Source organism: Janthinobacterium sp. MP5059B, from assembly GCF_001758645.1.
GTDB lineage: Bacteria > Pseudomonadota > Gammaproteobacteria > Burkholderiales > Burkholderiaceae_D > Janthinobacterium > Janthinobacterium lividum.
The window spans coordinates 114,973-230,315 of sequence record NZ_LRHX01000009.1; the positions used below are offsets into that span (position 1 = coordinate 114,973).

89 protein-coding genes and 4 tRNA genes (2 of these 93 only partly in view) are annotated in these 115,343 nt (G+C 63.3%); 24 read left to right on the forward strand and 69 right to left on the reverse strand.

Features of this window, described 5'->3' with window-relative positions; all coding sequences use genetic code 11:
* On the forward strand, positions 1 to 469 hold the 3' portion of the coding sequence (locus tag JAB1_RS12420; RefSeq protein ID WP_034781194.1) for an asparaginase domain-containing protein. 17 nt of this gene lie to the left of the window's left edge; the window shows 469 of its 486 coding nt (coding positions 18-486); its start codon lies beyond the left edge, outside the window; it ends in the stop codon at positions 467 to 469.
* A gap of 520 nt (positions 470 to 989) precedes the next feature.
* Positions 990 to 3,734, forward strand: coding sequence for a TonB-dependent receptor (locus JAB1_RS12425; RefSeq protein ID WP_070280134.1), 2,745 nt, complete (start codon positions 990 to 992; stop codon positions 3,732 to 3,734).
* A 136-nt stretch (positions 3,735 to 3,870) separates the two neighbouring features.
* On the opposite strand, the gene JAB1_RS12430 is transcribed toward JAB1_RS12425, so the two are convergent.
* On the reverse strand, positions 3,871 to 4,767 hold the full coding sequence (locus JAB1_RS12430; RefSeq protein WP_034754435.1) for a recombination-associated protein RdgC: 897 nt from the start codon (positions 4,765 to 4,767) through the stop codon (positions 3,871 to 3,873).
* A gap of 118 nt (positions 4,768 to 4,885) precedes the next feature.
* Positions 4,886 to 6,040, reverse strand: a complete 1,155-nt coding sequence (dinB, locus tag JAB1_RS12435; RefSeq protein WP_034781190.1) for a DNA polymerase IV — start codon at positions 6,038 to 6,040, stop codon at positions 4,886 to 4,888.
* Between the two features lie 173 nt (positions 6,041 to 6,213).
* On the opposite strand from dinB, the gene JAB1_RS12440 reads away from it, so the two are divergent.
* From JAB1_RS12440 to JAB1_RS12475, 8 genes are all read left to right on the forward strand, one after another.
* Entirely contained in the window at positions 6,214 to 8,394 is a 2,181-nt protein-coding gene (locus JAB1_RS12440; RefSeq protein ID WP_070280135.1) for a S9 family peptidase, read from the forward strand.
* A gap of 100 nt (positions 8,395 to 8,494) precedes the next feature.
* Positions 8,495 to 8,570, forward strand: a tRNA-Val gene (locus JAB1_RS12445).
* 54 nt (positions 8,571 to 8,624) lie between these two features.
* Positions 8,625 to 8,701 (forward strand) — tRNA-Asp (locus JAB1_RS12450).
* 217 nt (positions 8,702 to 8,918) lie between these two features.
* Positions 8,919 to 8,994, forward strand: a tRNA-Val gene (locus JAB1_RS12455).
* A gap of 57 nt (positions 8,995 to 9,051) precedes the next feature.
* Positions 9,052 to 9,128, forward strand: a tRNA-Asp gene (locus JAB1_RS12460).
* Between the two features lie 112 nt (positions 9,129 to 9,240).
* Positions 9,241 to 10,338 (forward strand): hypothetical protein, encoded by a 1,098-nt coding sequence (locus JAB1_RS12465; RefSeq protein WP_254672073.1) that lies wholly within the window; start codon positions 9,241 to 9,243, stop codon positions 10,336 to 10,338.
* Positions 10,329 to 10,955: an ATP-binding cassette domain-containing protein gene (locus JAB1_RS12470; protein ID WP_070280137.1), complete on the forward strand. Its 627-nt coding sequence runs from the start codon at positions 10,329 to 10,331 to the stop codon at positions 10,953 to 10,955. The genes JAB1_RS12465 and JAB1_RS12470 overlap by 10 nt, the downstream gene beginning before the upstream one ends.
* A gap of 136 nt (positions 10,956 to 11,091) precedes the next feature.
* Positions 11,092 to 11,430 (forward strand): CzcE family metal-binding protein, encoded by a 339-nt coding sequence (locus tag JAB1_RS12475; protein ID WP_070280138.1) that lies wholly within the window; start codon positions 11,092 to 11,094, stop codon positions 11,428 to 11,430.
* 68 nt (positions 11,431 to 11,498) lie between these two features.
* On the opposite strand, the gene ahpF is transcribed toward JAB1_RS12475, so the two are convergent.
* The 10 genes from ahpF to JAB1_RS12525 form a co-directional block, all read right to left on the reverse strand.
* Complete coding sequence (gene ahpF, locus JAB1_RS12480) at positions 11,499 to 13,094, reverse strand: alkyl hydroperoxide reductase subunit F (RefSeq protein ID WP_070280139.1); 1,596 nt, start codon at positions 13,092 to 13,094, stop codon at positions 11,499 to 11,501.
* A gap of 98 nt (positions 13,095 to 13,192) precedes the next feature.
* Positions 13,193 to 13,756: an alkyl hydroperoxide reductase subunit C gene (ahpC, locus tag JAB1_RS12485; protein ID WP_034780873.1), complete on the reverse strand. Its 564-nt coding sequence runs from the start codon at positions 13,754 to 13,756 to the stop codon at positions 13,193 to 13,195.
* A 188-nt stretch (positions 13,757 to 13,944) separates the two neighbouring features.
* Complete coding sequence (locus JAB1_RS12490) at positions 13,945 to 14,349, reverse strand: DUF3597 domain-containing protein (protein WP_034780875.1); 405 nt, start codon at positions 14,347 to 14,349, stop codon at positions 13,945 to 13,947.
* 170 nt (positions 14,350 to 14,519) lie between these two features.
* Positions 14,520 to 17,363 carry an EAL domain-containing protein gene (locus JAB1_RS12495; RefSeq protein WP_254672074.1) on the reverse strand — a complete coding sequence of 948 codons (2,844 nt, stop codon included), beginning with the start codon at positions 17,361 to 17,363 and terminating at the stop codon, positions 14,520 to 14,522.
* A gap of 134 nt (positions 17,364 to 17,497) precedes the next feature.
* Positions 17,498 to 17,890: a D-ribose pyranase gene (rbsD, locus tag JAB1_RS12500; protein ID WP_034780878.1), complete on the reverse strand. Its 393-nt coding sequence runs from the start codon at positions 17,888 to 17,890 to the stop codon at positions 17,498 to 17,500.
* A 13-nt stretch (positions 17,891 to 17,903) separates the two neighbouring features.
* Positions 17,904 to 18,812, reverse strand: coding sequence for a ribokinase (rbsK, locus tag JAB1_RS12505; protein ID WP_070257812.1), 909 nt, complete (start codon positions 18,810 to 18,812; stop codon positions 17,904 to 17,906).
* On the reverse strand, positions 18,809 to 19,867 hold the full coding sequence (locus JAB1_RS12510; RefSeq protein ID WP_070280140.1) for a LacI family DNA-binding transcriptional regulator: 1,059 nt from the start codon (positions 19,865 to 19,867) through the stop codon (positions 18,809 to 18,811). Before JAB1_RS12510 ends, rbsK begins: the two co-directional genes overlap by 4 nt.
* Positions 19,868 to 19,881: 14 nt before the next feature.
* Positions 19,882 to 20,853 (reverse strand): ABC transporter permease, encoded by a 972-nt coding sequence (locus JAB1_RS12515; RefSeq protein WP_034780885.1) that lies wholly within the window; start codon positions 20,851 to 20,853, stop codon positions 19,882 to 19,884.
* Positions 20,854 to 20,871: 18 nt separating this feature from the next.
* Entirely contained in the window at positions 20,872 to 22,422 is a 1,551-nt protein-coding gene (locus tag JAB1_RS12520; protein ID WP_052140025.1) for a sugar ABC transporter ATP-binding protein, read from the reverse strand.
* 84 nt (positions 22,423 to 22,506) lie between these two features.
* On the reverse strand, positions 22,507 to 23,442 hold the full coding sequence (locus tag JAB1_RS12525; protein WP_225317250.1) for a sugar ABC transporter substrate-binding protein: 936 nt from the start codon (positions 23,440 to 23,442) through the stop codon (positions 22,507 to 22,509).
* 272 nt (positions 23,443 to 23,714) lie between these two features.
* On the opposite strand from JAB1_RS12525, the gene JAB1_RS12530 reads away from it, so the two are divergent.
* Positions 23,715 to 24,446, forward strand: a complete 732-nt coding sequence (locus tag JAB1_RS12530) for a DUF4261 domain-containing protein (RefSeq protein WP_070280141.1) — start codon at positions 23,715 to 23,717, stop codon at positions 24,444 to 24,446.
* Here the strand turns inward: JAB1_RS12530 and JAB1_RS12535 are convergent.
* The 5 genes from JAB1_RS12535 to JAB1_RS12555 all read right to left on the reverse strand — a co-directional run bounded on the left by JAB1_RS12535 (position 24,416) and on the right by JAB1_RS12555 (position 29,338).
* Positions 24,416 to 25,321 (reverse strand): EamA family transporter, encoded by a 906-nt coding sequence (locus JAB1_RS12535; RefSeq protein ID WP_070280142.1) that lies wholly within the window; start codon positions 25,319 to 25,321, stop codon positions 24,416 to 24,418. The genes JAB1_RS12530 and JAB1_RS12535 overlap by 31 nt on opposite strands.
* Positions 25,322 to 25,483: 162 nt before the next feature.
* Positions 25,484 to 26,563, reverse strand: a complete 1,080-nt coding sequence (locus JAB1_RS12540; protein ID WP_070280143.1) for a zinc ribbon domain-containing protein — start codon at positions 26,561 to 26,563, stop codon at positions 25,484 to 25,486.
* Between the two features lie 8 nt (positions 26,564 to 26,571).
* Positions 26,572 to 27,687 (reverse strand): zinc ribbon domain-containing protein, encoded by a 1,116-nt coding sequence (locus tag JAB1_RS12545; protein WP_139144538.1) that lies wholly within the window; start codon positions 27,685 to 27,687, stop codon positions 26,572 to 26,574.
* A 66-nt stretch (positions 27,688 to 27,753) separates the two neighbouring features.
* Complete coding sequence (locus JAB1_RS12550; RefSeq protein ID WP_139144539.1) at positions 27,754 to 28,479, reverse strand: hypothetical protein; 726 nt, start codon at positions 28,477 to 28,479, stop codon at positions 27,754 to 27,756.
* Between the two features lie 49 nt (positions 28,480 to 28,528).
* Entirely contained in the window at positions 28,529 to 29,338 is an 810-nt protein-coding gene (locus JAB1_RS12555) for a hypothetical protein (RefSeq protein WP_254672082.1), read from the reverse strand.
* Between the two features lie 40 nt (positions 29,339 to 29,378).
* Between JAB1_RS12555 and JAB1_RS30280 the strand changes: the two genes are divergently transcribed.
* Complete coding sequence (locus JAB1_RS30280; RefSeq protein ID WP_070280147.1) at positions 29,379 to 29,693, forward strand: hypothetical protein; 315 nt, start codon at positions 29,379 to 29,381, stop codon at positions 29,691 to 29,693.
* Between the two features lie 209 nt (positions 29,694 to 29,902).
* On the opposite strand, the gene JAB1_RS12565 is transcribed toward JAB1_RS30280, so the two are convergent.
* From JAB1_RS12565 to JAB1_RS12590, 6 genes are all read right to left on the reverse strand, one after another.
* Positions 29,903 to 32,164 (reverse strand): YgiQ family radical SAM protein, encoded by a 2,262-nt coding sequence (locus tag JAB1_RS12565; protein WP_070280187.1) that lies wholly within the window; start codon positions 32,162 to 32,164, stop codon positions 29,903 to 29,905.
* Positions 32,165 to 32,445: 281 nt separating this feature from the next.
* A complete protein-coding gene (locus JAB1_RS12570) occupies positions 32,446 to 32,724 on the reverse strand; it encodes a DUF4404 family protein (protein ID WP_034753883.1) in 279 nt (92 codons plus the stop codon).
* Positions 32,725 to 32,735: 11 nt separating this feature from the next.
* Positions 32,736 to 32,948 carry a VF530 family protein gene (locus JAB1_RS12575; protein WP_034780902.1) on the reverse strand — a complete coding sequence of 71 codons (213 nt, stop codon included), beginning with the start codon at positions 32,946 to 32,948 and terminating at the stop codon, positions 32,736 to 32,738.
* 109 nt (positions 32,949 to 33,057) lie between these two features.
* Positions 33,058 to 35,211 (reverse strand): M3 family metallopeptidase, encoded by a 2,154-nt coding sequence (locus JAB1_RS12580; protein WP_070280148.1) that lies wholly within the window; start codon positions 35,209 to 35,211, stop codon positions 33,058 to 33,060.
* A gap of 224 nt (positions 35,212 to 35,435) precedes the next feature.
* A complete protein-coding gene (locus JAB1_RS12585) occupies positions 35,436 to 37,595 on the reverse strand; it encodes a M3 family metallopeptidase (protein ID WP_254672075.1) in 2,160 nt (719 codons plus the stop codon).
* 154 nt (positions 37,596 to 37,749) lie between these two features.
* The gene (locus tag JAB1_RS12590) at positions 37,750 to 37,968 is read right to left on the reverse strand and encodes a SlyX family protein (protein ID WP_034753936.1); all 219 of its coding nucleotides are present in this window, start codon (positions 37,966 to 37,968) and stop codon (positions 37,750 to 37,752) included.
* A 193-nt stretch (positions 37,969 to 38,161) separates the two neighbouring features.
* On the opposite strand from JAB1_RS12590, the gene JAB1_RS12595 reads away from it, so the two are divergent.
* Entirely contained in the window at positions 38,162 to 38,509 is a 348-nt protein-coding gene (locus JAB1_RS12595) for a type II toxin-antitoxin system RelE/ParE family toxin (protein ID WP_071653347.1), read from the forward strand.
* Positions 38,506 to 38,862: an addiction module antidote protein gene (locus JAB1_RS12600; RefSeq protein WP_052140027.1), complete on the forward strand. Its 357-nt coding sequence runs from the start codon at positions 38,506 to 38,508 to the stop codon at positions 38,860 to 38,862. The genes JAB1_RS12595 and JAB1_RS12600 overlap by 4 nt, the downstream gene beginning before the upstream one ends.
* A 7-nt stretch (positions 38,863 to 38,869) precedes the next feature.
* Here JAB1_RS12600 and JAB1_RS12605 read toward each other — a convergent pair whose 3' ends face one another.
* Positions 38,870 to 40,930 (reverse strand): UvrD-helicase domain-containing protein, encoded by a 2,061-nt coding sequence (locus tag JAB1_RS12605; protein WP_051991465.1) that lies wholly within the window; start codon positions 40,928 to 40,930, stop codon positions 38,870 to 38,872.
* Positions 40,931 to 41,139: 209 nt separating this feature from the next.
* On the opposite strand from JAB1_RS12605, the gene JAB1_RS12610 reads away from it, so the two are divergent.
* The gene (locus JAB1_RS12610; RefSeq protein ID WP_034780908.1) at positions 41,140 to 41,625 is read left to right on the forward strand and encodes an SRPBCC family protein; all 486 of its coding nucleotides are present in this window, start codon (positions 41,140 to 41,142) and stop codon (positions 41,623 to 41,625) included.
* Positions 41,626 to 41,634: 9 nt separating this feature from the next.
* Here the strand turns inward: JAB1_RS12610 and JAB1_RS12615 are convergent, their stop codons facing one another.
* Together JAB1_RS12615 and JAB1_RS12620 are read right to left on the reverse strand one after the other, a co-directional pair.
* A complete protein-coding gene (locus JAB1_RS12615; protein ID WP_254672077.1) occupies positions 41,635 to 42,756 on the reverse strand; it encodes an HD domain-containing phosphohydrolase in 1,122 nt (373 codons plus the stop codon).
* Positions 42,757 to 42,922: 166 nt separating this feature from the next.
* Complete coding sequence (locus JAB1_RS12620; RefSeq protein WP_034780910.1) at positions 42,923 to 44,371, reverse strand: dihydrolipoyl dehydrogenase; 1,449 nt, start codon at positions 44,369 to 44,371, stop codon at positions 42,923 to 42,925.
* Between the two features lie 128 nt (positions 44,372 to 44,499).
* Between JAB1_RS12620 and JAB1_RS12625 the strand changes: the two genes are divergently transcribed.
* Positions 44,500 to 45,390: an ArgP/LysG family DNA-binding transcriptional regulator gene (locus JAB1_RS12625; RefSeq protein WP_070280151.1), complete on the forward strand. Its 891-nt coding sequence runs from the start codon at positions 44,500 to 44,502 to the stop codon at positions 45,388 to 45,390.
* Between the two features lie 13 nt (positions 45,391 to 45,403).
* On the opposite strand, the gene JAB1_RS12630 is transcribed toward JAB1_RS12625, so the two are convergent.
* Entirely contained in the window at positions 45,404 to 47,455 is a 2,052-nt protein-coding gene (locus JAB1_RS12630) for a primosomal protein N' (RefSeq protein ID WP_070280152.1), read from the reverse strand.
* Between the two features lie 135 nt (positions 47,456 to 47,590).
* Here JAB1_RS12630 and JAB1_RS30530 point away from each other — a divergent pair, with 135 nt between their 5' ends.
* Positions 47,591 to 47,725, forward strand: a complete 135-nt coding sequence (locus tag JAB1_RS30530; RefSeq protein WP_256607843.1) for a hypothetical protein — start codon at positions 47,591 to 47,593, stop codon at positions 47,723 to 47,725.
* A 571-nt stretch (positions 47,726 to 48,296) separates the two neighbouring features.
* Here the strand turns inward: JAB1_RS30530 and hemE are convergent.
* Complete coding sequence (gene hemE, locus JAB1_RS12635) at positions 48,297 to 49,382, reverse strand: uroporphyrinogen decarboxylase (RefSeq protein WP_034780918.1); 1,086 nt, start codon at positions 49,380 to 49,382, stop codon at positions 48,297 to 48,299.
* Between the two features lie 200 nt (positions 49,383 to 49,582).
* Here hemE and JAB1_RS12640 point away from each other — a divergent pair, with 200 nt between their 5' ends.
* The 5 genes from JAB1_RS12640 to JAB1_RS12660 all read left to right on the forward strand — a co-directional run bounded on the left by JAB1_RS12640 (position 49,583) and on the right by JAB1_RS12660 (position 58,854).
* Positions 49,583 to 51,526 (forward strand): prolyl oligopeptidase family serine peptidase, encoded by a 1,944-nt coding sequence (locus JAB1_RS12640; protein ID WP_070280153.1) that lies wholly within the window; start codon positions 49,583 to 49,585, stop codon positions 51,524 to 51,526.
* Positions 51,523 to 55,704 carry a DEAD/DEAH box helicase gene (locus tag JAB1_RS12645; RefSeq protein ID WP_070280154.1) on the forward strand — a complete coding sequence of 1,394 codons (4,182 nt, stop codon included), beginning with the start codon at positions 51,523 to 51,525 and terminating at the stop codon, positions 55,702 to 55,704. Before JAB1_RS12640 ends, JAB1_RS12645 begins: the two co-directional genes overlap by 4 nt.
* Before the next feature lie 69 nt (positions 55,705 to 55,773).
* Positions 55,774 to 56,262, forward strand: coding sequence for a hypothetical protein (locus JAB1_RS12650; RefSeq protein WP_070280155.1), 489 nt, complete (start codon positions 55,774 to 55,776; stop codon positions 56,260 to 56,262).
* A 169-nt stretch (positions 56,263 to 56,431) separates the two neighbouring features.
* Positions 56,432 to 58,291 carry a DUF885 domain-containing protein gene (locus JAB1_RS12655; protein WP_070280189.1) on the forward strand — a complete coding sequence of 620 codons (1,860 nt, stop codon included), beginning with the start codon at positions 56,432 to 56,434 and terminating at the stop codon, positions 58,289 to 58,291.
* A 182-nt stretch (positions 58,292 to 58,473) separates the two neighbouring features.
* On the forward strand, positions 58,474 to 58,854 hold the full coding sequence (locus JAB1_RS12660; protein ID WP_070280156.1) for a hypothetical protein: 381 nt from the start codon (positions 58,474 to 58,476) through the stop codon (positions 58,852 to 58,854).
* 84 nt (positions 58,855 to 58,938) lie between these two features.
* Here JAB1_RS12660 and tatC read toward each other — a convergent pair whose 3' ends face one another.
* The 41 genes from tatC to JAB1_RS12865 all read right to left on the reverse strand — a co-directional run bounded on the left by tatC (position 58,939) and on the right by JAB1_RS12865 (position 113,201).
* Positions 58,939 to 59,694, reverse strand: a complete 756-nt coding sequence (gene tatC, locus JAB1_RS12665) for a twin-arginine translocase subunit TatC (protein WP_034780926.1) — start codon at positions 59,692 to 59,694, stop codon at positions 58,939 to 58,941.
* A complete protein-coding gene (gene tatB / locus JAB1_RS12670; protein ID WP_034780928.1) occupies positions 59,691 to 60,224 on the reverse strand; it encodes a Sec-independent protein translocase protein TatB in 534 nt (177 codons plus the stop codon). Before tatB ends, tatC begins: the two co-directional genes overlap by 4 nt.
* A 48-nt stretch (positions 60,225 to 60,272) precedes the next feature.
* Complete coding sequence (gene tatA, locus JAB1_RS12675) at positions 60,273 to 60,509, reverse strand: Sec-independent protein translocase subunit TatA (protein ID WP_034780931.1); 237 nt, start codon at positions 60,507 to 60,509, stop codon at positions 60,273 to 60,275.
* 80 nt (positions 60,510 to 60,589) lie between these two features.
* Entirely contained in the window at positions 60,590 to 60,961 is a 372-nt protein-coding gene (locus JAB1_RS12680; protein WP_034780933.1) for a histidine triad nucleotide-binding protein, read from the reverse strand.
* 16 nt (positions 60,962 to 60,977) lie between these two features.
* A complete protein-coding gene (locus JAB1_RS12685) occupies positions 60,978 to 61,349 on the reverse strand; it encodes a phosphoribosyl-ATP diphosphatase (RefSeq protein WP_034780935.1) in 372 nt (123 codons plus the stop codon).
* A complete protein-coding gene (gene hisI, locus JAB1_RS12690; RefSeq protein ID WP_034753847.1) occupies positions 61,346 to 61,783 on the reverse strand; it encodes a phosphoribosyl-AMP cyclohydrolase in 438 nt (145 codons plus the stop codon). The genes JAB1_RS12685 and hisI overlap by 4 nt, the downstream gene beginning before the upstream one ends.
* 34 nt (positions 61,784 to 61,817) lie before the next feature.
* Positions 61,818 to 62,579, reverse strand: a complete 762-nt coding sequence (gene hisF / locus JAB1_RS12695; protein ID WP_034781025.1) for an imidazole glycerol phosphate synthase subunit HisF — start codon at positions 62,577 to 62,579, stop codon at positions 61,818 to 61,820.
* 60 nt (positions 62,580 to 62,639) lie between these two features.
* Positions 62,640 to 63,413, reverse strand: coding sequence for a 1-(5-phosphoribosyl)-5-[(5-phosphoribosylamino)methylideneamino]imidazole-4-carboxamide isomerase (hisA, locus tag JAB1_RS12700; protein ID WP_034780937.1), 774 nt, complete (start codon positions 63,411 to 63,413; stop codon positions 62,640 to 62,642).
* Between the two features lie 55 nt (positions 63,414 to 63,468).
* On the reverse strand, positions 63,469 to 64,107 hold the full coding sequence (gene hisH / locus JAB1_RS12705; protein WP_071653348.1) for an imidazole glycerol phosphate synthase subunit HisH: 639 nt from the start codon (positions 64,105 to 64,107) through the stop codon (positions 63,469 to 63,471).
* Between the two features lie 38 nt (positions 64,108 to 64,145).
* On the reverse strand, positions 64,146 to 64,736 hold the full coding sequence (gene hisB / locus JAB1_RS12710) for an imidazoleglycerol-phosphate dehydratase HisB (protein WP_010402123.1): 591 nt from the start codon (positions 64,734 to 64,736) through the stop codon (positions 64,146 to 64,148).
* Positions 64,737 to 64,755: 19 nt separating this feature from the next.
* Entirely contained in the window at positions 64,756 to 65,850 is a 1,095-nt protein-coding gene (gene hisC, locus JAB1_RS12715; RefSeq protein WP_070280157.1) for a histidinol-phosphate transaminase, read from the reverse strand.
* A gap of 33 nt (positions 65,851 to 65,883) precedes the next feature.
* Positions 65,884 to 66,807 carry a site-specific DNA-methyltransferase gene (locus JAB1_RS12720; protein ID WP_070280191.1) on the reverse strand — a complete coding sequence of 308 codons (924 nt, stop codon included), beginning with the start codon at positions 66,805 to 66,807 and terminating at the stop codon, positions 65,884 to 65,886.
* A gap of 5 nt (positions 66,808 to 66,812) precedes the next feature.
* Entirely contained in the window at positions 66,813 to 68,138 is a 1,326-nt protein-coding gene (hisD, locus tag JAB1_RS12725; protein ID WP_070280158.1) for a histidinol dehydrogenase, read from the reverse strand.
* Positions 68,139 to 68,164: 26 nt separating this feature from the next.
* The gene (hisG, locus tag JAB1_RS12730; protein ID WP_034780945.1) at positions 68,165 to 68,833 is read right to left on the reverse strand and encodes an ATP phosphoribosyltransferase; all 669 of its coding nucleotides are present in this window, start codon (positions 68,831 to 68,833) and stop codon (positions 68,165 to 68,167) included.
* A gap of 12 nt (positions 68,834 to 68,845) precedes the next feature.
* Positions 68,846 to 70,096, reverse strand: coding sequence for a UDP-N-acetylglucosamine 1-carboxyvinyltransferase (murA, locus tag JAB1_RS12735; RefSeq protein WP_070257789.1), 1,251 nt, complete (start codon positions 70,094 to 70,096; stop codon positions 68,846 to 68,848).
* Between the two features lie 4 nt (positions 70,097 to 70,100).
* On the reverse strand, positions 70,101 to 70,337 hold the full coding sequence (locus tag JAB1_RS12740) for a BolA/IbaG family iron-sulfur metabolism protein (protein ID WP_034753824.1): 237 nt from the start codon (positions 70,335 to 70,337) through the stop codon (positions 70,101 to 70,103).
* A 46-nt stretch (positions 70,338 to 70,383) separates the two neighbouring features.
* On the reverse strand, positions 70,384 to 71,145 hold the full coding sequence (locus tag JAB1_RS12745; protein WP_034780947.1) for an ABC transporter permease: 762 nt from the start codon (positions 71,143 to 71,145) through the stop codon (positions 70,384 to 70,386).
* Positions 71,142 to 72,059 carry an ABC transporter ATP-binding protein gene (locus JAB1_RS12750; protein ID WP_034780948.1) on the reverse strand — a complete coding sequence of 306 codons (918 nt, stop codon included), beginning with the start codon at positions 72,057 to 72,059 and terminating at the stop codon, positions 71,142 to 71,144. The genes JAB1_RS12745 and JAB1_RS12750 overlap by 4 nt, the downstream gene beginning before the upstream one ends.
* Before the next feature lie 211 nt (positions 72,060 to 72,270).
* Complete coding sequence (locus tag JAB1_RS12755; RefSeq protein WP_070280159.1) at positions 72,271 to 72,618, reverse strand: STAS domain-containing protein; 348 nt, start codon at positions 72,616 to 72,618, stop codon at positions 72,271 to 72,273.
* Between the two features lie 52 nt (positions 72,619 to 72,670).
* Positions 72,671 to 73,306 (reverse strand): ABC transporter substrate-binding protein, encoded by a 636-nt coding sequence (locus JAB1_RS12760; RefSeq protein WP_070280160.1) that lies wholly within the window; start codon positions 73,304 to 73,306, stop codon positions 72,671 to 72,673.
* A gap of 71 nt (positions 73,307 to 73,377) precedes the next feature.
* Positions 73,378 to 74,262, reverse strand: coding sequence for a VacJ family lipoprotein (locus JAB1_RS12765; RefSeq protein ID WP_070257788.1), 885 nt, complete (start codon positions 74,260 to 74,262; stop codon positions 73,378 to 73,380).
* Positions 74,259 to 74,729: an outer membrane lipid asymmetry maintenance protein MlaD gene (gene mlaD, locus JAB1_RS12770; protein ID WP_034753810.1), complete on the reverse strand. Its 471-nt coding sequence runs from the start codon at positions 74,727 to 74,729 to the stop codon at positions 74,259 to 74,261. Before mlaD ends, JAB1_RS12765 begins: the two co-directional genes overlap by 4 nt.
* Positions 74,730 to 74,808: 79 nt before the next feature.
* Complete coding sequence (mlaE, locus tag JAB1_RS12775) at positions 74,809 to 75,591, reverse strand: lipid asymmetry maintenance ABC transporter permease subunit MlaE (protein ID WP_034780952.1); 783 nt, start codon at positions 75,589 to 75,591, stop codon at positions 74,809 to 74,811.
* Positions 75,588 to 76,397 (reverse strand): ABC transporter ATP-binding protein, encoded by an 810-nt coding sequence (locus tag JAB1_RS12780; protein WP_070280192.1) that lies wholly within the window; start codon positions 76,395 to 76,397, stop codon positions 75,588 to 75,590. The genes mlaE and JAB1_RS12780 overlap by 4 nt, the downstream gene beginning before the upstream one ends.
* A gap of 260 nt (positions 76,398 to 76,657) precedes the next feature.
* Complete coding sequence (locus tag JAB1_RS12785; protein WP_070257787.1) at positions 76,658 to 78,121, reverse strand: glutamate synthase subunit beta; 1,464 nt, start codon at positions 78,119 to 78,121, stop codon at positions 76,658 to 76,660.
* Between the two features lie 79 nt (positions 78,122 to 78,200).
* Complete coding sequence (locus JAB1_RS12790) at positions 78,201 to 82,901, reverse strand: glutamate synthase-related protein (protein WP_070280161.1); 4,701 nt, start codon at positions 82,899 to 82,901, stop codon at positions 78,201 to 78,203.
* Positions 82,902 to 83,095: 194 nt separating this feature from the next.
* Positions 83,096 to 83,803: a transposase gene (locus JAB1_RS12795; protein ID WP_070280162.1), complete on the reverse strand. Its 708-nt coding sequence runs from the start codon at positions 83,801 to 83,803 to the stop codon at positions 83,096 to 83,098.
* A 299-nt stretch (positions 83,804 to 84,102) separates the two neighbouring features.
* Complete coding sequence (locus JAB1_RS12800; RefSeq protein ID WP_034780956.1) at positions 84,103 to 84,783, reverse strand: response regulator transcription factor; 681 nt, start codon at positions 84,781 to 84,783, stop codon at positions 84,103 to 84,105.
* A gap of 137 nt (positions 84,784 to 84,920) precedes the next feature.
* Positions 84,921 to 86,048 (reverse strand): HAMP domain-containing sensor histidine kinase, encoded by a 1,128-nt coding sequence (locus JAB1_RS12805; protein ID WP_070280163.1) that lies wholly within the window; start codon positions 86,046 to 86,048, stop codon positions 84,921 to 84,923.
* A gap of 49 nt (positions 86,049 to 86,097) precedes the next feature.
* On the reverse strand, positions 86,098 to 89,202 hold the full coding sequence (locus JAB1_RS12810; protein ID WP_070280164.1) for a DEAD/DEAH box helicase: 3,105 nt from the start codon (positions 89,200 to 89,202) through the stop codon (positions 86,098 to 86,100).
* A gap of 208 nt (positions 89,203 to 89,410) precedes the next feature.
* On the reverse strand, positions 89,411 to 89,899 hold the full coding sequence (locus JAB1_RS12815; RefSeq protein ID WP_070280193.1) for a YbjN domain-containing protein: 489 nt from the start codon (positions 89,897 to 89,899) through the stop codon (positions 89,411 to 89,413).
* A gap of 27 nt (positions 89,900 to 89,926) precedes the next feature.
* Positions 89,927 to 90,610, reverse strand: coding sequence for a hypothetical protein (locus JAB1_RS12820; protein ID WP_139144540.1), 684 nt, complete (start codon positions 90,608 to 90,610; stop codon positions 89,927 to 89,929).
* 9 nt (positions 90,611 to 90,619) lie between these two features.
* Complete coding sequence (locus JAB1_RS12825) at positions 90,620 to 92,329, reverse strand: putative porin (protein ID WP_254672080.1); 1,710 nt, start codon at positions 92,327 to 92,329, stop codon at positions 90,620 to 90,622.
* A 66-nt stretch (positions 92,330 to 92,395) separates the two neighbouring features.
* The gene (locus tag JAB1_RS12830; RefSeq protein ID WP_254672081.1) at positions 92,396 to 93,112 is read right to left on the reverse strand and encodes an energy transducer TonB; all 717 of its coding nucleotides are present in this window, start codon (positions 93,110 to 93,112) and stop codon (positions 92,396 to 92,398) included.
* Positions 93,113 to 93,122: 10 nt separating this feature from the next.
* Positions 93,123 to 93,533, reverse strand: coding sequence for a biopolymer transporter ExbD (locus JAB1_RS12835; protein WP_034753784.1), 411 nt, complete (start codon positions 93,531 to 93,533; stop codon positions 93,123 to 93,125).
* 13 nt (positions 93,534 to 93,546) lie between these two features.
* Positions 93,547 to 95,328, reverse strand: coding sequence for a MotA/TolQ/ExbB proton channel family protein (locus JAB1_RS12840; protein ID WP_070260503.1), 1,782 nt, complete (start codon positions 95,326 to 95,328; stop codon positions 93,547 to 93,549).
* Positions 95,329 to 95,384: 56 nt separating this feature from the next.
* Entirely contained in the window at positions 95,385 to 97,034 is a 1,650-nt protein-coding gene (locus JAB1_RS12845; RefSeq protein WP_083299701.1) for a ShlB/FhaC/HecB family hemolysin secretion/activation protein, read from the reverse strand.
* Positions 97,035 to 97,181: 147 nt separating this feature from the next.
* Complete coding sequence (locus tag JAB1_RS12850; RefSeq protein ID WP_083299702.1) at positions 97,182 to 110,867, reverse strand: filamentous haemagglutinin family protein; 13,686 nt, start codon at positions 110,865 to 110,867, stop codon at positions 97,182 to 97,184.
* 180 nt (positions 110,868 to 111,047) lie between these two features.
* Positions 111,048 to 111,995: a FecR domain-containing protein gene (locus JAB1_RS12855; RefSeq protein WP_070280168.1), complete on the reverse strand. Its 948-nt coding sequence runs from the start codon at positions 111,993 to 111,995 to the stop codon at positions 111,048 to 111,050.
* On the reverse strand, positions 111,988 to 112,545 hold the full coding sequence (locus tag JAB1_RS12860; RefSeq protein WP_070260704.1) for an RNA polymerase sigma factor: 558 nt from the start codon (positions 112,543 to 112,545) through the stop codon (positions 111,988 to 111,990). The genes JAB1_RS12855 and JAB1_RS12860 overlap by 8 nt, the downstream gene beginning before the upstream one ends.
* 2 nt (positions 112,546 to 112,547) lie before the next feature.
* Positions 112,548 to 113,201 carry a secretin and TonB N-terminal domain-containing protein gene (locus JAB1_RS12865; RefSeq protein WP_175445055.1) on the reverse strand — a complete coding sequence of 218 codons (654 nt, stop codon included), beginning with the start codon at positions 113,199 to 113,201 and terminating at the stop codon, positions 112,548 to 112,550.
* A 268-nt stretch (positions 113,202 to 113,469) separates the two neighbouring features.
* On the opposite strand from JAB1_RS12865, the gene JAB1_RS12870 reads away from it, so the two are divergent.
* Both JAB1_RS12870 and JAB1_RS12875 read left to right on the forward strand, forming a co-directional pair.
* Positions 113,470 to 113,835 (forward strand): hypothetical protein, encoded by a 366-nt coding sequence (locus tag JAB1_RS12870; protein WP_070280169.1) that lies wholly within the window; start codon positions 113,470 to 113,472, stop codon positions 113,833 to 113,835.
* 94 nt (positions 113,836 to 113,929) lie between these two features.
* Positions 113,930 to 115,343, forward strand: partial view of a Tex family protein gene (locus tag JAB1_RS12875; RefSeq protein ID WP_034780972.1) — the 5' portion only. 935 nt of this gene lie beyond the right edge of the window; 1,414 of the gene's 2,349 nt are visible here — the first part of the coding sequence; the start codon lies at positions 113,930 to 113,932; its stop codon lies off the right edge, out of view.

A 115,343-nucleotide genomic window follows, 5' to 3' on the forward strand; every position in this document is an offset into this window, starting at 1 on the left:
CGCCACTGGCGGCACTTTCGACAAACACTACAACGAATTGAACGGTACCCTGGGCTTTTCCGACAGTCATTTGCCGGCAGCGATTGCCCGTGCGCGCATGACGGCGCCCGTGGCGCTGGAGCAACTGCCCCTGCTCGATTCGCTCGACATGCAGGATGCGGACCGCCAGCGCGTGCTGGCCTCGTGCCGCGCGGCACAGGAAAAAGCCATCGTCATCATCCACGGCACCGACACCATGCGCGAAACGGCGCAAGTGCTGGGCGCGGCGAACCTGCAGCAAACGGTGATCTTGACGGGCGCCATGATTCCCTACGAAATCGACAACTCCGATGCCTTGTTCAACCTGGGCTTTGCCTGCGGTGTGGCGCAAACCTTGCCAGCCGGCGTGTACGTGGCCATGAATGGCCAGATCTTCGCCTGGGACAATGTGCAAAAGAACCGCGCCGCTGGCGTATTCCAACCCTTGTAAGCCTTTGGCAGACGGGGCGCGGCAAGCAGACCGGCACACGGTCTGACTGACACTCTGTCACAATTCGACCAGCCCGTTTTAACGGGCTTTTTTTACGTTTTTTTACCTTTCATAAATTCTGCAAAGCAATAGTTTTTCTCGAATTATTGTAGGTAAAACATTGAATTGCCAATATAATAATTTTATGTTGTAAAAAAACACCATTGATCATTTTTAAAAACGACGATATATATAAATATAAAACTGCAATTTAACAGTTAAATTAAATATTCTTCTGTATCCACAATTTATTGCCAAATCCGACACGGTTGAGGTGCATTTTTTCTTGCTGAGACGACATAATGTTTGCCTCGACAAGTAAGAAGTGCATTTATAACAATATTGCGCTAAGTAGTCTTCCACCTCCCCCAGACGTGGTTCCGCCTACCGTACACGCCTCCGCTGGCCATCCATCCGATGGCTTGAGCGGTGCTCGTGTACTGCTTGTCGTTATTAAAACTACTACGGAGTAATTGTTATAATGGCATTTAAAGAAAAAATTGGCGTGCGCAGCGTACGCCTGGCCCTGACCGTCCTGGCAGGTAGTGTCTTGTTCTCTGGCCAATCCATGGCGGACGAAGCAATTCAAAAAGTTGAAATTACCGGTTCGAGTATTAAACGTATCGCCGTCGAAGGCGCATTGCCTGTGCAACGCCTGACGCAAGAAGCGATCGCCCGTACCGGCGCTAACACCGTGGCTGACCTGGTACAAAGCCTGCCAGCCATGCAAGGTTTCACCATCGGCGCCGTGGCTGCCGGTTCCAACTCGGGTGGCCGCACCAGCGCGTCGATCCATGACATCGGCGAAAGCTACACCCTGGTCCTGTTGAACGGCCGCCGCATCGCGCCACAAGGCTCGGGCACCTCCGTCAACCTGAACGCCATTCCAATGAGCGCGGTTGAGCGCGTCGAAATCCTGACCGACGGCGCTTCGGCACTGTACGGCTCGGACGCTATTGCCGGCGTGATCAACTTCATTCTGAAGAAAAATGTCCAAGGCGGCACTCTGGAAGCCACCTATGGCGGCCCGGAAAATAAAGGCGGCAACGCCTGGAACACCAACGTCACCTACGGCTTCGGCGACCTGGACGAAGACCGTTTCAACGTGCTGGTATCGTACCGCCACGATGAGCAGTCGAAACTGCGCGCAACGGACCGTTCGTTCGCCCGTTCGTCGTTCATTCCTGTCAGCTATGGCGGCAAGAACTACATCTACGACCGTACCAGCACCTCGACCGCGCCAGCGAATGCCACCGTTGCGTTCAACAATAGCGCGACGCAACCGATCATGTTCAATCCGTACCTGGCAGCCAGTGGCCCCCGCAACGATTGCGGTCCGACCAACTACGTCACGGCAACCAATAGCAAGGCTTGCGGTTTCGATGGCGGCTCGACGGTTGAAATCGTTCCAGAATCGAAACGCGACAGCCTGTTCGCTCGCGGTACCTACAAACTGACGGACAACCTGAATGCGTTTGCCGAAGTGGCCCTGTCGCGCTTTGACCTGACGGCACGTATCGCCGCCAACCCGGTACCGATCAGCATCGCCAAGAACAGCGCACTGTACAACCAGTACGTGCGCCCAGGCCTGACACAAGCACAGCATGACGACGTGAAATCCGTTACCGCCAACTACCGCATGGTCGACTGGGGCACCCGCGCCAGCAACACCATCACCGACACCAAGCATTTCGTCGTCGGCGTTGAAGGCGAAGTCGGCGAATGGAACGTGGAATCGGCCCTGACCTGGTCGCAAAACGCGATCGACGAGCGCTACGTGGGCGGCTATGCCAAGAACGCCGACTTCGTCAAGATGCAGAGCAATCCGCAGTTCAACCCATTCTTGCCAGCCGGTAACGCATCGCCAGAACTGCAAAAGCTGATCAACGATTCGCAATTCAACGGTTCGATCCGTACGGCATCGACCACCATGCGCGGTATCGATGCGCACGGTTCGCGCGAACTGTTCACCCTGCCAGGCGGCAAGGCCAATATCGGTATCGGCGGCGACTACCGCGAATACAAGTACGAGCAATCGCCAAGCGCCGGTGCCAGCACCAGCACGATCTACAACTTCAACACCTCGCCACGTTACGACCTGAGCCGCGAAACCTACGGCGTGTTCGCCGAGTTGCTGGCACCTGTCACCAAAACGGTGGAAGTGAGCCTGGCTGGCCGTTACGACACCATCACCAAGATCGACAACGGTGTGGTGAACAAGTCCATCGGTAAAGACCAAAGCGCCAGCACCTACAAAGTGACGGCACGCTGGCAGCCAGTGCAGCAAGTACTGCTGCGCGGTTCGTACGGCACGGGCTTCAAGGCACCGAGCATGCTGGACATCGGCCAGCCGCTGGTCAACAACGGCTTCACGGCAAAACCATGGAACTGCCCGTTCCCAGGCGACGCCATGTGCCGTCCAGCAGCAACCCAGTACAACCAATTGGCTGGTGGTAACGAAAACCTGAAACCGGAAAAATCGAAGCAATACACCGTCGGTTTCCGTATCGAACCTAGCTCGGCATTCTCGTTCGGCGCCGACCTGTGGGACGTGAAGATCACCGACGCGGTCTCGGCCGTCAGCGAAACCCAGGCCTTCGGCAATCCAACGCTGTACAAAGACCTGTTCGGTACCTACATCGAGCCATCGACCGGCCTGCCTTACTTCGCCTTCAAATCGCTGTCGATGAACATCGGCCAGACGCATAACCGCGGTATCGACTGGGACATGACGGCGCGTCATCGCTTTGATTTCGGTAACCTGACGGCCAACCTGAGCGGCACCCACATGCTCAAGGCTGACTACACCGTGCCAGGCACCAAGAATCAGTGGACGACCAACATGAACTACTTCGGCATCACCGATGCAGTCACGTTCCGTAACCTGGTCAAGCTGAACATGAGCCTGGAAACCGGCAAACTGACCAGCACCATGGTTGTCAGCTATCGTAACGGCTACACCGATGCAGCCGCTTCGGTACTGAACGTCGATACCAGGAAACTGGAAACGATCCGTCTGGAAGTTCCTTCGTACACCACCGTCGATCTGCAAGGCCGCTATGCCTTCAACTCGGCTGTGACGCTGCGCGCTGGTATCAAGAACCTGTTTGACCGTGAACCGCCTCTGTCGCTGCGCGCTTCGTCGGGCCACCAGGTTGGCTTCGATCCACGCTACGCCGATCCAATGATGCGTTCGTTCTACTTCACCGGTAGCTACAAGTTCTAATTTGATGTCTTAAATTAGATTGTCCTGAAAGCGCCTTGCACCTCACCGTGCAAGGCGCTTTTTTTATGTTGCAACATATTGCACAGGCGAAAAAAAAGGAGCCGCAGCTCCTTTTTTTGTAGCAGCATGGCTGCTGTTACGCCGTCGCTTCGCCGCCCAATGCCTCGACCACGTCGGCCATCAGCTTGCTCAGTTCGCCCGTCATCAGCATCACGTCGCCGTCGAAACGTTCTTCGTCGTTCTTCGTGCTCGATTCCGTTTCCTTGATCACGTCCAGCGGCTTGACGCTCTTGATGGCCAGCGATTCCGTCAGCACGAACGAAATCTTGTCGTTCCACGTCATGGCCAGGCGCGTGCACTGCTTGCCGGCAGCGATGTGGCGGCGCACGTCGTCCGCTTCCAGCGTGTGGCGCACGTAGCGCACGGTGGCCTTGCTTTCGCCCGTGGCGCGCAATTCCGTATCCATGTCGACCGTGAAGCCGGCAGGCGCATCGTCGGCCTGCAGCCATTCCGTCATCACCGCCACGGGCGAGCGCTGCACGCGCAGGCTTTCCAGCGGCAGTTTGTCGACGGCTTTCAACAGCAGCTTGATGACTTCATCGGCTTTTGCCGGGCTGGCGGCATCGACCACCAGCCAGCCATTGACGGGGTCGATCCACGTCCAGACGTTGCTGCGGATGCTGAAGGCGCGCGGCAGCAACTCGTCGGCCACGCGCTCCTTCAATTCCTTCATGGCTTTCTTGCCAGGCGCAAAGCCTTGTGCTTCTTCCATCTCGGCAGCGCGGGCCTTGGCCACCTGATTGATGACGGTCGCTGGCAGCAGTTTCTTTTCCGTGCCCAGCAAGATCAGCATCTGCTTGTTGACCACGTGGACCAGGCCGCCGTTCGGGCGTGGCGTATCCCAGCCCTGGCGCATCAGATCCATGCTGGTCGCCGGCGTAAATTTGTTCGAGGACAAGGCCTCTTCCAGTTGTTCTGGCGTATAGGCCCATGGTGCGGGCAGGCGGTAAATCTGAAGATTCTTGAACCACATAGTTTTTGTCTTCCGTTTGTTTCAGTAGTGCCAGGGGAACGCCATTCTACACTTTCGACACGGGAATGCCGTCAAAAGCGCGGACTGGCGCGGTGTTGTTGATGCGTGGGGAATGCCGCTACAGGGCGGGAAACAGCTCCGCCTGGGCCGGCGCCTGCCGCGTCACGATGGCCGGGTCGGACAAGGTCGAGATGCGCACGCCCAGCAGGCGGATTTTCTTTTCAAATGGCACGCGCCGCAAGCAATCGCGGCTGGCGCGCAGGATGGCGGCGGCGTCCGCCGTGGCGCTGGGCAAGGTGATGTCGCGCGTGACGGTGCTGAAATCTTCGAAACGCAGCTTGATGCCCACCGTGCGCCCCGCCAGCGACTGCTTGTCGAGGTCGCCCGCCACGCGCGTGCACAGGCTTTCCAGCTTTTCCGACAGGGTGGCGCGGTCGCGCACCACCTGCAAGTCGCGCTCGAACGTCGTTTCGCGGCTGACGGACTTGGTTTCCCGGCTCGTCTGCACAGGCCGGTCATCGATGCCCAGCGCCGCCTGGCGCAGCCAGCCCGTGTACAAGTCGCCAAACTGCGTGCGCAGCATGGCCATGTCGGCCCGGGCCAGCTCGCCGATGGTGACGATGCCCAGGGCCTCCAGCTTGGCCGTCGCCTTCGGGCCGATGCCATTGATCTTTTTCGCCGGCAAGGGCCACACGCGCGCTTCGATATCCTCGGGCTGCAAAATGGTGAGACCGTCCGGTTTTTCCAGGTCGGAACAGATTTTCGCCAGCAATTTGTTCGGCGCCAGGCCAATCGAACACGACAGGCCCGTCGCCTCGGACACGGCCGCCTTCAGGCGCGCCGCCATGGCCGGCGCCTGCTCGCCATACTCCGTCAGATCGACATAGATTTCATCGATGCCCACGTTCTGGATGATGGGGCACAGCTGGGCCACGGCCTGCTTGAAGCGCGCCGAATACTCGCGGTAAGCTTCGAAATCGGCCGGCAACAGGATGCTGTCGGGCGCCAGCTTGGCCGCCTTCATGATGCCCATGGCGGAAAACACGCCAAACGCGCGCGCCGCATAGGTCGACGTGGTGACGACGCCGCGCCCCACATAATCGCGCATGCGCGCAAACTGCCGCGTGCCGTCTTCCTGCAGCACGGGCTGCTGCAAGCGCCCGCCGCCGATGACGACGGCTTCGCCGCGCAGTTCCGGATATTTTAATAGTTCCACGGAGGCAAAGAAGGCATCCATGTCCAGGTGGGCAATCCAGCGGCGGGTTTCAGGCAATGTAAGGGCAGATGTGGTCAAGGGCACCTCGCGGCGGGATGCTGTCGGATACTGTAATTATATACAGTATCACTGCAAATGTCCGTGGATGCAAGTTGAAACGCACAAGCACGGCGGTTGCTTTTCTCAATAGCAAGATTACAATCCTGACACAACTATGAAAGGGAATCGCCTTGTCCATCGCCCATCACGCTTCGCGCCGCCGGTCCGCCTGGTTATCCATCCTGCCGGCCCTGCTGCTGTCCACACTGGCGCCATCCGCGCTGGCCGACGCCACTACCACCGTTACCGCCGATGTCGCCACGGCCACCGCGCCTGTCGCCGCCAAGACGGCGTGGCAGGAAACGCGCCACGGCACGGTCGTCACGGACGACTACCGCTGGCTGCAAAAGAAAACCGATCCTGCCGTGATCGATTACCTGAATGCGGAAAACGCCTACACGGCCGCCGTCACGGCCCCGATCCAGCCGCTGGCCGACAAGGTGACTGCGGAGGTCAAGGGCCGCATGCAGGAAGTGGACCTGTCCGTGCCTGCGCGCCAGGGCAATTTCTACTATTACACGCGCACGGAAGCGGGCAAACAATACCCGATTCACTGCCGCCGCCCCGTCGGCACGAACGGCGCCTACGATGCGCAGGCGGCTGAGGAAATCTTGCTGGACCAGAATCAATTGGCCGAAGGCCAGAAGTTCTTTGCCGTGCGCGCATTCAGCATCAGCCCGAATGAACAGTTGCTGGCCTACACCACCGACACGACGGGTTTCCGCCAGTACGAGCTGCATGTCAAGGATTTGAAGACGGGCAAGTTGCTGGGCGATACCATGCCTCGAGTCACGTCCCTGGCCTGGGCGGCGGACAATGCCACCCTGATGCTGACGCAGGAAGACGCCACCACCAAGCGCGCGGACCGATTGTTCCGCCTGCCGCTGGGCGGCACCTTGCAGCAGGTCTACCACGAGCCAGTGGAACAGTTCGCCATCGGCGTGAGCCGCACGCGCGACCATCGCTACTTTGTGCTCACTGCGCGCAGTACGGATACGAGCGAAGTGCTGCTGTTGCCAACGAGCACGCCGCAAGGCAGCTTCCAGTCCGTGCTGAAGCGTGAAAAGGGCCACCGCTACAGCATCGAGCACCGCGACGGCCAGCTGTATATTCTGACCAACAAGGAGGCGAAGAATTTCCGTGTCGTCAGCGCGCCGCTGTCCGCGCCGCAGCCGAAGAACTGGAAGCCCGTCGTGCCGCACAACAAGGATGCCGTGATCCAGTCCATCGACGTCTTCCAGGGCTACCTGGTGGTGATGGAAAAGGCCCGTGCCCTGAACCGCGCGCGCATCCTTGATTTCGCGCATAAAAACTGGAAAACGGTGCAGTTCGACGACCCCGTCTATCTGGCAACATCCGTCGGTACGCCGGAATTTTCCTCCACGCAATTTCGCATGTCCTACCAGTCGCCCGTCACGCCGCCCACCGTCATCGACGTCAGCATGCAAGACGGCAAGCGCACGGTGCTGAAGCAGCAGGAAATCGTCGGCGGCTTTGACGGCAGCCGCTACACCACGCAGCGCCTGTGGGTGAAGGCGCGCGATGGCGTGCAAGTACCGCTGTGGATCGTCTACAAGAAAGGCGTCAAGCTCGACGGTTCCGCGCCGCTGCTGCTGTACTCGTATGGTTCGTATGGCATTTCCACGGAAGCCAGTTTTGCCATCAGCCGCATCAGCCTGCTGGACCGTGGCGTCATCTATGCGCAGGCGCATATCCGCGGCGGCACCGACATGGGCGAAGCCTGGCATGAAGACGGCATGCTGATGAAGAAGAAAAACACCTTCAATGACTTCATCGACAGCGCCGACTACCTGGTGCGCGAAAAATGGACCAGCCCGAACCGCCTGATCATCCAGGGCGGCAGCGCGGGCGGCTTGCTGATGGGCGCCGTCGTCAACATGCGCCCGGACCTGTTCCACGCCGTGCATGCGGCCGTGCCGTTTGTCGACGTGATGAACACCATGATGGACGCCAGCCTGCCGCTGACGACGGGCGAGTACCTGGAATGGGGCGACCCGAACCAGAAGGCGGCCTACGACTACATGCTCAGCTACTCGCCGTACGACAACATTGCGCGCAAGAATTACCCAGCCATGCTGGTGACGACGGGCCTCAACGACAGCCAGGTCATGTACTGGGAACCGGCCAAGTATGTGGCCAAGCTGCGCGCGTACAAAACGGATGGCAATCCCCTGCTGCTGAAAACGAATATGGGCGCCGGCCACGGCGGCGCCTCGGGCCGCTATAACGCCATCGCCGAGAATGCGTTCAATATGGCGTGGATGCTGTCGCAATGGGGTATTACAGAGTAAAGTGAAAAAAAGCGCTTGCAGAAGGATTTCGCCCGTCCTATAATAGCGCCTCTTCCAGACGTGGTGACAAACGTCGGGATGGTTTTCTGAGACAAGCAACGGGTGCTTAGCTCAGTTGGTAGAGCGGCGCCCTTACAAGGCGTAGGTCGGGAGTTCGAGCCTCTCAGCACCCACCAAATCAGAAAACTGTCCAGTGCTTCATGGATCAGCAATACAGATCATACGAGCTTGGAGTGGTAGTTCAGTTGGTTAGAATACCGGCCTGTCACGTCGGGGGTCGCGGGTTCGAGTCCCGTCCGCTCCGCCAATAAAAGAAAAGCCCTTTGGTTCTCTGAACCGAAGGGCTTTTCCCATTTCAGAAGCAGAAAAAGCGCCAGCCCTCCCTCGCCCCGAATATTTTTGCGTTTTTCAGCAAAAAAAAGCTTTTATCCCATAAGAATAGTTGCACAAGGGGGAAAGCGCCCCCTATAATAGTGCCTCTTCCAGACGTGGTGACAAACGTCGGGATAGTTTTCTGGGTATGCGGGTGCTTAGCTCAGTTGGTAGAGCGGCGCCCTTACAAGGCGTAGGTCGGGAGTTCGAGCCTCTCAGCACCCACCACCAATACAGAAAATTATCCAGTGCTTCATGGATCAGCAACACAGATCATACGAGCTTGGAGTGGTAGTTCAGTTGGTTAGAATACCGGCCTGTCACGTCGGGGGTCGCGGGTTCGAGTCCCGTCCGCTCCGCCAATAAAAGAAAAGCCCTTTGGTTCCTAGAACCGAAGGGCTTTTCCCATTCCGGGACCACAAATGCTCTAGAATCAGCGCTCCTGCTGACTCTGCCGCTCCTGCCTCGATGCGCTTGCCCCGTAGTACTCATCCCTATATCGCTCTGCGCCTGCGCCTGGCCCATCATGCTTTGCTGCAATTTGCCGCCAGCCTGACCAGTTCCATGGAAATCTTCTTTTTCCTGGCCGGCCCCGTCTTGCTGGGCTTGCTCAGCGTCATCGCCTTGCCCGGCTTTCTCGCCGTGGGCCTGCCCTGGCCCGCCGCCCTGGGCCTGCTGGGCGGGCAAGCGTTGTTCACATGCCTGCCCGCCTGGCTGCTGCGCAAGCGATTGTTGCCAGCCCCCCTCGCCGCCTGGCTGCGCCAGCTGCCCTTGCCGCCGCGCCTGCGCTGGCAAGCGGACGTCGCCGTGGCCGGCCTGCTGATGCTGCCGCTGGGCCTCGCCTATGCCATCTCGGCCAGCATCTGGCTGGCGCAGTCGCCTCCCTGGCTGCGCCCGATTGCCGCACCCGGCATCGCTGCCACCATCGCCGTCTGGCTGCTGGCCTGGCTGTTGACAACGCTCATCGTGGCGCAGCGCCTGCGCGCGCCGCGGCCCGCAGCAGGGGCGCGCCCGCCAACGATGACTGCGTATGTGCCGCAACGGCCCCGCTGGCGCACCGTTTTCCTGTGGCGCCAGCTGTTCTGGCTGCCGTTCTGGCGCAATGACAATGTAATCGGCCTGCAGCAAAGCGTGCTGCTGGCCACGGCTGGCGCCAGCATGCTGGCCTGGCTGCTGCGCGCGCCGCTCGTGCCCGCGCCACTGCTGGGTTTACTGGCCAGCGCCAGCCTGGTCATTCTGACGGACCGGGGCGACAAGGCCGTGCGCGAGCAGATCGCCGTGCTGCGCCCCACGCTGAACGCCTGGCCCATGGCCAGCACGGCCTTGACGCGCCTGGCTTGCACGGCCAGCCTGCTGCCGCCGTTTGCCGTGCTGCTGGCAGGCGCCGTCTTGCTGTACGCCACCGATCCCGCCGCCTTGCGGCAGCGCGTCACCAGCGTGTACGCCATCACCGCCAGCCTGGCCCTGCTGGCCATCGTCGGCCTGCCCCGCCTCACGGCGCGTGGCCGAGTCGCCCTCGTCGTCCTGTCCATCCTTGCCTTGAGCGCCATCGGAAGCGAATTATGGAATTGAACCTGTCGTCCCCCACCCTGCAGATCGAACACCTCGATTTCCACTTCCCCACGCACAGCGTCTTCCAGGGCTGCAATCTGCAATTCGGCCCCGGCATCACCTGGCTGCGCGGCGCGAACGGGGCCGGCAAGACGACCTTGCTGAAGCTGGCAGGCGGCGCCCTGCTGCCCGCGCGCGGCGCCATCCGCCTGGACGGTATCGACAGCGGCTTCATGCCGCTGGCCTACCGCGCGCAAGCGTTCTATTGTGGCGGCGACGCCCCCGCCCTGCCCTGGCTGCAAGTGCACGAATTTCTCGACCTGCATCTGGCCCTGTATCCGGGCAGCGACCAGTCCCTGCTGAACGACGAGCTGAGCGCGTTTGCCATGACGTCGACCTTGCAGCAAAGCATCAACGCCCTGTCCCTGGGCCAGCATAAAAAACTGCAACTGGCGCTGGCCCTGGCCCTGCCCGTGCGCCTGCTGCTGATCGATGAACCGTTCAACGGCCTCGATGCGGCGGCCATGCTGCACCTGCGCGCGCGCCTGGCCGATCCGGCCCGCCTGGCGCGCCAGTGCATCGTGCTGACCAGCCACCTGGCGCCGGATGTGCCGCTGGCAGCCACGGTGGAAATATAGACAGGAAATACAGCTTTGCAGATCGACCAAGGACAGCTTACGATGCCGTGTTGCAAAATCCGGCGATCCCGGTGCAGCCATTACCCATAACACGGCGCGCTTATTCACCGCGCCAGGCTTATTCTTGGAGATTACTATGTTGAACACCCACCGCAGCGCCCTGGCGATTTTGTGCGCCGCCTTCGCCGCCTCGGCCATCGCGGCCGGTCCGACAGGCACGCCCGCCGACTATGGCAGCAGCGCCCCGCACGCCGCCGCCCAGCGCAGCATCGACCTGCAGCCCGACACGCGCCACATCAACGTCACGCACGGCGAAACCGTCACCATCGCGCGCGCCGGCCAGCGCTTTACGTGGCACGTGCAAACCTTCAACAACAAGACCGTCTTCGCCCTGGCCGAGATCGCACCGAAGGACATGCCCGTCGATGGGATTCAAGTGTATGTGGCCGGCAATCCCCTGTACGCGGGTAGCTGATTTCCTGCGCCCATAAAAAAACCGGAAACACCTTGCGGCGTTCCGGTTTTTCTTGATACGGCTAATAGTTACGCCGTCAGCGCTTCCTTGGCGGCAGACTCTTCGACCACTTCCTCGTCATCCGAGCGGATCAGGTGGTCAAAGGCGGACAAAGCTGCCTTGGCGCCTTCGCCGGTGGCGATGATGATCTGCTTGTACGGCACCGTGGTGACGTCGCCGGCCGCAAACACGCCGGGGATCGAAGTTTGGCCACGTGCATCGACTTCGATTTCGCCGTGGCGCGACAACGCTACCGTGCCTTTCAGCCACTCCGTGTTCGGCACCAGGCCGATTTGCACGAAGACGCCTTCCAGCTCGACCTTTTTCGACTCGCCGCTGACCCGGTCCGTGTAGCTCAGGCCATTGACGATCTTGCCGTCGCCGTGGATTTCGGTGGTTTGCGCCGACGTGATCACGGTCACGTTAGGCAAGCTGTGCAACTTGCGTTGCAGCACCGCATCGGCGCGCAGTTCCGCGCCGAACTCGATCAGGGTCACGTGCTTCACCAGGCCGGCCAGGTCGATCGCCGCTTCCACGCCCGAGTTGCCGCCGCCGATCACGGCCACGCGCTTGCCCTTGAACAGCGGACCATCGCAGTGCGGGCAGTAGGCGACACCGTGGTTGCGGTATTTCTTCTCGCCCGGCACGTTGATTTCGCGCCAGCGGGCACCCGTGGCCAGAATGACGGTCTTGGCTTTCAAGATGGCGCCATTGGCCGTTTCAATCTGCACCAACTTGCCTGGCGTCAATTTCGCGGCGCGCTGGGTATTCATGATGTCGACTTCGTATTCCTTGACGTGCTGTTCCAGCGCCATGGCGAACTTCGGACCATCCGTTTCCTTGACCGAAATAAAATTCTCGATGGCAAGGGTGTCGAGCACCTGGCCGCCGAAACGCTCGGCCAGCACGCCCGTCTTGATGCCTTTGCGGGCCGCATAGATGGCCGCTGCCGCGCCGGCAGGGCCGCCGCCGACGATCAGTACATCAAAGACGTCTTTCTTGTTCAGCGCTTCCGCCTGGCGTGCACCGGCGTTGGTGTCGAGCTTGGCGAGGATTTCCTCGACATTCGTGCGTCCCTGGCCAAAGTGTTCGCCATTCAGGAACATCATCGGCACGGCCATGATCTGGCGCGCTTCCACTTCTTTCGGGAACACGCCGCCATCGATGGTGGTGACCTTGATGCGCGGGTTGATCACAGCCATGGCATTCAATGCCTGCACCACTTCCGGGCAGTTATGGCAGGAGAGCGAAATAAACGTTTCAAACTCGTAATCGCCGTCGAGGTTGCGGATCTGCTCGATCACGGCGTCGTCGAACTTGATGGTGTGGCCGCCCACTTGCAGCAGCGCCAGCACCAGCGAGGTAAATTCGTGGCCCAGCGGCACACCGGCGAAACGCACGCCGATGTCGGAGCCGGTCCGGTTGATGCTGAACGACGGGGCCCGTACGCCAGCGTCAAGGCGCTCGACCAGCGTGATCTTGTCGCTCAACAGGACTATTTCCTGGAGCAATTCCTTCATCTCGCGGGCTTTTGCGCTGTCATCGAGAGAGGCGACCAGCTCAAGCGGATACACCACTTTTTCCAGGTAGGATTTCAGTTGGGTTTTGAGGGTTGCATCTAACATGATTTTTTCTTCCTTTACAAATATTTAGGCGAATGCCGGGCCGGACGCCCGGTCCGGCATCGCGGTAACTACTTGTTTGCTACGTGCTGCATCGAGACTTAGATCTTGCCAACCAGGTCCAGCGATGGGGTCAGGGTTGCTGCGCCTTCCGTCCATTTGGCTGGGCAAACTTCGCCTGGGTGAGCGGCAACGTATTGAGCTGCCTTAACTTTGCGCAACAGTTCCGATGCGTCACGGCCGATGCCGTTGTCATGCACTTCCAGTACTTTGATGAAACCGTCCGGGTTGATGACGAAGGTACCGCGCAGTGCCATGCCTTCTTCTTCGATCATGACTTCGAAGTTGCGCGACAGGGTACCCGTTGGGTCGCCGATCAGTGCGTATTGCACTTTCTTGATCGCGTCCGAGGTGTCGTGCCATGCTTTGTGCGCGAAATGCGAATCGGTCGAGATGCCGTAGACATCGACGCCCAGCTTCTGGAATTCAGCGTGGTGATCGGCCAGATCTTCCAGTTCGGTTGGGCAAACGAAGGTGAAGTCGGCTGGGTAGAACACGAATACCGACCACTTGCCTTTCAGCGACGCTTCCGTCAGGTCGACGAATTTGCCATTGTGGAATGCGGTTGCCTTGAATGGTTTAACTTGGGTATTGATGAGCGACATAGTCATTTCCTCTCGTGTGGTGAATCAGTAAGACCCTAGTGTAAGGGGTTTTATTCCATATGCAAAATTGATTGTCACAATAGTTTCAATTAGTTTTAGCTATCACGACGCCATGGGAGCTCCATGATAGGCAGTTCCCACAGGATTGGATAGCGGTGACAGTGGATACCCCTGCCGCCGCCAGGTGTTTAGTTCTTCAGTTCGTCCGGTACCTTGCCGCCGTTTTCCGCCAGCTTGATCATCACCTGGCGGTGCAGCCAGATATTCATGCTGGCCGAATCATTGGTGTCGCCCGTGAAATGCAGCTCTTGCGCCAGTTCCTTGCGCGAAGCCAGGCTGCTGTCGAGTTGAAGCAGTTTCATCAGGTCGACGATGGACGTGCGCCAATTGAGTTTTTCCGCGTTCTTGCTGGCCAGGTCGACCAGCACCACTTCCACGTCCACCACGGGCACGGCAGCCGCTGGCGCAGCAGGTGCAGGTGCGGCCGCCGGTGCTGCGGCAGGTGCTGTCGTGGCGGCGGCCGGCGTGGCTGCCGGGGCAGCGTCGGACGAATGGTGGAAGATCTTGTTGTAGATATTGCTGAAAATGCCCATGAGGTCACCTCGAGTTGAGTGAATGGAAGAAATATTGCCTGCGCACCCGGTGTAGGTACCGGTGACAGCAAAGCCGGGCGCAGGCGCCAGCCCGTCGAGTATAAGCCCGTTCAAGCCGGGAGCCCTGTCCCGCAGGCTTGCGTCAGATCTGGTGGCCGGCGACGCCTGTTTCAAGGGTGCAAGGGCCGCTGCGCATGCAGCAGGGCATCGAACGCTTCGATGGTCAGCGGCGGCGCAAACAGCTCGCCTTGCGCAAAATCGCAGCCGATCTCCAGCAGCCGCGCGCGCTGCTCTTCGGTCTCCACCCCTTCGGCAATGACCTGCAAACCCAGCTTGTGGGCCATGGTGACGATGGCTTCGCACAGCACCAGTTCGCTGGCACCGGGCGCCAGCTTGCGCACCAGCACGCCATCGAGCTTCAGGTAATCGATGCCGCACTGCTGCAGCTGCGTCAGCGAGGCATGGCCGCTGCCGAAGTCGTCGAGGGCGATCTGCAGGCCCGCTTCGCGCAAGTGCTGCAAGCGGGGCGCCATGCTATTGCCGCTAGGTAAAAGTACATCTTCGCGCATGTCGAGCACGATGGCCGAGGCCGGCACATCGAGCGCCATCAGCTGGCGCAGCCAGGTGCCGGGCGCCTCCACTTCGCGCTGCAGCTCCAGCGGCGACTGGTTCAGGCACAGTTGCAGGCCCGGCAAACCGATGGCATGGCCTTGCGCGCGCCAGTGCAGCAGTTGCGCGGCCGCCGTGTGCAGCACCCAGTCGCCGATCTCCACGATCAGGCCGCTGCTTTCGGCCAGCGCCAGGAAATCCGGCGGGCAGACCACACCCCGCTGCGGATGGTGCCAGCGCAGCAAGGCTTCCGCCTTGGCAAGCTTGCCGCTATGCAGCTCGACGATGGGCTGGTAATACAGCTGCATCTGCTGTTCCCGCAGGGCCGTGCGCAAATCCGCCCCCATGCGCATGCGGTTGACGGCCGCCACCTGCATGGCAGGCGTAAAGTAACTGTAGCGGTTGCGCCCCGCCCCTTTCGACACATACATGGCCTGGTCCGCCTGCTTGAGCAAGTCCTCGATCGTGCCCGCGTCGTCCGGATACAGGGTGATGCCGATCGAGGCCGAGACGAACGCCTGCTCCTGTCCCAGCAGAAACGGCGCCAGCAAGCCGTCGAGTATCTGCCGCGCGATGCGGTCAACTTGCTGCAGATCATCAAGGTCGGACAGGATTACCGTGAATTCATCGCCACCCAGGCGCGCTACCGTGTCCGTCTCCCGCACGCCCACGCGGATGCGCCGCGCCGCCTCGATCAGCAAGATATCGCCCTGGTGGTGGCCCAGGGTGTCGTTGACTTCCTTGAAGTGGTCGAGGTCGATGAACAGGATGGCCACGCGGCTCGCATCGCGCCGCCCCTGGGCCAGCGCCTGGCGCAAGCGCTCGTGGAACATGCGCCGGTTCGGCAATTGCGTCAGGGTATCGAAATTGGCTTGCTGCCAGATCAGCGCTTCCGTTTGCCGCTTGTCCGTCACGTCTTCCAGCATGCACAGGTGGTGCGGGCCGCCGTGACGCGCCGTGGCGATGGCCGTCACGGAAGCGTCGACCCACACCACGCCGCCATCGGGCCGCACGATCCGCTTGGCATGGCGAAAGCCTTGCAGACTGCGCGCCAGCAACTGCGCCACCTGCTCTTGCTCGCCGGCCACATCGTCGGGATGGCTGATTTCCATCCAGCTCGTTTGCTTCATGTGTTCCAGGCTGCGCCCGCTGATGGCCAGGTAGCGCGGATTGATGTCGAGAAACTGTCCGCTCACGGTATCGATCAGGGCGATGCCCATGGGCGCTTCCTCGAACATGGTGCGAAAGCGCAATTCTCCCTGGCGGATGGTGTCCTCCGTGCGGCGGCGCTCGCGGGCCAGGTTATTGAAGTGAAAGGCGGCCGACACGGCCAGCAAGCTGCCCGCCAGGCCCAGCGACAGGTACAGCCAGCCCAGATCGGCGCCTGGCACGGCACGGTACAAAAACCCCTTGTAGACGCGGCTGTCCGTGGCATTGCGCGGCAGCACGCCCATGCTGGCATACGTGTCGGCGATGTGCTGCCAGCGCTGGGGATTCATGTAGCCAAGCTCCACCAGCACGGGCTGCAGCAGCAATTCCATCTGCTGCGCCTCGTACAGCAGGTGCGCGCGGTCGTGGCGCTGGCTGTACTTGGCAAGGATCACGCGCGCCATTTCCTCGCGGTGCGCCATCGCATATTGCCAGCCGCGCAAGCTGGCCGCGCGGAACGCTTTGACCCGTTCGGGATGGCGGCGCATTTCGTGCTCGCTGGTAAACAAGTTGTCGCCGTAGAAATCGATGCCGGCCGTGCGCGGCGTAAACTGGTAGTAGGAAAAGCCCGCCCGGTCCAGGTAATCCGGTTCGTTGGTGGAATATGCGGCAATCGCATCGACCTTGCCATCGATCAAATCCTCGATACGGTAGCTGGGCAGCAAGTGGCGCATCTGTTGCGGCGCGACGCCCATTTTCGCCAGGAACAGCGACACTTCATCGGCTGCAAGCGCCACGTCGGTGGCCGCACCGATCATGACGGGCGCCCCCACCAGCTTGCGCACGTCGGGCGCGCCGCCATGCTGGCGCATCAGCAGCACGCTGGGCGAATGCTGGAACACCACGGCCAGCACCACCACGGGCTTGCCCGCCAGCCGGCTGAGCAACAAGCTGCTGTTGCCCACGCCATACTCGGCCTGGCCCGTCAGCACGGCCGCCTCGGCCAGCCGTCCGCCACCGCCTTCGACCAGCTTGACCTCCAGCCCCGCCTCGCGGTAATAGCCTTGCTCGATGGCCGCATAATAGCCGGCGAACTGGAACTGGTGCGTGAAATTGAGTTGCAGGGTAACGGGTTCCAGCGCCCGGGCTGGTGTGGCCAGGCACAGCAGCAGGAGGAAAAAGCCGCGCCAGCCGTGCGCCAGCCTGCCGGCGAGCGGCAAGACAAAGCGGAAAGCGTCGGGGGCTTTCATCGGCATGGCGGAACACCACAGGAAGCTGCCGAGCTGGCAGGGGTAAGGCTATTGTAGCCGCCCCTTTTGCCGATGGATAATTATTTCAGTGAGGACAATAGCGTTGATGTTTTTGGCAAACAATTTCGCGTTTGTTTGCGCTAGAACACGACGCCGGCCACCAAAATCACGTTGGCGTACGGACTGCACTCGCCCGTGCGCACGATGGCGCGCGCGCCCTTGCTCAATTGCTTGAACTCGTCGTGCGTCACCTGGCGCGCATCGGGCAAAGCCAGGGCCGCCACCTGCGCCGCCATGGCCGGATTATGCTGCGGCAACTCGCTGGCGAGCAAATGGTATTCCACCTGCATTTCGCTTAATACCGTGTTGACGGTATCGATGAAGCCGGGGATGCCGCGCGTCAGGGCCAGGTCGATCAGGGGCACGCCCGGTTGCGACGGCAAGCCCGCGTCGCCGATGACGAGCATGTCGCCATGGCCCAGCGACGCGATCAGTTGCGACAGTGCGATATTGAGCAGCGGTGATTTTTTCATGGGCGTGGTGTCGTTAGAACAGCTCGTGCAAGTGGGGGATCGACGTTTGCGCGCCGGGCTTGGTGACGCTCCAGGCGGCCGCGCGCTGGCCTTGCTGGATCGCTTCCGCCTCGTCCATGCCGGATGCCAGGCCTGCCACAAAACCGCCGATGAAGGTGTCGCCGGCGGCCGTCGTATCGACGGCTTTCACCACTTCGGCGGGGAAGGTGAAGTCGCCGCCGTACAGGGCCGCGTGCACGCCCTTGGAACCGAGGGTGATGATGACGTTGTCGCTGCCCAGCTTTTGCAGCGCGGCGGCCAGCGCCTTGGCATCCGCGCCTTCCGGGCTGACGCCGGCCAGCATGGCCGCTTCGATTTCATTCGGGATCAGGTAGTCGACCAGTTCCAGCACGCCTTCCGGCAGGCTGGCGGCCGGGGCCGGGTTCAGCACCACGGTCTTGCCCAGCGAACGGGCCAGCTTGATCGCGTGCACGACGGTAGCCATCGGCGTTTCCAGCTGCAGCACGACAATATCCGCCTGTTCGATCAAGCCTTGCGCAGCGTCGATGTGCGCAGGGCTGAGCAGATCGTTGGCGCCGCCGGCGATGACGATGCTGTTCTGGCCGTTGTCGTCCACCAGGATGGAAGCGATGCCGGACGCCACGCCCGGCAAGGTGGTGATGTGGCTATCGATGATGCCGTCGCCCACCAGCGCCGCGCGCAAGGTCGTACCAAACGCGTCGTCGCCCACGCAAGCGACCATGGCCACTTGCTGGGCGCCCGCCACCTTGCCGCTCAGGCGGGCGCAGGCGACGGCCTGGTTGGCGCCCTTGCCGCCAGGAATGGTTCGAAAAGCGCCGCCCGTCAGGGTTTCGCCGGGGAGGGGCATGCGCGGCACGCGCAAGACCAGGTCCATATTGATGCTGCCGATAACCACGATCATGATGTCATTCCCATCAGTTCAGTTGCAGGTGAAGAAGTAGGTGCGGAAGAAGTTACAGCGGCAGCCACGCTGGAGCCGCGCACGTGCAGTGCGGGCGCAATGCTGCGCTGCTGGCGCGGCAAGGCGGGATCGGCGATGCGCGCCAGCAGGCAGGCGGCCGTGATGCGGCCCAGTTCGCGCGTATTTTGCGCCACGCTGGTCAAGGCCGGATGCACGAAGCTGGCCAGGTCGATATCGTCGAAGCCGACGACGGCCAGTTCGCCCGGCACGGCAATCCCGCGCTCGGCGGCGGCGCGCAAGGCGCCGAAGGCCATCAAGTCATTGCAGCAGAACAAGGCGTCCGGGCGCTGGCCTGGCGGCAGCGCCAGCAAGTCCAGCGCGGCCGCATAGCCGCCCGCACTCGTAAAATCGCCATGGCGGCACAGCGTATCGGCCAGAGCCACGCCCGCGTCCGCCATGGCGCCGCGCATGCCGGCTATGCGTTCATTCGAGATGCTCACTTCACGGGGACCGGCGATGCAGGCGAGGCGCCGGCGTCCCAGCTCCAGCAGATGGCGCGCGGCAAGGGCACCGCCGGCGCGGTTGTCGACGGCCACGGCATCGATGGACAGGTCGCTGGGCGCGCGGTCGAGCAGCACGGCCGGCACCTTCATCTTGCGCAGCAATTCGCCATCGCTGTCGGCCAGCGCGGACAGAATCAGGCCGTCGCAGCGCTTGGTCAGCAGCACGTTCAGATAGTCGCGCTGCTTGACGGGGTCGTCATCGGAATTGCACAGGATCACGCTGTAGCCGGCCGCGTAGCAACTGTCCTCGATGCCGCGCGCCACTTCCGAAAAATACGGGTTCGTATTATTCGGAATGATCAGGCCGATAGTGCCCGTGCTGCGACTGCGCAGGGAACGCGCCAGCGCGCTGGGCACGTAATGCAATTGCTCCGCCGCCGCCAGCACAGCGCGGCGCGCCTCTTCGCTGACGGGGCGGGTATTGTTGAGGACGTGCGAGACGGTGGTAAACGACACCCCCGCCGCCTGCGCCACTTGCTTGATGGTTGCCATGGGCGATGTGGCGCTTAGGCGCGTTCGCCGCGGCGGCGGTAGGTGTCGAGCACCACGGCCGCGACGATCACCAGGCCCGTGACGATGCGTTTCACGGGTTCGGACACGCCCACTTGCGCCAGGCCCGCTTCCAGCACGGAAATGATCAATACGCCGATAAAGGTGCTGATGACGGAACCGCGCCCACCCATCAGGCTCGTGCCGCCGATCACGACGGCGGCGATCACTTGCAATTCCATGCCCACGCCGCCGTTCGGGTCGGCCGCTTCCAGGCGCGACACCTGGAACAGCGCGCCCACGCCGGCGAGAAAGCCCATCAAGGCAAACACCAGTACTTTCGACGGTTTTGTATTGATGCCGGACAAACGCACGGCTTCTTCATTCGTGCCGATGCCGATCCAGTGGCGTCCCAGCACCGTGCGCGTGAGCACCAGGTGGCCGATGACAACGATGGCGATCGAGGCGATGAAAGCGGGCGACAGGCCAAACGCGATCGGCGAACTGATGCCGTCAACGGCGCTGCCGATGTATTCCGTGCGCGAGTTCGTCACTTGATACGCCAGGCCCCGTGCCATTTCCAGCACGCCCAGGGACACGATGAACGAGGGAATGCGCCAGCCGACGGAAATCAGGCCCGTGGTGGCGCCGCACAGGGCGGCGACGAACATGCCCAGCAGGGCGGCGCTCCACACGGGCCAGCCCCAGTGCACGACGGCCAGCGACAGCACGGAAGCGGCCAGCGCCATCACGGAACCGACCGATAAATCGATGCCGCCGATGATCAGCACGAACGTCATGCCGACCGCCATCACCACCAGGGTCGGGATGTTGTTCGACAGGGTGCTCAAGGTCGCCAGGGTAAAGAAGTTTTCGCTGGCAAACGAGAACAGCACGCACATGGCGACCAGGGCGCCGATCAGGCCCGCATAGTTTTTCAGGTCGGCCAGGCTGCGCTGCAGATACGAAGGAGAGGAATTGGTGGTCATGGGAATCTTTCCGGCGGATCAGGCCGCAGCTGGAGTGGAAGTGGGGGTCAAATAGCCGGAGAAGGCGGCCGACAGCAGGGCGTCCTGGCTCCAGGCGCCGCGCTCGAAGGTGTCGACGATGCTGCCCGCGCTCATGACGGCGATGCGGTCGCAGATCAGCATCAGTTCGCGCAAGTCGCTCGAGACGATGACGAGGCCCTTGCCCTGGCGCGCCTGTTCGGCCAGCACCTGATAAATATCAAACTTGGCGCCGATATCGATGCCGCGCGTGGGCTCGTCGAACAGCATCACGGGGCAGTCGCGGTACAGCCAGCGGGCGATCACCACCTTTTGCTGGTTGCCGCCGGACAGCTCGGCCACCGTTTGCGCGCTGTTGCGCGAGCGGATGCCCAGGCGTTGGATATAGTCGTCGGCCACCGATGCTTCGGCCGTATCGCTGAGCCAGCCGGCGCCGCTGACGGTGTCGAGCGAGGCGAGGGTCGTGTTGACGGCAATCGACTGGCGCAGCAACAAGCCCTGGCCCTTGCGGTCTTCCGTGATCATGGCGATGCCCGCTTTCACTGCGGCCTGCGGCGAGTGCAAGGCGGCGGGCGTCGCGCTGTCGCCGAGGAACACCTCGCCGGCGTCTGCGCGGTCGGCGCCAAAGATCAGGCGCAGCAATTCCGTGCGGCCCGAGCCGATCAGGCCGGCGATACCGAGGATCTCGCCGGCGCGCAAGTCGAACGAGGTCGGGTTGACGACCTTGCCGCGCGCCAAGCCCCGCACGCGCAGCAGCGGCGCGCCGATGGTGCGGCCGCTCAAGTCGACGGCATCGTCGGCCGAGCGGCCCACCATCAGGCTGACCAGGTCGGCGGCGGAGTGGCCCGCGATATCGTCGTCGCACACGAGCTGGCCATCGCGCAGCACGGCGATACGGTCGGCCACGCGCTTGAGTTCTTCCAGGCGGTGGGAAATATAGATGATGCACACGCCGTCGGCTTTCAGGCGTTCGATTTGCAGGAACAGCAATTCCACTTCGCGGTGCGTCAGCATGGCCGTCGGCTCGTCGAGCACCAGCAGGCGGCAGGCGCCGATCAGATTGCGCGCGATCTCGATCATCTGCTGGTGGCCGATGCCCAGTTCGCCGACCAAAGTCCACGGGTCGAGGCCGCCCAGGCCCACTTTCTCCATCTGTTCGCGCGCGTCGCGCTCCAGGCGCGTACGGTCGATGAAACCGAAACGCTGCGGCAGGTTTTTCAGGTACAGGTTTTCCGCGATCGACAGGGTGGGAATCAGATTGAGTTCCTGCATCACCATGCGGATGCCCAGCGCTTCGGCGGCGCCGCGCGAGGCGGGCTGGTAAGGCTTGCCGTCGAGCAGCATCGTGCCCGTGGTGGCTTGTTCCAGGCCGCAGATGATCTTCGACAGCGTGCTCTTGCCCGCGCCGTTCTCTCCCGTCAGCGCCAGCACCTGGCCAGGGGCAAAGCGCAGACCCACGCCACCGAGGACGGGGCCGACATAGGACTTGCCGATGTTGTCGAGCGTTAACAAGGGGATGGCGGCTGGCGCCGGTGAAATGTCGGTGGGCATGATAAAACTCCGCGGTAGTGGCGGCGGGGCCGGCGCCGCCTACTCGGTGAGTACGCAGGCGCCGGCCCCGGCGGGATCAAACGATCAGGACTTGGCGCCCTTGGCGACCAGTTCGACCTTGGTTTCGATGACGCCACCAAGCTCGGCCTGTTTCTTCTTCTGCGCCAGGGCTTTCAGCACGGTCTCGATGCCGAACACGGCTTGCTGCGAACCGAACTGGTCGGCGGTAGCCAGCACGCGGCCATCGGCCAGCATCGGCTTGATGGCGTTGATGTTGTCGTAGCCGACGACGAGCACTTTGCCCGTCTTGCCGGCCGCCTTGATGGCGGAAATGGCGCCGATGGCCATGTTGTCGTTACCGCACAGCAAAGCCTTGATATTCGGATTGGCGTTCAGCATGGCGGCCGCCACCGTATTGGCGGGGGCGATTTCCCACTGGCCCGACTGCACGCTGACGACCTTGGCGCCGGCCGCGTTCATGGCGTCCTGGAAGCCCAGGGTGCGCTGCTGCGCATTGTAGGTGGTCGACACGCCTTCGATGATGCCGACGGGGTCGCCCTTCTTGATCTGCTGGGCCAGGTAATCGCCGACCACCTTGGCGCCCTTGCGGTTGTCCGGGCCGACGAATGGCACGGAAATGCCCTTCTCTTTCAGGGCGCCCGCGTCGAGCTTGTTGTCGATATTGACGACGATGATGCCTGCGTCGATGGCTTTCTTCAGCACCGGCACCAGCGCTTTCGAATCGGCCGGGGCGATCACCAGCGCGTTGACGCGCGAAACGATCATTTGCTCGACCAGCTTGATCTGGCTAGACGTATCCGTTTCATCCTTGATGCCGTTCGACAGCAAGTCGTACTTGGCGGCATTGGCCTTCTGATGCGCCTTGGCGCCATTTTCCATGGTCAGGAAAAATTCATTGGCGAGCGACTTCATCACCAATGCCACCTTTGGTTTGGCTGGCGTTTGCGCCATCGCCGGCACGGCGGGCAAGGCACACACGAGGACAGCGGCGGCAATCATTTTCAGGCGAATACGGGATGTCATGAGCGTCTCCAGAGTTGTTGGTCAAGCACGTGTACTGCATGCTTTTTAGGAAATTCGTTGCGCGCAAACGTTTGCGCGAAGCGAATAGTGCCTCAATGCCCCATACCAGTGCAAGCAAAACTGTATGTGCGGTGCAGCAAAAAAGCGCGGGAACGTCACCATTCACAGAGCGGGCAAGGCTACTTACACTACTCGCCACCTTGCTAGATCATCTAGAATACGGCCTTCTCCAACCGAGACTTTCCCCCATGCACCACACGCTGCCCGCACCACAACTCGTCCTGTGCATCCCTGGTCCTTGGGCGGATCACGACGCACTGCGTCAGGCGATCATGCACAGCGACGACTCATATCTGTTTGCAGGTAGTGTATTGATGCACATGGAATCAGGTTTTAGCTGCACGGTGGTGCAAGAACACGCTGACCCGCGCATGCCACATGCCTTTGCCGCCGTAGGCTACCACTGGCGCGACACGCCCTCCATGCAATTGATCGGCACACACCGGACGGTGGTGTATTTAGAAGGCCAGGGCGGCTCGCGCCCCAACGCCGAGGCGATGATGCTGGCGGCCAGCTGCTTGCTGCAGGCGGGCGGCTTTGGCGTCAAGGTGGAGAGCAGCGGCATCGCGCATGCGCCGGATGCTTGGTTGCACTTTACGCAACATCTACAAATGTTCAGTGCACATACCGCCCTGGTAGCCTATGTCGGTGACGCAGATAACTGCTATACCTGCGGCATGCACAATCTCGGATTGCACGACGCCATCATCACGCGCCACGACTGCGAGTCGCCCGCGCAAGTCTTGCACACCTTTACACACTACCTATTTAGCGAAACGCCCAGCATCCAGGACGGTCAGACTTTCCGCGCAGCGGCGGATGCGCCGCGCTACCGCGTGCACGCGGCCGATGGCCAGCCCTACCCGGACGACGACCTGTTCAGCAATCCCTATGGCATCTGGCGCCTGACAGCGGCCTGATCTGCTACTGGACGGGCGCTGGCCCACTGCACGGCCAGCACGCTGGCCAGTACCAGCAGCAAGCCCAGCATCGACCAGCCCGTCATGGCCTGGCCCAGCAAGGCCCAGCCCAGCACGACGGCCATCAGGGGACTGAGCAGTCCCAGCGAGGACACGGCCACGGGCGACAGGCGGGCGATGCCGCGGAACCACAGCGCATACGCCAGCAGGGCGCCGGCCAGGCACAGGTAGGCATAGGCCAATACTTGCTGCAGCGACAAGGCCGGCAGCGGTGCATCGGCCAGCCAGGCGACGGGCGCCAGCATCAGGCCGCCGAGCAGCAATTGCCAGCCCGTCAGCGCCAGCACGGGCAAGTCCGGCTTCCAGCGCCGCGTCAGGTAGGTGCCGGCCGCCATGCACGCCGTGCCGCCCAGCGCGGCGGCGATGCCGACGGGTTCCCATACCGTGCGCGGCGACAACAATAAAACGCCCATGCCGGCCACGCCCAGCACGCTGGCAAGCAAGGCCAGACGGGCCGGACGGCGCCCTTCCACGCCCCAGGCCAGGCCCATCACCAGCAGCGGCTGGATGGCCCCCACCACGGCCGCCAGGCCGCCCGGCAAGCGGTAGGCGGCCACGAACAGCAAGGCCTGGAACACGCCGATATTCAGCGCGGACAGGAGCAGTACGCGGATCCAGTCGCGCCGCGCGGGTAGGCGCCGCATGAGCAGCAGCAACAGCAAGCCGGCCGGCAGCACGCGGATCAGGGCCGCCGTGAAGGGCCGGTCCGGCGGCAGCAGTTCGGACGTGACGATGTATGTGGAACCCCAGATCAGGGGCGCCAGCGCCGTGAGCAGAATGTCGCCCCAGGCGGGACGGACGAAGGAAGAGGCCATACAACTATCTCGATATTAAGATAAAGCGAGTGTGGGCGCGAACTATCTTGATGTCAAGATAAATCATTCGCTGCACCATCGGCTGACAAGCGTAAAAAAGCCCGGCATGGCCGGGCTCCGCGAAGGATACACGGCGGCAAGCTGCACCGCCTGGATCGCCGCTTAATCGCGCATGCGCCGCAGGGTCGTCACCCGCATGCCGCCCATGCTGATCTGCGCCGTGCTGCCATCGTCGCTGACGATAATGTCCATGGCCGCTTCGCCCGCGCCTTCCGGCGCGATCGTCACGGTATTGCCCTTGGTGGTGAAGGTGGCCTTGGTCGACGTCCCGTTATTGATCACGCTGTCACTTGTAAATTCCAGGACATTGCCCATCGCCGCCTGCCATTTCCCCACCGCTGGGTGGCCGCCAAAGCGGAACGCGCTCTTCAGCTTGTCCAGCATGCCCGCGCCCTGCCCGGCCGGCGCTGTGCCTATCACACCGGTCATGGCCGCCTGGCTCATCTGCGCTTCGTCGATGACTTGCCATTGCTTGTCGACCAGCGCCAGCGGCAACCGCACTTCCAGGTCGCCATCCGGCAAGCGTTGCAGGATCAGCGCGCGGTCCGCCGACTTGGCGAACCATGCCGCCTCATCGGTCAATGCCAAGGTGGCCTTGGCCATCGCCACGTGCTGTGCGCCCAGGTCGCGCACCTGATCGTAGCCGCTGACCTTGGCCACTTTCACGCCCTTGGCCACGCACAGCTTGTCGCCGCGCAAGGCCGCCTTGCCCGGCGCGGCCAGCGCGTAGACAAATTGCGATTGCGCAACCCAGCCACCGCTGCTTTGTTCCACGGGAGCGCTGTACAGTCCGCTACGCACGAGAATATCCAGCCATTGCCGGGTAGAAGTGTCGTACGACGCCACGCGGATCTCTTCCTTCTGGTACGGCAAGTTGGTGAGGCACAGCAGCTTGTCGCGCACCGCCTCGTCGGCCGCCAGGTGAGTATCGATGGCGCGGCTGAAACTGCTGGCCGAGGCAGCCTCTGGCGCCAGCAGCCACGCCAGGGCGCCACCGGCCACGATGACCACCGCCAGCGCACCGCCGGCAAGGATGAGGTTGCGCCGCTGCACACCAGCCGGCCTGGCCGGCGCGGCGGGCGCCGGCGCGGCTGCTGCGGCGTTCACGGCCTTGCCGCATTCATCGCAGAAGCGCGCGCCGGGGACATAGGCGGTGCCGCATTTGGTGCAGAAGTGAGCCATGATATGCCTTACTTGAGTTTATGCGCGCATTCGCCGCAGAACACGTCATCGGACGCGACCGGTGCCTTGCAGCTTGGGCATTGCAGGCTGTCAACAGGTACGGCCGCCGGCGTGGCAGGTGCGGCTGGGGCAGTCGCCTGCTCGGCCAGGGCGCGCGCGCGTTCACGCGCTTCCTCGGCTTTTTTCTTGACCGTCGCCAGGCCGTCGTTCAGGCTTGCTTCCGAGGCGCTGAAATCGACATTGCGCGTAGCGTTCAGGTAAATGATGCACACGCCCTTGGTAAAGATCAGGCCAGGCACTACGGCCGCAGCCGCCAGCAGCAAGCCGCCGCCCAGGCCGGCTGCGATGATGTAGCCGGAACCGCCACTCAGACCCGAAGCCAGGGAATACATGTTCATCTGGCCGCCCAGGCCCAGGATGCCTGCGGACATGCCGCTGGTCAGCGACACGCCGGTACCGAGCACACCAAAGATCAGCAGGGCCACAAACGAGGTGATCAGGAACAGCAGCACTTCCAGCAGGATCACGGACACCAGCTTGGTGCGCACGATCAGGTTCAGGCGGGCAATGATCTGGAACACGGTGGCGCCCGACCAGGCGGCAGGGCCGGCCAGCGGCAGCATCACGTAGAACAGCGCAAACACCAGCACGCCCAGCACGATGGCCGACAGCGGGAAAACGACCGTGTACAGCACGGGGCCGAGCACGGGAATCTTGCACACGAACAAGATGATGGCGATGGCGATCATGGCCGCCAGCACGATCAAGAATTCAAGGAAGACGACCGCGATCAGGCGGTGGCTCGTGTACAGCGAAACGAGCACGGCATCGACCAGGCTCATGCCCGGCTGGCCTTGCGCATCGCGCATCAGCAGGATGCCTACGGCGTTGGAACCGTAGAACATCACGAGGAAGGCCATCAAGCCGCCGAAAAAGGCCAGCAGCGGACTGCTCATGCCGCCGGCAAGCGTCGCCAGCACGCCACCGACGAGCACGGCGCCGATGAAGGTCAGGGCCAGCAAGGCAATCGCGCGGAAGTTCTTGATGGCATCGGTCGCTTCGATCAGCGACCCCACGGCGGAAGAAAAGGGAAGAGGGTTATGTGCTTCGGTGGAAGTGGTCATGTAAAGCCTAGTGGAAATGAATCGGGAATGGAGCGGCATGCCGGGCCGCCCCGTGGTACCAAGGTGTTAGTAGGCGAGCGCCAGTTGCAGTTCGCTCGCGGGCGCCTGGCGCTGGACGATCTGCAGCTTGACGTCCTGGCCGCCGACGCGCTTGCTATTCAGGTACAGGGCCGTGCGCACCGGGTAAATGCCCTGCGGTACGCCTTCCGGCATGGGAATCGAGAAGCCGCCCTTGTAGGCGCCGCTGCCGTTATTGCTGCTGACCACCTTGCGCACGGTCTTGATCAAGTCGCCATTTGGCTTGTACAGGCTCAATTCCTCTTCCACCAACGGGTTCGGATCGCGCGTGCCGGCCGCCACTTCGATATACGAATTGGTCTGCGCCTTCTGGCCCGGACGCACGGACGCCGGCGTAAAGCCCGTCTCGTATTTCACCAGGGTCGACTGCTCGGGCAACTTGCCCTTGTTGGCCACCTTGTAGTCGGTCTGCACCTGCTGCGCCGTCTTGACTTGCTGGCTTTGATAATTCAAGGCCACGCAGGCGAGCGCGCCCAGGCTGGCGCCCAGCGCCGCGCCGCGCACGGTATTGTTGCCACCGCCCAGCAAGCCGCCCACGACGGCGCCGATGCCGGCCAGCATGGCCGTATTGCATTCGCCGCTGGCCGCTTCCGTGCCGGCGGCGGTGCTATTGCCGGTGGCGCCAGGGCCGCCCGGTGCGGCGCAGCCGGCCAGCATCGAGGACACGACCAGCATCGCCACCAGGGGCTTGGCCATTTGGTTCAAGTTTTTCACGTTATTCTCCGGAAAGATCAAAATAGGAATGGAAGGCAAGCAGCGCGGCTTACTCGATCTGGATTTGCGACAGCGCCTTGTCCTGCGCTTCTTTCGCCTTGCGCTTGATGTCGAGCGCGTAGCGGTTGCCCGTGTCCATGCGCAACACGGCATTCGCGTTGGCAATGGCACAATCGTATTTGCGCTGGCTCATGCAATGGCTCGCTTCCGACAGGCTGTCCGTGATCACGCTTTCGAGACCGGAAGGCTTGCTGGCAGGCGCGGCCGGCGGCGTCACCTTGACGGGCTTGGCTGGTTTTTCCACGACGGGTGCCGGTGCAGGTGCCGGCTCGGGTGCCGGTGCAGGTGCCGGATCGGGTGCCGGAGCAGGCACCGGTGCAGGCGCTGCCGCCGGTACTGGCGCGGGTTCGTCCGCAGCCGCGGCAGGTGTCGCGGCAAAATCGGCCGTCGCGGGGCCATCGAGCGCAGGGTCGCTGATGGCCAGCGGCTGCTCGGCGGCAGGCGCAGGGTCTTCCAGCGCGGGCAAGGCTGGAGCGGGTTCGGATGCCGGTGCAGCTGGCTTGCCGGACAAGAAATAGTAAGCGCCCGCACCGCCCAGCAGCACCACCGCGGCGACGGCTGCGGCGACCAGTTTCATGCGGTTGCCGCCCGTTTGGCTGTCAACCGGCATGTCGGGAACGTTGTCTGCCACGGGTGCGGGAGTGGCTTCTGGTTCCGGTGCAGGCACGGGATCGGCACGGCGCTTTTCCAGCACGGGCGGTGGCGGCGGCGCGACTGGCGCCGGGATGGAAACGGGAATCGGTTCCGGGACAGCTTCCGCGACCACTTCTGCCACAGGCACGGGCTCAGGAACGAACACACGCACTGGTTCAGGAATCGGCTCAGGAATAACCTCAGGAATGGGCTCAATAATCGGCTCAAGAGCCGGTGCCGGCGACGCCACTGGCGCCACGGCAAAGCTGAATGCGCACTTGGGGCAGAACTTGGCATCGGGCTTGCAGTCATGGCCGCATTGCCTACAGGCTTTGCCCGGCAGCGGGGCGGCGGCAGGAGCGGCGGCAAACGTCGTGCCGCAGGAAGAACAGAATTTTGCGCCCGGCTTATTCTCGGCCTGGCAGGAAAGGCATTTCAATTGGCATCTCTTTTCATCTAAACACTGGGTGGCGCGTACGCTGGCGCTTGCCAGAATGGCAGCTTTGTTGCCGTACGGCTAAATATCCAACGAGTATATTTTCAAACACTGAGTTGCCACAAGGGAAAATTGCCTTTTGCTCTATTCATTTTTTAAATATTGGTAAAAATCCTGCTGCCAAGGCTTGCCGCCACGCCATCCCGGGGCGCAGATAGCAAAAAACCCGGCAACGCAGTACGCGTTGCCGGGTTTCGAGAGGATGCCCCAGGTGCCGGGAACAGTGACGCTGGCTTACTTGCGTCCGCCCCGTGCCGGCGCAGCATGGCCGCCCTTGGCTGGCGGCTTGCTGCCACGGCCCATCGGCACGGCGGCCGGCTTGGCCTTGGTCTTGATGGTCGACAAGATCGATGGACGCACCTTCGATTCGACGGCGCTCGCCTTCGGTGCGGCGGCCGTGCCGCCCAGGGCGATACGGTTCTTGCCTGGCGTAACCTTGAACTTGTCCGGCGTACCGGCGCCATGCGTCTGGCGGCTGCGTTCGCCTGCGGCCAGGCCGCCCGATTCCGACGATGTCCAGGCCGGGATCAAATGCTTGTCGCCATTGCCGATCAAGTCGCCACGGCCCATGTTGACCAGCGCTTCGCGCAGGATCGGCCAGTTGGCCGGGTCCTGGTAGCGCAGGAAGGCTTTATGCGTGCGGCGGATCTTGCCGCTGCGGGCCGTTTCCACCACTTCCGAGTCTGCCGTCACCTTGCGCAAAGGATTCTTGCGCGTGTGATACATGGTCGTCGCCATGGCCATCGGCGTGGGCATGAAGGTTTGTACCTGGTCCAGCTTGAAATTGTTTTTCTTCAGCCACAAGGCCAGGTTCAGCATGTCCACATCCGTCGTGCCCGGATGGGCGGCGATAAAGTAGGGGATCAAATACTGCTTCTTGCCCGCTTCCAGCGAGAAACGGTCGAACATTTCCTTGAACTCGTCGTAAGCGCCGATGCCGGGCTTCATCATCTTCGACAAGGTGCCCTCTTCCGTGTGCTCAGGAGCAATCTTCAGCAAACCGCCGACGTGGTGCGTGACCAGTTCCTTGACGTACTCGGGGGAACGCACGGCCAGGTCGTAGCGCAAGCCCGAGCTGATCAACACTTTCTTGATGCCCGGAATGGCGCGCGCCTTGCGGTACAGGGAAATGAGCTTGCTGTGATCCGTGCCCAGGTTGACGCAGATGGACGGGTACACGCAGGACAGGCGGCGGCACGAGACTTCGATCTCTTTCTCTTTGCACGCCAGGCGGTACATATTCGCCGTCGGACCACCCATATCGGAAATGGTGCCCGTAAAGCCTTTGGTTTTATCGCGGATATGCTCGATTTCGCGCAGGATCGACGGTTCCGAACGGCTCTGGATGATGCGGCCTTCATGTTCCGTGATCGAGCAGAAAGTACAGCCGCCGAAGCAGCCGCGCATGATGTTGACGGAAAAGCGGATCATTTCCCAGGCGGGGATATGCGCCTTGCCATAGCTCGGGTGCGGGGCGCGCGCGTAATTCATGTCGTACACGCCATCCATCTCGTCCATGGCCAGCGGCAGCGGCGGCGGGTTGAGCCACACGTCGCGTTCGCCGTGCGCCTGCACCATGGCGCGCGCATTGCCGGGATTCGATTCCAGGTGGAACACGCGCGACGCGTGCGCATACATGACGGGATCATCCTTGACGACGTCGTAGGCAGGCAGGCGCACCACCGTCTTGTCATGCTTTTCCTTGGCCATGGCCAGGCGCTCTTCGCGGCTCATGATGCGGATCGGCTTGATGACTTCGGCCGATTTCGACGCATTTTCCGTGGCGCAGGCAGTCTTGTCTTCCTGCACCATCTCGTACGGGCTGTAGTGCGGATCGATCTTGCCGGGCACGTCGACGCGGGTGGAATTGTGCACGCCCCAGTCGTCGCCGGGCAGCCAGCCGGACGGCACCATGAAGGCCGTGCCGCGCAAGTCGCGGATATCCTTGATCGATTCGCCAGCGGCCAGGCGATGGGTCAGGTCGACCAGCGCCCGCTCGGCATTACCGAAGATCAACAAATCAGCCTTGGAATCGGGCAAGACGGAACGGCGGACCTTGTCCGACCAGTAATCGTAATGGGCGATGCGGCGCAGCGACGCTTCGATGCTGCCGATGACGATGGGCACGTCGGGATACGCTTCGCGCGCGCGCTGGGCGTACACGGTGACGGCGCGGTCCGGGCGCTTGTTCGGTTCCGCATTCGCCGTGTAGGCGTCGTCGGAGCGGATCTTGCGGTCGGCCGTGTACTGGTTGACCATGGAATCCATGTTGCCGGCGGTAATGCCGTAGTACAGGCGCGGCTTGCCGAGGATGCGGAACGCGTCGGCCGACAGCCAGTCCGGTTGGCTGATGATGCCGACTCGGTAACCCTGCGCTTCGAGCAGGCGGCCGACCAGGGCCATGCCGAAACTCGGATGGTCGATGTAGGCGTCGCCCGTGACGAGGATGACGTCGCACTGGTCCCAGCCCAGCGCGTCCATCTCGGCACGCGACATCGGCAGGAAAGGCGCCACGGCAGCGCGGGCAGACCGCTTGGGAACGGTCGCAAATAAATTGGTAGGGGAGCTCATAGGGTACGGATTGTACCGGAATTGGCCATTTCCAACCTGACGGCCTGCTTTTTACTGTTGGATTTCAGTACAAAAAACGTTTATTTTTCAATTACTTGGGAGAAAGAGGCCCTTGGGGTCAGACCCGTCGGGGCAACGCGCCCCAGTGGGGCGCATTGCGATCGCGTAGCGACGGACCCCGATCAGCGCACAGCGATCGACTCCGATCAAATCCCCATATTCGCGAGAATTTCACCCAATTCGCGTAAAGCCGGCTCCAGTTTCGGATGCTTGACGGCAAACTTAGCCGACAATTCCTGGCTGCGCTCGGCCAGTCCATAGGTGGTCGATTCTTCTTCCTGTTCCTGCGCGGCGCGCTTTTCCATCAGCAACTTGATGTCAACATCGAGTTTTTGCAGCAAACCATGCAGTTCTTCATCGACGGGGCCGCTGGTTTCCAGTGTCGAATGCAGTTGTTGCAGCGATTCCTTGAGTTTGCTATCCATGTTTTTTCCTGTCAGTCAGTAAATTGCGTGTCCAGGTACAGCTGTTCCACCTTGCTCCTGGCCCACGGGGTCTTGCGCAAAAACTTCAGGCTCGACTTGATGCTGGGATCGCTGATGAAGCAATTGATATCGATGTGCTTGGCCAAGCCGTCCCAACCGTAGTGGGCCTGCAGACGCGTCACGATACCTTCCAGGGTAATGCCATTCAAATCTTGCTGACTCATATACTCTTTCGACTGCCTTCTTATTTACATCTTACTCAATTCTACGCCGCCGGCACGGAAAGCTTGCGTGCGCCATGTCAACGCAACGCAAGCTTCTGATGGGGACGCCTTACTTCGCGTTCAAGCCGCGGCGTTCCAGCAATGGTTCCACGGTGGCATCGCGGCCGCGGAAGTCGCGGAACAGTTGCAGCGCATCGACGCTGCCGCCGCGCGACAGCAATTTGCTGCGGAACCAGTCGCCATTCTTGCGCGTCAGGCCGCCGTTTTCCTTGAACCAGTTGACCGATTCCGCGTCCAGCTTTTCCGACCACAGGTAGGCGTAATACGCTGCCGAGTAGCCGCCCGAGAAGCTGTGCGAGAAGTAGCTGGTGCGGTAGCGCGGTGGCACGGGTGCGTAGTCGACGCCTGCATCCTTCAGCGAGGCCGCCTCAAAGGCCAGCACGTCGGTCGGGATCTGGCTCGGCGCCAGCTGGTGCCAGCGCTGGTCCAGCAAGGCCGCCGACAGGTATTCCGTCGTCATGAAGCCCTGGTTGAATTTCTTCGCGGCCGTGACCTTGTCGAGCAATTCCTGCGGCATCGCCGCGCCGCTCTGGTAGTGCTTGGCATAGTTTTGCAGCACTTCCGGCCAGACGGCCCACATTTCATTGACTTGCGATGGATACTCGACGAAGTCGCTCGGCACGCTGGTGCCGGCAAAGCGCGGGTATTTCACGTTCGAAAACATGCCGTGCAGCGCATGGCCGAATTCGTGGAACATGGTCGTCACTTCATCGAACGTCAGCAAGGTCGGCTGGCCGGCGGGCGGCTTCGGAATGTTCAATTGGTTGGCCACCACCGGATGCGTGCCCATCAACGACGATTGCGACACGTATTCATTCATCCACGCGCCGCCATGCTTGTTGCCGCGCGCATAGAAGTCGGCGATGAACAGGGCCAGCGGCTTGCCGTTGGCGTCGAGCACGTCGTAGACGCGCACGTCCGGGTTATATACCGGCAAGTCCTTGCGTTCCTTGAAGCTGATGCCGTACAGTTTATTGGCGGCAAAGAAGACGCCATTGTTCAGCACGCTGTTCAATTCCAGGTACGGTTTCAGCTCGTTTTCATCGAAATTGAAACGTTGCTTGCGCAGCTTGTCCGTGTAGATGGCCCAGTCGGCGGCCGCCACCTGGAAGCCGCCCTTCTCGGCATCGACCACTTGCTGCAGGTCGGCCGCTTCGCGGCGCGCGTTGGCAACAGCCGGTTTCGCCAATTCCGACAGCAAGGTGTTGACGGCCGTGGTCGTCTTGGCCGTCTGGTCTTCCAGCGAGTAGGCGGCGTAATTGGCGTAACCGAGCAGGGTGGCCCGTTCGGCGCGCAATTTGGCCAGCTTCAGCACGATGGCGCGGTTGTCGAACTCGCCGCCCTGGCTGCCGCGGTTCAGCGACGCATCCATCAGGCGCTGGCGCGTCTTGCGATCCGTCAATACGGCCAGCGGCGGCTGGCCGCTGGTGTTGACGAGGGCGATGACGAACTTGCCCGTCAAGCCGCGCTCCTTGGCTGCCGAGGCGGCCGTATCGATATCGCTGTCCGTCATGCCGGCCAGTTCGGCGCGCGTGTCGACGACGATGCTCTTGGCATTCGTTTCCTTCAGCACGTTTTGCGCGAAGGCAGTTTCCAGGCCCGCCTGCTCGGCGTTGTAGGCTTTCAATTTTTCCTTGTCCGCATCGGACAGCTTGGCGCCGGCGCGCACGAAATCCGTGTGATAGCGCTCCAGCAGGCGCAGGGATTCGGCGTCGAGGCCCAGCTTGTCGCGCTTGGCGTACAGGGTGTCGATGCGGGTAAACAGTTTCGGATTCAGGGTGATCGCATCGGCGTGCGCGGCCAGCTTCGGCGACACGTCCACTTCCACCGCTTCCAGCACGCTGTTCGTGTTGGTCGAGGTCATGTTGCTGAAGATGCTTTGCACGCGGTGCAGCAACTGCCCCGTGCGCTCGAGGGCCACGATGGTGTTTTCAAACGTGGGCGCCTGGCGGTTGCTGGCAATCGCGTTGACTTCGGCCAGCTGGCGTTTCATGCCTTCGGCAAACGCCGGCGCATAGTGCGCGTCCTTGATCAGGCCGAACTGCGGCATCTGGAATGGCAGCGGGCTGGCTTTGAGCAGGGGGTTCTGGGCGCTGACGGCGGCGGCGGGCGCGGATTTTGCGGTGGCGGCAGCCATGGCGGACGGAGCGGCGTGGGCCAGCATGACGCTGGCGGCGATGACGAGCAGTTGTGGACGGATCATGACATCTTTCAGGAAGCGCGGGGAAGAACCGCGATCGCGTCGCGGGCCAGTGGCAGATCATAGCAGCCTGTCACACAGGCGTCATCCAACATGGGCGATCCTGTGGTGCATCACGCCAAATGCGCGGTTTACCACGGTCTACAATCAAAAACTCCAAATAAAAATGGCCGCCCGTTGCGGGGCGGCCATCGATGTTCAGTACCGGCCAGGCCGGTGAACGGGCATTACTTGGCGTTCAAGCCACGGCGTTCCAGCAGCGGCTCGATCTTCGCATCGCGGCCGCGGAAGTTGCGGTAGATGTCGAGCGCATCGGCGCTGCCGCCGCGCGACAGCAGTTTATTGCGGAACCAGTCGCCGTTCTTGCGCGTCAGGCCGCCGTTTTCCTTGAACCACTCGACCGTGTCGGCATCGAGCTTTTCCGACCACAGATACGCGTAGTAGCCGGCCGAATAGCCGCCCGCGAACACGTGCGAGAAATACGTGGTGCGGTAGCGCGGCGGCGCCGGGGCGAAATCGACGCCGGCATCCGTCAAGGCGGCTTTTTCAAACGCCAGCACGTCGGTCGGGATCTGTGCCGGGGTCAGCTGGTGCCAGCGCTGATCCAGCAGGGCCGATGCCAGGTATTCCGTGGTTTTATAGCCCTGGTTGAAATTGTCGGCCGCCGTCACTTTCGCCAGCAGTTCGGCCGGGATAGCCGCGCCCGTCTGATAGTGCTTGGCATAGTTTTGCAGCACTTCCGGCCACAGCGCCCACATTTCATTGACTTGCGACGGGTATTCGACGAAGTCGCGCGGCACGCTGGTGCCGGCAAAGCGCGGGTATTTCACGTTCGAAAACATGCCGTGCAGCGCATGGCCGAATTCGTGGAACATGGTGTTGACTTCGTCAAACGTCATCAGGGTCGGCTGACCCGCTTCCGGCTTCGGAATGTTGAGGTTATTCGCAATCACCGGCTTGCGGTTCAGCAAGGCCGACTGGCCCACGTAGGCATTCGCCCAGGCGCCGCCGCGCTTGTTGCTGCGCGCGTAAGGGTCGAGCGTGAAGATGGCCAGCTGCGTGCCGTCTTCATTGAAGACATCGTACACCAGCATGTCGGACGTGTAGACAGGCAAGTCGGTGCGCTGCTTGAAGGTCAAGCCATACAATTTGCCAGCAGCAAAGAACACGCCCTTGGTCAGCACGCTGTGCATTTCAAAGTATGGTTTCAACTGAGTCTCGTCGAAGTTGTAGCGTTCGGCGCGCACCTTGTCGCTATAGAAGGCCCAGTCGGCAGCGCCCACCTTGAAGCCGCCTTTGCCTGCATCGATGACCTTCTGGATATCGTCCGCTTCACGGCGCGCGTTGACGACGGCCGGCTTCGCCAGTTCGCCCAGCAAAGCGTTCACGGCGGTCGTGTCGTGCGCCGTCTGGTCTTCCAGCGAATACGCCGCGTAGTTCGGGTAGCCCATCAGCGCGGCACGTTCGGCGCGCAGTTTTGCCAGTTCCAGCACTTCCTGGGTATTGTCGAACTCGCCGCCACGGCTGCCGCGCGCTTGCGAAGCGGCCATGATGCGTTCGCGCAAGGCGCGGTTGGTCAGCAGCGACAGCGGCGCCTGGCCCGTCGTATTGACGAGAGCGATCACATACTTGCCATCCAGGCCGCGCTTCTTGGCCAGGCCGGCAGCCACCTCGATGGCGGCCGGCGACAGGCCGTCGAGTTCTTCGCGCGTATCGACGACGACGGCCGAGGCGTTCAATTCCTTCAGCACGTTCTGCGCGAACTTGGTCGACAGGGCAGCCAGCTGGCCGTTATAGGCGCGCAGCTTTTCCTTGTCGGCCGCCGACAGCTTGGCGCCGGCGCGCACGAAGTCCGTGTGATAGCGTTCCAGCAGGCGTTTCGATTCCGCATCCAGGCCCAGCTTGTCGCGCTTGGCGTACAGGGTGTCGATGCGCTTGAACAATTTATCGTTGAGCATGATCGCGTCGCTATGGGCCGCCATTTTCGGCGCCAGTTCGCGCTCCAGGCCCTGGATCGTCTCATTCGTATTCGAACCGGACATCACGGAAAACACGGTGCGCACGCGGCTCAGCAACTGGCCCGAGCGTTCCATGGCCACGATGGTGTTGTCGAAGGTAGCTGGCTTCTTGTTATTCGCAATCGCGTTGATTTCCGCCAGGTTGGCGGCCATGCCTGCCGTAAAGGCGGGCGCATAGTCGGCATCCTGCACCTTGTCGAACGGCGGATAGTTGAATGGCAGGCTGCTGGCCTGCGCAAACGGGTTCGAAGCGGGCAGCGTTGCCGCCGCGGTAGCGGCAGGTGCTGTGGGGGCGGTGGCGGCAAAAGCGGCAGCGGCTGGCGCCAGCATCAGGCTGGCGGCGATGACGAGCATTGTTGGACGGGTCATGTCTACTTTCTAGGAGCGCAAGAGAGCCGCGATTGTGTCGCGGGCCAGCTTGAAATAATAACAGCCTGACACACTTGCGTCACCCGCAACGACTGACCTTAACGGGTCGGCGGGTAATGTATGGTTTTCATGCGCCCCGCTCCACGATGCCGATTTAGTAATGCGGCGGACGTTCGTTGACCAGCCCGCCATTTGCCTGCTGCGCCCCGTCGCGCACATGTTCGCCCAGCTTGTGCAGCATCGCCTCGAGCTGGTCGATGCGCTTGCCCTGCTGGTACACCATCTGGTTCAGCGACTCGACCAGGTCTTCCTGCTGCGCCAGCTTGATTTCAATATCGACGAAACGTACTTCCATCTGTTCTGCATTGTCCATGGTGCTTCTGCTCATTTCTGACTGAAAGCGGCATTCTACCGCCGCAGTAGCGTGAGCCAGGACAAACCTCGTCCATTCGCCATCGGTCAGACGGCCATTGCTGCCTATTCTTTCGTTTGGCCCTCTCAAATCGCTTGACGAATGAGAACAACCGATTACAATAACTACATCCACGCCACCCGAACCACCGCTGATCGACACGCGCAAGACGGCCGAATACCGGCGCTGGGAAGACTCGCCGCACGATGTTGCGGCCGCCGCCATCGACGCGCGCATCAAGCACTTGCAGCACGGTGGCGACTGGCGGCCAGTGGGTGAAGGCGTGTGCGAGCTGCGCTTTTTACAGACGGGGCCAGGCTGGCGCGTGTATTTTCATGAAACGAACCGGGGCACCCTGATCTTGCTGCTGTTGGGCGGCAACAAATCCAGCCAGCAGCGTGACATCAAGCAGGCGCAAGCAATCCTCCGGGAGCTGAAAGCCCGGCAGGCGGCCCTCAAAAAAGCGGCGGCAAGCCCCTCCACAGGAGCACGAAAGAAATGAACCACGACATCGACCACGACACCTTCGACCTCGACGACCTGGAAGCATTGGGACTGAGCAAATTTGACCCGACACAACACCTGACCAGCAAGGCCGCCGTGGCCGCCTACATGAGCGAAATCGTCGCCACCGGCAATGCCGAACTGTTCCAGTCCGCCATGAACGACGTGGTGCGCGCCTACGGCATGGGCAAGGTGGCGGCCAGGGCCGACATCACGCGCGAAGGCGCGTATAAAGCCTTGCGCGAAGGCAGCAAGCCGCGCTTCGAAACCATTTTAAAGATGCTCGATGCGCTGGGCATGCAGCTGGCCATCGTGCCAAAAACCACGCCAGACGGCGCCGTGGAAGCCTGAGCGCCGCTTACCCTTTCGGCGCGGCCAACAGCGCCTTCATGCGCGCCAAACGCTCCTTGGGCGAAATCACTTCCGCTTCCGTCGGCACGGCATCGCCCACGTCGAGTTCCATTTCCTTGATGAAGCGCGACGGGTCGCAATGGACTTGCTCGCCAGCCCGCTTGCGCTTCTTGCACCAGGTAATGTGCAAGGTACGCTGGGCCCGCGTGATGCCCACATACATCAAACGCCGCTCTTCCTGGATGCGCGCGGCGATGGTTTCGGCCGGCGCGTCAGGGTCGCCCTTGTGCGGCAAGATCCCCTCTTCCACGCCCACCAGAAACACGTGCGGAAACTCGAGACCTTTCGACGCGTGCAGGGTCGACATGCGCACGGCGTCCTGCTCCTCGTCCTTGCCCTCGAGCATGGTCATCAAGGCCACCATCTGCGTCAATTCCAGCACGTTCTTTTCTTCGCCATCGCGGTCCTTGCCGCCCCGGCCCCGTTCCTTCAGCCAGTTGACGAATTCCAGCACATTCTGCCACTTGCTTTGCGCTTGGCGTTCCTCGAAGGCATCGTACAGATACGATTCGTAGTGGATTTCCTTCATCATGTCATCCAGCACTTCGGCCGCGTTGTCGCCGCTGCCGGCCGCGCCCGGACGGCTGGCGCGCGATTCGAGGTCGTTGATGAAGTTGCAGAAGTCGCGCAGCGGACCCAGCTGGCGGTCCGTCAGCTTGGCCTCGATGCCGCCCTTGAAGACGGCCTGGAACAGCGAGCACTGCCACTGCCCCGAGAACGCGCCCAGCACCTCCAGGGTCGACTGCCCCACGCCACGGCGCGGCGTCGTCACGGCGCGGATGAAAGCCGGGTCGTCATCCTCATTGGCCAGCAGGCGCAGATAGCTGATGATGTCCTTGATCTCGGCCTTGTCGAAGAAGCTCTGGCCGCCCGAGATCGTGTACGGAATGCGTTCCTTGCGCAAACACTGCTCGATGATGCGCGCCTGGTGGTTGCCCCGGTACAAAATGGCGTAATCGGAAAATTTATTCTTGCGTTCAAAATGGTCGGCCGAGATCATGATGGCGACCTGCTCCGCCTCCTGCTCGTCCGTCTGCATGCCCAGCACCTTGATCGGCTCGCCCAGGCCATGTTCGGACCACAGCGACTTTTCAAACAATTTAGGATTGTTGCCGATGACGGCATTGGCTGCATTGAGCACGCGCATGGTGGAGCGGTAATTCTGCTCCAGCTTGATCACGCGCAAATCGGGGAAATCCGTCTCCAGGGTCTTCAGGTTTTCCACGGTGGCGCCGCGCCACGCGTAGATGGCCTGGTCGTCGTCGCCCACGGCCGTAAACATCGGCTTCTTGCCGATGCCCGTCACCATCAGTTTCACCAGTTCGTACTGGCAGGTGTTCGTATCCTGGTATTCATCGACGAGCAGATAGCGCAAACGGCGCTGCCACTTGTCGCGCACAGGTCCATTGTTGCGGAACAGTTCCACCGGCAAGCGGATCAGGTCGTCGAAATCGACGGCCTGGTAGGCAGAGAGCGTTGCCACATAGCTGCGGTAGATGCGCGCCGCGTTCGCCTCGTCCTCATCCTTGGCTTGTGCCAGCGCCATGTCCGGGTCAATCAGGCCATTTTTCCACAAGGACATGGCGTTCTGGATGCCGCGAATGACCTGTTTATCGGTGGTAATGGCGAGGTCTTGCACCAGCGAAAAACAGTCGTCGCTGTCCATGATGGAAAAGCGGTCCTTCAGCCCCACGCCATTGGCTTCCTGGCGCAGGATTTTCACGCCCAGCGAGTGGAAGGTCGACACCGTCAACTGCTTGGCCTGGCGCGGCTGTTTCAACAGCTTGGCGATGCGCTCCTGCATTTCCAGCGCCGCCTTGTTGGTGAAGGTCAAAGCGGCGATGGTGCGCGGGTCATAGCCCCGGTCTTCGATCAGATGGGCGATCTTTTGCGTGATCACGCGCGTCTTGCCCGAGCCGGCGCCCGCCAGCACCAGGCAAGGGCCGTCGAGATAGGTAACCGCTTCGCTTTGGGGCGCATTCAGACCGAACTGTGGTGCTTTGGACATCAGGGTATTTCCGCAGGGAACAGCAGCCCATTGTAACAGCGTCGCGCAGGCTATTTGCATGGCGGGCCATGCCTGAAAAACAGGCAATGGCATTGATATATCGCCATCTGACGCCATCTTGACCCATGCAATGCGTGCGGCACGGCCACGCCTGGAGTACCATTCCGCCTATATCGCCCGTGTGCGCCCACTTACCGAATGGCAGTCCCATGAAATTTGAACACCTGATTGAAATCAACGATCCTTTGAACCCGCTGATCGACACCTTGACCCTGGAGCAAGTCTGGCGCGGCCTGGTCTTGCGCGCCGAGTCGCCGAAGCTGTTCGTGCCGCACCTCGATGAATGCCAGATCAGCGAGCGCAGCGATACCGGCTTCGCGCGCAGCCTGCGCTATGGCGAGCTGGTCATCAACGACAGGGTGGTGCTGGTGCCGCAATTGCAGGTACGCTACGAAGTGCCGGCGCAAAAGGATATCAGCGCGTCCTCGCTGGTGATGACCATCGAAATGCCCGACGAAGCGAGCATGTGGGTGCGCTTCCAGTACGACGATGGCCACGACGCGGCCACCGATGCGGCCAACGCCCTGTACGACGACTTCCGCCGTTCCGCCTACAAGGAGTCCGACATCGACACCGTGCGCATCATGCGCGAACTGGCAGTCGAAGGGCGGCTGGATGCGGGCTTGCTGAACTAAGCGCCTGGGCTACATTCGCGCGCTGCGGCCCCACAGCTGATCAGGGCGAAACTGCAAACCCGCCTGCTCCGCACTGAGCACTTCGCGGATGGCGTGCAAGTCCACGCGCGTATCGCGCCGCAGCGGCACGTCCAGGCGCGCGCCGCGGGGGCCGATCAGCGACTGCACGTGCGGCGTGGCGGCATTCAAGCCCTTGCGCGTGACGACGCCGATTTCCCCATTGAGCAGTTTGACGAAGGTGCCGACCGGGTAGATGCCCAGCTCGCGCACCAGCAGGGACGCCAGCGGCGCATCCAGCGTGGCCTTGTCGGCCATCAGCATTTCGCGCAGGGCCACGTTCGGCAGCAAGGGCTGGCGGTAGCTGCGCTTCGAAACGCGCGCGCAATAGCGGTCGGCCAGCATGATCAGGCGCGCGCCGATGCCAATCGCCTCGCCTTGCGTGCCCAGCGGATAGCCGCTGCCATCGATATTTTCATGGTGCTGCAGCACGGCCTGCAGCCAGACGGCGTCCGTGACGCCCGCCGCGCGCAGCAGGTCGACACCGGCTTGCGGATGAGCGCGCAAATAGGCCCGCTCCTGCGCGTCCAGCGGTCCCGCCTTGTGCTGGAAATCCGCATGGCGTTCCAGCATGCCCACATTCATGCTCAGCGCGGCCAGCACCACGCTGCGGATCACGCCATCATCGAGTTTCAGGGCGCGCGCCAGCAGGGCCGTGATAACGGCCGTGTCGACGCTGTGGCGCACGGCAAAGTCGCCCGCGCCCTGGTTGTGCAGGATGCAAGCCAGCGCCACGTCCGCATCCAGCGCAACAGCCTCTTCCACCAGCTGCGCCAGCGGCGCGAGGGATAGGTGGCTGCCCGCCTGCCCGGCGGCAATGGCCGGCAGGACGAGGGCCAGCCCTGCCGTGACAAGGTTCAGCATGCGCAGGGCCGACGGCGCTTCCGTGGCCGTGCGCGGCACGTCCGCACTGGTATCGGCGATGACGCCATGCGCCAGCAGCAATGCGATCTGGTTCTCGCTGCTGATGACATGGCCCAGCCTGGCCAGCAGGCTGCCCGTCTCGCCGTGCACGTCCCAGGGCAGGGCCACGCCCAGGGCGAGTTCTCCCGCGTAAATGCGCCGAATTTTCACATCGTCTCCGTGTCATCGCCAGCCGCTACCCTTTTTACCATTGCGGCATGGGCGGCATGTGCCAATTGAAATGTTTTTTGCTTTTAATCAATATTTCAATGTGGCAGCGATGATCGCGCAATCATGTGAGCTTGTCTACAAAATTATATAAATCATAAAGTTGCATTCAGGGCCCAGGTGTGCAATCGGCGCAGCCGGGCGCGTGTTCCGGGTCTTTTTCCAGGTGCAGCGCCAGTTCGCGCAAGGCCGTGCGCACGCCTTCCTCGATGACGGGGTGGTAAAACGGCATGTCGAGCATGGCTGGCACCGTCAGCTGCGCCTGGCATGCCCAGGCCAGCAGATGGCCCAGGTGTTCCGCCCTTGGGCCGATCAGCTCGGCGCCAAGAAAGCGCTTGCTGCCAAATTCCGCATACACGCGCAGCAAGCCCTGGTTTTGCAGCATCACGCGGCTGCGGCCCTGGTTGCCGAATGACACGGCACCGACGGCGAAGCGGCCTGCATGGCTCACGCACAATTGCTGGTACGTCGCGCCCAGGGTGGCGATCTGCGGCTCCGTGAAGGCAATCGTCAACGGCGTGCGGCGCAAGCCTGGTTTGACGTCAGGAAAGCGCGCCGCGTTGTCGCCCGCGATGCGGCCCTCGTCGGCCGCTTCGGGCAGCAGCGGCAGTGCGTTGTCGGCATCCCCGGCAATGAAGATGGCGCTCTTGCCACACTGCATGGTATGCGGGTCATGCAGGGGAATGCCGTGGCGGTCGAGTTCGATTTGCGCCGTTTCCAGGCCGATCTTGTCCACGTTCGGCGCCCGGCCGATGGCGGCCAACACATACTCGAACTGCTCGGTTTTTTCCACGCCGGCGGCATCGCTGCTGGTGAGCAGGATGCCGCTGCCGTCAGGCGCTTTTGCCATGTGCGCAACCTTGGTCATGAAACGGATATCGAGTTCGCGCGCCAGCACGGCATCCGCCTCCCGCAGCACCAGCGGGTCCGTCAGCTGCGCGACTTTATTGCCACGCGCAAACAAGGTCACGCGCACGCCCAGCCGCGCCAGCGCCTGGCCCAATTCCAGGCCGATGACGCCGCTGCCAACCACGGCCACGGAGCCTGGCAAATCCGTCCACTCGAACACGGCGTCGCTGGTGATGACCCTGTCTCCCGCCGCCTGCCACTCGGGCGGCACGATGGGCGTGGAACCGGTGGCGATCACCACGCTGGTAGCTTCGACAAGCGTATGCTCATCCACCTGCAATGTGCCGGGGGAAATAAAACGTGCATGGCCACGCAGTTTTTCTTCGTCAGGGATGGCGTTGACGCCGTCGAGCACGAAGCCGACAAAACGGTCGCGCTCGCTGCGCACCCTGGCCATCACTTGCCGGCCATCGATGCGCACGGGGCCCGGGTGCACGCCAAAAGCCGGCGCGGCAGCCACGGCATGGGCCGCCTCGGCCGCCGCAATCAGGAGTTTGCTGGGCATGCAGCCCACCCTCGCGCAGGTCGTGCCGTACGGTCCGCTTTCGATCATCAGTACGCGCTTGCCCTGCATGCGCGCCGCCTTGTGCGCCGTCATGCCGGCCGTGCCGCTGCCGATCACGGCCACATCCACTCGTATCGTCTTCATGGTGCTATCCATCCACTGAGGTTGCTCACAGCGTTCGATACTACCCGTTTGCCAAAAATAAGGTTTTACTTTGCAGCAATATATGCATTAGTATAACTAATCATTTTCAAAATTTATAAGCTAAGCTAATGGGACCACTCGATTATCGCGCGCTGGCCGTGCTGGACGCCGTTGCCAGCCATGGCAGTTTCGACAAGGCCGCCCTGGCGCTGGGCATCACCCAGTCGGCCGTCTCGCAGCGCATCAAGGCGCTGGAAGACGCCAGCGGGCGCCTGCTGATCATCCGTGGCCAGCCAGCCGTGCCGACGGGACTGGGCCAGCGCCTGATCGTGCATCACCGCAACGTCAAGCTGATGGAAGCGTCGCTCGACATCGACCTGGGCAACAGCGTCAGCATGCCGGAAATCGCCATCGCCATCGATGCCGACAGCCTGGCCACGTGGTTTCCCGACACCTTGTCCGCCCTGCTGGCGCCACCGCGCTGCCAGCTCGACGTGCGCCTGGCCGACAGCGACAGCGCCTTGCAGATGGTGCGCGACGGCTCCGTGTTTGGCTGCGTGGCAGCCGAGTCCGGCACAGCGATCGATGCGGCGGCCGCCACCAGCGTCACGCCGCTGGGCACCTTGCGCTATGTCTGCGTGGCAACACCCGTATTTGCCGGCCACTGGTTCGGCGATGGTTTTATTGCCGAGGCGGTGCAACTGGCGCCCGCCGTGGTGGGCCAGCACGGCTTGCTGGCGCGTTTCCTTGCTGAACAATTGAGCATGCGTGAACCGTTTCCGCACCACACCTTACCCGTGGAAGCGACGCGCCGCGGCTGTGTCCAGGATGGCCTCGCCTACGGCTTGATGCCGCAGCGCCTGGCCGCGCAGGCGCTGGCAACAGACCGTCTCGTGGATCTGATGCCGGGCAGCACCCTGGACGTACCGCTGAGCTGGCATGCGTGGACCCTGGACACGCCGTTTACCAAGCTGCTGTCCGAGCAGATCGTCAAGTCCGCGCGCGACTATCTGAACTAATTCAGTGAATTCATTAAATATCCAGCGGGTCCACTTCCAGCGACCATTTCACGCGCGTCTTCATGGCGCGCAATTCCGTCAGCCATTCTTTTAAAAACGCCTGCAGCGCGGGCCGCGAGGCGGATTCCAGCAGCAGCTGGGCGCGGTCCACGTTGTAGACGCGCGTCATGCTCATGGGAATCGGGTCGTTGATGGTCACCTGCGGGTGTTCCATGCATTCCTTGGCCGCCTGCAGGAACTCGATGGCCGTGGCCAGCTCCGGGGCTTCCGCGCGCAGCAGGGCCTGGAACAGGTACGGCGGCAGCGCCGCCTGGGCCCGCTCTTCCAGCAAGGTGGTGGCGAAGTGGTCGTAATCGTGGTTGACGACGGCGTCGTACAGCGGATGGCGCGCATAGCGCGTCTGGATCAGCACCTCGGACACGCTGCCCCCTGCCGTCTGCGCGGCGCGCCCGGCCCGGCCCGCCACCTGCATCAGCTGGGCGAACAGCCGTTCGCTGGCCCGGTAATCCTGGGAAAACAGGGCCGTGTCCGGATTCAAGATACCGACCAGGGTCAGCTTTTTGAAATCGTGGCCCTTGGCCACCATCTGCGTGCCGATCAAGATATCCACGTCGCCCCGGTGCACGGTGTCGAACGCTTCCTGGGCGCTGCCCTTCTTGCGCGTGGAATCGGCGTCGATGCGCAAGATCCGCGCCTCGGGAAACAATTGCTGCAAGCCCTCTTCCACCCGCTGCGTGCCGCGTCCCAGCGGCTGCAGGTCGACGTTGCCGCAGGTGGGGCAATGGCGGGGAATGCGCAATTCCAGGCTGCAATGGTGGCAGCGCAAGCGGTGTTCGGGCTTGTGCAGCACCATGAACGAAGTGCAGCGCGTGCAATTGCTGATCCAGCCGCACGATTCGCAGCAGATCACGGGCGAATAGCCGCGCCGGTTCAGAAACAACAGCGACTGTTCCCCGCGCTCCATACGCAGTTTCAAGGCGGCTACCAGATGCGAAGTCAGGCCGTCTTTCGGCTTGTCGCGCTCCATGTCCAAAATCTTGACGCGCGGCAACACCGCATTCTTGACGGCCCGTTCGCGCAATTCCAGCTTGCGGTAGCGCCCCGTCTGTGCATGGTGCCAGCTTTCCAGCGACGGCGTGGCCGAACCGAGCACGATGGGGATCTGCAATTGCCAGGCGCGCCACACGGCCAGGTCGCGCGCCGAATAGCGCAAGCCTTCCTGTTGCTTGTACGACGGGTCGTGTTCCTCGTCGATGACGATGAGTTTGAGTTTCGGCAAGGACGCCAGGATGGCCAATCGCGTGCCGAGCACGATGCGCGCCTGGCCCTGGTGCGCGGCCAGCCAGTGCAGCATGCGCTCGCCTTCGGACAGGCTGCTGTGCAGGGTGGCCAGCATGACGCCGGGAAAGCGCGCGCGGATATTGCCTTCCAGCTGGGGCGTGAGGTTAATTTCCGGCACCAAAATCAGGATTTGCGCATCGTCCTCGCGCGCCAGCACCTGGGCGCAGGCTTGCAGATACACTTCCGTCTTGCCGCTGCCCGTCACGCCGTACAGCAGGGTTGGCTTGAAACCCTGGGCGCCGCCGATGGCGTCCGCCGCTTCCTGCTGCGCCGGGTTGAGCGCCGGCATGTTCAACGGCGTGCCGTCATGCGCGTCGGCCAGCTTGCCCAGCTTCTTGATGGCGCGGTCGAGCGCCACGGTGGTCAGCACGCGCAAATTCTTCGGTAAACCTGGCAGCGCCACTTCACCGAGCGGACGCTGGTAGTAATCGGCGGCAAAGGCAGCCAGCGCCAGCCATTGTCCCGACAGGGGCGCCAGCTGGCTGCGCACGGCCAGCACATCCTTCAATTTCGCGGCGGGCACATCGGTGCTGTCGGATACGCCGACAATCAGCCCCATCACTTCGCGCCGGCCGAACGGCACCAGCGCCAGCTGCCCTACTTGCGGCAGCGGCGCGTCCGCGCCGGCATCCACCGCCGCGTTCCAGCGGTAGTCGAACAGGGCGTTCAAGGGCGTGTCGAGCGCGATTTTCAGGATGCACGACGTCAAAATGCACTGCGACATGGAAGTAGGGCCTATCTCAATAAAAAAGCGCGCCGCAGGGGAAATGGCGCGCGGGATGTCCGGCATCAAGCCAGCGGGCCATGATACTTGTTTCACCTATCAAACGCCTAACGGCGGACAGGACAGCATGTCATCATGCCTGAAGAAAATTCTGTGGATAACTTTGTGGACAAAGCAAAATTAACTTTCAGAAAAATGTGGACAGAAAATTTCGATCGCCGTCAAGAGCGGCACGCAAGAAAAATTAACCATTTAAAATCAATGGCTTAAAAATTGATGCCCGGGAGGCTACAAATCCACAGGACATTTCCGCCGCTGTGCATAACTGAACCATTTGTAATTTATTTATACAGAAATCAGCACCACTTTGAGGCACCCGTTTGGGAAAAACGGGGGCGGCTTGCGGCAAAGTTGACAATTGCCGGGCAAGCGTTCGTTTTTACCTGCCGGGCGGCGAAACATTGTTCAATTATCATGCACTGCAACATACACTTCACGTGAAACCTGAACATCGACGCTAAGTATCGGTTAACAAATTACTTTTCAATTTTATCCACAGAATCTGTTGATAACTTTGTGGACAATGAAGGAATAAGGCCTGCGAACGAAAGAATAACCTTATCAATAGCAACAAAGTCCGCCGAACAAGGCATTTTTTATTTCTTAATAATCAAGCACTTGCAGAGCATCCCCGGGCATGGCTTTTCGACTGCCTCTTATTTCCGCAGCAAAAAAAATTGTGCATAAGTCGGTATTTCTTGCTAGGGCGCAGCAAAGAAAAAGGCAGGCTTCCGCTGGAAAGCCTGCCTTTTCTGTCCCTGCGCGAGGGGAGGCGCTGAAATTACTGGCCGCTGCGCATGGCGCGGCTCATGCTGTGCACGGCTTCCACCATCGCTTCCACGGATTCCGGTGGCGTGAACTGGGAAATGCCATGGCCCAGGTTGAATACATGGCCCGTGCCGGCCGATGGCGCGCCGAAGGCGTTGAGCACTTTAGCCACTTCGGCGCGGATCTGCTCGGGGCTGGCGAACAGGATGGCCGGGTCGAGATTGCCCTGCAAACCCACTTTATGGCCGACCAGCTGGCGCGCGCGCGTCAGGTTGACGGTCCAGTCCAGGCCCACGGCATCGGCGCCGATGTCGGCGATCTGCTCGATCCATTGGCCACCGCCCTTGGTAAACACGATGGCGGGAATCTTGACGCCATCCTTGTCGCGTTTCAGCTGCGCCACCACTTGCTGCATGTAGGCCAGCGAGAATTCCTGGTAGGCGCCGTCGGCCAGCGCACCGCCCCAGGAGTCGAAAATCATCACGGCTTGCGCGCCGGCATCAATTTGCGCGTTCAGGTACTGCGCCACGGAAGTGGCGTTAATCGCCAGGATGTGGTGCATCAGGTCCGGGCGGTTGTACAGCATCTTCTTGATGGTATGGAACTCTTTCGAGCCGCCGCCTTCCACCATGTAGCAGGCCAGGGTCCACGGGCTGCCGGAAAAACCGATCAGCGGCACGCGGCCGTTGAGTTCCGTGCGGATCTGCGTGACGGCCTTGAAGACGTAGTCGAGCGATGCCAGGTCCGGCACTTGCAAGGCCTTCACATCCTGTTCCGTGCGCAGCGGGCGCTCGAACTTCGGGCCTTCGCCATCGGCGAAATACAGGCCCAGACCCATCGCGTCGGGCACCGTCAGGATGTCGGAAAACAAAATCGCCGCGTCGAGCGGGAAACGCTCCAGGGGCTGCAAGGTGACTTCCGTCGCGTAATCGGGATTCTTTGCCAGGCCCAGGAAGGAGCCGGCCCGCTCGCGCGTGGCGCGGTATTCGGGCAAATAGCGGCCCGCCTGGCGCATCAGCCAGACAGGGGTATGCTCGGTCGGCTGGCGCAGCAGGGCGCGCAGGAAAGTATCATTCTGGAGCGGAGCAAATTGTGGCATGGAAGGCAATCAATAGCTTGGAGAAGCGGTATTATCGCATCCAATCGCCGCCATTTCATTGATTCCAGTGCCGCTTTGCAGCATTTGCCACGCACAGCGATGACTTTCGTTGTGCCTGCCCTTCCATTATGATGATGCACGCCGCCGCGCGCCCTGACCCTGCCTGGCGGCCCTTGATCCCCTCACTACACGGAGCCCGCATGACCTCGACCGCATCCAGCACCCCTTATGGCATCTGGCCATCGCCGATCAGCGCGGCCATCGTCGCCGCCGGCGCCTCGCCGCTGACGCAGCTGGCCCTGGGCGGTGCGGATGGCAGCGACGTGTTCTGGCTGGCCGGACGCGCCAGCGAGGCGGGCCGCAACACCCTGCTGCGCCAGCGCGGCGCGCGTGTCGATGAACTGACGCCAGCGCCCTTCAATGTGCGCACCCGCGTGCATGAATACGGCGGCGGCGCGTATGCCGTTGCGGGCGATAGCGTGTATTTCTCGCATTTCGCCGATAATTGCCTGTACCGCGTGGAGGGCGACGGCACCCCGGAAGCATTCACCACGGGCGGCAGCACGCGCCACGCGGATTTTGTGGTCGATGCGGACCGTTCCCGCCTGATCGCCGTGCGCGAGCAGCATCCGGCGGAAGGCCACGCGCATCCGGAAAACTGCCTGGTGGCCGTCGGCTTCGACGGGCGCGAAACGGTGCTGGCGCGCGGCCACGACTTTTATGCGGCGCCGCGTTTGTCGCCGGACGGCAGCCAGCTGGCCTGGATCAGCTGGGATCACCCGCGCCTGCCATGGCAAGGCACGGAACTGTGGCTGGCCGACGTGCATGCGGACGGCCGCCTCGGTTCGCCGCGCCTGATCGCCGGCGGCGCGCGCGAATCGATCTGCCAGCCGGAATGGTCGCCGAACGGCTTGCTGCACTTCGTTTCCGACAGCAGCGGCTGGTGGAATCTGTACCGCCTGCACGGCGCCGACATCGAGGCGCTGTGCCCGATGGAAGCGGAATTTGCCACGCCGCACTGGACCTTCGGCGGCAGCATGTACGGTTTCCTGTCCGACGACGAGATCGTCTGCACGTATATCCAGGCCGGCATCAGCTACCTGGCGCAGTTGAACGTGGCTGCGGCCAAGCTGGAGCCGATACCGCACCCGTACCAGGAAATCCGCGAACTGCGCGTGGGCCCCGGCTTCGTCGCACTGCTGGGCGGCAGCCCCACCATCTCGCTGGAACTGGCGCGCATCGATTTGTCTAACCATGAGCTGGAAGTGCTGGCGCAGTCGATCACGGCCCTGCCCGCGCTCGACTATCTCTCCGTGCCGCGCAGCTTGAGTTTTACCAGCAGCAATGGCCGCACGGCGCACGCCTTCTTTTATGCGCCCACCAACGGCGACGTGCAGCCACCGGCAGGAACATTACCGCCCGTCATCGTCATCAGCCACGGCGGCCCCACCAGCATGGCCAGCAATACCTTGAAACTGGCAACGCAGTACTGGACCAGCCGCGGTATCGGCGTGCTCGACGTCAACTATGGCGGCAGCAGCGGCTTCGGCCGCGAATACCGCGACGCGCTGCGCGGGCAATGGGGCATCGTCGACGTGGAAGACTGCATCGCCGGCGCGCGCTACCTGGCGGCCAACGGCATGGCCGACCCGGAACGCCTGATCATCCGCGGCGGCAGCGCGGGCGGCCTGACCACCCTGTGCGCCTTGACGTTCCACGACGTCTTCAAGGCGGGCGCCAGCTACTATGGCGTGTCCGACCTGAAGGGCCTGGACGACGATTCGCACAAGTTCGAATCGCGCTACACCGACTACCTGATCGCCTCGCAACCGCAAGCCGAGGCGCTGTACCGCGAGCGCTCGCCCATCCACCACACGGATAAATTGTCGCGCCCGATGATCTTCTTCCAGGGCCTCGATGACAAGGTCGTGCCGCCGCAGCAGTCGCAGCTGATGGTCGACGCCCTGCAGGCGCGCGGCGTGCCCGTCGCGTACGTGCCGCTGGAAGGCGAGGGACACGGCTTCCGCAAGGCGGAAAACATCGTGCGCACCCTGGAGGCGGAACTGTATTTCTACCAGCGCGTGTTCGGCCTGCCCGTGGCGGCCGGCGAGCCTCCCGTGCATATCGATAATCTGCCTGCATGACCGAGCAGCATGCAGACCAGCATCTGCTGGACGAGTTCGCCGCACTGGAGCAGCATGAGCAGATGATCCTGGCCCTGCTGGCGATCACGGGCGAACCGGTGGGCAAGCATGCCGTGTATGAACACTTGCAGCGCGCCAATGTCGTCGAGCCGGACGGCACGCCGTTTTCCCTGCTGGTAGTAACCAACATGCTGCAGCGGCTGACGCGCCTGGCGCTGGCGTCCGAGATCGTCGGGCGGGGCTTTGCCTGCGAAGCCAGGCTGCGCTGGCCCGCCATGCGCGCCGCCATCGAGCACCTGGTGTTTCGCGACCTGTGCCAGGCCATCGAGCTGATCAACCCCGTGCGCCGCAACTGGGATGGCTATGTGGAATTGCGCAGCTACCGGCAAGGCGTGGCGCGCCTGCGCATCGCCCTGCTGCGCAATGACGAGGTGCGCCACGTGGCCGCCATCCTGGCCGCCTGCATGGCGTGCTATGAAGCGCAGCAGCTGCATCCGCTGATCGAGATTTTCGGCCGGCCGTTCGAACCGGAAATGTTGTCTTTCGTCATGCCGCAACTGCAGGATGACATCCTCGCCGTGCTGCTGGGCAACGCCCCGCGCGAGCCGGCCACGGCGCACGCCATCCGCGCGTACGCGCGCGCGCATCATGCGCGCCAGGCGGCCGCCGGCGACCATATCGGCGCCGCCCTGCCATTGGCCCTGGCCGAAGACGCCCTGCTGTGCGGCGAACTCGACGCGGCCGCGCGCTACCTGGCGGGCCAGCAGGGACCGCAGGCGCTGTTTGTCGACAGCAGCATCGCCCTGTTGCGCGGCGAACACGCGCACGCCGTGGCGGGCTTCGAGACAGCCTTGAAAGGACTGCGCAAGGAAGCGGGCAAGCGCAAGCTGTGCTTTACGGGCATCGGCGGCCACCTGTACGTGCTGGCCTTGCTGCGCGGTAACGACGCCAAGCTGCTGAAAAGCGCGGAAACCTACCTCGATATCGCCCTGCATGCGCAGCCGAACCACGACAGCATCGTCTACCAGCAACTGAACACCTTGCGCCTGGTGCGCGGCGGCGTGCAGCTGGCGGAAAGCATCCCCACGCGCAGCTGGGAAACGGGACTGCAGGCGCAGCTGTTCCAGGGCTTGCTGTACTACTGGCTGGCGCTACCGCAATTGAGCGAGCGCAAGGACCAGCTGCGGTCGCTGGTGCAGCAGGCGGACGCGGCCGGCTACGATCTGATCGCGGCGCAGGCGGCCGGCTTGCTGGGCTTGATGGGCGAGCCGCAGCAGGAGCGCTATGCGACGGCCAAGCGGGCACAATACGGCTTGACGGACATGGCGCCGTGGTTCGAGCGCCAGGAAGCGTGGCAGCGCCAGCTGAGCGCGCTGATCAACCTGCAGCAGAACGCGCCCGCCGAAGCGCTGGGCGGCGTGTCGCGCCTCGTGTGGCTGGTGGCATTCGACCCGCGCTTCGGCCTCACGGCCGTGGAAGTGCGCGAGCAGAAGCGCGACGCGCGGGGCGGCTGGAGCAAGGGCCGCGCCATGGGTCTGAAACGCCTGGCCGAAGAGGCGGGCGACATCGATTTTCTCACGCCGCAAGACGCGCGCGCGGCGGGCAGCATCGCGCCGTTCAAACAGTATTATTCGTCGGCGCCCCGCTATGAAATCGAGCTCGACAAGGCCGCCGTCTTGCTGGTGGGCCACCCGCTCGTGTTCTGGCTCGACCATCCCGACACGCGCGTGGAACTGATCGCTGGCGCGCCCGAGCTCCTGATCAAGTCGCACGAAGGGCAGCTGTGGCTGGGCATGCAACCGCCGCTGCCCGACAACGGCAGCAATGTAGTGGTGCAGCGCGAAACACCGACGCGCCTGCGCGTGGTGCACATCCTCGACGAACACCGGCGCATCGGCGCCATCGTGGGCCTGGGCCTGTCCGTGCCCCTGCATGCCGAGAAACAGGTGATGCAGGCGATCGGCGCCATTTCGTCCATGGTGACCGTGCAATCGGACATCGGCGGCGGCACCGGCGACGCGGAAGCGATCACGGCCGACCACCGCCTGCACGTGCACCTGCTGCCCTACCAGCAGGGCCTGAAAATGCAGATCCTCGTGCGGCCACTGCTCGACAACGGCGCCTATTACGCGCCGGGCAGCGGCGCCGAAAGCGTGTTTGCGGACGTGGCGGGCCGGGCAGTGCAGGCGCGGCGCGACCTGAACGCGGAACGCGAAGCGCAGCGCCAGCTGATCGGAAAATGCCTGGTGCTGGAAGAGGCGGAGGAAGAGCATGGCGAGTGGCTGCTGGGCCAGCCTGCGCTGGGCCTGCAATTGCTGGTGGAATTGCAGGCGCTGGAGCCAGACGGCATGGTGCTGGCGTGGCCCGAAGGCGAAACCATGCGCGTGTCGAAACGCATCGACAGCGGCCAGATGCGCCTGAATATCAAGAGCGAAAAAGACTGGTTTGCCGCCAGCGGCGAAGTGCAGATCGACGAAGACAAGGTAATGGATTTACGCGCCCTGCTCGACTTGATGCAGAACAACAAAAGCCGCTTCGTGGCCCTGGGCGACAACCAGTTCCTGGCTCTGAGCGACGAATTGCACCGCCGCCTGTCCGAGCTGGCCGCATATGGCGAGGCGCATGCCGACGGCGTGCACATCCACCCGCTGGCCGCCTTCGCGCTGGAAGAGCTGGCCAACGATGCGGGCGGCGTCAAAGCCGACAAACTGTGGCGCGAACACTTGCTGCGCCTGCGCGCCCTCGACGACTATCAACCGCAGTTGCCCAGCACCTTGCAGGCGGACTTGCGCGACTACCAGCTGGCCGGTTTTAACTGGCTGGCGCGCTTGGCGCACTGGGGCGTGGGCGCCTGCCTGGCCGACGATATGGGACTCGGAAAGACTTTACAGGCGCTGGCCCTGATCCTGGCGCGCGCGCCGCACGGCCCCACCCTCGTCGTCGCCCCCACATCCGTGTGCATGAACTGGATCAGCGAAGCGCAGCGCTTCGCGCCCACCTTGAACATCAAACTGTTCGGCAACGGCGACCGCGCCGACATGCTCGATACCTTACAGCCCTTCGACGTGGTGGTGGCCAGCTATGGCTTGCTGCAGCAGGAAGCCACTATGTTTGCCGGCGTGCGCTGGCATACGATCGTGCTGGACGAAGCGCAAGCCATCAAGAATGGCGCCACCAAGCGCTCGCAAGCCGTGATGGCCCTGCAGGGCGACTTCCGCATGGTGGCCAGCGGCACACCGCTGGAAAACCACCTGGGCGAATTATGGAACCTGTTCCGCTTCATCAACCCCGGCTTGCTGGGGACCCTCGACCAGTTTAATTTGCGCTTCGCCGGTCCCATTGAGAAAGATCAGGACAAGCGGGCGGCGGCCGGGGCGCGCTTGCGCTTGCGCCGCCTGATCGCGCCATTCATCCTGCGCCGCACGAAGACGCAAGTGCTGTCGGAATTGCCATCGCGCACGGAAATCGTGCTGGAAGTGGAATTGTCGCCGCAGGAAACGGCGCTGTACGAATCCTTGCGCCGCGAAGCGCTGGAAAAGCTGGCCATGGTGGAAGGGCCGGCATCAAAGAAAGCCATCCAGATCCTGGCGGAAATCATGAAACTGCGCCGCGCCTGCTGCAATCCGCAACTGGTGGCGCCCGAGCTGGGCCTGGCCAGCAGCAAGCTGGCGGCGTTCGCCCAATTGCTGTCGGGCTTGCTGGAAAACCGCCATAAGGTGCTCGTCTTCAGCCAGTTCGTCGACCATTTGACCCTGATCCGCCAGCACCTGGAGCAGCATGGCGTGCGCTACCAGTATCTCGATGGCAGCACGCCCATGCAGGAGCGCAAGCGCCGCGTGGACGCCTTCCAGGCGGGCGAGGGCGACGTTTTCCTCATCAGCCTGAAGGCGGGCGGCATGGGCATCAATTTGACGGCGGCCGATTACGTGATCCACATGGACCCGTGGTGGAACCCGGCCGTGGAAGACCAGGCCTCGGACCGCGCCCACCGCATGGGGCAATTGCGCCCCGTCACCATTTACCGCCTGGTGGCAAAACACACGATCGAGGAAGGCATCGTCGAATTGCACCAGCACAAGCGCGACCTGGCCGACAGCTTGCTGGAAGGCAGCGATGCGGCCGCGCGCATGTCGGCCAATGACATGCTGGGCATGCTGCAGGAGGGCTTGAAGCAATGAGATTGAAAAAATGAGCGGCGCCACCGCGTTCCATGCGATGATCGTTTTTCCCTGTTGCCCTCCCATGCCATGACCGACTATATCGCCACCAGCGCCGGCCAGCGCGCCACCTTTTTATGCGGCAAATCCTGGACCGCCTACGTCAGCACCTTCCTCATTGCCGTGCTGCTATTCTTTGCCGCCCTGCCGCTGGCCTTCAAGTACAACGCGCGCGCCGCCTTCGTGGTGCTGATCGGTTCGGCCGTGATCGTCGGCTACCGCCTGCTGACCATCCGCAGCTACCAGCTGTACTACGATGAAGCGGGCGTCTGGCTGGCGTCCGGCATCTTGCCTTGGAAAAAGAAACTCGCTGGCGTGAAATGGCGCGACATGGATGAAGCCGTCTATGAAACGAACTTCTGGAGCTGGCTGTTCCAGTCCTATACGGTGCGCGTCAGCCAGCGCTACACGCAGGAAACGGAAATCCACGCCACCGGCATGGCGCGCGGCAAGGATGCCGTGGCGGCCCTGAATGCGCGCCATCAGGAGATGCTGCGAGGCAGCGCCATCGTCGTCTAGCGCCGTGCGCGCCCGGCGCAAAAAACTGCGCAGCGGCGGCAATTAATGCTAATCTTTGGGCCGCCCAGGCAAGCAAGGCCAACCTTTCAATAGTTGTTTGTTACTTATATTATCAGTTTATTATTTTCTGATGAGGACAAACAGCAAAATATTCAAGAGATAAACTATGCTGATAAAAAATAAAGTTGCGCTCGCCGCATTGATGATGGCCTTTACCCTGACACCGGCCAGCGCCGCCAAGAAGCCGCAGAAGCAAGGCAAGGCAACGAGCAGCAGCAGCAAGAAAAAAACCGTCGCCAAGAAGGCGGCCGTCGTCAGCGCCGCCACGGCAGCCACGGTAGCGGCCGTGGCCAGCGAGAACAGCAGCGACCGTTCCATGAATAACCTGAGCGGCCAGTTCCTCACGGCCCTGTGGCGCCTGGACCCGGAAAGCGCAATTTCCGTCGGCAAGTACGATGGTGCCGCCAACCTGAGCATTCCCGACGCGGCCAGCCGCCAGAAGCAGCTGGCCTTCATCGAAGAATGGCTGGGCAAGTTCGGCAAGCTGAATGCCGGCAAAATGTCGGACAAGCAACGTACCGACCTGGCCTTGCTGACGAATAAACTGCAAGCGGACCGCTGGTATCTGACCACCTTCCGCGAATTCGAATGGAATCCCGCCCAGTACAACGTGGCCGGCTCCATCGACTTTATCCTGAACACGGAATACGCGGCCCAGCCGCAGCGCCTGCGCACCTTGCTCAAGCGCATCGCCAGCGTGCCGCAATACTATGCGGCCGCGCGCGCCAGCATCGTCAATCCCACGCGCGAACACACGCAGCTGGCCATCGCCCAGAGCGCCGGCGTGCTCAGTGTGCTCGATGACCTGAACAAGACGGCCCAGGGCTCCATCCTGACGCCGGCGGAAAAACAGCTGTACAACGCGCGCATCGCCGCGGCCCGCACGGCCGTGCAAGGCTACGCGGCCTGGCTGACGGAACAGGATGCCGCGCTGGCGCAGAACGGCAACGCGCGCTCCTTCCGCATCGGCAAGGAGCTATATGAACAGAAATTCGCCTACGATATCCAGGCCAGCGTGAGCGCCGAGCAGATGTACCAGAAAGCCCTGGCCGCGCGCGAAAAGCTGCTCGAGCACATGGATAGCCTGTCCGACGAGCTGTGGGTGAAAACCATGGGCAATACGGCCAAGCCGGCGGACCGCACGGCAAAGATCGGCATGGTGATCGACAAGCTGTCCAGCAACCACGTGGCGGCCGCCGATTTCGTGCCGGAAATCCGCCGCCAGATCCCGCAATTGCAGGAATGGGTAACCAGCCACAACCTGCTGACGATGGATCCGAAAAAGCCCCTGGTCGTACGTGAAACCCCGGCCTACCAGCGCGGCGTGGCTGGCGCCAGCATCGAGGCGCCCGGCCCGTACCGCCCGCAAGACCGCACCTACTACAACGTGACGCCGCTCGATGGCGAAACACCGGAGCAGGCGGAAAGCAGCTTGCGCGAATACAACCACTGGATCTTGCAGATCCTGAATATCCACGAAGCCATCCCCGGCCACTACACGCAGCTCGTGTACGCCAACAAGTCGCCGTCTCTGGTCAAGTCCATCTTCGGCAACGGCGCCATGATCGAAGGCTGGGCCGTGTATGGCGAACGCATGATGCTCGAATCGGGCTATGGCAATAACGCGCCGGAAATGTGGCTGATGTATTCGAAGTGGAACTTGCGCAGCGTCACCAATACCATCCTCGACTACAGCGTGCACGTGCTGGGCATGACGGAAGCGCAAGCGCTCGACCTGCTGACGCGCCAGGCCTTCCAGACCAAGCGTGAAGCGACAGAGAAATGGCGCCGCGTGCAGCTGAGCTCAGTACAACTGACCAGCTATTTCAGCGGCTACAGCGAAATCATGGACTTGCGCGAACAGCGCAAGCAAGCGCTGGGCAACAAATTCGTACTGAAGGATTTCCATGAGCAATTCCTCAGCTACGGCAGCGCGCCTGTGAAAGTCATCAAGGAACTGATGAATTAACTGGCACTCGCCATCAGCTTGCAAAGGGCGCCGCGGCGCCCTTTTTTTCGCCGTTGCATCAGCATTTGCGCCAGCGCAAACCGTCGCGGCCCATGGGCGTTAATCTGCTGTGAAGGCAGGCGCCACCGCACTCCTCACTGGCAATTGCCGATTTTCCTGCTAGGCTGGATACAGGAGCGTCCATGCATATGCCCATCCAGTTCGACACCCTCGATTACGCCAAACGCCTCGCCTCGGCCGGCGTGCCCACGCAACAGGCGGAAGCGCATGCGACGGCGCTGGGTGAAGTACTGGGTTCGGTCGTGGTCGTGCATGGCGAGCTGGCGGCGCTGGAGCGCAATCTGCTGGGGGAAATCAAGCTGGTGGCGCAAAAGGTCGATACCAGAGTGGATGCGCTGGAACTGAAATTCGATACCAGAATAGATGCACTGGAGCAAAAATTCGACGCCCGCCTGGAACGCCTGGACTTGCGCCATGGCGCCGACATGAAACACGTGTACTGGATGATGAGCACCCTGATCCTGCTCAACCTGGGCATCCTCAGCAAACTGATGCTGCAGTAAGCACCCACCAACTTTCTTGGCGATAAAAAAGCCGCGGCTCCCGAGGGAGGCCAGCGGCTCGTATCGGCACGCGTTGCGGGCCGTCTAGGACGCTTCTTCCGGCGCCTGGGTTGCCTTGACGAAGATGGGCGCCACCAGCAAGCCCAGCTCGAACAGCAGGCACATCGGGATGGCCAGCGAGAACTGGCTGACGACATCCGGTGGCGTGACGATGGCGGCAATCACGAAGGCGCCAACGATGATGTAGGGACGCACTTCCTTGAGTTTCGCGATGGACACAAGCCCCATGCGTACAAGGATCACCACCACCACGGGCACTTCGAAGGTGGCGCCAAAGGCCAGGCACATCGACATGACGAAATCGAGATAGTTTTCGATATCGGGAGTCACCGCGATCGACGATGGCGAAAAGTCGCTGATGAAGTGAAAGACGCGGCCAAACACGAAGAAATAGCAGAAGGCCACGCCAGCGATGAACAGCAGCGACGACGAGATGACCAGCGGCGCGATCAGGCGCTTTTCATGCGTGTACAGACCGGGGGCGATGAAGGCCCACATCTGGTACAGCACCCAGGGCAAAGCGACGATGAAGGCGATCACCAGCGTCACTTTCATCGGCACGAGGAACGGCGAAATGACGCCGGTGGCGATCATTTTCGAGCCGGCCGGCAGCGAGGCGATCATCGGCTCCGCAATAAAATCGTAGATTTGCGAGGGGCCGGGCCAGTAGAACAGCACGGCACAGACGACGGCGATGCCGATCGAGGCCTTGACCAGGCGGTTGCGCAGCTCGACCAGATGCGAGATAAAAGTTTCTTCCACCGGAGATTTGCTACTCATGAGTAAAAGGAGGAGGAACTGGCGCGCGGACGGAAGCGCGCCACGCGGGCGGCCGCCGACTGCACGTGCAGCTTGCCGCCATGGCGCTGCTTGTACCAGCCAGGGATGGCGGAATTGCGCACCAGCTTCTTGCGGCGGAATTCGCGCGCCTTGCGGGCCAGGTCATCGTTGGTGGCGCGCAGCATGGCTTCATGGGCATCGTGATGCCCCTCATACGAGCTGGAATCGCCGCGCCAAGCGTTTTCCACCTCGGCCAGGTTGCCGGAGATCGAGTTTTCCACGCCATGCATGGATTTCTCCACGCTTTGCTTGACGGAATGGGCCGCATCCTGCACTTCCTTCTGCAGGTTTTTCAGCTCTTCCATCTCAATTTCGCGCGACACTTCGGATTTCACCTGGTTCAGATAGCGTTGCGCGCGGCCATACAGGGTACCGGCCATGCGCGCCACTCTCGGCAACTTTTCAGGGCCGATGACTATCAACGCAACCACGCCGATGATGGCGATTTTAGAGAGACCGAGATCGATCATAAGCGGACAAGGGCTGTTACCGGACGAGGCAAGCGCCCCGCCACGCTATCAGAACTTGCTTTTCTCTTTCGTCTCGACGTCGATGGTGCTTTTGTCGGCCACTTGCGATGGCGCAGCAGGAGGGGTATTGGCTGCCGGAGCGTCATCTTCGCCCTTGACGCCATCCTTGAAGCCTTTGACGGCCTTGCCGATATCACCGCCGATATTGCCCAGTTTCTTGGTGCCGAAGACCAGCATCACAATGACCAGAACGATCACCCAGTGCCAAATACTCAATGAACCCATCACATTCTCCTTGCGGGACGGTGCCCGAATAGCGTCAACCAATGCCGGTAGTATACACGTGAACCCGGCGCACGGCGAAATCAGTGCTGGCCGCGCCAGGGACGGGGGCCGCCGTACACGTGCATGTGCAGGTGATACACCTCTTGCCCGCCGTTCGGGCCGCTGTTGATCATGGTCTTGAAGCCGCCGGCAGGCGCGCCATCGGCGTCATAGCTGACGGCGCAGCCGAACTCGGCAGCGAGTTTCGGTGCCAGGCGCAGCAGCTTGCCCAGCATTTCCGTATGGCTATCGTCACAATCGGACAGGCTGGCCACGTGGCGCTTCGGGATCAACAGCAGATGCACGGGGGCGGCCGGGTTGATGTCCTTGAAGGCCAGCAAGTCCTCGTCTTCATACACGATGGTCGAGGGAATTTGTTTTGCAGCAATCTTGCAAAAAATACAGTTATCCACGCACGCTCCAATCAGGTCAGTGTTTGTCTGTTTCGCCGGCGTCGCGCAGCTCATCCTTGCGTGCCGCCTTTTCTTCCAGGCCGGACAGGCCTTCGCGGCGCGCCAGCTCGTCGAGCACCTGCTGCGGCGTCAGGTCGAACTGCGCCAGCATCACCAGCGAGTGGAACCACAGGTCGGCGCATTCATACAGAACCTTCGACGAGTCGTTGTCGCGGCGCGCATCCTTGGCGGCCATCACGGTTTCCGTCGCCTCCTCGCCGATTTTTTTCAGGATGGCGTCATCGCCCTTGGCAAACAGGCGCGCAACATACGACGTGGCGGGGTCGCCGCCATTGACCAGCTTGCGCGATTCGATCACGGCGGCCAGGCGTTTTAACGTTTCACTCATTTGCTCTTGCTTTCCGCGTAAATCGTCTCGGGGTCTTTCAGGACGGGGTCGGTGACTTGCCATTCACCCGTTTTTTCGTCGCCTTCGAACTTCTGGAAGAAGCACGAATGGCGGCCCGTATGGCAGGCGATGCCACCCGCTTGCTCGATTTTCAGCAAGACCACGTCTTCATCGCAATCGAGGCGGATTTCCAGCACCTTTTGCGTGTGGCCCGATTCTTCGCCCTTGTGCCACAGTTTCTTGCGCGAACGGCTCCAGTACACGGCCTCGCCCAGTTCCACCGTGCGCGCCAGCGCGTCGCGGTTCATCCAGGCGAACATCAGCACGTCATTGCTGCCCGCTTCCTGCGCGATCACGGGCACCAGGCCGTGCTCGTCCCATTTGACCTTTTTCAGCCACTTGGCATTGCTTGCTACGATGGTTCCGTTTTGCATGTTCTTCTATCCTGCCTGTATTTACTGCTGACATTTACGCCAGGCGCATGGGAATGCCCTGCTGCGCCATGAACTGCTTGGCTTCCTGCACCGTGTGCTGGCCATAGTGGAAGATGCTGGCGGCCAGCACGGCGTCCGCGCGGCCCACCTTGATGCCATCGACCAGATCCTGCAAGCCGCCCACGCCGCCCGAAGCGATCACGGGGATGCTGACGGCGTCGGACACGCCGCGCGTCAGGCCCAGGTCGAAGCCGACCTTGGTGCCATCGCGGTCCATGCTGGTGAGCAAGATTTCGCCGGCGCCCAGGCTTTCCATTTTACGCGCCCACTCGAACGCGTCCAGGCCCGTGGCAGTGCGCCCGCCATGGGTAAACACTTCCCACTTGCCGGGCGACACCTGCTTGGCGTCGATGGCGACGACGATGCATTGCGAGCCGTGCTTTTGCGAGGCTTCGTACACCAGTTGGGGATTCGTCACGGCCGAGGTGTTGATGCTGACCTTGTCGGCGCCCGCGTTGAGCAGCCGGCGCACGTCTTCCACCACGCGCACGCCGCCGCCCACGGTCAGCGGAATGAACACTTGCGACGCCACGGCTTCGATGATGTCGAAGATCAGGCCGCGGTTGTCGCTGGACGCGGTAATGTCGAGGAAAGTGATTTCATCGGCGCCCTGCTCGTCATAACGGCGGGCAATTTCCACCGGGTCGCCGGCGTCGCGCAATTCCGTGAAATTGACGCCTTTGACAACGCGGCCATTCGTCACGTCGAGGCAGGGGATGATACGTTTTGCAAGCATGATGGTATCCAGATTGTCGCCAGGCCAGGGCATGCACGCGCACGCCCCGGCCAGGCAGGCTTAAACGGCGGCGTCGGTCAGTTCGTCGGCGCGTTCCTGCGCCTGCGCCAAGTCGATCGTGCCTTCATAGATGGAACGGCCGCAGATCACGCCTTCGATGCCTTCGGCCTGGACCGCGCACAGCGCTTCCACGTCGCCGATATTGTGCAGGCCGCCCGAGGCGATGACGGGGATCTTGACGGCTTGCGCCAGCTTGACGGTGGCCTCGATATTGATGCCGCCCATCATGCCGTCGCGGCCGATGTCCGTATAGATGATCGATTCGACGCCGTAGGCTTCGAATTTTTTCGCCAGATCGATCACTTCATGGCCCGACATCTTGCTCCAGCCATCCGTTGCCACTTTGCCATCCTTGGCATCGAGACCGACGATGATGTGGCCCGGGAAGGCGCTGCAGGCATCGTGCAGGAAACCGGGGCTTTTCACGGCCGCCGTGCCGATGATGATGTAGGTGATGCCGGCGTCGAGGTAGCGCTCGATGGTGTCGAGGTCGCGGATGCCGCCGCCCAGCTGCACGGGGATTTCCTCGATGTCGTTTTCCACGGCGAAATCCTGCACGGCTTTCAGGATGGCCTTGACGGCGCCTTCATTCTTCGGCTTGCCGGCAAAGGCGCCGTTCAAGTCGACCAGATGCAGCCGGCGCGCGCCTTGCATCAGCCAATGGCGGGCCATGTCGGCCGGGTCTTCGGAAAATACGGTGGCGAGTTCCATATCGCCTTGTTTCAGGCGTACGCAGTGACCGTCTTTCAGGTCGATGGCGGGAATAAGCAGCATGGTCAGTGTGGTTTAAAAGTGAGTGAGAGGCGGAAAAAAAGCCGGAGAGCCAACGTTAAGGTTGCCAGTGAACAAAGTTCTTGTACAGCTGCAAGCCAGCGGCAGCACTTTTTTCAGGGTGAAACTGTGTCGCGAAAATATTATCACGAGCGACGGCACAAGCGAACGGCGCACCATAGACAGTCTCGCCCACCGTGTGCGCCGCCTCTTGAGGTTGAGCAAAATAGCTGTGCACGAAGTAAAAATACGCGTTGTCGGCAATGCCATCCCACATGACATGGGACGCCGTCTGCCGCACTTGGTTCCAGCCCATTTGCGGCACCTTGAAGCGCGAGCCATCTTCCTGCACCTGGCCGTCGAGCTGGAAGCGCACGACTTTGCCTGGCAACAAGCCCAGACCGGCCGCATTGCCTTCTTCGCTGCCGTCGAACAACATTTGCTCGCCGATGCATACGCCCAGCACGGGCTTGCTGTCGGCGGCGCGCAGCAGCGCTTCGAGCACGCCCGATTCGCGCAGGCTGCGCATGCAGTCAGGCATGGCGCCCTGGCCCGGCAAGACGAGGCGGTCGGCGCTGTCGATGTCTTCCACCGTGCCGGAAATGCGTACATCGGCTTCCGGCGCCACGGCGCGCAGCGCTTGCGCTACCGAGCGCAAATTGCCCATGCCGTAATCCACCACCACAATTTTATTCATGTTTGATCCCGGAATCTACAATATAGCGAGAGCGGCGCTTACAGGCTGCCCTTGGTCGATGGAATGATGCCGGCCGCGCGCTCGTCGAGCTCGGCAGCCATGCGCAGCGCGCGGCCAAAGGCCTTGAACACGGTTTCGCATTGATGGTGGGCATTCGTGCCGCGCAGGTTGTCGATATGCAATGTCACGCCCGCATGGTTGACGAAGCCGCGGAAAAATTCCAGGGTCAGGTCGACGTCGAAGCCGGCGATCATGGCGCGCGTAAACGGGATGTGGTATTCGATGCCCGGGCGGCCCGAGAAATCGAGCACCACGCGCGACAGCGCCTCGTCCAGCGGCACATACGCGTGGCCGTAGCGGCGGATGCCCTTCTTGTCGCCGATGGCCTTGGCCACGGCCATGCCCAGGGTGATGCCCACGTCTTCCACCGTATGGTGGTTATCGATATGCACGTCGCCCGTCGCTTCGATATCCAGGTCGATCAAGCCGTGGCGGGCGATCTGGTCCAGCATATGGTCGAGGAAGGGCACGCCCGTATTGAGCTTTTGCTGGCCCGTGCCGTCCAGGTTGAGGGCGACGCGAACTTGCGTCTCATTGGTGTTGCGCGTGATTTCTGCGGTGCGGTTCATGGGAGGCTCTGGCGATAGGCTAAACGAGGGATGCCTTGAAGGCATCGTAAAAAAGGGAATTTTCTTCCGGGGTGCTGACGCTGATGCGCAGGCAATTGGCCAGCGCAACATGCATTTTACTCATATTTTTAATTAAAACCCTGCGGGCAAGCAGTTTTGCGCAAACATCGTCGGAATCAGCCACACGAATCAGAAGAAAATTTGCCTTCGAGGGAAACACGGTCACGCCGGGCAGTTCCGCCAGGCGCAGCGCCAGGTCGTCGCGCGCGCTGTTGAGCAGGGCCGCCTGGGCATTGAGCACGTCGAGATGATCGAGCGCGAATTCGGCCGCCGCCTGCGTCAGCACATTCACGTTATACGGCGGGCGCACCTTTTCAAATTGCGCCAGCAGGGCCGGCGCGGCCGACATGTAGCCGAGGCGGATGCCGGCCAGACCCAGTTTCGACACGGTGCGCATCACCACCAGGTTTTCGAACTCGGGCAAACGGCCCATGAAGCTGCGCTGCGCGAACGGCTCATACGCTTCGTCGACGACGGCGATGCCCGTGTCGCCCAGGGCCGCCAGGATGCGTTCGATATCGGCAGCGGCAAACAGGTTGCCCGTCGGGTTGTTCGGATAGGCGAGGAAGACCAGCGCCGGGCGGTGCTCTTCGATCGCCGCCAGCATGGCCGGCATGTCCAGGCTGAAGTCGGCCTGCAAGGGCACGCCGACGAAATCCATGCCGGCAAACTGCGCCGAGCGCGCATACATGACGAAGGCGGGCACGGGCGCCAGCAGCACGGCGCGCTTGCCCGGCTCCTGGCGGGCGCATGCCATGGCCAGGATGGAAATGAGTTCATCGGAGCCGTTGCCCAGCATGACGTCAAAGCCGGCGGGCACGCCCAGCTTGGCGCAGATGGCCGCCTGCAGGCTGGCGTACGACGGTGGATAGCGGTTCAGCGCCACGCCGGCCAGGCGCGCGCCCAGCTCCTCGCGCAGATGCTGCGGCAGCGGATACGGGTTTTCCATCGCATCGAGTTTGATGTAACCGCTGGCATCGGCTACCTGGTAGCTTTTGACGGCCCGCACATCGGAGCGCACGGTGTTGCTGATTAACTGATCGAGGAAAGACATGCTGCAAACACTCCTGATGGAATTAAATGGAGACTAAATGACGACGTCTTCCGGCACGGCGGCGCTGCGCGCCTTGCGGGCCGGCGCTTTTTTCACGGCGGGCGGTTTCTTCACGGCCGCCGGTTTTTTGGCCGCTGCCGGTTTCTTCGCTGCCGCCTTGGCGGGCTTGGTCGCGGCCGGCGCGGCCAGTTCCTGCGCCAATGCCGCCAGCCGCTGTTCGATGATGGCGCAGTAGTCGGGGTTCAGTTCAAAGCCGACGAAATCGCGCCCGCAGCGCTTCGCCGCCAGGGCCGTGGTGCCGCTGCCCATGAACAGGTCGAGCACCACGCCGCCGGGCGGGCACGACGCCTTGAGCATGCGCTCGATGATCTCGAGCGGCTTTTGCGTCGGGTGGTCGGCCCGTTCCGGGTGTTCCTTGTGCAGGCGCGACACGCTCCACAAGTCTTTCGGGTTGTAGCCCACTTCCAGCCATTTGGCGCCGATGAAGATCGAGCGCGAACGGGCTTTCTTGGTGGCCGCGTCGTAGGCGATACGCACCGCGTCAAGGTCGAAGTAGTAATCCTTGCGCTTGACGAAGAAGCCGATGGTGTCGTGCACCGATGAAAAGCTGCGCACGCTGCCGCCCATGGACGGCACGCGGCGGTCCCAGATGATTTCATTCATCATCGCCATGCGCTGTTTCAGCATGACGAAGATCTCCGGCGAATAGCGCCAGGTGAGGAAGATATACAGGCTGCCGTTGGCTTTCAGCTTGGGCAGCGCCGCATCGATCCATTCTTCCGTCCAGCGCAGGTAGTCGGCCACCGACTGCTGGTCCGAGGCATTGCCGTAATCCTTGCCCAGGTTATACGGCGGATCCGTCAGGATCAGGTCCACCGAGCCATCGGGAATGCGCGCCAGCCCTGCCAGCGCATCTTCGCAATAGACCCGGTTGACCCAGTCCGGCTGCTCCGCCATATTCGTCATGGCTGCGGCTTCAGACGCAGTTCGGCGCTGCGTGCGTGCGCTTGCAAGCCTTCGCCATACGCCAGCGTGGCGGCGACGCGGCCCAGGGTTTGCGCGCCAGCCTCGCTGACGTGAATGATGGACGAGCGCTTCTGGAAATCGTACACGCCCAGCGGCGAGGAAAAGCGCGCCGTGCGCGAAGTCGGCAGCACGTGATTGGGACCGCAGCAATAGTCGCCCAGCGATTCGGACGAGAAGCGGCCCAGGAACATGGCGCCCGCATGGCGAATCTGCTCGGCCCACTGCTGCGGGTTTTCCGCCGAGATTTCCAGGTGTTCCGCCGCGATGCTGTTGGCGATCTCGCACGCTTCTTCCATGCTGCGCACCTTGATCAGCGCCCCCCTGTCCTGCAGCGAGGTGCTGATGGTGGCCTGGCGCGGCATCGTCGGCAGCAGCTTGGCGATGCTCTCTTCCACTTTCGCGATGTAGTCGGCGTCAGGGCACAGCAGAATCGCCTGCGCCAGTTCGTCGTGCTCGGCCTGCGAAAACAGATCCATCGCGACCCAGTCCGGGTCCGTCGTGCCGTCGCACAGCACCAGGATTTCCGATGGCCCGGCGATCATGTCGATGCCGACGATGCCGAACACGCGGCGCTTGGCGGCGGCCACATAGGCGTTGCCGGGGCCGACGATTTTATCCACGGCGGCAATCGTCTGCGTGCCGTAGGCCAGCGCGCCAACGGCCTGCGCGCCGCCGATGGTGATCACGCGCGTCACGCCGGCAATCGCTGCGGCGGCCAGCACCATCTGGTTTTTCACGCCATCCGGCGTCGGCACGACCATGATGATTTCGCCCACGCCCGCCACGTGTGCGGGAATGGCGTTCATCAGCACGGACGAGGGGTAGGCAGCCTTGCCGCCCGGGACGTAGATGCCGACCCGGTCGAGCGGCGTGATCTTCTGGCCCAGCACCGTGCCATCGGGCTCGGTATAGGTAAAACCGCGCAATTCCTCGCGCTGGCGTTCGTGGAACGCGCGGATGCGCTGTGCGGCGATCTGCAGCGCCTCGCGCTGGGCCGACGGCAAGCCGTTCAGGGCCGCCTGCAATTCGGCTTGCGAAATATCAAAGGCCGCCATTTCCGCCGCGCCGCCATGCGGGATGCGGTCAAAACGGTTGGTGTATTCCAGTACGGCGGCATCGCCGCGCGTTTTCACATCGGCCAGGATTTTCGCGACCGACATTTCAATCGCTGCATCGGTGCCCGCCTCGAACGCCAGCAGCGTGTCGAGCGATTGTTGGAAACCATCCTGGCTTGAATCGAGCTTGCGTATCTGTATCGGCATAATCGGCTTTCTGCTACTGAATGTGTCTAGGCTTGCGAGGCGCGTTCAAACGCCTCGATAATCGGCTGCAAGCGCTCGCGCTTGAGCTTGAGCGCAGCCTGGTTGACCACCAGGCGCGACGAGATTTCCATGATGTGCTCGACCTCGACGAGGTTATTCGCGCGCAAGGTGCTGCCCGTGCTGACCAGGTCGACGATGGCATCGGACAGGCCGACCAAAGGCGCCAGCTCCATCGAGCCATACAGCTTGATCAGGTCGACGTGCACGCCCTTGGCGGCGAAGTGCTCGCGCGCCGTGTGCACGAACTTGGTGGCCACGCGCAGACGCGCGCCCTGGTGCACGGCCTTTTCGTAATCAAAACCGGCCTGCACCGCCACCGACATGCGGCAGGCGGCGATATTCAGGTCGATCGGCTGGTACAGGCCTTCGCCGCCATGTTCGAGCAGGACATCCTTGCCCGCCACGCCGAAATCGGCCGCGCCGTACTGCACGTAGGTCGGCACGTCGCTGGCGCGCACGATGATGACGCGCACGTTCGGATCGTTGGTGGCCAAAATCAGCTTGCGCGAGGTCTCCGGGTTTTCCAGCACCCGGATGCCGGCCGCTTCCAGCAGCGGCATGGTGTCCTCAAAAATGCGGCCTTTCGAGAGCGCCAGTATCAGCTGCGAATTGTCGCCCGTGTTCGATCCGTTCATGCTCGTTCCTTGTTATTTGATGCGTACGATGTTCGCGCCGACGGCGGAGAGCTTCACTTCCATGCGGTCGTAGCCGCGGTCGAGGTGATAGATGCGGTCGATCAGCGTTTCGCCGTCGGCGGCCAGGGCCGCGATCACCAGCGACGCCGAGGCGCGCAGGTCGGTCGCCATCACGGGCGCGCCGCGCAGCTGCTTGACGCCGGCGATGATGGCCGTGTTGCCCTCGATGGTGATATCGGCGCCCAGGCGGTTCATTTCCTGCACGTGCATGAAGCGGTTCTCGAAAATCGTCTCGGTGACGCGGCTCGCGCCGTTGGCGATCGTGTTCACGGCCATGAACTGCGCCTGCATGTCGGTCGGGAAGCCCGGGTATTCCGTCGTGCGGAAGCTGACGGGGTTCGGACGGGCCGACATCTCGGCGCGGATCCAGTCGGCGCCGAAGGTCATCGTCAGGCCCATGGCGCGCAGCTTGTCGAGCGCCGCGTCGAGGATATCGGTGCGTACATTGCGCAGGGTGATGTCGCCGCCGGTGGCCGCCACGGCGCACAGGAAGGTACCCGTTTCGATACGGTCGGCGATCACCGCGTGGGAAGCGCCGTGCAAGGCGTCCACGCCCTGGATCACCAGGCGGCTGGTGCCGATGCCGTCGATCTTCGCGCCCATGGCCACCAGCAGGTGCGCCAGGTCGGTCACTTCCGGTTCGCAGGCGGCGTTTTCCAGGATGGTCTCGCCTTCGGCCAGGGTCGCGGCCATCAGCAGGTTCTCGGTGCCGGTGACGGTGATCATGTCGGTGACGATGCGCGCGCCTTTCAGCTTGGCGCACTTGGCGTAGATGTAGCCCGCCTCGATGCGGATCTCGGCACCCAGCGCTTCCAGGCCCTTGATGTGCTGGTCGACGGGGCGCGAACCGATGGCGCAGCCGCCCGGCAGCGAGACCTTGGCTTCGCCGAAGCGCGCCAGCATGGGGCCCAGCACGAGGATCGAGGCGCGCATGGTTTTCACCAGTTCATATGGCGCTTCCAGGGTGTCGATGGCGCTGCCGTTGAGGACCACGCGGTCGCCGTCCTGCTGCACTTTCAGGCCAGTCTGGCCCAGCAGTTTCAACATGGTGGCGACGTCGTGCAAATGCGGCACGTTGGTCAGGTCCAAGTCGCCCGCGGTCAGCAGACCGGCGCACAGGATGGGCAGGGCGGCGTTTTTCGCGCCGGAGATGGCGATGTCGCCGTTCAGGCGGTTGCCGCCGTTGATGAGGAGCTTGTCCATGTGCTTATCCTTGGAATTCTTCAGGTGTCAGGGTTTTCATCGACAGCGCGTGGATTTCTTCGCGCATGCGGTCGCCCAGCGCCGCGTAGACGATCTGGTGGCGCTGGATCAAACGCTTGCCGGCAAACGCGGGCGAGACGATCACGGCCTGGAAGTGCTGGCCATCGCCCTCCACTTCGAGGTGCGTGCATTCGAGGCCGGCCGACAGATAGCCGTGGATCAGTTCTGGAGTGGTGGTCACGATAAGTCCTTGATATTGAATAATGTAGTGATGGGGTGTGCCGCAATTAGTGGCGTAATCGGTAACCGCTTTTCAGCAGGCGGATCGACGCCAGCGCCAGGATCACGAGGAAGCCGGCGACGATGGACAGGCTGAGCCACGGGCTGACGTCGGACACGCCGAAGAAGCCGTAGCGGAAGCCGTCGATCATGTAAAAGAAGGGGTTCAGGTGCGACACCGTCTGCCAGAACGGCGGCAGCGAGTGGATCGAATAGAACACGCCCGACAAAAAGGTGGCCGGCATGATCAGGAAGTTCTGGAAAGCGGCCAGCTGGTCGAATTTTTCGGCCCAGATGCCGGCGATCAGACCCATGGTGCCCAGCATGGCGGCGCCAAGAAACGCGAAGACGACGATCCACAGCGGCGCGACATACGACAGGTCGGCGAACCAGCAAGTGATGGCAAACACGCCAAAGCCCACGGCCAGGCCGCGCGCGACGGAAGCGAGTACATACGCCGAGAAGATTTCCCAGTGCGACAGGGGCGTCAGCAGCACGAACACCAGGTTGCCCGTGATCTTCGACTGGATCAGCGAGGACGAGGAATTGGCAAACGCGTTTTGCAGCACGCTCATCATCACCAGGCCGGGGATCAGGAAGGCCGTGTAGCTGACGCCGGGACTCGGCTCCACGCGGCCATCGAGCACATGGCCGAATACCAGCAGGTACAGCATCGACGTGAGCACGGGCGCGGCCACGGTTTGCGTCGCCACTTTCCAGAAGCGCAGCGTCTCTTTGTAGACGAGGGTGCGAAATCCTGTCGAAATCATACGGTACCTTTATCCATGATCTGCAAGAAGATATCTTCCAGGTCGGCTTGTTGCAATTGCATTTCATCGATCTCGGTGCCCGCTTCGCGCAGGCGGGCGAGGATTTTTTCGACTTCGCTGTATTCGTTGACGCGCAGGCTGAACTTGTTCGGCGCCTGCTGTTCTTCCGGGTGCAGCACCAGGTGCTGCAGGTCGGCCGGCAAGGCGCCGTGTTTCAGGTGCACCTGCAGCTGCGAGCCGGCGATGCGGCGGATCAGGGCCGACATGGTGTCGAGCGCCACCACCTTGCCCGTCTTCAGCATGGCCACGCGCTGGCACATGGCTTGCGCCTCTTCCAGGTAGTGGGTGGTCAGGACAACCGTGTGGCCGCCTTCGCGGTTCAGGCGCGAGATGAACTTCCACAGGGTCTGGCGCAGTTCCACGTCGACGCCGGCAGTCGGCTCATCGAGCACGATCACGGGCGGTTTGTGCACCAGCGCCTGGGCCACCAGCACGCGGCGCTTCATGCCGCCGGACAGGGCGCGCATATTCGTGTCGGCCTTGCCGGTGAGGTCGAGGTTTTCCATGACCTCGTCGATCCACTTGTCGTTGTTCGGCAGGCCGAAGTAACCGGACTGCAGGCGCAGGGTTTCGCGCACGGTGAAGAACGGGTCGAACACCAGTTCCTGCGGCACCACGCCCAGGTTGCGGCGCGCATTGCGGAAGTCCGTGACGACATCGTGGCCGTGGATCTTGACGGTGCCCGCGTCGGGGCGTATCAGGCCGGCGATGATGGAAATGAGGGTCGTCTTGCCGGCGCCATTCGGGCCGAGCAGGCCGAAAAATTCGCCTTCCTCGATGGCCAGCGACACGCCGCCCAGCGCCTTGAGCGATTTATAGCTCTTTTCTACATTCGTTATTTGAATTGCGGTCATGTGCTTGTTTCAAGTGTAATGCGTCTGGTGTGATGCGCCAGTTGCCGGAGACATCCAGGCCGGCAGGCCGGTGCAGGGCGCCGCCTTCAGGCGAGGACGGCGCAACAGTCAATTATAGTTGGAAAATTCGTGGAACACTTGGAGATCAATCCGGCGGCGCTGCTGGCCTGCCGGCTTGAAAGCTACTGCTGATGCGGGGAGTGGGACAGGATCAATGATGATGCAGGTCGGACGGGCTGCGTTCGGCGTGGCCGCCGGCGCTGGCGCAGTCGTCGGCGCTCAGGGTGCTCGAGACGAGCGAGCAGACGCCATACAGCTTGGTGAGGTTTTTCAGGTTGTTCGGCAGGTTTTTCAGCTCCAGCACGCCGCCGGCATCCTGCGCGGCGCGTTGCCACGTCAGCATGACGGAGACGGCTGCCGAATCGACGGCCTTGACGTTGCGCAAGTCAAACTTCGTCTGCCCCGAGCGGATGGCCTCCAGACCCTGCTCCAATGCCGAAGTGGCATTGTGCACGGTCAGGGAAGTCAGGGACTGCAAGGTGTCGAGAGAGTCTGGCATGGCGTCGGGCTGCGCTGGTCTGGAGCTGGGTCAGGAGCTATATGATAGCCGATTATTTGGCTTTGGCAGCGGGACGGCTGGCCAGGGCCTTGTTTTTCGCGGCCAGGGTCTTGATCAGGCCATCGACGCCGCCTTTGCTGATCTCGCTGGCAAAGCTGCTTTTGTACGTTTCCACCAGCCACGCGCCAAGCACGTTGATGTCATAGATCTTCCAGCCGGACGGGGTTTTCGCCACGCGGTAGTTCAGGGGCACCGGTTCGCCGCGCGCCACGTTCACCTGCGAGCGCACTTCCACTTCCGTATCGCTAGGATCGGCGCGCAGCGGCTTGAATTCCACAGTCTCGTTCTTGATCTGCGACAGGGCGCCCGAGTATGTGTAGATCAGCAGGGTGCGGAATTCCGCGGCCAGCTGCTTTTGCTGGTCGGGCGTGGCATCGCGCCAGTGGCGGCCGGCGGCCAGGGCCGTCATGCGCTGGAAATCCACGTACGGCAAGATCTTGCTTTCCACCAATTCCGTGACGCGCTTGATATCGCCAGCCTGGATGGCCTTGTCCGACTTGGCCGTGTCGATCACGTCCTGGCTGATGCGTTTGACCAATACGTCCGGCGCTTCCACGGCGGGGGCGGCCTGGGCGGCGGTGGCAAAGGCGATGGTGGCCATCGCCAGCAGTTGTTTCATCAATTTCATGGTTTACCTTTCATGGTGTTGCTATGCACCGGCTGGCGTTGATCGCAGCCGTGGTGTTCCTGTACCGGAGTTTACTCCTGCGACTTGGCCTCGGATGCAACGGTATTGCTACCAGATGTTACGAGGTCCGCAGGTGCCAGCTGGGCGGCAACCTTGGCGGGCGGCGCTTCTACCGGGGCTGCCTGGGGTTTCGCATCGTACTCCGGCTCGTAATCGCTGGTGTCGTTTTTTGGCACTTTGCGGTCGCGGCGGTCCGTATCGCCATCGAAAACCTTGCTTTCGCGCGCCTGCAGGAAGCCGTCGCGGATGAATTCATAACGGTCCAGCGCGGCCGCTTCCATCAGGTTGGTCGCGTCGAGCAGCGCGGCGCGCTTGTCGACCACGCGCGTCACCGTGCCGATATTGCGCACATTGACCGGATCCTTGTAGCGCCATGGGTCGCCCGCGATATCGAGCGGCAGGGCCGCCGTGTCGCGCACGGTCGATGGGCCCAGCAGCGGCAGCATCACGTACGGACCAGACTGGACGCCATACCAGCCCAGGGTCTGGCCAAAGTCTTCGCTGTGTTTCGGAATGCCCGCCTGCGAGGCGATATCGATCAGGCCAAGGATACCGAAAGTCGAGTTCATGCTGACGCGCACGACGTCTTGCAAGCCCGCTTCACCCTTGCCTTGCAATAAGTTGTTTACGGCGCTCCACACGTCGGACAAGTTGCCGAAGAAGTTGCCCACGCCCGTTTGCACGAACGATGGCGTGACTTTCTTGTAAGCCGTGGCGACCGGTTTCAGAGCCACCTGGTCAACGGTGTCGTTGAACTTGAACATGGCGCGGTTATACCCTTCCAGCGGGTCGCGCGGGTTGGTGCCGGTGGCGCAAGCGCTCACGCTGGCGGCGATGGCCATGGCCAGGCCGATACGTACCAGGCTGCCTTGGGATTGCTTGGTCGACTCGCTCATTTGCTGTCCTTTCCTTCCGCTGCCTTGCTGTAGATGAACTGATTGATCAGGTCTTCCAGCACTGTGGCCGATTGAGTACGGGCGATCTTGTCGCCCTCTGCCAGGTTCGCCAAATCGCCGCCTGCTTCCAAGCCGATATATTGCTCACCCAGCAAACCGGCCGTCAAAATCTTGGCCGAGCTGTCTTTCGGAAATTTGTAGCCATCTTCGATGTCGAGTTTCACCAGCGCCTGGTAGGTCTTGTCGTCAAAGACGATTTCCGAGACCCGGCCCACAACCACGCCGGCACCCTTGACGGGCGCCTGCGGCTTGAGGCCGCCAATATTGTCGAACTTGGCGCTAATGGTATACGTCTTGCTGAAAGACAGCGAGCTCATATTGCCGGCCTTGAGCGCCAGAAACATCAATGCCGCCACACCCAGCAAGACGAACAAGCCGACCCAGACATCCAAAGATTTACGTTGCATAAACAATCCTAAATAATTTTTACTTGCTGCCGCCTGCGCAACATCTTGCCCAGGCCCGCTGTTTGTAGCTGATCGGCAATTACTTGCTAAACATCAACGCCGTCATCATGAAATCGAGCCACCACACCATCAACGATGAAATGACCACCGTGCGCGTGGTGGCGCCGGACACGTCTTCCGGCGTCGGCTGTGCCTGGTAACCCTGGAACAGCGCGATGAAGGTCACGGCAATACCGAACACCAGGCTCTTGATAGTGCCATTGCCGACTTCCTTCCAGACATCCACGCCGCCTTGCATCTGCGACCAGAACGAGCCTTCATCGACGCCGATCAGCACCACGCCGACCAGATAGCTGCCGATGATGCCGACGGCCGTGAAGATGGCGCCCAGGATCGGCATGGCGATCACGCCGGCCCAGAAACGGGGCGCCAGCACGCGCTGGATCGGGTTTACGGCCATCATTTCCATGGCCGACAATTGCTCGCCCGCCTTCATCAGGCCGATTTCCGCCGTCAGCGACGTGCCGGCGCGGCCCGCGAACAGCAGCGCCGTGACGACCGGGCCCAGTTCGCGCGTCAGCGACAGCGCCACCAGCAAGCCCAGCGACTGTTCGGCGCCATACGTGGTCAGAGTGTAATACCCTTGCAAGCCCAGCACCATGCCGACAAACAGGCCGGAGACGGCGGTAATCACCAGAGAGCGGTTACCGATAAAAAACAGTTGCTCAATCACCAGACGCGGACGGCGCCACAGCCCGCCCGACGAGGCGATGATGATAAAAAACGAACGCACGGCAAAGCCGAGGTCTTGTACCGAATTGCGCAACCATGCACCGATCGCCGCCAGGAAACGCGCGATCATCGGCCGCCCCCCGTCTGCAGACCCAGGTCGTCGGCCAGCGACTTGCCCGGATAATGGAAAGGCACGGGACCATCGGCCTCGGCATTGACGAACTGCTTGACGTACGGATGCGTCGACACGGCCATCTCGGCCGGCGTGCCGTGCGCCACGATCTTGCCCGATGACAGAAAATAGACATAATCAGCGATGGCGAAACACTCCTTCACATCGTGCGATACCAGGATAGACGTGGAGCCCAGCGCATCGTTCAGATTGCGGATCAAATTCGCCGTCACGCCCATGGAAATCGGGTCCAGGCCGGCGAACGGCTCGTCATACATGATCAGTTCGGGGTCGAGCGCGATGGCGCGCGCCAGCGCGACGCGGCGGCCCATGCCGCCCGAGATCTCGGCCGGCTTCAATTGCGCCGCATTGCGCAGTCCCACGGCATGCAGCTTCATCAGCACCAGGGTGCGGATCAGCTCTTCATTCAAGTCCGTGTGTTCGCGCAGGGGAAACGCCACGTTCTCGAACGCCGTCAAGTCCGTAAACAGGGCGCCGTGCTGGAACAGCATGCCCATCTTGCGGCGCAACTGGTATAACTCGTCGGTCCCCAGCGTATGCACGATCTGCCCGTCGATATTCACGGAACCGGAACTGGGACGCAGCTGCCCGCCGATCAGGCGCAATACGGTCGTCTTGCCACTGCCGGAGCCACCCATGACGGCCACAACTTTTCCACGTGGGAAATCCATTTGAAGGCCCGATAAAATCGAACGTTCTCCATAGGCAAAGTGTAAATCACGGATCTCAACAAGATTTGGCACGACGAAGCTCACTATTTTAATGGCGTATTGTAGTGCAGAAACGCCAACCTCTGCTGAGACACCCCTTGGGACAGCCCCGTAAAGGGGAAGAATACAACACTAATGAATCGAAAGTCAGATATTGTAGTGGAAATTCGGCCGCCACATCGCGTCCCTGCCCGATGGCATGCATGGCTGTTGACTTGACAAGTAAAAAGAACAAAGGCCACGTCGCGATCCGCGCCGTGGCCCTGGCAAAAAACGAACAATTGCTCGTTTTTTTAGCGCGGCAGCAGGGATGCGCCCATCAGGAACTCATCGACGGCGCGCGCGCACTGGCGCCCTTCGCGGATGGCCCACACCACCAGCGACTGGCCACGGCGCATGTCGCCTGCCGCAAACACCTTGGCCACCGACGTCTGGTAGCAGCCGGCGCCATCCGTTGTCGCCTTGACATTGCCGCGCGCATCCGTATCGACGCCGAACGCTTCCAGCACCTGTTGCACAGGAGAAACAAATCCCATGGCCAGGAAGACCAGGTCCGCCTTCATCTCGAATTCCGAGTTCGGCACTTCGCTCATCTTGCCGTCTTTCCACTCGACGCGGCAGGCGATCAGCTTTTCTACCTTGCCGCCCTTGCCTTCGAAACGCTTGGTGGCCACGGCCCAGTCGCGCTCGCAGCCTTCCTCGTGCGAGGACGAGGTGCGCAGCTTGGTCGGCCAGTAAGGCCAGACCAGCGGCTTGTTTTCCTGTTCCGGCGGCTGCGGCATCAGTTCGAACTGGGCCACCGAGGCGGCGCCATGGCGGTTCGAGGTGCCGACGCAGTCGGAACCCGTGTCGCCGCCGCCGATCACCACCACGTGCTTGCCCGTCGCCTTGATCTGGTCCTTGAGCTTGTCGCCCGCGTTGACCTTGTTTTGCAGCGGCAAGAAATCCATGGCGAAATGCACGCCTTTCAGCTCGCGGCCCGGCACGGGCAAGTCGCGCGGCTGCTCGGCGCCGCCGGCCATGATGACGGCGTCGAATTCTTTTTCCAGGTCTTCCGGGAAAATGGTTTCCTTGGCCCAGTTGTTCACGTGGGCAGGGAAATCCTTGCCGACCAATACACTGGTGCGGAACACCACGCCTTCGGCTTCCATCTGTTTCACGCGCAGGTCGATGTGCGATTTTTCCATCTTGAAGTCGGGGATGCCGTAACGCAGCAAGCCACCGACCCGGTCGCTCTTTTCAAACACGGTGACGGCATGGCCGGCGCGCGCCAGCTGCTGCGCCGCCGCCAGGCCCGCGGGGCCGGAACCGACGATGGCCACTTTCTTGCCGGTGCTGAATCCCGCCGGCTGCGGCGTGACCCAGCCGTGTTCCCAGCCCATGTCGATGATTTTATGTTCGATCGACTTGATGCCAACCGGATCTTCATGGATGCCCAGGGTACAGGCCGATTCGCACGGCGCCGGGCAGATGCGGCCCGTAAATTCCGGGAAGTTATTCGTCGAATGCAAGATGTCGAGCGCTTCGCGGTAGGCGCCGCGGTACACCAGGTCATTCCAGTCAGGAATGATGTTATTCACGGGGCAACCCGTGGTACAGAAGGGAATGCCGCAATCCATGCAGCGCGCGCCTTGCACGGTCGCTTGCGCGTCCGACAGGTGCAGCACGAATTCCTTGTAGTTCTTCAGACGCGCGGCAGGCTCCAGATAGTGTTCGTCCTGGCGCTTGAATTCCATGAAGCCGGTAATTTTACCCACGATGTTTCCTTTGTATTTGCTGGCTGGGAGCGGCTTGGCCGCTCCCTGTCATTGCTCTATGCGATTGATCTTGGCTGGCTCAGGCGGCGACGGCTTGGACTTCCATGGCGGCATCGGCAGCCATTTCAATCAGCGCGCGCTTGTATTCGTTCGGGAAGACTTTCACGAACTTGCCGCGCGCCGCAGCCCAGTCGTCCAGCAGGACACGGGCGCGGGTGCTGCCCGTGTGCTTGAAGTGACGCTCGATCAGGCGCTTGAGGATGACCTCGTCGGCTTCCGGCACGCCGTCGCGGTGCTGCGTATGCCAGGCATCGCGATCGAGGTGCTGTTCCGCTGCGGACACGACCTTGTCCAGGCTGACCATGGCCGTGTTGCACTTGCTGGCAAAGTCGCCGGCCGGGTCATACACATAGGCGATGCCGCCCGACATGCCGGCCGCGAAGTTGCGCCCCGTGTTGCCCAGGACCACCACCGTGCCGCCCGTCATGTATTCGCAGCCATGGTCGCCCAGGCCCTCGACCACCGTGGTGGCGCCCGAGTTGCGCACGGCAAAGCGTTCGCCCGCCACGCCATTGAAGAAAGCTTCGCCGGCGATGGCGCCGTACAGCACCGTGTTGCCGATGATGATGTTATCCACGGCCCAGCCGCGGAATTCCGTATTCGGCCGCACGATGATGCGCCCGCCCGACAGGCCCTTGCCCACGTAATCGTTGCCCTCGCCCACCAGGTCGATGGTGATGCCGTGCGCCAGGAAGGCGCAGGCCGACTGGCCCGCCGTGCCTTGCAGCTGGATGTGGATGGTGTCGTCCGGCAAGCCGGCATGGCCGTATTTCTTCGCCACTTCACCGGACAGCATGGTGCCCACCGTGCGGTTCAGGTTGCGCACGGGCGAGATGAAGGAGACGCGCTCGCCCTTCTCCAGCGCCGCGCGCGCTTGCGCGATCAGCTTGTGGTCGAGCGCTTTTTCCAGCGCATGGTCCTGGAATTCCACGTGGCGACAGGCTTGGCCATCCGGCGTTTCCGGTTTGTGGAAGATGGCCGAGAAGTCCAGGCCCTGCGCCTTCCAGTGCGAAATCGCCTTCGACTTGTCCAGCAAGTCCACGCGGCCGATCAGTTCGTCATACGTGCGGATGCCCAGCTGCGCCATCAATTGACGGGCTTCTTCGGCCACGAAGAAGAAGTAATTGACGACATACTCGGGCTTGCCCGAGAACTTGGCGCGCAGCACGGGATCTTGCGTGGCAACGCCTACCGGGCAGGTATTCAAGTGGCATTTGCGCATCATGATGCAGCCTTCGACCACCAGCGGCGCCGTGGCGAAGCCGATCTCGTCGGCGCCCAGCAGGGCGGCGATGACCACGTCGCGGCCCGTCTTCATCTGGCCGTCGGCTTGCACGCGGATGCGGCTGCGCAAGCCGTTCAGTACCAGCGTTTGTTGCGTTTCGGCCAGACCCAACTCCCACGGCGTGCCCGCATGTTTCACGGACGACAATGGCGAAGCGCCCGTGCCGCCGTCGTGGCCGGCGACGACAACGTGGTCGGCTTTCGCCTTGGTCACGCCGGCAGCCACCGTGCCGATGCCCACTTCCGACACCAGCTTCACGGAGATCGAAGCGCGCGGATTGGCGTTCTTCAAGTCATGGATCAGCTGCGCCAGATCTTCAATCGAATAGATGTCGTGGTGCGGCGGCGGCGAAATCAGGCCCACGCCCGGCACGGAAAAGCGCAGGCTGGCGATGTATTCCGACACTTTATGGCCCGGCAACTGGCCGCCTTCGCCCGGTTTGGCGCCCTGCGCCATCTTTATCTGGATCTGGTCGGCCGAATTCAGGTAGGCGGCCGTGACGCCGAAACGTCCCGACGCCACCTGCTTGATGCGCGAACGCATGGAATCGCCTTCCTGCAGCGGAATGTCGACGACGATCTGCTCGGCGCCCACGACGGACGCCATGGTGTCGCCCTGGCGGATCGGGATGCCTTTCAATTCCTGCGTGTAGCGGTTCGGATCTTCGCCGCCTTCGCCCGTGTTCGACTTGCCGCCGATGCGGTTCATGGCCACGGCCAGCGTCGCGTGCGCTTCCGTGCTGATCGAACCGAGCGACATGGCGCCCGTGGCAAAGCGCTTGACGATTTCCTTGGCCGGTTCCACTTCATCGAGCGGGATGGCCTTGGTCGGGTCGAGCTTGAACTCGAACAGGCCGCGCAGGGTCAGGTGACGACGGCTCTGGTCGTTGATGATTTGCGCGTACTCTTTATAGCTGGAGAAATTGTTGCTGCGCGTCGAGTGCTGCAGCTTTGCAATCGCGTCCGGCGTCCACATGTGGTCTTCGCCGCGCACGCGGAATGCATACTCGCCACCCGCGTCGAGCTTGTCGGCCAGCACGGGATCGTTGCCGAAGGCCAGCGCGTGCAGGCGCAACGCTTCTTCCGCCACTTCAAACACGCCGATGCCTTCCACGTTCGAGGCCGTGCCCTTGAAGTATTTGTCGACCAGCGATTTATTCAAGCCGATGGCTTCGAAGATTTGCGCGCCGCAGTACGACATATACGTCGAAATGCCCATCTTCGACATGACCTTCATCAAGCCTTTGCCCACCGCCTTGGTGTAGTTGTAGATGGCTTTGTCGCCCGACAAGTCGCCTGGCAAGCCATGCGCCATCTCGACCAGGGTTTCCATGGCCAGATATGGGTGGACGGCTTCCGCGCCGTAGCCGGCCAGCAAAGCGAAGTGGTGCGTTTCGCGGGCCGAGCCCGTTTCCACGACGAGGCCGGTGGAGGCGCGCAAGCCCTTGCTCACCAGGTGCTGATGCACGGTGGAGGTGGCCAGCAGTGCGGGGATCGCCACCTGGTCGGCGCAAATGGCGCGGTCCGAGACGATCAGGATGTTGTGGCCCGACTTGACGGCGTCGACGGCTTCCGCGCACAGCGAGGCCAGGCACGCTTCCACGCCTTCCTTGCCCCAGGCCAGCGGGTAGCAGATGTCCAGCTCGTACGACTTGAACTTGCCGCCCGTGTGGGCGCTGATGTTGCGCAAACGGGCCATGTCGTCAAAGCCCAGCACGGGCTGCGCCACTTCCAGGCGCATCGGCGGGTTGACGTTGTTCGTATCGAGCAAGTTCGGTTTCGGGCCGATGAAGGACACGAGCGACATCACCATCGCTTCGCGGATCGGGTCGATCGGCGGATTCGTCACTTGCGCGAACAGTTGCTTGAAGTAGTTATACAGCGGTTTGAGCTTGTTCGACATGACGGCCAGCGGCGAGTCATTACCCATCGAGCCCGTCGCCTCTTCGCCGGCCACGGCCATGGGCGCCATGAGGAACTTCAAGTCTTCCTGCGTATAGCCGAACGCCTGCTGGCGGTCGAGCAACGATGGCTGCTCTTTTTCGCCCTGGGCGCGGTCCAGCTTGGCTTGTCCTTCGGCCAGCTTGATCTCGTCGAGCTTGATGCGCACCGAGTTGATCCACGCTTTATATGGCTTGGCGTTGGCGTAAGTGTTTTTCAGTTCCTGGTCGTCGATGATGCGGCCCGCTTCCAGGTCGATCAGGAACATCTTGCCAGGCTGCAAGCGCCATTTCTGGATGATCTTCGACTCGGGAATCGGCAGCACGCCCGATTCCGACGCCATCACCACCAGGTCGTCGTCCGTGACGATGTAGCGGGCCGGACGCAAGCCGTTGCGGTCCAGGGTACCGCCGATGTGGCGGCCGTCCGTGAACGCCATGGCGGCGGGGCCGTCCCACGGCTCCATCATGGCCGCGTGGTATTCATAGAAGGCGCGGCGGTTGTCGTCCATCGTCGTGTGGTTTTCCCACGCTTCCGGAATCATCATCATCATCGCCTGAGCGATCGGGTAGCCGGCCATCAGCAGCAGTTCGAGCGCATTGTCGAAGCACGCCGTGTCGGACTGGCCTTCATAGATCAGGGGGAACAGTTTTTGCAGATCGTCGCCCAGCACGGCCGACTTCATCACGCCTTCGCGCGCGCGCATCCAGTTGAAGTTGCCCTTGACGGTGTTGATCTCGCCGTTATGCGCGATCAGACGGTACGGGTGGGCCAGCGGCCATTCGGGGAAAGTATTCGTCGAGAAACGCTGGTGCACGAGGGCCAGGGCCGAGATGCAGCGCGCATCCTGCAAGTCCTTGTAATACACGCCCACCTGGTCAGCCAGCAGCAAGCCCTTATACACAATGGTGCGCGCCGACATCGACGGCACGAAGAATTCCTTGCCGTGCAGCAGTTTCAATGCCTGGATGGCGTGGCCCGACGATTTGCGGATCACATACAGTTTGCGCTCGAGCGCGTCGGTGACCATGATGTCCGGGCCGCGGCCGATGAAAATCTGGCGGATGACCGGTTCCTTGGCGCGCACGGTGGGCGACATCGGCATGTCCGTATCGATGGGCACGTTGCGCCAGCCCAGCACGACTTGCCCCTCGATGCGCACGGCCCGTTCGATTTCCTGTTCACACGCGATGCGCGACGCATGTTCCTTCGGCAAGAAGACCATGCCCACGCCGTATTCGCCAGGCGGCGGCAATTCCACGCCCTGCTTGGCCATTTCTTCGCGGCAGTACTGGTCAGGAATCTGGATCAGGATGCCGGCGCCATCGCCCATCAGCGCATCGGCGCCCACGGCGCCCCGGTGATCGAGGTTTTTCAGAATCAGCAAACCCTGTTCGACGATCGAATGGGTCTTGTTGCCCTTGATATGGGCGACGAAACCGACGCCGCAGGCATCGTGTTCATTGGCTGGGTCGTACAGGCCTTGCGCTTTCATGGGCTTCTCCGCTGCATATGACTATCGAAAAACTAGAGTAGTGCAACGCAACAAAAAACTCAACCAGAAAAATTAGGGTCGGAGTCGAATTAAATTCGATTCCGTCGCTCTAAAAATTTAATAGGGACATAGTCAAGGCAATTTCAATAAAACGTGAGAAAGCAACCATTTTTTGTTTTAAATGCGAATGCTTTTCAATTGGCGTCCAATTCGGCCACGATTTTGCGGGGACGGCCCCGCTTGGCCGGCAGCACTTGCCGCTGCATTTTGTGCTCCAGCGCCTGCTTGAAAGCGTCGGCACCCAGCGGCCAGCCCTTCAATACAGCCTCTTCCACCACCTTGACCTGGCTGCGGCCCAGGCCTTGCTCGAACAGGCGCAGATAGGCCGCCTCGCGGTCGAACGGCGTGTTGCCGAGCGCCCAGTACAGCGCATGGTCGGTGATGACGGGATCGGGACGCACGCCCGCATGGTGGGCATAGCTGGACCAGCTATAGTCCAGCGCCTGGCCCGCCAAACCCGTTTGCACGGGTACGCATTCGAGGTAGCGGCAGCAAGTGAGGAAGAAATTGTCGGGATCGATGACGGAAGTTTTGTAGCGTCCCTGCCACAGTGCCCCCTCGCGGCCGTATTTCTGGTTGAAATACGGGACGTAATAGCGTCCCAGCCACTGCATCAGCTGCCCCAGACCCGTCGCATCGCTGGGCGTGGCCAGAAAATGTAGCTGATCAGGCAATAAAACGTAGGCATGGATGGCCACCTTGAACATTTTTGCCCCGGTTTTCAGCCAGGAAAGGAATTGCGCGTAGTCGGCCGCATCCTGGAACACGCTCTCGCGGTTGCTGCCGCGCTGGATCACGTAATGGGGTAGTGCTGGAATGATGAGGCGGGGCAAGCGGGCCATGGCAGAATCGGTAAAAAGAAGGCTAAGACCTTGATTTTACACACTTGTGCGCGCAAGGCGCGACTCTGACCCTGTTTTATTTGAAATGCTGGAAAAGGCGATTGACTCTGTCCCTTAATTTCGCGACAGGGCGTTCATGCGCCTTCGCAAACAGCCTGTGGGTAATTCCAGCGGCCGCCCTTGTCGAGGCAGCTGTCGATTTTCCATTCCTGACGCAGCAACAGAACCGCACAGGACAAGCCAACGATCAACAGCAGCCCAAGCAGAACACGCCATTTCATCCGAACCGCCTCTGCTGGTCAGGACAAATTGAAACTGGCCGACAAGCTGTAGCCTTCGCCATACGCGCTGCGCAGCGGCAAGTCCTGGCCCAGGCCCGTCTTGGCTTTCTTGCGCAGGCGATACACGAGCATGTCGACGCGGCGGCCCGCATCGGGATCTTCGCCGCCCATGCCGGCCACGATGACGTCGCGCGGCACCGGGCGGGTGTTGATGGTCAACAAGTGCAGGAAGTTGAATTCTTTTTCCGTCAGGGCGATGACTGAACCCATCAGCTCAAGTTGGCGCGCGCTTACCTTCAAGGTCCACTTGCCCGGCTCGGGCACGGGATCTTGCGGGCCGACGCGGCGGTCGAGCGCTTCGATGTGGGCGGCCAGTTCGGGGAATTTGATCGGCTTGGTCAGATAGTGGTCGGCGCCCAGGCGCAAGCCCAGGATGCGGCTGTCGAAAGCGACACGCCCCGTCAACACCAGCACACCAATTTGCGGATACAGCTGGCGCATGCGGGGAATGACGTTGAAGCCATCCTCATCGGGCAAGCCCAGGTCCAGTACGACCACGCCAACATTACCATGGCTCAACGCCGTCCACATCCCGCCAGCGGAGCTGGTGATATGAACTTCGTGTTCGAGCTCAACGAGAAACTCCGCCATGTCTTCGGCGTAGTCCAGATTGTCTTCGACGATCAGTATTTTCGTCATTGCAACGCCATTCTTCCGTTAGTGAGCTACCGTGGGCAAACCATGCCATTCACTTCTACACCATGATGGACGGCACAATAGGTTTACGTCAAGGAATTATCACGGTTGCCTTCAGCGGAAGCAAGGCTTTTCCTTGTCTAGACAGGAAGCGGCAGCCAAATGCGGAAAAGTGCCCCGCCTTCGGGCAGATTATGCCCCTGCAAACTCCCGCCATGCACGTCCACCACGGCGCGCGCCATGTACAGGCCCAGCCCCGCACCCGGATGCGTGGCATAGGTTCCACGGCTTCCTTTTTCGAACAACTGCGCCAGTTCGTCTTCCCGCAAGCCGGGCCCCGCATCGCGCACGCACAGGGCCACGCCGCCCTCGGGCACCAGCTTGGCCGACACGGTGATGGCGCTGCCAGGCGGGCTGAACTTGACGGCGTTGTCGAGCAGGATTTTCAGGCACAGCGCCATACCGGGCACGTCGCAGCGCAGCCTGGCTGGCAAGTCCTCGTCCAGTTCCAGCTGCACGCGGTGGCTGGCCGTCACGGTGGCGGCCGCCTGCTGCAGCAGGGCAAGCGGCGCGATGCCGTCGGCAGTCCGCTCGCGGCCGATGGCCGCCATGCGTTCAGGTGACAAATAATCGTCAATCATGGACAACAAACGGTCGACGGCCGTCTGGATTTTCACGTAGCGCTTGCGCGTGGCCTCGTCCGCCTCGGTGGACGTCGAGACGAGGCGCTGGATGGCGCCGTCAATCGTGGCCAGCGGGGTGCGAAATTCATGCGACAGCATCGAGGCAAAGCGCTTCTGCTCCTTTTCCCGCTCGGCTTCCTGCGCCTGGACGGCGCTGACGTCGCGCACCGTGCCCGCCAAGGTCACGCCCCGCCCCGCCGCCGCAGGCACGATGGTGGAATGGATTTCCAGGGCCAGCTGGTGGCCGTCGGCGTGCGGCAATTCCACTTCGCGCAACACGGTCAAACGGCTGGTATCGCCATCGCGCCAGCGCTGCAGCCGGGCCGGCACGTCCGCCGCCAGCTGCGCCGCGTGCGCGCGCAAGGCAGGCAAGTCGTGGCCCGTCAGGCGTTGCGCGGCCGGGCTGATGTAGAGCAATTCCAGGGTCGTGGCGTCGAGCAGGAAGGCCGCGTCGCGCCCGTGCTCGGCCAACAGGCGGAACTGCGCTTCGCCTGCCCGCGCGCGCAGCAGGGCGCGACGCAACTGGACGAAGCGCAGCGCCATGAGGATGACGCCGGCAAGCAGCAGAAGGAGAAAGGGCAGCATGCGTTATACCTGGCAAGAAAGAATCGCCAAGTATAAGCGTGCGGCAGCGTTAATCTTCCAGCGGGGCGAAAATCTGTTGCAAGTCTTCCTGCGTGAGGGCCATCTTCTGCGATTCGCCTTCGGCCAGGATCGACTGCGCCAGCTCCGATTTCTTTTGCTGCAGCAGCTGGATTTTTTCTTCCAGCGTACCCTTCGCGATCAGCTTGTAGACGAACACGGGCTTGTCCTGGCCGATGCGCCAGGCGCGGTCCGTGGCCTGGTTTTCCGCCGCCGGGTTCCACCACGGATCGTAGTGGATGACCGTGTCGGCCGCCGTCAGGTTCAAGCCGACGCCGCCCGCTTTCAGGCTGATCAGGAAGATCGGCACGGCGCCCTGCTGGAAAGCCGCCACTTGCGCGCCCCGGTCTTTCGTTTCGCCTGTCAGCAAGGCGTAGGGAATGTCGCGCGATTCCAATTCTTCCTCGATCAATTCCAGCATGCTGGTAAATTGCGAGAAGACGAGAATCTTGCGCCCTTCGTCGAGCAAGTCTTCCACCATCTGCATCAGGTCGAGCAGTTTGGCCGAGCCGGCCGACTGCTTCTTCGCCGGCAAGGATTTCACCAGGCGGGGATCGCAGCACACTTGCCGCAGTTTCAGCAGCGCTTCGAGGATGACGATCTGGCTGCGCGCCACGCCCTTCTTGTCGATTTCTTCGCGCACTTTTTGATCCATCGCCAGACGCACGGTTTCATACAGGTCGCGCTGCGGGCCCGTCAATTCCACCTTGCGCACCATTTCCGTCTTCGGCGGGAGCTCTTTGGCCACATTGTCCTTCGTGCGGCGCAGCAGGAAAGGCTTGATGCGGCGGTTCAGGAGCATGCGGCGCAGCGGGTCGTCCTGGCGCTCGATCGGATGGCGGAATTGCGTATTGAAGGTCTTCTCGTCGCCCAGCAAGCCCGGCAGCAGGAAGTGGAATTGCGACCACAGCTCGCCCAGGTGATTTTCCAGCGGCGTGCCGGACAGGCACAGGCGGTGGCGCGCGCGCAACAGGCCCGCGCTTTGCGCCGCCTTGCTGCGCGTATTCTTGATGTAGTGCGATTCGTCGAGGATGACCAGATGGAAATCGTGCTCACGCAGGGTTTCCTCGTCGCGCGGCAACAGGGCGTAGGTGGTCAGCACCAGGTCGCATTGGTCGATCTGGTCGAATTGCTGGGCGCGGTCCTTGCCTTGCAGCAGCAGCACTTTCAGGCTGGGCGCAAATTTTGCCGCCTCGTCCTGCCAGTTGCCCATCAGACTCGTCGGTGCAATCACCAGGGCCGGATGCGTCAAACGGCCCGCTTCCTTTTCCACCAGGATATGCGCCAGGGTCTGCACGGTCTTGCCGAGTCCCATGTCATCGGCCAGAATCCCCGCCAGGTCATGGTCGCGCAGGAATTGCATCCACGCCAAGCCATCGGCCTGGTAGTCGCGCAGGGTCGCCTGCAAGCCGGCTGGGGCCGCCACTTTTTGCACGGAACCGAACTGGCTCAGCTTGCGGCCCATGGCGCGCAGCTGCTCGCCGCCCGTCCATTGCATGTCCAGGCCGCGCGCCAGCTCTTCCAGACGCGCCGCATCCAGGGTCGACATGCGCACGGCATGCTTGATCTTGTCGCTGAAATACAGTTCGCCCAGCGTGTTCAGAATCGGGCGCACCCTGCCCCACGGCAGGGCCACGCGCGTACCGTCCTGCAAGGTCGCCAGCATCTGGTCATCGTCCGCATGCGCTTCGATGACTTTCGGGTTGAAATCGTTGGGCGCGTTGCGGATCAGCTGCACCAGCACGGGCAGCAGCGGCACGCGCTCGTGGTTGACGACGATGCCCAGTTCCAGCTCGAACCAGGCGTTGCCGCTGTCCGGATCCTGGTCATCGATCTCCGCATACCAGTCGCCCACGTCGCTCACGTCGTAGCGGTACTTGGCCGTCTTTTCCACGATCCAGCCCTGTTTGCGCAAGGCGTCGATGCCGGACTCGGCAAAACGCAGCCATTCCGCCTGGGAAGGCAGTTGCAAGGCACCCTTCAAGCCGCTCAAGGGGGCGGAGCCCGGCTTCTTGAATTGCAGCTCGGCCAACGTCGCCAGCGCGCGCGCTTCATCGACCGTATTTCTCTGGATAATTTCCGTCACGTCGCCCACTTGCCGCACCACGCGCTGCGACGGGTCGAACGCGACGCGCTCGCCATCGTAGTCGTAGGACAGCACGGCGAAGTCGCTCCAGCGCTGCGCGCTGCCATCGGCCAGCATGGCGCTGTCCAGCAGCAAGACCGGCTGCGCCGGCACGTCCTTGCGCAAGCGCTGCGGCAACGGCTGCGGCAGCGGCATCAAATGCTGCAAGCCCTGCGCCAGCAGCAATTGCGACACGCGCACCTTGTCGTTCGCGTTCAATGGCGGCGCCTGCGCCACCAGCGCCTGCAAGTCGGCCAGGGAAATGTCGGAGCCGCCCTGGTTCAATTCCAGCACGCCGCACGACAGGTTGTCGATGTACCACGGCGGATCGGTGGGCAGCATGTAGTCGATCTGGTCGGCGCCGTGGTGCTTCGCGCCTTCCGGCGGATCCACTTGCCAGCCCAGGCGCATGGTCTTGCCTTCGTCGCGCCAGAACAGGCGCGCGGGACGCACGGGACCTTCCTTCAACGGGTACACGAGACCATTGCCGACATCGGCCCAGGAATTGGCCCACAACAATTTATCCTGCTCGGCCAGCATTTTCAGCAGGGCCGCGCCGACCTTGCCCTTCGGCTCCGTGGCGCTGCCCGTCTGCGAATTCTGCCCGCTGCGCATGGCCACGAAGAAACGCACGAGGTCTTCGTCGGCTGGCGTCAGGAACGTGGGCGGCGCCGACAGCAGGGAAAAGATTTCGCTGATGGGAGAAGCCGCCGCCACGTCGCCATTCGGCCGCAGCCGCGCCTTGTACAGGCACAGGGCCACGTGGCGGCCACCGCTGGTGGGCGCCAGCACGTAGATCAGCCGGTGCTGGTTGAGTTTGGGATCAGGCTCGGCAATGGTCAGCACGGCCTTCGGATGGGCGGCAGCCTCCACCCGCTGCAGCCAGGTGGCGACGGCATACGGTAAAGGCGCTCCCGGCGCACTGGCCGGGGCAACTGGGGTTTCACTGGTTTCGTCGCGGGTAAAATCCATGGGGCGCATTTTTGTGTAAAGGTCGTATCCAAATCGGCAACAGGCAATATTATCCGCCATACAGCCGTTGCTGGCTTGATTCACACACGCTCTTTGAGCAGTTTTAATGCGCGATGCCTAAAAAATAAGTATTTAATACGACACTTGGGACCCGCTGGCAGCAAAAAAGGCCCGTCATGGGCCTTTTTTGCTGCCGTTGGCCCGCTTATCAGGCCGGCACAGTTTCTTCTTCTGCCACGTTGACGGCTTCGACGAGCGGTGCGGTGCTCGTATCGGCCGGCGTAAAGTTGCGCAAAAACAAGAAGAACTGGCCCATCATCTGCGTCCACAGTTGCAGATTGATATTCAGGTACTCGCGGCTGACGCCACCGGCGACCAGCACATCCATTTCCAGCACGACGAAATCGCCATGCTGGGCCACGCGGGCAAAACGCTTGCTGCGGTGCCATTCGGCCAGCAAGCCGGCCGGCAAGTCGCCGCCCTGCACGCGCAGCGGGCAGCTCAGGGTCAGGTCCGCATACTGGCCAGGCGATGCTTCATTGCCCCACAGCACCTGAAAGCCGATGCCATGGCTGGCGCTGTGCAGGCGCACGACACCGTCGTGTTCGATGCTGGTGACGGCGCAGCCGGCCGCCTTGATGGCCTCGGCCGTTTGTTCCGCATTCAGGGTGGTCAGCAAGCTATTCGTGTTTTCCATCGTCATTCCATTCATTTCAAAATAAAATCATTGGGGGGCCGGCGCGGGCGCGGCCGGTGTTTCTGTTTGACGCGCATCAAAGCGGCCCTGGTATAGCTGGTCGCCGTACTGCTGCGCGATTTGCTCGAGTTTCACTCTGCTTTGCGCGGCGAACGGCTGGCGCGCCTTCATGACGTCCAGCACGTCGAGTCCTTCATACGCTTGCAGGATTTCCTGTCCGGCCGCATACAGCTGGGCATTCTTGCTTTCGCAGCGCGTCAGGGCGCCCCGCTGGGCCGTCACTTCGCCGTCGAGACGCGCACGCTCCGCTTCGATCTGCTTGCCCGTGGCGGCCAGCTGTTCGCTGGCCTGGCGGTACTGCGCCAGGCTGGCGCTTGCCTCTTGCGCGGCGGCAGCGCTGCGCTGTTGCTGCTCGCCCAGTTTTTCCCGCTGCGCGCGCTCCTGCGCCAGTTGCGACTGGCTGCGTGCCAGCTCCTTTTTCAAGCCATCGCTGGCGGGCGCGGCGGCAGCCGGCGCCGCCTTGGCGGCAGGCACGCCCTTGGCTTTGAGCAATTCCAGCTCGCCGCGCGTCTGCTGCAATTGCGCCGTGACATTGCGCAACTCGGCCCGCAAGCGCTCTTCCATGCTCTGCCCCTTCTGCGCCTGGGCCGTGCTGGCGGCCAGCAAACTCAGCAGCAGTAAAGGCAGGCGCATTTTGTTGGATATCAACATCATGGCTCCTTAAAAACGCGCGTTCAATTCGATTTGCAGGGTGTCGATCGACAGTGCCGAACCGAACACTTCGCGGCTCGACGTCCAGCGGCCGTTCAGCCAGGTATTCTTGTCGAGCGCATACGCGCCGCCCAGGTAGTAGCCGCGCGCATTCGTGCCGCCCAGGTGGAAGGTGGAATCGTTGTAGGCGTCAGGCAAGGCATCCGGTTCGATGCGCTTGTAGCCCAGCAACACGTTCCAGTCGCCGCGCGCCGCCGGGCTGGCCTTGCCCAAGGTCGCCTGCAGCATGTAGGCATTGCCGCCGCTCCTGAAATCGGCTTGCGAGACGCCGCCCGTGCCGCCGAAGTTGTTCATGATGCCGCCCTTGGCACGCGCCCACATGGCGTTCTTGTCGTAAGCCATGTTGCGCACATAATCGCCTTCGATGCGCAGGTCCGTGCCGCCGGCAACCTTGCTATCCCAGCGCGCATTCAGGTTGGCCAGGCGGAATTTCGAGGCCAGGCCCACGAATTGCGGCTGCGGCGTATTTGCCGGGTCCAGCGGGTTCAAAGCGATATTGCGCAGCAGCATCAAGCTATTGCCTTTTTGCATGCTCGATGGACGCGACCAGTCCGTGCTGCAGCCATCGGCGCCCGCGTACAGGGCGCACGGCTGCGAATACTCGCCGCTGATGTTGCGGAAGTTGTAGTAAGCCAGCGCACCGCGCAACTGATGGTCGCTATTGATCTTCCACGACGCGCCCACTTGCGCGCCCAGCAGCCACTTGTTCTCGCTGGACATTTTTGCCTGGCTGCGGCTAGGCGCATTGTCGGACGAATACTCGAGCGGAATCAGGCCCAGGGTACCGAACACGGTGACGTCCTTGCTGTCGCCGAGGGGTTGCTGCACCTTGGCGGCGATACCGTCGAAATTGAGTTCGCTGGAAAATAGTTCGTCGCCGGAGACGAACGGATTGTCGAAACGGCCCGCCGTCAGTTTCAGCCAGGAAGCGGGCTGGTAAGACAGCCAGGCCTGGTCCAGCCAGATGTTTTTCTTGCCCAGGCCGCCACCGAGGGTTTGCGTGGTGGACACGGGGCTGTCGTCATTGCCGCTGGCCAGGCGGATGCCCGCTTGCGTGCTGTCGGAAATGTCGGCCAGGATGCCCAGGCGGGCGCGAGCGCGCAGCAAGTGCTTGCGGTCTTCGCGCGTGTTCAGCAGCGCCGGCAGGGCCAGGTTGGTATTCGAATTGACGTCGTAGCCGCTGCCGCTGTTGAGCGAGCGCCAGTCGATCTCGATATTGCTGTTGGCCATGTCGTAATAGCGCGATTCGTAGCGCGCGCGCACATCGCCTTCCAGGCGGATGCGCTTGGTCCAGGCCGGCGTTTCATTCGGCGCCGCCCAGCCGCCCGCCTTCGCTTCGGCCATGACTTGGCCCTTGATCTCGTCGCGGATCTGCTCGCGCACGGTTTGCGAAATATACGGTACGCGCACGTCGCCCGCCTGTACCTGCGCCAGGGCCGCCGGTGCGGCGGCAGGGCGGGCTTGCGCCGCGGCCAGCGCTTCGCTCTGCGCCTGCGCCAGCAGCGCTTCGCCGGCATCCTTGTTCAGGGCGCCGCTCTGGATCAGGCCGCGGATCAGTTTGACCATGGTGCTGTCGGCCGGTGCCGCGGACTGGGCTTGTACTGCGCCTGCCGCCACGCTCAGGGCCAGGGCAGCCAGCGCCAGCGGAAGGCGGCGCATGCGCTGTGAGGGAGAAAATAAGGAATTCATCGCTTCTTTCGGTAAATGAGGAATTAGTTCATGCGCTTACGGGCGCCGACCTTTAATGGATACGCGGGCCGGGAAACGCAGGGATGCCGGTGGCCGCTCATCGGCGCGGAAGTCGCGCACCATGGCCAGCACTTGCTCATCCGTCTGCGCATTGCCCGTGCCTTGCACCAGCTGCACCTTCGTCGTCCTGCCTTCCGTATCGAGCCACAGGTCGACGCGGATGTCGGCAAACGCCAGCTGGCGCGTGCGCGGGTCGCGGGCAAAGGCCAGTTGCAGCGCGTTGGCCACATAGCGGCCATACGATCCCGCGCCGAGGCCGCCGCCACCGCCGCCGCCCGTCATGCCGCCGCCGCGCCCGGCCTGGATGCCGAAGGCATCGCTGCCGGCCTGCGCCGCGCCGTCGATGGTGACAGGGTCGCCCTTGTCCGGCGACGGGCTTTCCGGCGCGTCATCCATGGGCTTGTCGGCCGGCGTCGGTTCCGGCTCCGACACTTCCGGCACCACCTTGTCCGGCGTCGGTTCCGGCAGTTTTTCCGGTTCCGGCGGCGGTGGCGGCGGAGGAGGCAGCATCAGCATCGGCGGCGCCGCCACTTCGCGCTTGGTGGCCGCCGTGTCCGACAGCAAGTACCAGACCAGCGCGGCCAGCGCGCCAGCCAGCAGCACGCCGCCGGTCACGCCGCCCCAGCGGCGCCACCACTGCGCCGCGCCCGACGATTCCGAGGCGGCCATCTTCATCATGTCGTCACGCTTCACCTTGCGCTCCTCATGCCGGCTTGCCGGTCACCAGGCCCACCTGGTTCAGGTCGATGCGGCGCAGCAAGTCCAGCACTTCGACCACTTTCGCGTATTGCACGGCGGCATCGCCGCGCACGATCACGGGGAAGTCGGGCGTCAGGGCCTTTTCCGTACGCAGGCGCTCTTCCAGCTCGGGCAAGGTGACGGGATAGGCGTCGAGGAAGACCTGGCCCGCGTTGTCGATGGTGATGGCCTTGGTCTTCGGTTTTTCCAGCGCCATGGCCGAACTGGCCTTGGGCAGGTCGACCTTGATGCCGGGAATGCTGGCGTTGCTGGTCAAAATGAAGATCACCAGCACCACCAGCAGCACGTCGACGAAGGGCGTGATGTTGATGCCGCCGCTACGCTTGCGGGGGGTAAACTTGGCGGAGGTGGCCATGGTTATGCGCCCCTCACGCCTGTTGCAGCACGGGACGCATCTGGCGTCCGTCGCCCTGCTCTTCAGCCAGGCGCGTGGCGAACTCATCGACGAAAACGGCCATGTCGGCAACGATGGCGTCCGAACGCGAGGACAGCCAGTTGTAGCCGAACAGGGCGGGAATCGCCACGCCCAGGCCGGCCGCCGTACACAGCAGCGCTGCCGCCATGCCCGGCGCCACCGAGTTGATGTCCACGGCGCCGGCCATGGCCGCCACGACGAACACCAGCATGATGCCGATCACGGTGCCGAACAGGCCGACATATGGCGCGCCTTCGATGGTGGTCGAGAGCCAGATCATGCGTTTCGACATGCGCTCGCTTTCGCGCACCATCACGCCATCCATGGCGGCGCGGATGGCGCCAATCGTCGCGTTCGACACGGCGTTCAGGTCGTAGCCGCGGTCATGGCGGCGGCGCATTTCGTCGATGGCCACGTCATACAGGCGCCACAGCGAGGAATCCGTCTTCACGGAAGCGCTCAGCTTGCCGTTGCGCGCCAGGTGGTCGAGCGGCGCGCCGGCCGCTTCGTGGAACGACTGCATGAATTGCGCATTGGCGCGCGAGATGGCTCCATAGCTGCGGCCCTTGCCGATCATGATGATCCACGACAAGACCATCATCAGGCCCAGCACGCCGACGACGATCCACGCGTCGAGCGGCATGGCGGCGATGATGAAGCCGAAATGGCTTTTGCCCGCCTGCTGTTCATCGGCGCCAAACACGGCCAGGCGCGATTCGGAACCTTGCGAGACGGCGTCGGCCAGCAGCAGGGCATCGGGACGGGCCGTGCGCGACAGGCGCAGCTCGTCGATGGCGCCCGTGAAGTTGTTCAGGGTGGAGGTACCGGAGGCGACCGGCGGCGCATCGGCGCCCACCGAGGCGGCCGTCGTGAAGGCTGGCAGCGCGGTGGCCAGCGACACGGCCGGACGGCCGCCCACGTACAGGGCCACGTTGGCTTTATCGGCTTTCACGGCCAGGTGCGACCATTGCGCGGCCTGGATCGGTTGGCCCGGCTTGCTGCGCTGGCCATTCACCTGCACGAAAGGCACGCCCTGGTCCACGCCGATCAGCAATTCATTGGCGCCGTCGCGGCGGGCATACAGCACTTGCTGCGGGCCCAGGTTGTCGGGACGCACCCAGGCGGAAAAGGTGAATGGCGCGCCGGCGGCCAGCGCCAGCGAAGGCGAGGCAGGCAGCATCAGCGGTGCCGTACCCAGACGGGCGCCGGCGCCGATGACGGAACCGTCCAGCGCCGGCACGGCCGTCTGGGCATGGTTGCCGTAGGCGGTGCTGTCGCGCGAAGGCACGCCAGGCTCGGTGAAGTGGTACACCAGGCTGTAGTCGGGGTCGAAAGTGCGCTGGCCATTGCCGGAAGCGGGCGCCTTCGGATTGCCGTAGTACATCCACAGCTGCTGCGGCGTGCCCGCCGTCAGGGCCGGCACGTCGACCCAGATCAGGGCGATGCCCAGCAGCGGGTTGAACTGTTCGATCTGGTGGTTCAGCACCGTCTTGTCGTCGCCCGCCACGAAGCGCAGGTCGGCGCCGTTGTCGCTGACGCCTTCGAAGTTGAAGTTACCGGAATGCAAGCGCAGCAGCACGGGAATGCGGCCGGGATCGCCGCCCACGGCGCCCGCCTTCGGGCCGGCGTCGACGGTGACGGGTTTGCGGTAAGCCCAGTCGGGCTGCCACCAGGCATGCGCCAGGCCGGGAACGAGCGTGCCCAGGATCGTGAGCAGAAAAAGAAAACGTTGCATGACAGTGATTCTCCGAAGAAAAGTCTAAAAAAGTGCAGTGCTGGTGAGCTGGCCCGTCAGTAGCTGGCCGACAGGTTGAAATTGATGCGGCGCACGTGTTTGTGCGTGCGCGGGCCATCGCGCAGCGGGTAAGCGAAATCGATGCGGCCATTCAGGTAGCGCAGGAACTGGAAGCTGCTGCCCACGCCCACGGAGGCCAGGCCGAACAGGTCTTTCTGCTCGATCATCGGATCGCGCAAGCGCAGGCGCGCGCCATCGGCAAAGGCAAACAGGCGCCAGTTTTCCAGGCGGCTGAAGTACGTCAGCTGGGGCGTGCGCCATTCGACGGTGCCGGAAATGCCGTAGTCGCCCGTCGCTTCGGCCGACAGGTAGCCGCGCACGGAATTGGCGCCGCCGGCGGCCATCTGCTCGCCCGACACGAGCGCCGCGTCGGCCAGCTGGCCCGACATGCGCCCGTGCAGCTGCGCGCCGCTGCCCAGGGTGTAGGTGGCGTTGGCGTCGCCCTTCAGCACGAGGAAGCTGGGCGAGGCCTTGTAGCGCTTGTTGTCGTAGGCGGCGCTGTTGCTGCCGTAGCCGAACGCGGCGCGCGTGCCGGCCACCAGCGACAAGCCCAGGCCGTAGGTCGCCGCGTCCGTCTGCGCAAAGCCGTTGTAGGCCACGCTGAGCGGCACGTATTTCAAGGGAATGCTGGAACCGGCGCCATTCAGTGTCAGCGCTTCCTGGTTATCCTTGAAATCGATGCCGGCAGAAAAGCTGTGCCACCAGATGCCGCTGTTGGGCACCGTGTAATTGACTTTCATGCCCAGCGCGTGGCCCTTGCCCAGCACGCTGGTGCCACCCGTGCTGGCCACATTGCTGTTCGACTGGTAGCCGGTCGCTTCCACGCTCCAGCCTTGCGTGCCGATCGGCGCCACGTACGAGGCGGACCACACCTTGGTCTGGTTCAGGTCGCCCGGCGTACCGAAAAAGCTGATGGTGGCGCTATGCCCGAGCTGCCACAGGTTGTCGTGGCCGACCGACATGCTGCTGCGCAGCTTCTTGGTATCGGCGCTGTAGTCGTTGTTCAAGCCGATGCTGGCGCGCCACGGGCTGCTGTCGTCCACTTTCAAGTCCACGTCCATGGTGCCAGGCAGGCTGCCCTGCTTGACCAGCGGCATCACCTGGCGCTTGGGACCGCGGTTCAGGGCCGTCAGTTCCACTTGCGCCTGGGTAAAGTCCGGCACCTTACCTTCCGTCAAGGCCGGCACTTGCTGGCGCACGTCGAGCGGCGAGTTGTATTGCGCACCGACGACGCGCAAGCGCCCCACCTTCGTTTCGCTCACCTGCAGCACCACCACGCCCTGCTCCACCTGCTGCTCCGGCAAGTCCACGTAGACGGACTGGTAGCCGCGCGCTTGATAGGCAGCAACGAGGGCGTCGCGCGCCCCTTCCACGTCCTTCAGGGTGCGGCCCGGTCCCAGGAAGGGCGTCACCGCCTCTTCGATGGCACGCGCATCGAGCACGGTATTGCCGCGCACCAGATATTCCTCGATCGTCACCTGCCGTTCCGGCCCGGCCACAGGAGCGGCCACGGCAGCGGCCACCGGGACCGCATCCTGCGCGCGCGCCATGCCGGGCAGCGCCAGCATGGCCAGGCACAGCATCGTCAAGGCGGTCGCAGGCGCCGCTGGCGGCACGTCCCTGCCCTTGGTTGTCATTTCACGCATCTTCCATTCACCTTAAAATCAAACGGTTGCCCTGTGTTGCGGCGCTGGGCCGGCGTATTTTTTACTGCTAATGCTGATCTACTGATGCCTAGACAGCCGCCGCGCGCGGCGACTGTCGAATGTCATCAAATGTTCATAAAACTCCGCTCAAGGCTGCAAACCGCGCCGCTCGTTCGGCGTGAGCGCCTGCAGCTGCGGCGCCGTCAACGGCCCCGCCCCCAGCACCTGCACCACGCCGGCCGGCTGGTAGGTCGATGCCTGCGGCTCTCCCCCCTTGAGCTTGCCAACACCGGCTTCATCCGCCTGTTCATTGCCAAACCCCAGCACCTTCACCGTGAACAGCGATGGCTGCGCCTGGCGCGTGGCGGCCCGTTCGCGCTGCAGCACCTCCTGCGCCGCCGTCACGGCTTGCGAGGCGGCCGCGCTGGCATTGCTGAGCGCACCCACGTTCACGGCGGCGACGACCGGCATGCCCGTCGACTTGCCCTGCACCTGGATGTTTGCCGCATTCACCACCTGCAAGGCCGCCAGGTTGACGTTGCCCGAGACGCGGATGCCCGCCTCGCCCGCGTCGATGGTGCCCAGCGGGGCGATCAGGTCGATGTCGCCAGGCGGCACCTCCGGGATCGGATTCAGGGTGGCGATGCCGGCGCCCGTGTTCGGCGTGGTCGGCGCCAGGCTCACCATGCCGATGTCGTTGTAGACGCGGCGCTGCGGCGTAAACACCACGGTGGACTTGGAGCCGCGGCCGGCATTGATGTCGCCCTGCGCCGACCAGGCCAGGATGTTGCCGCCGAAGGTGGTGAAGATGCGGCTCTGGCCCAGCAGGATGCTGTCCCTGGCGTATATCTGGATTTCACCGGCGCCCTGGGTCAGCACGCCCGAGCCTTCGCCCGGCACGAAGCCGCCGTCGACGCCCACCAGGGTGCGCCCGCCCGGCGTCAGGATGTCGATGTTGCCGCCGAAGTCAGTGTGGATGCCGGCATCGGCCAGGTCGAACACGGGCGCGTTGTTATCACCCGCCAACACATATTGCTGGCGTGTCAGGTAGTTGACGCCCTTGCGCGGCCGCCTGGTGCTGGTGCTCTCGGCGCCGTCCGCATAGTAGGTGGCGCCACTGAACATGGTCAGGTCGCCCGCGTAGCTCACGGGTTTGCCCTGCGCGTCCTTGCTCGGGAACAAGGTGGCGATGGCCTCGCGGCCGCGCAGGTAGCTGCCTTCGCGCACGCCGCCGGCCGCCGTGTACTCGCGCCCGCCAGCCTTGAGTTCGGCGAAATACACGTTGCGCAGGAAGACACGCTGCTGCTCGGCCGGCAAGGCCGCGAAAAACTTGCGCGCATCCATGCTGGCGGCATCGAAGGTCAGCCCGGCGCCATTGCGCTGTCCGGCCCCGTAGCGGGTTTCCAGCCAGTTGACCAGGTGCAGTTGGCTCGACAGGCCATATTCGCGCTGCAGGTCGCGCTTGGCACCGCCGCTGGCGCTGGCCTGCAGAGTCTTGTCGAGCTCACTTTGGCGCGCTGCCAGGAAGGCTGGCGCGCCCGCCGCGTCGCCGCTGTAGCCAAATTGCGCGCGCAACCAGTCGGCCAGGCCCAGGCGGCCGCCATACACGGCCACCGCCTTGCCGGGCTGGTCGGCCAGCGACTTGCCTGGTTCGATCAGGTTGGCAGCGTCGAGATAGCGCGCGGCAAAGGCGTCGTAGTTGGGGCCGTTGGCTCCCACCCCGGCCGCCACCGCGATGCTGGCGCCGCTGCTGCGGTCGCCGGACGTGCCATTCGCCACCGCGCCGATACTCTTCAGCTCGGCCTTGTCGGCCATGTCAATATCGCGCCCGGCCGTCACTTCCAGCGTGCCCGGACCGCCCACGTAGAAGGTGCCGTAGCGGATATCGCGGCCGGCACGCACGACCGACACGTCGTCTGGATTGTTGTGCAGCGCCAGATTGCCGCGCGCCGAACCGACGCGAAATTTTTCCGTCGGCCGCAGCGGCAGCAGGGGATTGGCATACGCGATCTCCGAGGTCCAGCCCAGCAATCCTTCCGGCGTGGCTTCGACCAGCCCCAGCGCCGTGCCGGCGTTGACGATGTCGCGTCCGGCACGGATATCGACCGGACCGGCGCCCTCGTACCAGCTGCTGTGGCTGGCCGCGTTGCCGCCGCCGCGCGTGATGATGGAACCGGTGCGCAGGCCGATGATGTCGCCCGCCAGCGCGTAATAGCGCGCCGGCAGCTGGTTTTGCACGGCGTAGCCCGAGGCGGTGGGCGGCGTCAGCGTGAACAGCGGATAGCGCTGCGGTGTGGCACCCGCTTCGCGCGAGGCGAACAGCACACTGGGCGCCTGTGCATTCTGGTTCACGTTATGCGTGTACATGTCGCCGTATTCGGTGACGCCGGAGACGCCTGCGAAGCCCGGATTGAAAGGGCTCGGCAGCGCGGTCGGATCGGCGCCCGACGCCGTCACCGAATAAGCACCCGCGTAGATCGAATCGGCGGCCAGCAATTCCAGCTGCCCCGGCGTGCGGCGCGTGAAACGCGCATCGACCGGCGACGGCGCCAGCAGCAGGCCGGTGGCCGGCCGCGCCAGCATGTTGGAGCCGCTGTCCGTCGCGCCCTGGGCGGAGTTGCCCATATACAGGTTGCCGCTGGCGGCCACCGCGCGCAATTGCGATGGCATCACGAAACGCCCACCGCTGGACGCCTGGTTGCCGCTGGCGCGGTCATCGCTCCAGGCCGTCGATGGCGTCAGGTTGCCGCCCGCGCTGAACAGGTCGATAGCGGTCGAAGGCGTCCACAGCGAGAACCAGCTGTAGCCCTCGCCGTCTTGCGCCACGCCCTTCGCCGTGAACGGCGTGCCATTGTTGATCTGGCTGACGCGGCCGGCATCGCCCACGCCGCCCAGCACCAGGTCGCCGCGCGCGTCGATGCGCACGCCGGAGTCGCCCGGCACCACCACCGGCCCGCCGCCCGCGATGGACGAGGTGGCGGTATAGACCTGGTAGGCGCGCGATTCCTGGCTGTCGCCCTTGTCGAAGCGCAGCTCGATGCCGCCCACCGATCCCGCTTCCATGCGCAAGGCGCCGCGCAGATTGACGAAGGTGCTATTGAGGTCGCCACGCGTGCCGGAAAAACGGGTATCGGGCGTGATCTCGCCTGTCGTGTCGGCAAACGAGCGCACTTCAGCCACCGGATTGAGGCCGCCGCCAATGCGCACGTCCAGGTCGCCACCGCCGGTCAGCGTGAGCGCGGAACCGTCGGCCGATACCCGGCCGGTGCTGGCCACCGCCAGGTTCAGGCCCTGGCTGCGCATGACGAATTTGCCGCCCGGGTCGGTACGCGGCGACAGCATGCCGGCGGCCTTGCCCGCCTCGAACACCAGGTTGCCGCCGCCCAGGGTGCCGATGCCGGTAAAGCCGGTCATCACGGGCAGGGTCTCGTACAGGTAGTTCGTGCCCATGCCGCCGGCCACGTAGCTGCCAAAGTTGATCCACCAGGCGGTGGGCACGCCCTCGCCCTGGGCGACCGCGCTGCCGGTGCCCTGGCGCCACAGCCAGGTGCCGACGGCGCTGCTGTCCTGCTGCGGCCGCAAATAGCCCACGTCGTCGGGGCGACGCTCGGTGCTGTAGCCGGCGCCCACCAGGTCGCCGGTGACGTCGCCCTGCGCGCGTACCAGCACGTTGCCGCCATGCTCGGGATACCAGGCCTGGTACAGGCTTTGTGCGCCACCGTCGACATAGGGCTTGAAGGCGTCGCCATCGGGGCCGAGGATGGAACCCTTGCGATCCGCCGCCCGCGGCAGCCGGTAAGCGGCCGCCACATTGGCCGCCTGGGTGCCGGCCGTATACACGCCGTACGGCGAACTCTGGTTGAAGTTGCCGCCGGCCAGGAGGTCGAGGTCGCCCGTGCCCGTGCGCAGCACGCTGAACAGCTGCTGCCGCGCAGGCAGGGACACCGTCGGGAAGCTGCCGCCTTCGGGCAGCCATGTCACCAGATCGCCCAGGTTCATGTTATTGAGTTCCAGCAGGGCCTCGACGCCACCGAAATCGTCGACATTGATCAGGGTGCCGGGCTCGGCGCTGAAATACAGCGCCGAGTCGCCGATCCAGTAGAAATTGCCGGCCACGCCCTCGATCGGCGGCACTGCCACCGTCGGCACGCTGGGCCCCAGGACCACGCCGTAATGGTGGTCGGTCAGCAGCAGACTGCGGTTCTCGCCCACGGGGCGCAGCGCGCGGCTATCGGCCGCCTGCAGATCGGCGCCCGCCACCAGGCGCATCGACCACGACTGCGAACCGCTGGCCAGCATCGGCGCCAGCGCCCAGTTGCGGCCCTGGTTGCCATCGGCATCGGCCGGACGCAGGGCCACGGAGGCGGCGCCGCCAGGCAGCCGCACCCAGGTTTCGCTCGGCACCAGCGCGCCCTTGCGCAGCTGCAGTTCGCCGGCCAGCACCACGCCGTTGGCGGGCGTGTCAGGTTCACCGTTGCCATCGTAGTCGGGGCTGGGCGTATCCCTGACGGCGCCCACCGGGTACGGCAGCGGCACGCCGCCGGGCCAGGTCATGGCCGCCACGGACATCCCCACGGGCAGGCGGGTGCCGGCATCGAGCCGCGTGCCGCTGCCCAGCGTGACCGCCTTCGCCAGCACGGTGCCCGCCGCATACACAATATCGCCGGCGGCATTGCGCACGGCGCCGCCCAGCACCGTGCCAGCTGGCAATTCCACCTCGGCCGTCAAGGTGGCCTGCGACGGCAGCGCCGTGCCGGCCCGCAAGCTCATGGCCTTCATCGGCAAGTCGTAGTTCAAGGTGCGACCGGACTGGAAGAAGGTGTCGTCGGCCAGCGTGACCAGCTGGCCATGCGGCACGATGACGTCGGCGCCGAACGGCACGCGGCCCTTGGCCAGCATCCAGCCCTTGTCGTCCGGCGTGACCGGCAAGGCCTTGCCATCGAAGCCATCATTGATGCTGCCGAAGACGTTCAAATTGCCGCCGGCGCGCAGCACCAGCGCACCCGCTTCGCCGGAACCGGCCACGCCGGTCTGCTGCGTGTACGGATTGACGCTGGCGTAGCGGTAGCCGGACAGGTCGATGTCGCCATCGACGTGCAGGTCGCCGTCCGACGTGGCGCTGAGGATGGCCACGCCCGGACGCAGGTGGAAGGCATCCTTGTCCTTGCGCAGGCCGGATAGGCGGCCATTCATCAGCCCGTCGTTGGCCAGGGCGCCCGTCATGAACGCCACGCTGTCGTCGTGCTTGCGGTCCAGGTAAGCCTGGTTGATGACCTGGTAGGGGCGGCCGTCCGCGCCGGCGTCGGTGCCGGACGCAGCGTCGTTATACGACCAGAAACCATTGACCGTGATGGCGCGGGCGCCGTCAATGGCCAGCGGACCGGCGGCATCGATGGCGATGTCGTTGCCGGTGGCGCCGCCCACGCGCCGGGCGCTCAGTTCCAGCGTGCCCAGCGATGCGATCTGATCAGCCTTGCCGGCGGTACCGGCGCGCAAGTCCATGCGCGCGCCGGTATCGAGCACCAGGCGGCCGCTGCCGGCATCGATGTCGATCACGGCGCGGTTGGGCGCCTCGATCACCTTGCCGTAGCTGTCGACCCGCAGCACGCTGCCGTGGGCGTCGAGCAGCGCGCCGCCGGCCACGCTGACGCCGTCGCGCGCGGCCAGGCGGATGCTGCCCACCTGTTCGCCGCTGGCGTCGACCGTGCCGTTGACGGCCAGGTGGCCGCCATCCACGGAGACCGCGATTTCGCGCGCTTTCAGTTCACTGTCCAGCACCAGGTCGCCCTGCTTGAGCTGGAAGCTGCGGCTGCCGAACACGCCGCCCTTGCTGAGGCGCTGGTTCAAGCCCTTGAAATCCTCGATATGCTGGCCGCGCACGTCGAGGCCGCCCGCCGCGAACGGCACGTCGGTACCGCCCGCGTCGTAGTGGCCGCTACTGCCGCCGGCGATGCTGCCCAGCAGCGCCACGCTGCCCGCCTGCGCATCGAGCGCGGTGGCCGTCAGCTTGCCTGCGCGGTTGGAGACGGCCGAGAAATCGATGCTGGAAGCGGCCGCCTGGCGCACGTCGCCGTGGCGGCTGTCGAGCACCACCTCGCCGCCCCAGCTGTACTTGGCCACGCCGTTGAAATCGATCTTGCGGCCGGCCAGGTCGAGCCTGGCGCCATCGCCCAGCACGACGTCCTGTTCGGCGGATACGCTGAGCTTGCCACTTGGCAGCAGCACGGCCGTGTCGAGCGTCACGCTGCGCCCGTCCAGCGCCACTTCGGCGCCCAGTGCGCCGGCCAGGGTGGCCGCGTCCGGGGCCGCTGCGGCCGCCACCGATGGCTTGGCGACACGGATGTCGCCGCCCGCCTTGATCTTGTTGACGGAGCCGGCCGCGCCGGTGAGCAGCGCGGTGTTCAGCGCCAGGTTGCCGCCGCTGCGCAGATAGCCCTTGCTGGCCGTATCCCAGCCGCTTTGCGACTGGTACACCGATAACGATCCCGTATGGTTGGCGGTGATGCGCTCGCTGGCGTTGAACACGACGTCGCCAAAGCCGAGGATCAAGCGATCCATGCTGTGGATGGTGTCGGGCCGGCTGTTCGGGCCATAGCCAAACTCGACCTGGCGGGCGTCGACCTGCAGGCGCCCGCTGCCGCTGCCGGCGCCGCCAGTGGCGACCAGGCCCGGCGCGGTCGTGGCGCCGTTCCACACCAGCACATCGGTCTTGATGCGCGCCACGGCATCGCTGCCGCCGGCGCCGTAGATCGCCGGAGTGCCGATCACCAGCCGCTCCAGCGACGATTTTCCCGTACTCGCGTTGATGGTCGACAATTCGACGTTGTCATAGAAATTGATGGCGTCGCGCGCCGTCAGCGCCAGGTTTTCCAGCGCCGGCGCGCCCGCGCTGGCGTCGCCGCGCAGCAGGCGGTCGAGGATGTCCTGGTTCAGGGTCAGTCCGGCCGGCAGCGCGTCGCGCGCGGCCATGGCGGCCAGCGACGCTGCGCTGCCCACGTTGATGCCGCCCACGGCCAGCACCAGGTTGCGCGTGCCGTAGGTGGTGGCGTCGCGCAGGTTGAAGCTCTGGTCAGTGGCGGCGGCGATGGTCCCCTCGGAATACAGCGGGGTGCTGCCGCTGCACACGGCGCCCGCCGCGCAGGCGCCGATGTCGATGCGGCCCGGACCCGATCGCGGATCGATACTCACGCCGGGCGCCAGCATGTCGAGCCGGCCATTCGAGACGGCCAGCACGCTGGACGTGCCAGGCGCATACACGTAGCCGTCAGCCGAATCCCAGGCCGCCTTGCCACGGCCCAGGGTATTGATGCCGCCACCCTGCTCGATGACGATGCCGCCGGCCTTGCTATTGGTCACAAGGAACACTTCGCCAGCCTTGAGCACGGCGCCATCGCGCACCACGATGTTGTCGACGCCGCCCTGGAACTGGGCGATATTGGCTTGCTGGTTGCCGGTAACGCCGCTGTAGTTGACGGTAGGTAAACCGCCAATGCCCAGGCGCGGGGCGCCGATGGCATTCAGGGCTTCCGCCCGCACGGCGATCCCATCGAAGCCGACGGTAGGCGCGGCTGCGCTGCCGATGATTTCGTAGTTCTTGCCGGAACCGCCCAGCAGCAGCGCGCTGCCGCCGAAACCGTCCTTGCCTGGCGTGTAATTGGCCGTGCCGGCAAAGCGCAGCGCGTCGTCCGTGCCGGCCTCCGAACGCACCAGTTCGATGTGCAGCGCCTTGGCGTCGCGTTCGAGCAGCGGCCGCGGCACGCCATCGCGCACCGCCTGCGCCAGCGCGAATGCGGTATAGCTCGTTTCATTGTATTGCGAATAGCTGCGCAACACGTCGGCCGGCGTCAGCACCGCCTGCGATGGCAGCGCCGCGCGCCGGTCGGTATTGCTGGTGCCCAGCTGCACGGCGGTGGCAAACGAGCCATTGCGCATGGCCGTGGCCGACCCAACGGGCAAGCCGCCGGCGGCCAGGCCGTTCAGCTCCACCCGGAACGCGCCGGGCAGCAGCGCAAAGCTCGATGGCAGCAAGGTATACGTGCCGGCAGCCAGGCCGGGCACGCCGGCGCCGATGGTGATCTGGCGCCCCAGCGCCGGATCGCCGGCGCCATTCTCGGCCACGATGGGCGCATAGCCCGCCTGCGTGCCCGGAACAATGGCGTAGACGGGATTGGTGGCCAGGCCCGGCAGCACGAAGCCGCCTTTGCCGGACGTCTGCACCAGCGGGTTGAGGCGGGCGTCGGTCGAGCCGCCGCGGCCGGCCAGGAAGGCCGCGCCGGTCAGGGTGCCGCCGCCAGACAGGTCGAGCACGGCGCCGGCGCGCACATCGACGTGTTCGCCGGCGAGCACGACGGCCGGGTCATTGCCCACGCCCTTGTACGCGACATCGACGCCGTCCATCATGTAGCTCAGGCCATCGAGCGAGCCGCCGTACGGCATCACCAGGCCATTGGCGCTGACCGACGTCACGCTGCCAGGCAGCAGATTGGTGTGGCCCGTCACTGCGCCATTCGTATTCTGGCCCAGCGTGATTTTGCCCAGCGGCGCGCGCAGCACGCCACCCTGGTTCACCGTGCCGGCACTCAGTTCAAGCGAGCCGAACACCGAGTAGGGCAGGGCCGGCAACGGCGCGGCAGGGTCGCCGCTGCGCTCGATGGTCAGCTTGCGGGCCGGGTCGAACTCGGTGGACAGCAGCCCGAATTCGTTGATCACGTTGCGTTTGCCGACCTCCACCTTGCCGGTGGCGCCGCTCACCGGATAGATTTGCGCGCCCGCCAGGGTCAGGTTGCCGGGCGTGTACAGCGCGGCCGCCGTGCGCATGCGGATGTCGCCGCTCGAGCGCAGCGCCAGCTCGCCAAAGGCATCGCGCTTGACGACCAGGTCGTCGGCCACGTTTTGCGCGATCACGCCGTTGCTGCCGACATTGACGGCGTTGGCGAGGTCGATCAGCGCGGCATTGAGCGTCAGGCTGGCGTGGTCGTCCACGTCGGGCACGCCCAGCTTGCCGGCGCCGACGCCGCCATTGCCGGAGCCGCGCACCGGATTGGGCATCAGGTGGTCGTCGCTCTGGGTGCGGCTGGTGCCGGCCAGACGGATGTAGGGCGCCGCCAGCTTGACTTGCGCGGTGGCGGTGGCGTCGGCATGCTCGGCCAGGGCCAGTGCGCTGGCCGTCAGGCGCAGGCTCTGCCCCAGCGACAGGTCGAGGTTGCCATCAAAACTGATCAAGCCATTCGACAGCAGGGCCAGGTGGTCGAAGCCGCCGGCGGCCACGCGGTCCGCGCCCAGCCGTGCCACGCCGTAGCGCAGCGCCGGATCGCTGTCGCCCGCCTGCAGGTCGGTGGCCAGGCCGCTGTCGCCCTGGAGGCGCGACAGCACCAGCTCGCGCGGCACGCGCACCGCGTCTTCCACGCCCAGGCCCTTCAAGTCGAGTTTGCCGACGATGCCGTAGTTCGGGGCTTCGAGGTTGAGCGCCAGGGTGCCGCCGGCCGCGCCGGCGCCACCGGCGGCCGCATGCAGGCTGCCGTCGAGCAACAAGCCGCGGAAGGAACTGAGCGCAATGGTGCCGCCGTCAGCGGCCACCTGCACGCTGCCCTGGCCGGGCAGATCGAGCCGGGCGGCGGCGCCCGATGCTTCCAGGCGCGCGCCGGGGCGCACGATGACAAAGGCGTCGGCCGCCTCCACCTGGGTGGCGTCGAGTTTGTGCCTGGCACCGATCTCGATAGTGCCGCCAGCGCCCACATGGCCATACACGCCGCCCTGGGCGTCGGTGGCGGTGGCCGCGCGGCCAGCCACGTCGAGTACCGCGCGCTCGCCGATCCAGATCGACTGGGCATTGGCGCTGCCGTCCGGGCGGTTGATCTCGCCACCGGTGACTAGCGTGCCCGGCAACACGGAAATGCGGCCACCGGCCGCGCTCAATGTGCCTTCCACGGTGATCTGGCCGTTGCCGGTCAGGCTGATGCTCTTGCCGTCGTCCACGCGCAGCGTGGCGCCCTCGCCCACGACCAGCGGCGCCTTGGCGTTGCGGGTGCCGGCCGAGAGTGCGATATCGGCGCCGGCGCGTTGCTTGAGCACGCCTTTCACGGCATTTTCCTGCCACAGCGGCGCCAGCCACGGTTGCAGGACGGCGGCCGGATCGGCGCCGGTGGACAATTGGTCCGCCAGCGCCAAGTCGGCGCGTAGCACGGGCATGCTGACGTCGATGGCGGCGTTCTGCGCCACCTGCAAGCCCTGCTGGCCGTTGATGTTGTAGTGCGCAAAGCCGCGCTGGAACAGTGTGTTGTCCAGCACCAGCAGCGGCTTGACGGCCAGATCCTGCGGCGCACGGTTGCCGGCCAGCAGGCGATCGCCCGCATTCAGGGTCACGTCAAACGCGAACGCGGTACCGGCCGCCACCTTGGCGTTGAAAGCGGCCACCGGCATGCCGTTCGGGAAGGCGTTGGCCGGCACCAGGTAGCCCGAACCGAGCTTGCCGCGCACGCCCGTGAGCGTGACGCCGGCCGGCACGGTCATGCCGCTGGTGTAGCCGATGCCGTTGCTGCCGGTGACGGTGATGTATTCATAGCTGATCGAGGCCGGCGGCACCACCCAGGCGGCCGGCAGGGTGTACGGGCGCGCCGCGCTGAAGTCCGGCAAGTCCAGCAGCGGCTGGCCGGGCTGGGCCTGCGTGCTGATATAGCTGAAGTCGGTATCGAGCACGGTACCGGCCTTGATGGTGAAGGCTGCTGCCAAGGTCAGGTGCACGGGTACGGACTGGCCGGCTGGCAACACGCCATTATCTGCCAGCACGCCGCCGCCCAGCGCCACGCCGGTACCGCTGTCGATGGTCAGGGTGCCGCCGCCGTTGACGCCGTAACCACGCAGTTCGCCATCGAGCACCAGCGTCTCCGACTTGACGCCGTTGATATCGTTCTGATTCGCGCGCAAGCTGATGTCGCCGCCGCGCCCGCCTTTCAGCTTGCCGTCGGCCAGCACGGCCGCGCCCGAGGACGTGTCGATCACGCTGCCGGCCGCCAGGTTGATGCTACCGCTGCTGACCAGCGCCACCGACCCGCCGTTGACATAGGGCAAGCCGGAGGTGTTGCCCGGATCCAGCTTGAGCTGGCTCCACAGGCCGCGCGTGTCGAGCGTCACGCCGGCCGCCACATCGATGCCCACCTTTGTTCCAGCCGCTGGCGTGGCGACGGTTGTTTCGAGCCAGCCGCTGGTGGCATTGGCCTGCTTGCTGACGATGTCGCCCAGCGCAATGCTGCCGCCGCGCGCCGTCAGGCCTGCGTTGACCTTGACCTGCGGCGCATGCAGCGCGATGTCGCCGCCCGGCGTAACGTGCACGGCGGCGTCGACCTCGATGGCGCTGCCGGCGTAGGCCTTGATACCGCCCAGGTTTTGCGCGTTGAGCCAGCCGGCATCCAGGTAGGTCTTGCCGACCAGGTTTTCGGGCAGCGCGTCTTCGCGCTGGAGATTGCCGGCGCTGGCGCCGCCGCTGCCGATATGGATGGCCTGCAGCAGCGCTGCGGGATTGTCGCGCAGCTGCGCGCTGGCGGCATCGTACACGGGCGCCAGCTGGCCCAGCACCAGCTGGCCGTTGCGGGCGGCGGCCAGTTGCGACTGACGATAACTGTCGAGGCTGGCATCGCGCGCATCCTGCTGGCGCTCGCCCTGGAATACGCCCGATTCGATCGCGCCTTCCAGCACGGCCGATGTGGTTCCCACCACCACGCGGCCCGCATCGCGGCCCACGGTATAGCCGTTCTCCAGCCGTTGCTGGGCGCCGATCAGGGGATTGGCGAAATTTTCCGTCGTTTCCGCGCCCCAGCGCTGGTGGTGCGCGGCGTAGCCTTGGTAGACGCCCGTATACAGCACGTCGCCGGGCGCGGTCGACAGCCTGTACAGCTGGCCATCCTTGCCGCTGAGCCAGCTCTGGCGAATCATGCCCGTCTGGACGTCAAAAGTGCCGCCGGACACGTTGAGCAGAGAGCCGGCCTGGGTCACCAGTTCACCGCCCTGGAAAGCCACCGTGCCGCCCTGCGCCGCCCATTCGCCGATGCCATGGCCGCTGGTGTTCAGATAACCGCTCACTTCGAGCAAGCCGCCGCCCGTGTACCAGCGGTCGGTCGGATAGCCATTCGTGCCTGCCGCCACCCGCACCAGGTCGCGCCGGTCGACCCACAGGTCGGTGCTGTTGAGGGCCTTGCTGTCGCGGTTGCCGGGCGCGTCGCGCTGCTCGTTGCCCTGTGCATTGATCAGCACGTTGTTCGAAGCCATCGCCACGTTGACGCCCACGGCGCCGGAGACGTCGATGCTGGCGCCGCGCGCCACTTGCGTGCGGCGCGTGGCCAGCGCATTGACCTGGCCGCCGGTGGCCAGCGTCAGCGAACCGGTATCGAAGGCGATATCGCCGCCGGAGGCAATCTGGATCAGCGACAGGTCGCGGCGGTTGTAGGCGCCGTCGCTGGGCAGCGCCGAATCCTTGATGAGCGCGTCGCGCTGCACGTCCAGCGCGGTGGCGCCGCTGTCGTCGAGCAGCACCGTGGTGAGGCTGTCCGGCGCCAGGGTGACCAGGCCTTCGCTGCCGTCGGCCTTCAGGTGCACGGTGCCGCGTGTCGTCACGCTGGTGCTGCTGAGCAGCACGCCGGCCTGCTTCACGTCGCGGCCCGTCAGGGTGACGTCGCCGGTAAGCGCCTGCACCAGGCCGCTATTCGTCACCTTGCCGGCGCCGCTTTGCGCATTGAACTTGACGTCGACCTCGTTGCCACGCGTGCTCGAAGTCTGGTTGGCATCCGTCCCCAGGCCCTTGCGGATGACGAAGCTGTCGCCGGCGGCCAGCGTCACCTGACCGTTCGGCGCGGACAGGCTGCCGCCGTTATGCACTTCGCGCCCGGCCAGCAGCACATAGCCGCCGCCTTCCGTCACCGTCTGCGGCTTGCGCGTGCTGATCTGCGCGCCGGCCTGCACCACCACGTCGGCCGTGGCGTTGGCGTGCGTGGCCACGCTGCCGTTGAGCACCAGATCGTTGGCCAGCGTGGGCTTGAAGCCCGAGCCCTGCGTTTCGCTGTAGATGCCCTTGCGGAATTGGCTGTCGCTCATGCCCACGGCGGCGGCCACCAGACTGCGCGTGTCGACCTGGCTGCTGCCCGTAAACACGATGCCATTGCGGTTGACCAGCATCACCGTGCCGTCAGCCTTGATCTGGCCGCGGATCTGGCTGGGACGGGCCAGCGGATCGTTGACGCGGTTGAGTACGGACCAGTTCGCCAACTGGTCAAATTGCAGGGTGGTATTCTGGCCGATATTGAACGTTTCCCAGTTCAGGATCGCCTTGTCGGCCGTCTGCTTGACGGTCACCACGGTCTTGCCGTCGGCCTGCGCCTGCGTGGGGCCATTCGCGTTGAACCAGCCCGCCGTCAGGCTGTTGCTGTCGACCTTCAAGCCGCCTTCGGCCAAGCCTTCCGGCACCTTCGAGCCGGCGGCAATGGCCGCCTGGCGCGCCGCCTGCTGGGCCGCCTGCTGCACGGCGATGGCGCGTGCGGCCAGTTGCAGATTGTTCAGCGAACTTTGCAGCTGTGCATTGGCTTTTTGCTGCTGCGCCTGCTTATTGTCCGTCCCGATGATGGCCTGGCCATTCGGCAAGCGTCCCGTGGCGGCGGCCGTGCCCTGCTGCGCACCCTTGCCGGCAAACCAGGCACCGCTGAATGGCTGCTGCGCCTGCGCGCCGCCCGCCTGCAGCAGCACGGCGATGGCCAGCGCCAGCGGTTTCAATCGCACCGGGCGACCGGTCCGGTTGCCCGCCATGGCGGAGGAGGATGCGTGTTTCGTGACCGACTTGCTTCGCTGCATGGCGACATTCCCTTTTCATGTTCCGTTGCTGACCGATATCGCGAGGCGGCGCGCGGCACGCACGGGGCGGGCGGCAGGCACTGATTCGCGGCTTCCAGCAGCATTGACAGGGAACAAGGTCCGGGACTGCAAAAGGTCATGAAAATGTCATAATTGGCGAGATGCCATCGGCCTGCATCGCTAGCCAAACAGCACGATGCCGCCCGGCAGCCGCGTCACCCGCGCGCCATACGCGTCCTGGATCAGGGCGATCACATCGTCGAGGCGGTCGAGCGAAAAACTCGCTTGCACGCGCGTGTGCTTCAAGGCCTCGCCATTGAGGATCAGCTTGCCGGGACGGTAGCGGTTCACCTCGTCCACCACCTCGGCCAGCGTGCTTTGTTTAAATACCAGCAGGCGCTGGCGCCACGCGCTGACGTCGCCCTTCGCCACCGCACGCGCGATGCCGAAATGCTCGGGCCGATAACGCAGCTGCTGGCCCGCCGCCAGTTCCGCATCGTTGCCGGCCTGCGCCACGCGCAGGCGGCCCGCCAGGCAGGTCACGCACACTTCCTGGCCGAACAAGCGGATATTGAAGCGCGCGCTGCCGGCCGACACCGTGCCGTCGCCCGCCTGCACGCGCACCCTCGCCGCGCCGCGCAAGCCGGCCTGGAATTCCGCCTCGCCCGCCAGCAGTACCAGCGATGCGGCGCCATCCTGCAGCGGCGCCGCATCGAGGCGCGTCTGCGTATTCATCTGCACCAGCACACCGCCATCGAGCGCCACTTCGCGCTGCTCGCCCGTGCCGGTGGCGTAGTCGGCAGCGAGGCCCGCCACGGCCGGCCACAGGTCCGTGGGCGGGCGCAGCACCAGCAAGCCCAGTGCGGCAGCGACGGCGCCACCGAGCCAGGCGCGCCGCGCCACGTTCACGGGCGCCTGCGCCCGCTTGACGGCGCGCGCGGCCGGCGCCATGGCGCCCCACACGGCGCGCGCCTCGGCAAACGCATTGGCATGCTTGCGGCTGCGCGCGCACCAGTGGCGAAACACTTGCGCGTCGCGCTCGCTGACCTGGCCCGAGGCCAGGCGCACCACCCACGCCTGCGCTTCCTGTTCGATGACACCCATGTCGTCTTCCGCTTGTTCAGTCATGATGTTTAGACGTTTTTCCCGCCCCGGGACCGAAGCGCTGGATGAAATCGCGTCCCATGCGTTCGCAGCAATGTTCGAGTCCGGCGCGCAATTCCTTCTCCACCGTGCGGGCGGAAATGCCGAAGCGCTCGGCGATGTCGCGGTGCGGCAACTGGTCGACGCGGGCGGCGATGACGATGGCGCGCCGGCGTTTCGGCAGCTCCTGCAAGGCCCGTTCCAGTTCTTCCAGCTCGGCGCGCGCGCTGAAGGTGCGGGCCGGGTCGGCCAATTCATCGGCCATCTCGTACAGATCGTCGATATCCGGCAGGCTGAGCAGGCGCGCATTGTCGCGGCGTTGATCTTCCGCAATGTTGATGGCGATGCGCATCAGGTAGGCGGACGGGTAGCTGATCGCCTCGGGCGCATTCATCCGTTCCACCCGCAGATACGTTTCATGCAGCGCGTCATTGGCCAGGTCTTCCGAGCCCAGGCGGCGCTGCAAGTGGCGGCGAAACTGTCCGTAGCGTTCCAGGAACAGCTTGCGCAAGGTGGCTTTCAGCAAGTCCGGCATGGTCAGGACACCCCGGACAGGAGGTAGGGCGCGCAATCGGCGCCTGGGTCGGGCCGCGGCGTCAGTAAAATCGTCAGCGGCTGCGGCAAGCCCGCCGGTGGCGCGTCATCGATCAGCAGGCTGCGCAGGCGCTGCAGCACGGCGCGGTCGCGCTGTTCCACGCCGCTCGGTTCCAGCACATGCACGGCGCGCACCTTGCCCCGCTCGTCGAGCCACAGCTGGAAAGCCAGGCGGTAGCGGCCAAACGCGTCCGGATGCAAGCGGCACAGGGCGCGCGTGAGCGAGCGCTGCAGAACGGCCGCATAGCCTTGCAACGGCGGCGCGGCGGGAACGGCCTCGGCCGGCACGGGCGCCGGCGCCACGGGGGCGTCCGCCAGCGCCAGCAAGGTAAACGCGTTGCTGCCGCTGAAGCGCGCGCCCAGCTGCGTGCCGGCCAGCAGGCGCTGCAGCGCTTCGGCCGGCGTGTAGTCGCCGCGCACGGCCGCTGCCACGCGACCGGCCGCCAGCTGGCTGCTGACGAGCACGGAATACCCGGTCACTTCGCCAAACGCCACCAGCGCCGCATCGAGCGGCTGGGCGGGCAAGTCGAAGTGCAGGGTAGCGTGCGCGGCGGCATCAGCACCGTCCGCACCCGCAGCCGGTCGCACGAATGTCATGAATGTCATCAATGTCATCAGCAAGCAGGCGGACAGGGCATTGCCCTTTGCGGCGCGGCGGTAGGTTTGTGTCATTTTCCAGGGAAATCAACGAGAAAGCCTGCTCATGAAGTGTCTTGACTGCAATGTTGTCTGCAGAATGGCAAGATGGTAGCTTCATAAAATGACAACTGCATGACATGGCGCCAGCCCGCATCCCGGCCTGTGTCATCACCGCGACATATGACCTTGCTATGCTGGGCGCTTCACCACCGCTCCGGGAGCCGCCATGGCACACCTGTTCTTGCTGTTACTGCTGGCCTGCGCCGCCCTGTCCGCACAGGCGGACGAACACACCGTCGTCGTCAAGGCCGCCGCGCCGCAGAAGGGCTGCGTGGAAGTGGAAGTCAATGGCCAGCGCACGCAATCGATGTCATGCTTGAATGAAAAATTATTACCCAATAGCAACACACTGAACCGGCAGCCGCCCGCCCTGTCCGGCGCGGAAGCGATCGTGCAGCGCCCGTCGAACCAGCTGGGCCTGTACAACCGCGCCGCCCTCGAACACCGCATGGGCAATGCCTTTGGCAAGTCCGTCACGCCGCAGCGCCCAAGTCCCCCACCGCCCGCCAGCCCGCTGCTGCCGCCACGTTGACGCCGTTGTCAACGCACAGTCCATTTGCGCTGTCAAGATTGCGCAATCGCGCCGATTGCGTATCATTCCAGGCTTGATCGCTCTGGAAACAACCATGCTGCCCACTATCGAACAACGTCTTGCCCTTGAACTTGCCGCCAAACCGGTGCAGGTTGCCGCCGCCATCGAACTGCTCGACGAAGGCGCCACCGTGCCCTTCATCGCCCGTTACCGCAAGGAAGCGACCGGCGGCCTCGACGATATCCAGCTGCGCCTGCTCGAAGAGCGCCTGCGCTACCTGCGCGAACTGGAAGAGCGGCGCGCCGCCATCGTGGCGTCGATCACGGAACAGAACAAGATGACGCCCGAATTGCTCGACGCCGTCATGCACGCGGAAGACAAGACGCGCCTGGAAGATCTGTATCTGCCCTACAAGCAAAAGCGCCGCACGAAGGCGCAGATCGCCATCGAAGCGGGCCTGATGCCGCTGGCCGACGGCTTGCTGGACAATCCCGAACTGACGCCGGAAATGGAAGCGGGCAAGTTCCTGCGCGACGCGTTTACGAGTGCCGACGGCAACAACCCGGGCGTGGCGGATACCAAGGCGGCCCTCGACGGCGCGCGCCAGATTTTGATGGAACGTTTCGCCGAAGACGCAACGTTGCTGCAAACCTTGCGCGAATACGTGCAGGAACATGGCATCGTCGAATCGAAAGTGGTGGAGGGCAAGCAGGACGAAGGCGAAAAATTCGCCGATTATTTCGATTACTCGGAAACCATTTCCACGGTCCCCTCCCACCGCGCCCTGGCCCTGCTGCGCGGCCGCCGCGAAGGCATCCTCGACGTCACCCTGCGCCTGGACACGGAAGCGGAAAAACCGAAATGGGATGCGCCGCACAATCCGTGCGAAGGCCGCATCGCCGCCCGCTTCGGCATCAAGCAACAAGGCCGTCCGGCCGACAAATGGCTGGCCGACACGGCGCGCTGGACCTGGCGCGTGAAAAGCTTCATGCACCTGGAAACGGAACTGATGGGCGCCCTGCGCGAACGCTCGGAACTCGACGCGATCAACGTGTTCGCCACCAATCTGAAAGCGCTGCTGCTGGCCGCGCCGGCCGGTCAGCGCGCCACCATGGGCCTCGATCCTGGCTTGCGCACGGGCGTGAAAGTGGCGGTTGTCGATGCCACCGGTAAAGTGGTCGACACGGCCGTGATCTATCCGCACCAGCCGAAGAACGACTGGGATGGCTCGCTGCATACGCTGGGCCGCCTGGCCGCCAAGCACAATGTGTCCCTGATTTCCATCGGCAACGGCACGGCCTCGCGCGAGACCGACAAGCTGGCGCAGGATTTGATCAAGCAGCATCCGGAAGCGAAGATGACGAAGATCGTCGTCTCGGAAGCGGGCGCGTCGGTGTATTCCGCGTCCGAATTCGCTTCGAAAGAGTTGCCGGACATGGATGTGTCCCTGCGCGGCGCCGTGTCGATTGCGCGCCGCCTGCAAGACCCGCTGGCCGAACTGGTCAAGA

Excerpts from the sequence above, each read along its gene's own strand:
- JAB1_RS12425 (WP_070280134.1), top strand. The coding sequence starts at position 990 with ATGGCATTTAAAGAAAAAATTGGCGTGCGCAGCGTACGCCTGGCCCTG.
- JAB1_RS12430 (WP_034754435.1), bottom strand. The coding sequence starts at position 4,767 with ATGTGGTTCAAGAATCTTCAGATTTACCGCCTGCCCGCACCATGGGCC.
- JAB1_RS12470 (WP_070280137.1), top strand. The coding sequence starts at position 10,329 with ATGGAATTGAACCTGTCGTCCCCCACCCTGCAGATCGAACACCTCGAT.
- JAB1_RS12475 (WP_070280138.1), top strand. The coding sequence starts at position 11,092 with ATGTTGAACACCCACCGCAGCGCCCTGGCGATTTTGTGCGCCGCCTTC.
- ahpF (WP_070280139.1), bottom strand. The coding sequence starts at position 13,094 with ATGTTAGATGCAACCCTCAAAACCCAACTGAAATCCTACCTGGAAAAA.
- ahpC (WP_034780873.1), bottom strand. The coding sequence starts at position 13,756 with ATGTCGCTCATCAATACCCAAGTTAAACCATTCAAGGCAACCGCATTC.
- JAB1_RS12490 (WP_034780875.1), bottom strand. The coding sequence starts at position 14,349 with ATGGGCATTTTCAGCAATATCTACAACAAGATCTTCCACCATTCGTCC.
- JAB1_RS12495 (WP_254672074.1), bottom strand. The coding sequence starts at position 17,363 with ATGCCGATGAAAGCCCCCGACGCTTTCCGCTTTGTCTTGCCGCTCGCC.
- rbsD (WP_034780878.1), bottom strand. The coding sequence starts at position 17,890 with ATGAAAAAATCACCGCTGCTCAATATCGCACTGTCGCAACTGATCGCG.
- rbsK (WP_070257812.1), bottom strand. The coding sequence starts at position 18,812 with ATGATCGTGGTTATCGGCAGCATCAATATGGACCTGGTCTTGCGCGTG.
- JAB1_RS12510 (WP_070280140.1), bottom strand. The coding sequence starts at position 19,867 with ATGGCAACCATCAAGCAAGTGGCGCAGGCGGCGGGGGTGTCGTTTACC.
- JAB1_RS12515 (WP_034780885.1), bottom strand. The coding sequence starts at position 20,853 with ATGACCACCAATTCCTCTCCTTCGTATCTGCAGCGCAGCCTGGCCGAC.
- JAB1_RS12520 (WP_052140025.1), bottom strand. The coding sequence starts at position 22,422 with ATGCCCACCGACATTTCACCGGCGCCAGCCGCCATCCCCTTGTTAACG.
- JAB1_RS12525 (WP_225317250.1), bottom strand. The coding sequence starts at position 23,442 with ATGATTGCCGCCGCTGTCCTCGTGTGTGCCTTGCCCGCCGTGCCGGCG.
- JAB1_RS12530 (WP_070280141.1), top strand. The coding sequence starts at position 23,715 with ATGCACCACACGCTGCCCGCACCACAACTCGTCCTGTGCATCCCTGGT.
- JAB1_RS12535 (WP_070280142.1), bottom strand. The coding sequence starts at position 25,321 with ATGGCCTCTTCCTTCGTCCGTCCCGCCTGGGGCGACATTCTGCTCACG.
- JAB1_RS12540 (WP_070280143.1), bottom strand. The coding sequence starts at position 26,563 with ATGGCTCACTTCTGCACCAAATGCGGCACCGCCTATGTCCCCGGCGCG.
- JAB1_RS12545 (WP_139144538.1), bottom strand. The coding sequence starts at position 27,687 with ATGACCACTTCCACCGAAGCACATAACCCTCTTCCCTTTTCTTCCGCC.
- JAB1_RS30280 (WP_070280147.1), top strand. The coding sequence starts at position 29,379 with ATGGGCTCAATAATCGGCTCAAGAGCCGGTGCCGGCGACGCCACTGGC.
- JAB1_RS12565 (WP_070280187.1), bottom strand. The coding sequence starts at position 32,164 with ATGTCGCGTGCCGAGATGGACGCGCTGGGCTGGGACCAGTGCGACGTC.
- JAB1_RS12570 (WP_034753883.1), bottom strand. The coding sequence starts at position 32,724 with ATGGATAGCAAACTCAAGGAATCGCTGCAACAACTGCATTCGACACTG.
- JAB1_RS12575 (WP_034780902.1), bottom strand. The coding sequence starts at position 32,948 with ATGAGTCAGCAAGATTTGAATGGCATTACCCTGGAAGGTATCGTGACG.
- JAB1_RS12580 (WP_070280148.1), bottom strand. The coding sequence starts at position 35,211 with ATGATCCGTCCACAACTGCTCGTCATCGCCGCCAGCGTCATGCTGGCC.
- JAB1_RS12585 (WP_254672075.1), bottom strand. The coding sequence starts at position 37,595 with ATGACCCGTCCAACAATGCTCGTCATCGCCGCCAGCCTGATGCTGGCG.
- JAB1_RS12590 (WP_034753936.1), bottom strand. The coding sequence starts at position 37,968 with ATGGACAATGCAGAACAGATGGAAGTACGTTTCGTCGATATTGAAATC.
- JAB1_RS12600 (WP_052140027.1), top strand. The coding sequence starts at position 38,506 with ATGAACCACGACATCGACCACGACACCTTCGACCTCGACGACCTGGAA.
- JAB1_RS12605 (WP_051991465.1), bottom strand. The coding sequence starts at position 40,930 with ATGTCCAAAGCACCACAGTTCGGTCTGAATGCGCCCCAAAGCGAAGCG.
- JAB1_RS12610 (WP_034780908.1), top strand. The coding sequence starts at position 41,140 with ATGAAATTTGAACACCTGATTGAAATCAACGATCCTTTGAACCCGCTG.
- JAB1_RS12620 (WP_034780910.1), bottom strand. The coding sequence starts at position 44,371 with ATGAAGACGATACGAGTGGATGTGGCCGTGATCGGCAGCGGCACGGCC.
- JAB1_RS12625 (WP_070280151.1), top strand. The coding sequence starts at position 44,500 with ATGGGACCACTCGATTATCGCGCGCTGGCCGTGCTGGACGCCGTTGCC.
- JAB1_RS12630 (WP_070280152.1), bottom strand. The coding sequence starts at position 47,455 with ATGTCGCAGTGCATTTTGACGTCGTGCATCCTGAAAATCGCGCTCGAC.
- JAB1_RS30530 (WP_256607843.1), top strand. The coding sequence starts at position 47,591 with ATGCCTGAAGAAAATTCTGTGGATAACTTTGTGGACAAAGCAAAATTA.
- hemE (WP_034780918.1), bottom strand. The coding sequence starts at position 49,382 with ATGCCACAATTTGCTCCGCTCCAGAATGATACTTTCCTGCGCGCCCTG.
- JAB1_RS12640 (WP_070280153.1), top strand. The coding sequence starts at position 49,583 with ATGACCTCGACCGCATCCAGCACCCCTTATGGCATCTGGCCATCGCCG.
- JAB1_RS12645 (WP_070280154.1), top strand. The coding sequence starts at position 51,523 with ATGACCGAGCAGCATGCAGACCAGCATCTGCTGGACGAGTTCGCCGCA.
- JAB1_RS12650 (WP_070280155.1), top strand. The coding sequence starts at position 55,774 with ATGACCGACTATATCGCCACCAGCGCCGGCCAGCGCGCCACCTTTTTA.
- JAB1_RS12660 (WP_070280156.1), top strand. The coding sequence starts at position 58,474 with ATGCATATGCCCATCCAGTTCGACACCCTCGATTACGCCAAACGCCTC.
- tatC (WP_034780926.1), bottom strand. The coding sequence starts at position 59,694 with ATGAGTAGCAAATCTCCGGTGGAAGAAACTTTTATCTCGCATCTGGTC.
- tatB (WP_034780928.1), bottom strand. The coding sequence starts at position 60,224 with ATGATCGATCTCGGTCTCTCTAAAATCGCCATCATCGGCGTGGTTGCG.
- tatA (WP_034780931.1), bottom strand. The coding sequence starts at position 60,509 with ATGGGTTCATTGAGTATTTGGCACTGGGTGATCGTTCTGGTCATTGTG.
- JAB1_RS12685 (WP_034780935.1), bottom strand. The coding sequence starts at position 61,349 with ATGAGTGAAACGTTAAAACGCCTGGCCGCCGTGATCGAATCGCGCAAG.
- hisI (WP_034753847.1), bottom strand. The coding sequence starts at position 61,783 with ATGCAAAACGGAACCATCGTAGCAAGCAATGCCAAGTGGCTGAAAAAG.
- hisF (WP_034781025.1), bottom strand. The coding sequence starts at position 62,579 with ATGCTTGCAAAACGTATCATCCCCTGCCTCGACGTGACGAATGGCCGC.
- hisA (WP_034780937.1), bottom strand. The coding sequence starts at position 63,413 with ATGCTGCTTATTCCCGCCATCGACCTGAAAGACGGTCACTGCGTACGC.
- hisH (WP_071653348.1), bottom strand. The coding sequence starts at position 64,107 with ATGAATAAAATTGTGGTGGTGGATTACGGCATGGGCAATTTGCGCTCG.
- hisB (WP_010402123.1), bottom strand. The coding sequence starts at position 64,736 with ATGAACCGCACCGCAGAAATCACGCGCAACACCAATGAGACGCAAGTT.
- hisC (WP_070280157.1), bottom strand. The coding sequence starts at position 65,850 with ATGTCTTTCCTCGATCAGTTAATCAGCAACACCGTGCGCTCCGATGTG.
- JAB1_RS12720 (WP_070280191.1), bottom strand. The coding sequence starts at position 66,807 with ATGGCGGAGCAGCCGGACTGGGTCAACCGGGTCTATTGCGAAGATGCG.
- hisD (WP_070280158.1), bottom strand. The coding sequence starts at position 68,138 with ATGCCGATACAGATACGCAAGCTCGATTCAAGCCAGGATGGTTTCCAA.
- hisG (WP_034780945.1), bottom strand. The coding sequence starts at position 68,833 with ATGAACGGATCGAACACGGGCGACAATTCGCAGCTGATACTGGCGCTC.
- murA (WP_070257789.1), bottom strand. The coding sequence starts at position 70,096 with ATGGACAAGCTCCTCATCAACGGCGGCAACCGCCTGAACGGCGACATC.
- JAB1_RS12745 (WP_034780947.1), bottom strand. The coding sequence starts at position 71,145 with ATGATTTCGACAGGATTTCGCACCCTCGTCTACAAAGAGACGCTGCGC.
- JAB1_RS12750 (WP_034780948.1), bottom strand. The coding sequence starts at position 72,059 with ATGACCGCAATTCAAATAACGAATGTAGAAAAGAGCTATAAATCGCTC.
- JAB1_RS12755 (WP_070280159.1), bottom strand. The coding sequence starts at position 72,618 with ATGCCAGACTCTCTCGACACCTTGCAGTCCCTGACTTCCCTGACCGTG.
- JAB1_RS12760 (WP_070280160.1), bottom strand. The coding sequence starts at position 73,306 with ATGAAATTGATGAAACAACTGCTGGCGATGGCCACCATCGCCTTTGCC.
- JAB1_RS12765 (WP_070257788.1), bottom strand. The coding sequence starts at position 74,262 with ATGAGCGAGTCGACCAAGCAATCCCAAGGCAGCCTGGTACGTATCGGC.
- mlaD (WP_034753810.1), bottom strand. The coding sequence starts at position 74,729 with ATGCAACGTAAATCTTTGGATGTCTGGGTCGGCTTGTTCGTCTTGCTG.
- mlaE (WP_034780952.1), bottom strand. The coding sequence starts at position 75,591 with ATGATCGCGCGTTTCCTGGCGGCGATCGGTGCATGGTTGCGCAATTCG.
- JAB1_RS12790 (WP_070280161.1), bottom strand. The coding sequence starts at position 82,901 with ATGAAAGCGCAAGGCCTGTACGACCCAGCCAATGAACACGATGCCTGC.
- JAB1_RS12795 (WP_070280162.1), bottom strand. The coding sequence starts at position 83,803 with ATGGCCCGCTTGCCCCGCCTCATCATTCCAGCACTACCCCATTACGTG.
- JAB1_RS12800 (WP_034780956.1), bottom strand. The coding sequence starts at position 84,783 with ATGACGAAAATACTGATCGTCGAAGACAATCTGGACTACGCCGAAGAC.
- JAB1_RS12805 (WP_070280163.1), bottom strand. The coding sequence starts at position 86,048 with ATGCTGCCCTTTCTCCTTCTGCTGCTTGCCGGCGTCATCCTCATGGCG.
- JAB1_RS12810 (WP_070280164.1), bottom strand. The coding sequence starts at position 89,202 with ATGGATTTTACCCGCGACGAAACCAGTGAAACCCCAGTTGCCCCGGCC.
- JAB1_RS12815 (WP_070280193.1), bottom strand. The coding sequence starts at position 89,899 with ATGGAAAACACGAATAGCTTGCTGACCACCCTGAATGCGGAACAAACG.
- JAB1_RS12820 (WP_139144540.1), bottom strand. The coding sequence starts at position 90,610 with ATGTTGATATCCAACAAAATGCGCCTGCCTTTACTGCTGCTGAGTTTG.
- JAB1_RS12825 (WP_254672080.1), bottom strand. The coding sequence starts at position 92,329 with ATGCGCCGCCTTCCGCTGGCGCTGGCTGCCCTGGCCCTGAGCGTGGCG.
- JAB1_RS12835 (WP_034753784.1), bottom strand. The coding sequence starts at position 93,533 with ATGGCCACCTCCGCCAAGTTTACCCCCCGCAAGCGTAGCGGCGGCATC.
- JAB1_RS12840 (WP_070260503.1), bottom strand. The coding sequence starts at position 95,328 with ATGCAACGTTTTCTTTTTCTGCTCACGATCCTGGGCACGCTCGTTCCC.
- JAB1_RS12845 (WP_083299701.1), bottom strand. The coding sequence starts at position 97,034 with ATGCGTGAAATGACAACCAAGGGCAGGGACGTGCCGCCAGCGGCGCCT.
- JAB1_RS12850 (WP_083299702.1), bottom strand. The coding sequence starts at position 110,867 with ATGCAGCGAAGCAAGTCGGTCACGAAACACGCATCCTCCTCCGCCATG.
- JAB1_RS12855 (WP_070280168.1), bottom strand. The coding sequence starts at position 111,995 with ATGACTGAACAAGCGGAAGACGACATGGGTGTCATCGAACAGGAAGCG.
- JAB1_RS12860 (WP_070260704.1), bottom strand. The coding sequence starts at position 112,545 with ATGCCGGACTTGCTGAAAGCCACCTTGCGCAAGCTGTTCCTGGAACGC.
- JAB1_RS12865 (WP_175445055.1), bottom strand. The coding sequence starts at position 113,201 with ATGACATTCGTGCGACCGGCTGCGGGTGCGGACGGTGCTGATGCCGCC.
- JAB1_RS12870 (WP_070280169.1), top strand. The coding sequence starts at position 113,470 with ATGGCACACCTGTTCTTGCTGTTACTGCTGGCCTGCGCCGCCCTGTCC.